The 111,446-nt window shown below is 71.3% G+C and carries 116 protein-coding genes (2 of these 116 only partly in view); 83 read left to right on the plus strand and 33 right to left on the minus strand.

Annotated elements, in window-relative coordinates; all coding sequences use genetic code 11:
- The 36 genes from QRN56_RS02825 to rplQ form a co-directional block, all read left to right on the plus strand.
- Positions 1-1,307, plus strand: the final stretch of a protein-coding gene (locus QRN56_RS02825; RefSeq protein ID WP_285100981.1) for a DNA-directed RNA polymerase subunit beta'. 2,578 nt of this gene lie to the left of the window's left edge; 1,307 of the gene's 3,885 nt are visible here — the last part of the coding sequence; its start codon lies off the left edge, out of view; its stop codon occupies positions 1,305-1,307.
- A gap of 426 nt (positions 1,308-1,733) precedes the next feature.
- Positions 1,734-2,108, plus strand: coding sequence for a 30S ribosomal protein S12 (gene rpsL / locus QRN56_RS02830; RefSeq protein ID WP_020016109.1), 375 nt, complete (start codon positions 1,734-1,736; stop codon positions 2,106-2,108).
- Positions 2,108-2,578, plus strand: coding sequence for a 30S ribosomal protein S7 (gene rpsG / locus QRN56_RS02835; protein ID WP_020016110.1), 471 nt, complete (start codon positions 2,108-2,110; stop codon positions 2,576-2,578). The genes rpsL and rpsG overlap by 1 nt, the downstream gene beginning before the upstream one ends.
- A gap of 95 nt (positions 2,579-2,673) precedes the next feature.
- Entirely contained in the window at positions 2,674-4,776 is a 2,103-nt protein-coding gene (gene fusA, locus QRN56_RS02840) for an elongation factor G (RefSeq protein WP_285100983.1), read from the plus strand.
- 122 nt (positions 4,777-4,898) lie between these two features.
- On the plus strand, positions 4,899-6,095 hold the full coding sequence (gene tuf, locus QRN56_RS02845; protein WP_285100985.1) for an elongation factor Tu: 1,197 nt from the start codon (positions 4,899-4,901) through the stop codon (positions 6,093-6,095).
- 525 nt (positions 6,096-6,620) lie between these two features.
- Positions 6,621-6,929, plus strand: coding sequence for a 30S ribosomal protein S10 (rpsJ, locus tag QRN56_RS02850; RefSeq protein WP_019146773.1), 309 nt, complete (start codon positions 6,621-6,623; stop codon positions 6,927-6,929).
- A 14-nt stretch (positions 6,930-6,943) separates the two neighbouring features.
- Positions 6,944-7,597: a 50S ribosomal protein L3 gene (rplC, locus tag QRN56_RS02855; protein WP_285100986.1), complete on the plus strand. Its 654-nt coding sequence runs from the start codon at positions 6,944-6,946 to the stop codon at positions 7,595-7,597.
- A 5-nt stretch (positions 7,598-7,602) separates the two neighbouring features.
- The gene (gene rplD / locus QRN56_RS02860) at positions 7,603-8,295 is read left to right on the plus strand and encodes a 50S ribosomal protein L4 (protein ID WP_285100988.1); all 693 of its coding nucleotides are present in this window, start codon (positions 7,603-7,605) and stop codon (positions 8,293-8,295) included.
- Positions 8,292-8,594 (plus strand): 50S ribosomal protein L23, encoded by a 303-nt coding sequence (rplW, locus tag QRN56_RS02865; protein ID WP_020016115.1) that lies wholly within the window; start codon positions 8,292-8,294, stop codon positions 8,592-8,594. The genes rplD and rplW overlap by 4 nt, the downstream gene beginning before the upstream one ends.
- A 31-nt stretch (positions 8,595-8,625) precedes the next feature.
- Positions 8,626-9,462 (plus strand): 50S ribosomal protein L2, encoded by an 837-nt coding sequence (gene rplB, locus QRN56_RS02870; RefSeq protein ID WP_020016116.1) that lies wholly within the window; start codon positions 8,626-8,628, stop codon positions 9,460-9,462.
- A gap of 14 nt (positions 9,463-9,476) precedes the next feature.
- A complete protein-coding gene (gene rpsS, locus QRN56_RS02875) occupies positions 9,477-9,758 on the plus strand; it encodes a 30S ribosomal protein S19 (protein WP_020016117.1) in 282 nt (93 codons plus the stop codon).
- Positions 9,759-9,826: 68 nt separating this feature from the next.
- The gene (gene rplV / locus QRN56_RS02880) at positions 9,827-10,186 is read left to right on the plus strand and encodes a 50S ribosomal protein L22 (protein ID WP_020016118.1); all 360 of its coding nucleotides are present in this window, start codon (positions 9,827-9,829) and stop codon (positions 10,184-10,186) included.
- Positions 10,186-11,031 (plus strand): 30S ribosomal protein S3, encoded by an 846-nt coding sequence (rpsC, locus tag QRN56_RS02885; RefSeq protein WP_285100990.1) that lies wholly within the window; start codon positions 10,186-10,188, stop codon positions 11,029-11,031. Before rplV ends, rpsC begins: the two co-directional genes overlap by 1 nt.
- A gap of 2 nt (positions 11,032-11,033) precedes the next feature.
- Positions 11,034-11,450, plus strand: a complete 417-nt coding sequence (rplP, locus tag QRN56_RS02890) for a 50S ribosomal protein L16 (RefSeq protein ID WP_020016120.1) — start codon at positions 11,034-11,036, stop codon at positions 11,448-11,450.
- Positions 11,450-11,689, plus strand: coding sequence for a 50S ribosomal protein L29 (gene rpmC / locus QRN56_RS02895; RefSeq protein WP_020016121.1), 240 nt, complete (start codon positions 11,450-11,452; stop codon positions 11,687-11,689). Before rplP ends, rpmC begins: the two co-directional genes overlap by 1 nt.
- A 4-nt stretch (positions 11,690-11,693) precedes the next feature.
- Positions 11,694-11,984 carry a 30S ribosomal protein S17 gene (rpsQ, locus tag QRN56_RS02900; protein WP_020016122.1) on the plus strand — a complete coding sequence of 97 codons (291 nt, stop codon included), beginning with the start codon at positions 11,694-11,696 and terminating at the stop codon, positions 11,982-11,984.
- A gap of 133 nt (positions 11,985-12,117) precedes the next feature.
- Positions 12,118-12,486 (plus strand): 50S ribosomal protein L14, encoded by a 369-nt coding sequence (rplN, locus tag QRN56_RS02905; RefSeq protein WP_020016123.1) that lies wholly within the window; start codon positions 12,118-12,120, stop codon positions 12,484-12,486.
- 2 nt (positions 12,487-12,488) lie between these two features.
- Positions 12,489-12,830, plus strand: a complete 342-nt coding sequence (gene rplX, locus QRN56_RS02910; protein ID WP_020016124.1) for a 50S ribosomal protein L24 — start codon at positions 12,489-12,491, stop codon at positions 12,828-12,830.
- Positions 12,830-13,402: a 50S ribosomal protein L5 gene (gene rplE / locus QRN56_RS02915; RefSeq protein WP_020016125.1), complete on the plus strand. Its 573-nt coding sequence runs from the start codon at positions 12,830-12,832 to the stop codon at positions 13,400-13,402. The genes rplX and rplE overlap by 1 nt, the downstream gene beginning before the upstream one ends.
- A 1-nt stretch (position 13,403) precedes the next feature.
- A complete protein-coding gene (locus QRN56_RS02920) occupies positions 13,404-13,589 on the plus strand; it encodes a type Z 30S ribosomal protein S14 (RefSeq protein ID WP_021480434.1) in 186 nt (61 codons plus the stop codon).
- A 73-nt stretch (positions 13,590-13,662) separates the two neighbouring features.
- Positions 13,663-14,061 carry a 30S ribosomal protein S8 gene (gene rpsH / locus QRN56_RS02925; RefSeq protein WP_026365832.1) on the plus strand — a complete coding sequence of 133 codons (399 nt, stop codon included), beginning with the start codon at positions 13,663-13,665 and terminating at the stop codon, positions 14,059-14,061.
- Positions 14,062-14,082: 21 nt separating this feature from the next.
- Complete coding sequence (gene rplF / locus QRN56_RS02930; protein ID WP_285100992.1) at positions 14,083-14,619, plus strand: 50S ribosomal protein L6; 537 nt, start codon at positions 14,083-14,085, stop codon at positions 14,617-14,619.
- Between the two features lie 2 nt (positions 14,620-14,621).
- The gene (gene rplR / locus QRN56_RS02935) at positions 14,622-14,993 is read left to right on the plus strand and encodes a 50S ribosomal protein L18 (protein ID WP_182620570.1); all 372 of its coding nucleotides are present in this window, start codon (positions 14,622-14,624) and stop codon (positions 14,991-14,993) included.
- 31 nt (positions 14,994-15,024) lie between these two features.
- The gene (rpsE, locus tag QRN56_RS02940) at positions 15,025-15,678 is read left to right on the plus strand and encodes a 30S ribosomal protein S5 (protein ID WP_020016130.1); all 654 of its coding nucleotides are present in this window, start codon (positions 15,025-15,027) and stop codon (positions 15,676-15,678) included.
- Positions 15,678-15,860 (plus strand): 50S ribosomal protein L30, encoded by a 183-nt coding sequence (gene rpmD, locus QRN56_RS02945; RefSeq protein ID WP_020016131.1) that lies wholly within the window; start codon positions 15,678-15,680, stop codon positions 15,858-15,860. The genes rpsE and rpmD overlap by 1 nt, the downstream gene beginning before the upstream one ends.
- Positions 15,861-15,862: 2 nt before the next feature.
- Positions 15,863-16,315: a 50S ribosomal protein L15 gene (rplO, locus tag QRN56_RS02950; protein WP_285100994.1), complete on the plus strand. Its 453-nt coding sequence runs from the start codon at positions 15,863-15,865 to the stop codon at positions 16,313-16,315.
- A gap of 213 nt (positions 16,316-16,528) precedes the next feature.
- Positions 16,529-17,824, plus strand: a complete 1,296-nt coding sequence (gene secY / locus QRN56_RS02955) for a preprotein translocase subunit SecY (protein ID WP_285100996.1) — start codon at positions 16,529-16,531, stop codon at positions 17,822-17,824.
- Between the two features lie 80 nt (positions 17,825-17,904).
- Positions 17,905-18,462 carry an adenylate kinase gene (locus QRN56_RS02960; protein ID WP_285101254.1) on the plus strand — a complete coding sequence of 186 codons (558 nt, stop codon included), beginning with the start codon at positions 17,905-17,907 and terminating at the stop codon, positions 18,460-18,462.
- A 3-nt stretch (positions 18,463-18,465) separates the two neighbouring features.
- Positions 18,466-19,353, plus strand: a complete 888-nt coding sequence (gene map / locus QRN56_RS02965; RefSeq protein WP_285100997.1) for a type I methionyl aminopeptidase — start codon at positions 18,466-18,468, stop codon at positions 19,351-19,353.
- Between the two features lie 59 nt (positions 19,354-19,412).
- On the plus strand, positions 19,413-19,826 hold the full coding sequence (locus QRN56_RS02970) for a hypothetical protein (RefSeq protein WP_285100998.1): 414 nt from the start codon (positions 19,413-19,415) through the stop codon (positions 19,824-19,826).
- Positions 19,827-20,121: 295 nt separating this feature from the next.
- Positions 20,122-20,343, plus strand: coding sequence for a translation initiation factor IF-1 (gene infA / locus QRN56_RS02975; protein ID WP_020016137.1), 222 nt, complete (start codon positions 20,122-20,124; stop codon positions 20,341-20,343).
- A 127-nt stretch (positions 20,344-20,470) separates the two neighbouring features.
- Positions 20,471-20,584 (plus strand): 50S ribosomal protein L36, encoded by a 114-nt coding sequence (gene rpmJ, locus QRN56_RS02980; protein ID WP_003956441.1) that lies wholly within the window; start codon positions 20,471-20,473, stop codon positions 20,582-20,584.
- A gap of 183 nt (positions 20,585-20,767) precedes the next feature.
- Positions 20,768-21,142, plus strand: coding sequence for a 30S ribosomal protein S13 (rpsM, locus tag QRN56_RS02985; RefSeq protein ID WP_036964594.1), 375 nt, complete (start codon positions 20,768-20,770; stop codon positions 21,140-21,142).
- A 75-nt stretch (positions 21,143-21,217) separates the two neighbouring features.
- Positions 21,218-21,622 (plus strand): 30S ribosomal protein S11, encoded by a 405-nt coding sequence (rpsK, locus tag QRN56_RS02990; protein ID WP_020016139.1) that lies wholly within the window; start codon positions 21,218-21,220, stop codon positions 21,620-21,622.
- A 182-nt stretch (positions 21,623-21,804) separates the two neighbouring features.
- Positions 21,805-22,821: a DNA-directed RNA polymerase subunit alpha gene (locus tag QRN56_RS02995; RefSeq protein ID WP_285101000.1), complete on the plus strand. Its 1,017-nt coding sequence runs from the start codon at positions 21,805-21,807 to the stop codon at positions 22,819-22,821.
- 58 nt (positions 22,822-22,879) lie between these two features.
- Positions 22,880-23,401: a 50S ribosomal protein L17 gene (gene rplQ / locus QRN56_RS03000; RefSeq protein WP_285101002.1), complete on the plus strand. Its 522-nt coding sequence runs from the start codon at positions 22,880-22,882 to the stop codon at positions 23,399-23,401.
- A 74-nt stretch (positions 23,402-23,475) separates the two neighbouring features.
- Here the strand turns inward: rplQ and QRN56_RS03005 are convergent, their stop codons facing one another.
- Positions 23,476-24,234 (minus strand): ROK family protein, encoded by a 759-nt coding sequence (locus QRN56_RS03005; RefSeq protein WP_285101004.1) that lies wholly within the window; start codon positions 24,232-24,234, stop codon positions 23,476-23,478.
- A gap of 39 nt (positions 24,235-24,273) precedes the next feature.
- Here QRN56_RS03005 and QRN56_RS03010 point away from each other — a divergent pair, with 39 nt between their 5' ends.
- Complete coding sequence (locus tag QRN56_RS03010; protein ID WP_285101005.1) at positions 24,274-25,185, plus strand: tRNA pseudouridine synthase A; 912 nt, start codon at positions 24,274-24,276, stop codon at positions 25,183-25,185.
- Here the strand turns inward: QRN56_RS03010 and QRN56_RS03015 are convergent, their stop codons facing one another.
- On the minus strand, positions 25,186-25,611 hold the full coding sequence (locus QRN56_RS03015) for a DUF5709 domain-containing protein (protein ID WP_285101007.1): 426 nt from the start codon (positions 25,609-25,611) through the stop codon (positions 25,186-25,188).
- Positions 25,612-25,907: 296 nt separating this feature from the next.
- Between QRN56_RS03015 and rplM the strand changes: the two genes are divergently transcribed.
- From rplM to QRN56_RS03035, 4 genes are all read left to right on the plus strand, one after another.
- Positions 25,908-26,357 (plus strand): 50S ribosomal protein L13, encoded by a 450-nt coding sequence (gene rplM, locus QRN56_RS03020; RefSeq protein ID WP_285101009.1) that lies wholly within the window; start codon positions 25,908-25,910, stop codon positions 26,355-26,357.
- Positions 26,358-26,400: 43 nt separating this feature from the next.
- Complete coding sequence (gene rpsI / locus QRN56_RS03025; protein ID WP_182620582.1) at positions 26,401-26,886, plus strand: 30S ribosomal protein S9; 486 nt, start codon at positions 26,401-26,403, stop codon at positions 26,884-26,886.
- Positions 26,887-27,009: 123 nt separating this feature from the next.
- A complete protein-coding gene (glmM, locus tag QRN56_RS03030; RefSeq protein ID WP_285101011.1) occupies positions 27,010-28,374 on the plus strand; it encodes a phosphoglucosamine mutase in 1,365 nt (454 codons plus the stop codon).
- 224 nt (positions 28,375-28,598) lie between these two features.
- On the plus strand, positions 28,599-29,348 hold the full coding sequence (locus QRN56_RS03035) for a DedA family protein (RefSeq protein WP_285101013.1): 750 nt from the start codon (positions 28,599-28,601) through the stop codon (positions 29,346-29,348).
- Here the strand turns inward: QRN56_RS03035 and coaA are convergent, their stop codons facing one another.
- Entirely contained in the window at positions 29,349-30,344 is a 996-nt protein-coding gene (gene coaA / locus QRN56_RS03040) for a type I pantothenate kinase (RefSeq protein ID WP_285101015.1), read from the minus strand.
- 121 nt (positions 30,345-30,465) lie between these two features.
- Between coaA and glmS the strand changes: the two genes are divergently transcribed.
- From glmS to QRN56_RS03060, 4 genes are all read left to right on the plus strand, one after another.
- Positions 30,466-32,367, plus strand: a complete 1,902-nt coding sequence (gene glmS, locus QRN56_RS03045) for a glutamine--fructose-6-phosphate transaminase (isomerizing) (protein WP_285101017.1) — start codon at positions 30,466-30,468, stop codon at positions 32,365-32,367.
- A gap of 33 nt (positions 32,368-32,400) precedes the next feature.
- The gene (locus tag QRN56_RS03050; protein ID WP_285101019.1) at positions 32,401-32,772 is read left to right on the plus strand and encodes a nucleoside triphosphate pyrophosphohydrolase family protein; all 372 of its coding nucleotides are present in this window, start codon (positions 32,401-32,403) and stop codon (positions 32,770-32,772) included.
- A 52-nt stretch (positions 32,773-32,824) separates the two neighbouring features.
- The gene (locus QRN56_RS03055) at positions 32,825-33,655 is read left to right on the plus strand and encodes an alpha/beta fold hydrolase (protein ID WP_285101021.1); all 831 of its coding nucleotides are present in this window, start codon (positions 32,825-32,827) and stop codon (positions 33,653-33,655) included.
- 346 nt (positions 33,656-34,001) lie between these two features.
- The gene (locus QRN56_RS03060; RefSeq protein WP_285101023.1) at positions 34,002-34,352 is read left to right on the plus strand and encodes a holo-ACP synthase; all 351 of its coding nucleotides are present in this window, start codon (positions 34,002-34,004) and stop codon (positions 34,350-34,352) included.
- Between the two features lie 72 nt (positions 34,353-34,424).
- Here QRN56_RS03060 and QRN56_RS03065 read toward each other — a convergent pair whose 3' ends face one another.
- Positions 34,425-35,474: an LLM class F420-dependent oxidoreductase gene (locus tag QRN56_RS03065; RefSeq protein WP_285101026.1), complete on the minus strand. Its 1,050-nt coding sequence runs from the start codon at positions 35,472-35,474 to the stop codon at positions 34,425-34,427.
- A 99-nt stretch (positions 35,475-35,573) separates the two neighbouring features.
- Between QRN56_RS03065 and QRN56_RS03070 the strand changes: the two genes are divergently transcribed.
- The 5 genes from QRN56_RS03070 (at position 35,574) to QRN56_RS03090 (ending at position 45,241) form a co-directional block, all read left to right on the plus strand.
- A complete protein-coding gene (locus QRN56_RS03070) occupies positions 35,574-37,298 on the plus strand; it encodes a bifunctional ADP-dependent NAD(P)H-hydrate dehydratase/NAD(P)H-hydrate epimerase (protein WP_285101028.1) in 1,725 nt (574 codons plus the stop codon).
- A gap of 38 nt (positions 37,299-37,336) precedes the next feature.
- Positions 37,337-37,801, plus strand: a complete 465-nt coding sequence (locus QRN56_RS03075) for a hemerythrin domain-containing protein (RefSeq protein ID WP_285101030.1) — start codon at positions 37,337-37,339, stop codon at positions 37,799-37,801.
- A gap of 357 nt (positions 37,802-38,158) precedes the next feature.
- Positions 38,159-40,447, plus strand: coding sequence for a helix-turn-helix transcriptional regulator (locus QRN56_RS03080; RefSeq protein WP_285101032.1), 2,289 nt, complete (start codon positions 38,159-38,161; stop codon positions 40,445-40,447).
- Between the two features lie 373 nt (positions 40,448-40,820).
- Positions 40,821-43,730, plus strand: a complete 2,910-nt coding sequence (locus QRN56_RS03085; protein ID WP_285101034.1) for a choice-of-anchor G family protein — start codon at positions 40,821-40,823, stop codon at positions 43,728-43,730.
- Between the two features lie 140 nt (positions 43,731-43,870).
- Entirely contained in the window at positions 43,871-45,241 is a 1,371-nt protein-coding gene (locus QRN56_RS03090) for a copper amine oxidase (RefSeq protein WP_285101037.1), read from the plus strand.
- Between the two features lie 87 nt (positions 45,242-45,328).
- Here QRN56_RS03090 and QRN56_RS03095 read toward each other — a convergent pair whose 3' ends face one another.
- A complete protein-coding gene (locus QRN56_RS03095) occupies positions 45,329-46,090 on the minus strand; it encodes a class I SAM-dependent methyltransferase (protein WP_285101039.1) in 762 nt (253 codons plus the stop codon).
- A 128-nt stretch (positions 46,091-46,218) separates the two neighbouring features.
- Between QRN56_RS03095 and QRN56_RS03100 the strand changes: the two genes are divergently transcribed.
- From QRN56_RS03100 to QRN56_RS03110, 3 genes are all read left to right on the plus strand, one after another.
- Complete coding sequence (locus QRN56_RS03100) at positions 46,219-47,349, plus strand: hypothetical protein (protein WP_285101042.1); 1,131 nt, start codon at positions 46,219-46,221, stop codon at positions 47,347-47,349.
- 64 nt (positions 47,350-47,413) lie between these two features.
- Positions 47,414-48,685, plus strand: a complete 1,272-nt coding sequence (locus QRN56_RS03105) for a sensor histidine kinase (protein WP_285101044.1) — start codon at positions 47,414-47,416, stop codon at positions 48,683-48,685.
- Positions 48,678-49,331, plus strand: coding sequence for a response regulator transcription factor (locus QRN56_RS03110; RefSeq protein WP_285101046.1), 654 nt, complete (start codon positions 48,678-48,680; stop codon positions 49,329-49,331). The genes QRN56_RS03105 and QRN56_RS03110 overlap by 8 nt, the downstream gene beginning before the upstream one ends.
- Before the next feature lie 34 nt (positions 49,332-49,365).
- On the opposite strand, the gene QRN56_RS03115 is transcribed toward QRN56_RS03110, so the two are convergent.
- Entirely contained in the window at positions 49,366-49,839 is a 474-nt protein-coding gene (locus tag QRN56_RS03115) for a GNAT family N-acetyltransferase (protein ID WP_285101047.1), read from the minus strand.
- Between the two features lie 142 nt (positions 49,840-49,981).
- On the opposite strand from QRN56_RS03115, the gene QRN56_RS03120 reads away from it, so the two are divergent.
- Positions 49,982-50,287, plus strand: a complete 306-nt coding sequence (locus QRN56_RS03120; protein WP_285101048.1) for a hypothetical protein — start codon at positions 49,982-49,984, stop codon at positions 50,285-50,287.
- 22 nt (positions 50,288-50,309) lie between these two features.
- Here QRN56_RS03120 and QRN56_RS03125 read toward each other — a convergent pair whose 3' ends face one another.
- Positions 50,310-50,792, minus strand: coding sequence for a glutathione peroxidase (locus tag QRN56_RS03125; RefSeq protein WP_285101050.1), 483 nt, complete (start codon positions 50,790-50,792; stop codon positions 50,310-50,312).
- 79 nt (positions 50,793-50,871) lie between these two features.
- On the opposite strand from QRN56_RS03125, the gene QRN56_RS03130 reads away from it, so the two are divergent.
- The 8 genes from QRN56_RS03130 (at position 50,872) to QRN56_RS03160 (ending at position 57,236) form a co-directional block, all read left to right on the plus strand.
- The gene (locus QRN56_RS03130) at positions 50,872-51,900 is read left to right on the plus strand and encodes a pseudouridine synthase (protein ID WP_285101052.1); all 1,029 of its coding nucleotides are present in this window, start codon (positions 50,872-50,874) and stop codon (positions 51,898-51,900) included.
- A gap of 47 nt (positions 51,901-51,947) precedes the next feature.
- Complete coding sequence (gene alr, locus QRN56_RS03135) at positions 51,948-53,183, plus strand: alanine racemase (RefSeq protein WP_285101054.1); 1,236 nt, start codon at positions 51,948-51,950, stop codon at positions 53,181-53,183.
- The gene (tsaE, locus tag QRN56_RS03140; protein ID WP_285101056.1) at positions 53,180-53,755 is read left to right on the plus strand and encodes a tRNA (adenosine(37)-N6)-threonylcarbamoyltransferase complex ATPase subunit type 1 TsaE; all 576 of its coding nucleotides are present in this window, start codon (positions 53,180-53,182) and stop codon (positions 53,753-53,755) included. Before alr ends, tsaE begins: the two co-directional genes overlap by 4 nt.
- Positions 53,719-54,033: a nucleic acid/nucleotide deaminase domain-containing protein gene (locus tag QRN56_RS27620; protein ID WP_350224549.1), complete on the plus strand. Its 315-nt coding sequence runs from the start codon at positions 53,719-53,721 to the stop codon at positions 54,031-54,033. Before tsaE ends, QRN56_RS27620 begins: the two co-directional genes overlap by 37 nt.
- A 57-nt stretch (positions 54,034-54,090) precedes the next feature.
- Positions 54,091-54,573 (plus strand): SUKH-4 family immunity protein, encoded by a 483-nt coding sequence (locus tag QRN56_RS03145; protein ID WP_285101058.1) that lies wholly within the window; start codon positions 54,091-54,093, stop codon positions 54,571-54,573.
- Positions 54,574-54,935: 362 nt separating this feature from the next.
- Positions 54,936-55,706, plus strand: coding sequence for a tRNA (adenosine(37)-N6)-threonylcarbamoyltransferase complex dimerization subunit type 1 TsaB (gene tsaB / locus QRN56_RS03150; protein ID WP_285101060.1), 771 nt, complete (start codon positions 54,936-54,938; stop codon positions 55,704-55,706).
- Complete coding sequence (rimI, locus tag QRN56_RS03155; RefSeq protein ID WP_285101062.1) at positions 55,703-56,263, plus strand: ribosomal protein S18-alanine N-acetyltransferase; 561 nt, start codon at positions 55,703-55,705, stop codon at positions 56,261-56,263. Before tsaB ends, rimI begins: the two co-directional genes overlap by 4 nt.
- A gap of 115 nt (positions 56,264-56,378) precedes the next feature.
- On the plus strand, positions 56,379-57,236 hold the full coding sequence (locus tag QRN56_RS03160) for a sulfurtransferase (RefSeq protein WP_285101063.1): 858 nt from the start codon (positions 56,379-56,381) through the stop codon (positions 57,234-57,236).
- Between the two features lie 28 nt (positions 57,237-57,264).
- Here the strand turns inward: QRN56_RS03160 and QRN56_RS03165 are convergent, their stop codons facing one another.
- Positions 57,265-57,990 (minus strand): hypothetical protein, encoded by a 726-nt coding sequence (locus QRN56_RS03165; RefSeq protein WP_285101065.1) that lies wholly within the window; start codon positions 57,988-57,990, stop codon positions 57,265-57,267.
- A 101-nt stretch (positions 57,991-58,091) separates the two neighbouring features.
- The gene (gene tsaD, locus QRN56_RS03170; protein ID WP_285101067.1) at positions 58,092-59,135 is read right to left on the minus strand and encodes a tRNA (adenosine(37)-N6)-threonylcarbamoyltransferase complex transferase subunit TsaD; all 1,044 of its coding nucleotides are present in this window, start codon (positions 59,133-59,135) and stop codon (positions 58,092-58,094) included.
- 122 nt (positions 59,136-59,257) lie between these two features.
- Here tsaD and QRN56_RS03175 point away from each other — a divergent pair, with 122 nt between their 5' ends.
- Positions 59,258-59,875 (plus strand): malonic semialdehyde reductase, encoded by a 618-nt coding sequence (locus QRN56_RS03175; protein ID WP_285101069.1) that lies wholly within the window; start codon positions 59,258-59,260, stop codon positions 59,873-59,875.
- Positions 59,876-59,903: 28 nt separating this feature from the next.
- On the opposite strand, the gene QRN56_RS03180 is transcribed toward QRN56_RS03175, so the two are convergent.
- Positions 59,904-61,079, minus strand: a complete 1,176-nt coding sequence (locus QRN56_RS03180) for a glutamate--cysteine ligase (RefSeq protein WP_285101071.1) — start codon at positions 61,077-61,079, stop codon at positions 59,904-59,906.
- Positions 61,076-62,344 carry a class I SAM-dependent methyltransferase gene (locus QRN56_RS03185; protein ID WP_285101073.1) on the minus strand — a complete coding sequence of 423 codons (1,269 nt, stop codon included), beginning with the start codon at positions 62,342-62,344 and terminating at the stop codon, positions 61,076-61,078. The genes QRN56_RS03180 and QRN56_RS03185 overlap by 4 nt, the downstream gene beginning before the upstream one ends.
- A 333-nt stretch (positions 62,345-62,677) precedes the next feature.
- Here QRN56_RS03185 and groES point away from each other — a divergent pair, with 333 nt between their 5' ends.
- Positions 62,678-62,974 carry a co-chaperone GroES gene (groES, locus tag QRN56_RS03190; RefSeq protein WP_020016178.1) on the plus strand — a complete coding sequence of 99 codons (297 nt, stop codon included), beginning with the start codon at positions 62,678-62,680 and terminating at the stop codon, positions 62,972-62,974.
- Between the two features lie 181 nt (positions 62,975-63,155).
- Here the strand turns inward: groES and QRN56_RS03195 are convergent, their stop codons facing one another.
- The gene (locus QRN56_RS03195; RefSeq protein WP_020016179.1) at positions 63,156-63,443 is read right to left on the minus strand and encodes a WhiB family transcriptional regulator; all 288 of its coding nucleotides are present in this window, start codon (positions 63,441-63,443) and stop codon (positions 63,156-63,158) included.
- A 191-nt stretch (positions 63,444-63,634) separates the two neighbouring features.
- On the opposite strand from QRN56_RS03195, the gene QRN56_RS03200 reads away from it, so the two are divergent.
- Both QRN56_RS03200 and guaB read left to right on the plus strand, forming a co-directional pair.
- Complete coding sequence (locus tag QRN56_RS03200) at positions 63,635-64,891, plus strand: MerR family transcriptional regulator (protein ID WP_285101075.1); 1,257 nt, start codon at positions 63,635-63,637, stop codon at positions 64,889-64,891.
- Between the two features lie 67 nt (positions 64,892-64,958).
- Positions 64,959-66,473: an IMP dehydrogenase gene (guaB, locus tag QRN56_RS03205; protein WP_285101077.1), complete on the plus strand. Its 1,515-nt coding sequence runs from the start codon at positions 64,959-64,961 to the stop codon at positions 66,471-66,473.
- A gap of 104 nt (positions 66,474-66,577) precedes the next feature.
- Here the strand turns inward: guaB and QRN56_RS03210 are convergent, their stop codons facing one another.
- Positions 66,578-68,191 (minus strand): flavin monoamine oxidase family protein, encoded by a 1,614-nt coding sequence (locus tag QRN56_RS03210; protein ID WP_285101079.1) that lies wholly within the window; start codon positions 68,189-68,191, stop codon positions 66,578-66,580.
- A 352-nt stretch (positions 68,192-68,543) separates the two neighbouring features.
- On the opposite strand from QRN56_RS03210, the gene QRN56_RS03215 reads away from it, so the two are divergent.
- Complete coding sequence (locus QRN56_RS03215; protein ID WP_285101081.1) at positions 68,544-69,182, plus strand: Rid family hydrolase; 639 nt, start codon at positions 68,544-68,546, stop codon at positions 69,180-69,182.
- 49 nt (positions 69,183-69,231) lie between these two features.
- Here the strand turns inward: QRN56_RS03215 and QRN56_RS03220 are convergent, their stop codons facing one another.
- Positions 69,232-69,954, minus strand: coding sequence for an exonuclease domain-containing protein (locus QRN56_RS03220; protein WP_285101082.1), 723 nt, complete (start codon positions 69,952-69,954; stop codon positions 69,232-69,234).
- Positions 69,955-70,093: 139 nt separating this feature from the next.
- Between QRN56_RS03220 and QRN56_RS03225 the strand changes: the two genes are divergently transcribed.
- The 4 genes from QRN56_RS03225 (at position 70,094) to QRN56_RS03240 (ending at position 74,014) form a co-directional block, all read left to right on the plus strand.
- Positions 70,094-71,218, plus strand: coding sequence for a GuaB3 family IMP dehydrogenase-related protein (locus QRN56_RS03225; RefSeq protein ID WP_285101083.1), 1,125 nt, complete (start codon positions 70,094-70,096; stop codon positions 71,216-71,218).
- A complete protein-coding gene (locus QRN56_RS03230; RefSeq protein WP_285101085.1) occupies positions 71,215-71,694 on the plus strand; it encodes a GNAT family acetyltransferase in 480 nt (159 codons plus the stop codon). Before QRN56_RS03225 ends, QRN56_RS03230 begins: the two co-directional genes overlap by 4 nt.
- A 114-nt stretch (positions 71,695-71,808) precedes the next feature.
- Complete coding sequence (locus QRN56_RS03235; protein ID WP_285101086.1) at positions 71,809-73,443, plus strand: succinic semialdehyde dehydrogenase; 1,635 nt, start codon at positions 71,809-71,811, stop codon at positions 73,441-73,443.
- Positions 73,444-73,531: 88 nt separating this feature from the next.
- Entirely contained in the window at positions 73,532-74,014 is a 483-nt protein-coding gene (locus tag QRN56_RS03240; protein ID WP_285101088.1) for a hotdog fold domain-containing protein, read from the plus strand.
- An 18-nt stretch (positions 74,015-74,032) separates the two neighbouring features.
- Here the strand turns inward: QRN56_RS03240 and QRN56_RS03245 are convergent, their stop codons facing one another.
- The 5 genes from QRN56_RS03245 to QRN56_RS03265 form a co-directional block, all read right to left on the minus strand.
- Entirely contained in the window at positions 74,033-74,656 is a 624-nt protein-coding gene (locus QRN56_RS03245; RefSeq protein WP_285101090.1) for a SanA/YdcF family protein, read from the minus strand.
- Positions 74,657-74,693: 37 nt separating this feature from the next.
- Entirely contained in the window at positions 74,694-75,605 is a 912-nt protein-coding gene (locus QRN56_RS03250) for a DUF4031 domain-containing protein (RefSeq protein ID WP_285101092.1), read from the minus strand.
- A 157-nt stretch (positions 75,606-75,762) separates the two neighbouring features.
- Entirely contained in the window at positions 75,763-76,215 is a 453-nt protein-coding gene (locus tag QRN56_RS03255) for a GNAT family N-acetyltransferase (protein WP_285101094.1), read from the minus strand.
- On the minus strand, positions 76,212-76,874 hold the full coding sequence (locus QRN56_RS03260; protein ID WP_285101096.1) for an NADPH-dependent F420 reductase: 663 nt from the start codon (positions 76,872-76,874) through the stop codon (positions 76,212-76,214). Before QRN56_RS03260 ends, QRN56_RS03255 begins: the two co-directional genes overlap by 4 nt.
- Positions 76,871-77,965, minus strand: a complete 1,095-nt coding sequence (locus QRN56_RS03265) for an LLM class flavin-dependent oxidoreductase (RefSeq protein ID WP_285101098.1) — start codon at positions 77,963-77,965, stop codon at positions 76,871-76,873. Before QRN56_RS03265 ends, QRN56_RS03260 begins: the two co-directional genes overlap by 4 nt.
- 64 nt (positions 77,966-78,029) lie before the next feature.
- On the opposite strand from QRN56_RS03265, the gene QRN56_RS03270 reads away from it, so the two are divergent.
- A complete protein-coding gene (locus tag QRN56_RS03270; protein WP_285101100.1) occupies positions 78,030-78,581 on the plus strand; it encodes a MarR family winged helix-turn-helix transcriptional regulator in 552 nt (183 codons plus the stop codon).
- Here QRN56_RS03270 and QRN56_RS03275 read toward each other — a convergent pair.
- Genes QRN56_RS03275 through QRN56_RS03285 form a run of 3 tightly spaced genes read right to left on the minus strand, consistent with a single transcriptional unit; the run spans position 78,578 to position 84,421 of the window.
- On the minus strand, positions 78,578-79,798 hold the full coding sequence (locus QRN56_RS03275) for an acetate/propionate family kinase (protein WP_285101102.1): 1,221 nt from the start codon (positions 79,796-79,798) through the stop codon (positions 78,578-78,580). The two genes, QRN56_RS03270 and QRN56_RS03275, sit on opposite strands and share 4 nt — an antisense overlap.
- A complete protein-coding gene (gene pta / locus QRN56_RS03280; protein WP_285101104.1) occupies positions 79,795-81,897 on the minus strand; it encodes a phosphate acetyltransferase in 2,103 nt (700 codons plus the stop codon). Before pta ends, QRN56_RS03275 begins: the two co-directional genes overlap by 4 nt.
- A 34-nt stretch (positions 81,898-81,931) precedes the next feature.
- Positions 81,932-84,421, minus strand: a complete 2,490-nt coding sequence (locus QRN56_RS03285) for a phosphoketolase family protein (protein WP_285101106.1) — start codon at positions 84,419-84,421, stop codon at positions 81,932-81,934.
- Positions 84,422-84,599: 178 nt separating this feature from the next.
- Between QRN56_RS03285 and QRN56_RS03290 the strand changes: the two genes are divergently transcribed.
- Entirely contained in the window at positions 84,600-85,502 is a 903-nt protein-coding gene (locus tag QRN56_RS03290) for an SURF1 family protein (protein WP_285101108.1), read from the plus strand.
- A gap of 85 nt (positions 85,503-85,587) precedes the next feature.
- On the opposite strand, the gene QRN56_RS03295 is transcribed toward QRN56_RS03290, so the two are convergent.
- The 3 genes from QRN56_RS03295 to QRN56_RS03305 all read right to left on the minus strand — a co-directional run bounded on the left by QRN56_RS03295 (position 85,588) and on the right by QRN56_RS03305 (position 87,969).
- Positions 85,588-86,754: a MalY/PatB family protein gene (locus QRN56_RS03295; protein WP_285101110.1), complete on the minus strand. Its 1,167-nt coding sequence runs from the start codon at positions 86,752-86,754 to the stop codon at positions 85,588-85,590.
- Positions 86,755-86,860: 106 nt separating this feature from the next.
- Positions 86,861-87,541 carry a YceI family protein gene (locus tag QRN56_RS03300; RefSeq protein ID WP_285101111.1) on the minus strand — a complete coding sequence of 227 codons (681 nt, stop codon included), beginning with the start codon at positions 87,539-87,541 and terminating at the stop codon, positions 86,861-86,863.
- A gap of 20 nt (positions 87,542-87,561) precedes the next feature.
- The gene (locus tag QRN56_RS03305; RefSeq protein WP_285101113.1) at positions 87,562-87,969 is read right to left on the minus strand and encodes a DUF3817 domain-containing protein; all 408 of its coding nucleotides are present in this window, start codon (positions 87,967-87,969) and stop codon (positions 87,562-87,564) included.
- 63 nt (positions 87,970-88,032) lie between these two features.
- Between QRN56_RS03305 and QRN56_RS03310 the strand changes: the two genes are divergently transcribed.
- Both QRN56_RS03310 and QRN56_RS03315 read left to right on the plus strand, forming a co-directional pair.
- The gene (locus tag QRN56_RS03310; protein ID WP_285101115.1) at positions 88,033-89,892 is read left to right on the plus strand and encodes an ABC transporter ATP-binding protein; all 1,860 of its coding nucleotides are present in this window, start codon (positions 88,033-88,035) and stop codon (positions 89,890-89,892) included.
- Positions 89,889-91,634 (plus strand): ABC transporter ATP-binding protein, encoded by a 1,746-nt coding sequence (locus QRN56_RS03315; RefSeq protein WP_285101117.1) that lies wholly within the window; start codon positions 89,889-89,891, stop codon positions 91,632-91,634. The genes QRN56_RS03310 and QRN56_RS03315 overlap by 4 nt, the downstream gene beginning before the upstream one ends.
- A gap of 64 nt (positions 91,635-91,698) precedes the next feature.
- Here the strand turns inward: QRN56_RS03315 and QRN56_RS03320 are convergent, their stop codons facing one another.
- Entirely contained in the window at positions 91,699-92,514 is an 816-nt protein-coding gene (locus tag QRN56_RS03320) for an IclR family transcriptional regulator (RefSeq protein ID WP_285101119.1), read from the minus strand.
- Between the two features lie 86 nt (positions 92,515-92,600).
- On the opposite strand from QRN56_RS03320, the gene QRN56_RS03325 reads away from it, so the two are divergent.
- From QRN56_RS03325 to guaA, 4 genes are read left to right on the plus strand one after another with little or no spacing between them, the layout of a single operon-like run.
- On the plus strand, positions 92,601-93,695 hold the full coding sequence (locus QRN56_RS03325) for a 2-dehydro-3-deoxygalactonokinase (RefSeq protein WP_285101120.1): 1,095 nt from the start codon (positions 92,601-92,603) through the stop codon (positions 93,693-93,695).
- Positions 93,692-94,309 carry a 2-dehydro-3-deoxy-6-phosphogalactonate aldolase gene (locus QRN56_RS03330; RefSeq protein ID WP_285101122.1) on the plus strand — a complete coding sequence of 206 codons (618 nt, stop codon included), beginning with the start codon at positions 93,692-93,694 and terminating at the stop codon, positions 94,307-94,309. Before QRN56_RS03325 ends, QRN56_RS03330 begins: the two co-directional genes overlap by 4 nt.
- Before the next feature lie 25 nt (positions 94,310-94,334).
- Positions 94,335-95,468, plus strand: a complete 1,134-nt coding sequence (gene dgoD, locus QRN56_RS03335) for a galactonate dehydratase (RefSeq protein WP_502928739.1) — start codon at positions 94,335-94,337, stop codon at positions 95,466-95,468.
- 53 nt (positions 95,469-95,521) lie between these two features.
- Positions 95,522-97,114 carry a glutamine-hydrolyzing GMP synthase gene (gene guaA / locus QRN56_RS03340; protein WP_285101126.1) on the plus strand — a complete coding sequence of 531 codons (1,593 nt, stop codon included), beginning with the start codon at positions 95,522-95,524 and terminating at the stop codon, positions 97,112-97,114.
- Positions 97,115-97,159: 45 nt separating this feature from the next.
- On the opposite strand, the gene QRN56_RS03345 is transcribed toward guaA, so the two are convergent.
- Entirely contained in the window at positions 97,160-97,786 is a 627-nt protein-coding gene (locus QRN56_RS03345) for a prepilin peptidase (protein ID WP_285101128.1), read from the minus strand.
- 9 nt (positions 97,787-97,795) lie between these two features.
- A complete protein-coding gene (locus QRN56_RS03350) occupies positions 97,796-98,959 on the minus strand; it encodes a glycosyltransferase family 4 protein (protein ID WP_285101130.1) in 1,164 nt (387 codons plus the stop codon).
- Positions 98,960-99,030: 71 nt separating this feature from the next.
- Between QRN56_RS03350 and QRN56_RS03355 the strand changes: the two genes are divergently transcribed.
- Positions 99,031-99,474 carry an aromatic ring-opening dioxygenase LigA gene (locus QRN56_RS03355; protein WP_285101132.1) on the plus strand — a complete coding sequence of 148 codons (444 nt, stop codon included), beginning with the start codon at positions 99,031-99,033 and terminating at the stop codon, positions 99,472-99,474.
- On the opposite strand, the gene QRN56_RS03360 is transcribed toward QRN56_RS03355, so the two are convergent.
- Positions 99,471-100,106 (minus strand): hypothetical protein, encoded by a 636-nt coding sequence (locus QRN56_RS03360; protein ID WP_285101134.1) that lies wholly within the window; start codon positions 100,104-100,106, stop codon positions 99,471-99,473. The two genes, QRN56_RS03355 and QRN56_RS03360, sit on opposite strands and share 4 nt — an antisense overlap.
- An 11-nt stretch (positions 100,107-100,117) precedes the next feature.
- Positions 100,118-101,728, minus strand: a complete 1,611-nt coding sequence (locus QRN56_RS03365; RefSeq protein ID WP_285101136.1) for a PspC domain-containing protein — start codon at positions 101,726-101,728, stop codon at positions 100,118-100,120.
- A gap of 136 nt (positions 101,729-101,864) precedes the next feature.
- Here QRN56_RS03365 and QRN56_RS03370 point away from each other — a divergent pair, with 136 nt between their 5' ends.
- Together QRN56_RS03370 and QRN56_RS03375 are read left to right on the plus strand one after the other, a co-directional pair.
- Positions 101,865-103,367 carry an ATP-binding protein gene (locus tag QRN56_RS03370; protein WP_285101138.1) on the plus strand — a complete coding sequence of 501 codons (1,503 nt, stop codon included), beginning with the start codon at positions 101,865-101,867 and terminating at the stop codon, positions 103,365-103,367.
- A complete protein-coding gene (locus QRN56_RS03375) occupies positions 103,364-104,059 on the plus strand; it encodes a LuxR C-terminal-related transcriptional regulator (protein WP_285101140.1) in 696 nt (231 codons plus the stop codon). The genes QRN56_RS03370 and QRN56_RS03375 overlap by 4 nt, the downstream gene beginning before the upstream one ends.
- 72 nt (positions 104,060-104,131) lie before the next feature.
- Here the strand turns inward: QRN56_RS03375 and cobA are convergent, their stop codons facing one another.
- Genes cobA through QRN56_RS03390 form a run of 3 tightly spaced genes read right to left on the minus strand, consistent with a single transcriptional unit; the run spans position 104,132 to position 108,031 of the window.
- Positions 104,132-105,436 (minus strand): uroporphyrinogen-III C-methyltransferase, encoded by a 1,305-nt coding sequence (gene cobA / locus QRN56_RS03380; protein ID WP_285101141.1) that lies wholly within the window; start codon positions 105,434-105,436, stop codon positions 104,132-104,134.
- Positions 105,429-106,289 carry a phosphoadenylyl-sulfate reductase gene (locus tag QRN56_RS03385; protein WP_285101142.1) on the minus strand — a complete coding sequence of 287 codons (861 nt, stop codon included), beginning with the start codon at positions 106,287-106,289 and terminating at the stop codon, positions 105,429-105,431. Before QRN56_RS03385 ends, cobA begins: the two co-directional genes overlap by 8 nt.
- Positions 106,286-108,031, minus strand: a complete 1,746-nt coding sequence (locus QRN56_RS03390) for a nitrite/sulfite reductase (protein ID WP_285101143.1) — start codon at positions 108,029-108,031, stop codon at positions 106,286-106,288. The genes QRN56_RS03385 and QRN56_RS03390 overlap by 4 nt, the downstream gene beginning before the upstream one ends.
- An 868-nt stretch (positions 108,032-108,899) precedes the next feature.
- On the opposite strand from QRN56_RS03390, the gene QRN56_RS03395 reads away from it, so the two are divergent.
- Positions 108,900-111,446 carry the 5' portion of a LamG domain-containing protein gene (locus QRN56_RS03395; RefSeq protein WP_285101144.1) on the plus strand. Its footprint extends 543 nt past the window's final position, so the window shows 2,547 of its 3,090 coding nt (coding positions 1-2,547); the start codon lies at positions 108,900-108,902; its stop codon lies off the right edge, out of view.

Genomic DNA, 111,446 nt, shown 5'->3' on the forward strand with positions numbered 1-111,446 from the left:
GTTACCTGACCCGTCGTCTGGTGGACGTCTCGCAGGACGTCATCATCCGCGAGGAGGACTGCGGTACCGAGCGTGGCCTCACGCTGCCGGTCGCGGAGAAGCTCGCGGACGGCTCGCTCGTCCCGGACGACCGCGTCGAGACCAGCATCTACTCGCGTACCTTCGCGACCGACGTGGTGGACGCCGACGGCAACGTCATCGCGACCGCCGGGTCGGACGCCGGCGACGTCATCATCGACCAGGTCATCGCCGCGGGCATCGAGAACGTCAAGGTCCGTTCGGTCCTGACGTGCGAGTCCCGCGTCGGTACCTGCGCCAAGTGCTACGGCCGCTCCCTGGCCACGGGTCTGCTCGTGGACATCGGCGAGGCCGTCGGCATCATCGCGGCGCAGTCGATCGGTGAGCCGGGCACGCAGCTGACGATGCGTACCTTCCACACCGGTGGTGTGGCTGCCGCCGAGGACATCACGCAGGGTCTCCCGCGTGTCACCGAGCTCTTCGAGGCCCGCACCCCCAAGGGTGAGGCGCCCATCGCGGAGTACACGGGTCGCGTGACGATCGAGGACACCGAGCGGACGCGTCACCTCGTGCTGACGCCGGACGACGGTGGCGAGGAGATCAAGTACCCGGTCACCAAGCGTGCCCGTCTGAAGATCGCGGACGGCGACCACGTGACGGTCGGTACCCAGCTCGTCCAGGGTGCCGTCGACCCGAAGAAGGTGCTGCGCATCCTCGGCCCCCGTGCCACGCAGACGCACCTGGTGGACCAGGTCCAGGAGACCTACCGCAGCCAGGGTGTGGACATCCACGACAAGCACATCGAGGTCATCGTGCGGCAGATGCTGCGTCGCGTGACCGTGCTCGACTCGGGTGACTCGCAGCTGCTGCCGGGTGAGCTCGCGGAGCGCATGCGCTTCGAGGACGCCAACCGCAAGGCCGTGTCGGAGGGTGGCCAGCCGGCCGCCGGCCGTCCGGAGCTGATGGGTATCACGAAGGCCTCGCTCGCCACCGACTCGTGGCTCTCGGCGGCCTCCTTCCAGGAGACCACCCGGGTGCTCACCGAGGCGTCGATGAGCGGTCGCCGTGACCCGCTGCTGGGCCTCAAGGAGAACGTCATCATCGGTAAGCTCATCCCGGCCGGTACGGGTCTGCCCCGTTACCGCAACGTCGAGGTGGAGCCCACCGAGCAGGCCAAGGCCGAGCTCTACCCGAGCTTCGGCTACGACGAGATCGACTTCCCGACCCTCGGTATGGGTTCGGGCGAGGCGATCCCGCTGGAGGACCTGGACCTCGGCGACTTCCGCTGACCTGATCCTCTGACCGTCAGGTAGAGCGCCTGTCCTGCTCCGCACGGGTTCGTCCCGTGCGGCGGCCGGGCAGGCGCTCTACTTGGCGGTTTCCGGGTGCATCTCACACCCGATTCGTTTTGACCCCCCGTAGACACGCGGGTAACCTAGGAATCCGTGCCTGCGCCGTCGGGCCGCACCTCTTGAAGGCCGCCGCAAGGTGGCTTCGGAAGCGGCCGATGTGAGTGCGTGGGCGCCCCGGCAAGAACCTCCCGAGGCACGTCGTGCCTTGATGGGTGGAGCCGGGCCATCGAGCCGGTGGTAAGTGGCGTAGCAGTCCCCGTGCGGGGCTGTGGGTGCCGCATGCGATCGGCACGCACAAGCCAGAACCATTGACGGGGACGCCGGCAGGGCGTCGCCGAAGCTCAAGAAGACGACGGAGACGTAGTGCCTACGATCCAGCAGCTCGTCCGCAAGGGGCGGACCTCGAAGGCCGGGAAGTCGAAGACCCCGGCCCTCAAGGGCTCCCCCCAGCGGCGCGGCGTGTGCACCCGTGTGTACACCACCACCCCCAAGAAGCCGAACTCGGCCCTCCGCAAGGTCGCCCGTGTGAAGCTCTCCTCGCAGGTCGAGGTCACCGCGTACATCCCCGGTGTCGGCCACAACCTGCAGGAGCACTCCATCGTGCTCGTGCGCGGCGGCCGTGTGAAGGACCTTCCCGGTGTCCGCTACAAGATCGTCCGCGGCGCGCTCGACACGCAGGGCGTGAAGGGCCGCAAGCAGGCTCGGTCTCGTTACGGCGCCAAGAAGGAGAAGAGCTGATGCCCCGCAAGGGTCCGGCCCCGAAGCGGCCGCTCATCGTCGACCCGGTCTACGGGTCCCCGGTTGTCACGCAGCTGATCAACAAGGTCCTGCTCGACGGCAAGAAGTCGACCGCCGAGGCGATCGTCTACGGCGCTCTCGAGGGCGTCCGTGCCAAGACCGACGGCGACCCTGTCGTGGTGCTCAAGCGCGCGCTCGACAACGTCCGTCCGGCTCTCGAGGTGCGCTCCCGCCGTGTCGGTGGCGCCACCTACCAGGTGCCGGTCGACGTGCGCCCGACGCGCGCCACCACGCTCGCGCTCCGCTGGCTCACCGACTTCTCCCGCGCTCGCCGCGAGAAGACGATGACCGAGCGTCTCATGAACGAGATCCTCGACGCGTCGAACGGTCTCGGTGCCGCGGTCAAGCGCCGCGAGGACATGCACAAGATGGCCGACTCCAACAAGGCCTTCGCGCACTACCGCTGGTAGTAGCTTCCGAGCGGCCCCGGGTGACCCCCGGGGCCGTCGGTGGATGCATAACCGCCGGCCCCCAAGCCCACCTTTAGACCAAGGGGTAAGACACCGTGGCACTCGACGTGCTGACCGACCTGAACAAGGTCCGCAACATCGGCATCATGGCCCACATCGATGCCGGAAAGACCACGACGACCGAGCGCATCCTGTTCTACACGGGTGTGAACTACAAGATCGGTGAGACGCACGACGGTGCGTCGACGATGGACTGGATGGAGCAGGAGCAGGAGCGCGGCATCACGATCACGTCCGCCGCGACGACCTGCTACTGGAAGAACAACCAGATCAACATCATCGACACGCCGGGCCACGTCGACTTCACGGTCGAGGTGGAGCGGTCGCTCCGCGTGCTCGACGGCGCGGTTGCCGTTTTCGACGGCAAGGAGGGTGTCGAGCCCCAGTCCGAGACGGTGTGGCGGCAGGCGGACAAGTACGACGTCCCGCGTATCTGCTTCGTCAACAAGATGGACAAGCTCGGTGCGGACTTCTACTTCACCGTCGACACGATCATCAACCGCCTCAAGGCGAAGCCGCTCGTCATCCAGCTCCCCATCGGTGCTGAGAACGACTTCGAGGGCGTCGTCGACCTGGTCGAGATGAAGGCGCTCACGTGGCGCGGCGACACCAAGATGGGCGAGGAGTACGAGGTCGAGGAGATCCCGGCCGACCTCCAGGAGAAGGCTGAGCAGTACCGTGCCCAGCTCGTGGAGGCCGTCGCCGAGACCGACGAGGAGCTGCTCGAGAAGTACCTGGGCGGCGAGGAGCTGACGATCGCCGAGATCAAGGGCGGCATCCGCAAGCTCGTGATCAACTCGGAGGCCTTCCCGGTCCTCTGCGGCTCGGCGTTCAAGAACAAGGGCGTGCAGCCCATGCTCGACGCCGTCATCGACTACCTCCCGTCGCCGCTCGACGTGCCGGCCGTCCAGGGCCACGACGTCAAGGACGCCGAGAAGATCATCGAGCGTCGCCCCGACGAGTCGGAGCCGTTCTCGGCTCTCGCCTTCAAGGTCGCCACGCACCCGTTCTTCGGCAAGCTGACCTACGTCCGCGTCTACTCGGGCAAGGTCGCGCAGGGCGCCCAGGTGCAGAACTCGACCAAGGGCAAGAAGGAGCGCATCGGGAAGCTCTTCCAGATGCACTCCAACAAGGAGAACCCGGTCGAGGAAGCCCACGCAGGGCACATCTACGCGTTCATCGGCCTCAAGGACGTCACCACCGGTGACACCCTGTCGGACCCGCAGGACCAGGTCATCCTCGAGTCGATGAGCTTCCCGGAGCCCGTCATCGACGTGGCCATCGAGCCGAAGACGAAGGCCGACCAGGAGAAGCTGTCGACCGCGATCCAGAAGCTCGCGCAGGAGGACCCGACCTTCCGCGTGAAGCTGGACGACGAGACCGGCCAGACCGTCATCGGCGGTATGGGCGAGCTCCACCTCGACATCCTCGTCGACCGCATGCGTCGCGAGTTCAAGGTCGAGGCGAACGTCGGCAAGCCGCAGGTCGCGTACCGCGAGACGATCCGCCGCACGGCGGAGAAGATCGACTACACGCACAAGAAGCAGACGGGTGGTTCCGGCCAGTTCGCCAAGGTCCAGGTGACCTTCGCGCCGCTGGAGACGTCGGAGGGCGAGCTCTACGAGTTCGAGAACGCCGTCACCGGTGGCCGCATCCCGCGCGAGTACATCCCGTCGGTCGACGCCGGTATCCAGTCGGCCATGCAGCAGGGTGTGCTGGCAGGCTTCCCGGTCGTCGGCGTGAAGGCGACGCTGATCGACGGTGCGTACCACGACGTCGACTCCTCGGAGATGGCGTTCAAGATTGCCGGTTCGATGGTCTTCAAGGAAGGCGTCAAGCGCGCCGACCCTGTCCTGCTCGAGCCGGTCATGGCCGTCGAGGTGCGTACGCCCGAGGAGTACATGGGCGACGTGATCGGCGACATCAACTCTCGACGTGGCATGATCCAGTCCATGGAGGACGCGACCGGTGTGAAGGTCGTTCGCGCCCAGGTGCCGCTCAGCGAGATGTTCGGCTACATCGGTGACCTCCGGTCGAAGACCCAGGGTCGCGCGGTGTACTCGATGCAGTTCGACAGCTACGCCGAGGTTCCCAAGGCAGTTGCCGAAGAGATCATCAAGAAGACCCGGGGCGAGTGAGTCCCCACAGGTCGACCCGCACAACCAACCTGTAGGAAAAACCGCACGCCCCGCAGTTGTAGGCTTCTTGGCCGAGCATCTGCAACGTTCGGAACATCTACCCAAGTCCCAGGAGGACCCCAGTGGCTAAGGCCAAGTTCGAGCGGACCAAGCCGCACGTCAACATCGGCACGATCGGTCACGTCGACCACGGTAAGACGACGCTGACCGCCGCGATCTCGAAGACGCTTGCGGACAAGTACCCGGAGCTCCCGGCGAACACGCAGCGCAACTTCGACGAGATCGACGCCGCGCCGGAGGAGAAGCAGCGCGGTATCACGATCAACATCGCGCACATCGAGTACGAGACGCCGAAGCGCCACTACGCGCACGTCGACGCCCCGGGTCACGCCGACTACATCAAGAACATGATCACCGGTGCCGCCCAGATGGACGGCGCGATCCTGGTGGTCGCCGCGACCGACGGCCCGATGGCCCAGACGCGTGAGCACGTGCTGCTCGCCCGCCAGGTCGGCGTGCCCTACCTGCTCGTGGCGCTCAACAAGTCCGACATGGTCGACGACGAGGAGATCCTCGAGCTCGTCGAGATGGAGGTCCGTGAGCTCCTCTCCTCGCAGGAGTTCGACGGTGACAACGCGCCGGTCGTTCGCGTCTCGGGCCTCAAGGCTCTCGAGGGCGACCCGGAGTGGGTCGAGAAGATCGTCGAGCTGATGGACGCCGTCGACGAGAACGTTCCGGAGCCGGAGCGCGACCTCGACAAGCCGTTCCTCATGCCGATCGAGGACGTCTTCACGATCACCGGTCGTGGCACCGTCGTCACCGGCAAGGTCGAGCGTGGAACCCTGGACATCAACTCCGATGTCGAGATCGTGGGTATCCGCGTTCCGCAGAAGACCACCGTCACGGGCATCGAGACGTTCCACAAGCAGATGGACCAGGCGCAGGCCGGCGACAACACCGGTCTCCTCCTGCGTGGCATCAAGCGCGAGGACGTCGAGCGTGGCCAGGTCGTCGTGAAGCCGGGTTCGATCACCCCGCACACGAACTTCGAGGCTCAGGTCTACATCCTGGGCAAGGACGAGGGTGGCCGTCACAACCCGTTCTACTCGAACTACCGCCCGCAGTTCTACTTCCGTACCACGGACGTCACCGGCGTCATCACGCTGCCCGAGGGCACCGAGATGGTCATGCCCGGCGACAACACCGAGATGTCGGTCGAGCTGATCCAGCCGATCGCCATGGAGGAGGGCCTGGGCTTCGCCATCCGCGAGGGTGGCCGCACGGTCGGATCGGGCCGCGTCACCAAGATCCTCAAGTGATCCTGGAGCACGGACTCATCTGACGGAAGTCAGCTGAACGATGGGGCCCGGGCGCTTCGGCGCCCGGGCCCTGTTGCTTGAGTAGTGGGCATCACACCGCCTTGCGTTTGGTACATGCCAAGTCGTATGGCAAGATTGCATAGTTGCCTGTCACAGGCGCGCTCTTTCAAGTGTCGAACAGTGTGCAGAACCGCAGTCCAGGTCCCGGATCGATCGGGGCCGACAGAGGCTGGAGCGGTCATCCTCCCGGGGTAATCCGGATGAGGGGTCGCGGGGTTTATCGCCTGCTATTCGATGCGTATGGGGCGCCCCGCGGAGCACACGTCCTCCGGATCTCCGGAGGCACTGTTCCGAGCAGGCTCGGCAAACGTCGTGGTCGGTCCGGCTGTAGAGCTGGGTCAGATCACTTCCCAACGGCCCCGGCACCAGCAATGGTGTTCTGCGCCCGGCTGTGCCGCATTAAGCGACACGCCCGAGTGCGTGGGTCGGACAGTAGCGGTTCGAGAGAGAGAGTCAGACGACGCCATGGCGGGACAGAAGATCCGCATCCGGCTCAAGTCCTACGACCACGAGGTGATCGACAGTTCGGCGCGCAAGATCGTCGACACGGTCACTCGCGCTGGTGCGACGGTCGTGGGTCCGGTGCCGCTGCCGACGGAGAAGAACGTCTTCGTTGTGATCCGGTCGCCTCACAAGTACAAGGACAGCCGCGAGCACTTCGAGATGCGTACGCACAAGCGGCTCATCGACATCATCGATCCCACGCCCAAGGCCGTCGACTCGCTCATGCGACTCGACCTGCCGGCGGACGTGAACATCGAGATCAAGCTCTGAGGCTGGAGGACATCATGACCAACCAGCAGAAGAACGTGACCGCGTTGCTCGGCACGAAGCTTGGTATGACCCAGCTCTGGGACGAGGCAGGCCGCCTCGTGCCGGTGACCGTGGTCTCCGTGGGCACCAACGTGGTGACCCAGATCCGCACGGTGGACACCGACGGCTACGCGGCGGTTCAGCTCGCGGCCGGCCAGGTCGACCCCCGCAAGGTCACCAAGCCGCTCAAGGGCCACTTCGAGAAGGCCGGCGTGACGCCGCGCCGTCACGTGGCCGAGATCCGCACCGAGAACGCCGGCGAGTTCACGCTCGGCCAGGAGATCACCGCTGAGGCCTTCGAGGCCGGCGCCCTGGTCGACGTCGTCGGTACCACCAAGGGCAAGGGCACCGCCGGTGTGATGAAGCGTCACGGCTTCTCCGGCGTGGGCGCCTCGCACGGTGCGCACCGCAACCACCGCAAGCCGGGCTCGATCGGTGGCGCCTCGACGCCGTCGCGAGTCTTCAAGGGCCTGCGGATGGCCGGTCGGATGGGTAACGCCCGTCAGACCACCCAGAACCTGACCGTTCACGCGGTCGACGCCGAGAAGGGTCTGCTGCTCGTCAAGGGCGCGGTTCCCGGCCCCAAGGGTGGCGTCGTCCTCGTGCGTAACGCCGCGAAGGGAGCGTGAACCCGATGACCGCTCTGACTGTCGACGTCCTGGACGCCCAGGGCAAGAAGTCCGGCACCGCCGACCTCCCCGCTGAGGTGTTCGACGTCGCCGTGAACGTCCCGCTGATCCACCAGGTGGTCGTTGCGCAGCGCGCAGCCGCGCGCCAGGGCACGGCCTCCACGAAGACTCGTGGCGAGGTCCGTGGTGGTGGCCGCAAGCCGTACAAGCAGAAGGGCACCGGTCGCGCCCGCCAGGGTTCGACGCGCGCCCCGCAGTTCGCCGGTGGTGGCACCGTCCATGGCCCGCAGCCGCGCAAGTACGACCAGCGCACCCCGAAGAAGATGAAGGCCGCCGCCCTGCGCGGTGCGCTCTCCGACCGCGCTCGTGCCGGTCGCGTGCACGTCGTCGCCGGCTTCGGCATCGAGGGCGTCCCGTCCACCAAGACGGCGCTCGCCACGATCAAGAAGTTCACGGAGCGCGAGAACGTGCTCGTCGTGACGCAGCGCGACGACGAGGCGACGATCAAGTCGCTCCGCAACGTGCCCGAGGTGCACCTCCTGGTCGCCGACCAGCTGAACACCTACGACGTGCTCGTCTCCGACGACGTCATCTTCACCGAGGGCGCGCTCGCCGCGTTCCTCGAGGGCCCGGCCAAGGGCGGGAAGGCTGTCGCGACGGAGTCCGAGGCCGAGACCACCGAGGAGGACGCCAAGTGAGCGTCACTGTGAAGGACCCGCGCGACATCCTGCTCGCGCCGGTCGTCTCCGAGAAGAGCTACAACCTTCTCGACGAGGGCAAGTACACCTTCATCGTGGACCCGAGCGCCAACAAGACCGAGATCAAGATCGCGATCGAGAAGGTCTTCAGCGTCAAGGTCGCCTCGGTGAACACGATCAACCGCAAGGGCAAGACGCGTCGCACGCGTTTCGGCCTCGGCAAGCGCAAGGACACGAAGCGTGCGATCGTCACCCTCCGCGAGGGCACGATCGACATCTTCGGCGGTCCGGTCGGCTGAGCTGACGAGAGACGATTGAGGACAGGTTTCCATGGGAATCCGTAAGTACAAGCCGACGACGCCCGGCCGTCGAGGCTCCAGCGTCGCCGACTTCGTCGAGGTCACGCGCTCGCAGCCGGAGAAGTCGCTGATCCGCCCGCTGAGCAAGACCGGTGGTCGTAACAACACCGGTCGTATCACGACGCGGCACAAGGGTGGCGGCCACAAGCGCGCCTACCGCGTCATCGACTTCCGTCGCCACGACAAGGACGGCGTGCCCGCGAAGGTCGCTCACATCGAGTACGACCCCAACCGCACGGCCCGCATCGCGCTCCTGCACTACGCGGACGGCGAGAAGCGCTACATCATCGCGCCGAACAAGCTGTCGCAGGGCGACCGCATCGAGGCCGGTGCAGGCGCCGACATCAAGCCCGGCAACAACCTGCCGCTGCGCAACATCCCGACCGGTACGGTCATCCACGCCATCGAGCTCCGGCCCGGCGGCGGTGCGAAGATCGCGCGTTCGGCTGGTGCGTCGGTGCAGCTCGTCGCCAAGGACGGCCCGTACGCGCAGCTGCGCATGCCGTCCGGTGAGATCCGCAACGTCGACCTGCGCTGCCGCGCGACGGTCGGCGAGGTCGGCAACGCCGAGCAGTCGAACATCAACTGGGGCAAGGCCGGCCGCATGCGCTGGAAGGGCAAGCGCCCGACCGTGCGCGGTGTCGCCATGAACCCGGTCGACCACCCCCACGGTGGCGGTGAGGGTAAGACGTCCGGTGGTCGTCACCCGGTGAGCCCCTGGGGCCAGGCGGAGGGTCGTACCCGCCGTCCGAACAAGTCGAGCGACCGGATGATCGTCCGTCGCCGTCGTACCGGCAAGAAGCGCTGATAGGAGCCTGAAACATGCCTCGTAGCCTGAAGAAGGGCCCCTTCGTCGACGGACACCTCCAGAAGAAGGTGGACGTCCAGAACGAGAAGGGGACCAAGAATGTCATCAAGACCTGGTCCCGTCGGTCGGTCGTCACGCCCGACTTTCTCGGTCACACCTTTGCCGTGCACGACGGTCGCAAGCACGTCCCGGTCTTCGTGACCGAGGCGATGGTCGGCCACAAGCTCGGCGAGTTCGCTCCCACGCGGACCTTCCGCGGCCACGTGAAGGACGACAGGAAGGGTCGTCGCCGCTGAGGCGTGGGGTTCTCCCCACCCACAGCAGTGATGACCTGGACTGTCTGAGAAAAGGAAGCAGGACAGCAATGGAAGCCAAGGCGCAGGCGCGGTTCGTCCGTGTCACGCCCCAGAAGGCCCGGCGCGTCGTGGACCTCATCCGTGGCAAGCAGGCCTCTGAGGCCGTCGCGGTGCTGAAGTTCGCACCGCAGGCCGCCAGCGAGCCGATCCGCAAGGTTGTGGAGAGCGCGATCGCCAACGCTCGGGTGAAGGCCGACCGCGCCAGCGAGCGCTTCGACGAGAACGACCTGGTCGTCTCCGTCGCGTTCGTCGACGAGGGGCCGACGCTCAAGCGGTTCCGCCCGCGGGCTCAGGGACGTGCAACGCGCATTCTCAAGCGCACCAGCCACATCACCGTGGTGCTCGCCGACAAGGAAGGGGCCCGATAGTGGGACAGAAGGTTCACCCGCACGGGTACCGCCTCGGTATCACCACCGACCACCGGTCGCGTTGGTTCGCCGACAGCACCAAGCCTGGTCAGCGGTACCGCGACTACGTCCGTGAGGACGTGCAGATCCGCAAGCTCATGGGCACCGGCCTCGAGCGTGCCGGCATCTCCAAGGTCGAGATCGAGCGCACCCGCGACCGTGTCCGCGTGGACATCCACACGGCGCGTCCGGGCATCGTGATCGGCCGTCGGGGTGCTGAGGCAGACCGCATCCGCGGTGAGCTCGAGAAGCTCACGGGCAAGCAGGTCCAGCTCAACATCCTCGAGGTCAAGAACGCGGAGATCGACGCGCAGCTCGTTGCTCAGGGCATTGCCGAGCAGCTCGCCAGCCGTGTCTCGTTCCGTCGCGCGATGCGCAAGGGCATGCAGTCCGCCCAGCGCGCCGGCGCGAAGGGCATCCGCGTGCAGGTCGCCGGCCGCCTCGGCGGCGCCGAGATGAGCCGTTCGGAGTTCTACCGCGAGGGCCGCGTGCCCCTGCACACGCTCCGCGCGTACATCGACTACGGCTTCTACGAGGCCCGCACCACCTTCGGCCGCATCGGCGTGAAGGTGTGGATCTACAAGGGCGAGACCACCGAGAAGGAATTCGCCGCTCAGCAGGCTGCAGCCGCGCCCCGTCAGGGCCGTGGCCGGGGCGACCGCCCTGAGCGTGGCGAGCGCGGCGGAGACCGTCGTGGCGGTCGTCGCAACGAGCGTCCGGCCGAGCGCAGCGCCGAGTCCGCCACTGGTGCTCCAGTGGCGGAGACCCCCGCTGCATCGGCCGCAGAGACCGGAACGGAGGCCTGACCATGCTGATCCCGCGCAGGGTCAAGCACCGCAAGCAGCACCACCCGTCGCGCTCCGGCGCGGCCAAGGGTGGCACCCAGATCGCGTTCGGCGACTTCGGCATCCAGGCTCTGGAGCCGGCGTACGTCACCAACCGCCAGATCGAGGCGGCGCGTATCGCAATGACTCGCCACATCAAGCGTGGCGGCAAGGTGTGGATCAACATCTACCCTGACCGTCCGCTGACCAAGAAGCCTGCCGAGACCCGCATGGGTTCCGGTAAGGGTTCGCCGGAGTGGTGGGTCGCCAACGTCAAGCCGGGCCGCATCGTTTTCGAGCTGGCCGGCGTGGACGAGTCCCTTGCACGTGAGGCCATGCGCCGCGCGATGCACAAGCTCCCGATGAAGTGCCGTTTCGTGGTGCGCGAGGGTGGTGTCTGATGGCTATCGGTACCCAGGGGCTCGCCCCGATCGATCTGGACGGCATGGACGACGAGACTCTCGTCGGCAAGCTGAAGGAAGCCAAGGAGGAGCTGTTCAACCTCCGCTTCCAGTCGGCGACCGGCCAGCTCGAGAGCCACGGTCGTCTCAAGGCCGTGCGTCGCGACATCGCCCGGATCTACACGATCCTGCGCGAGCGCGAGCTCGGCATCCGTACGGCTCCGAGCGTGAGTGAGTGAGGCAATGAGCGACAACACGACTGCTGCTGAGGCCCCCGAGGCCCAGCGCGCGACGCGTAAGGTGCGCCGCGGCTACGTGGTGAGCGACAAGATGGACAAGACCATCGTGATCGAGGTCGAGGACCGGGTGAAGCACCCGCTCTACGCCAAGGTCATCCGTCGCACCACGAAGGTCAAGGCGCACGACGAGCAGAACAGCGCCGGCATCGGCGACCTCGTTCTGATCATGGAGACCCGCCCGCTGTCCGCCACCAAGCGGTTCCGGCTCGTGGAGATCCTCGAGAAGGCCAAGTAAGACTTCTCTTCCCGCTGGGGGCGGTGCGTGACACACGTACGCGTGGCGCCCCCAGCACAGCAACTATCCGTTCGGCCAGGCTCGCCGGAACCAGTCCGCGCGAGAACCAGTTCGACGACAGGAGTTCACTCAAATGATCCAGCAGGAGTCGCGACTTCGGGTCGCCGACAACACGGGTGCCAAGGAGATTCTCTGCATCCGCGTTCTCGGTGGCTCCGGCCGTCGCTACGCCGGAATCGGCGACACCATCGTCGCCACCGTCAAGGACGCGATCCCGGGCGGCAACGTGAAGAAGGGCGACGTCATCAAGGCTGTCGTCGTCCGGACCGCCAAGGAGCGCCGTCGTCCCGACGGTTCCTACATCAAGTTCGACGAGAACGCCGCCGTCATCCTGAAGAACGACGGTGAGCCTCGCGGCACCCGCATCTTCGGCCCGGTGGGTCGTGAGCTGCGTGACAAGCGGTTCATGAAGATCATCTCGCTGGCTCCGGAGGTGCTCTGACCATGGCGAAGATCAAGAAGGGCGACCAGGTCATCGTGATCTCGGGTCGCGACAAGGGCAAGACCGGCCGCGTGCTCGAGGTCCTCAAGGACTCCGACCGCCTCGTGGTCGAGGGTGTTCAGCGCGTCACGAAGCACACCAAGGTGGGGCAGTCGCAGCGCGGCACCCGCACCGGTGGCATCGAGACGGTCGAGGCGCCGATCCACGTGAGCAACGTGATGATCGTCGACCCGGAGACCAAGAAGGGCACCCGCGTCGGGTACCGCCTCGAGCAGGTGGAGCGTGACGGTCGTACCAAGACCGTCCGGATCCGCGTCGCGAAGCGCTCCGGGAAGGACATCTGATGACCGAGACGACCATCGAGGCTCCGGCCCAGCCGCGCCTCAAGCAGAAGTACCGCGAGGAGATCCTCTCGGCGCTGATCGAGGAGTTCGGCCACAAGAACCTGCACCAGGCCGGCGGTCTCACGAAGATCGTCGTGAACATGGGTGTCGGCGACGCGGCCAAGGACTCGAAGCTCATCGAGGGCGCGATCCGCGACCTCTCGGCGATCACCGGTCAGAAGCCGCAGGTCACCAAGGCTCGTAAGTCCATCGCTCAGTTCAAGCTGCGCGAGGGCATGCCGATCGGCGCGCACGTCACGCTCCGCGGCGACCGCATGTGGGAGTTCCTCGACCGCCTGCTGTCCACCGCTCTGCCGCGTATCCGCGACTTCCGCGGCCTGTCGCCCAAGCAGTTCGACGGCCACGGCAACTACACCTTCGGTCTCACGGAGCAGTCGATGTTCCACGAGATCGACCAGGACAAGATCGACCGGGTCCGCGGTATGGACATCACGGTCGTGACGACGGCGACGACCGACGACGAGGGCCGCTCTCTGCTGCGCCGTCTCGGCTTCCCCTTCAAGGAGAACTGACATGGCGAAGAAGGCCCTGATCAACAAGGCGGCCGCCAAGCCGAAGTTCGCGGTTCGCGCCTACACCCGGTGCCAGAAGTGCGGTCGCCCGCACTCCGTCTACCGCAAGTTCGGCCTGTGCCGCATCTGCGTGCGGGAGATGGCCCACCGCGGCGAGCTTCCCGGCGTCACCAAGAGCAGCTGGTAACACAACTACGCCGTAGGTCCGTCCAGCCACACGAGGCAGTTCGGATACCCCGGCGAGGAAGGGCAAGAGCCCGATGACTATGACCGACCCGATCGCAGACATGCTGACCCGTCTGCGTAACGCGAACTCGGCGCACCACGACACGGTCACCATGCCGTCGTCGAAGCTGAAGACGCACATCGCTGAGATCCTGCAGGCCGAGGGCTACATCGCCGGCTGGTCCGTGGAGGACGCCCAGGTGGGCAAGTCCCTCACGCTCGAGCTGAAGTACGGCCAGAACCGGGAGCGCGCCCTTGCCGGCGTGCGCCGGATCTCGAAGCCCGGCCTGCGCGTCTACCGCAAGTCCACCGAACTGCCCAAGGTCCTCGGCGGCCTGGGCGTGGCGATCCTGTCCACGTCCTCCGGCCTGCTGACCGACCGTCAGGCACAGGCCAAGGGCGTCGGCGGCGAAGTCCTCGCCTACGTCTGGTAATCCGGAAAGGAGAAAACGCCAATGTCTCGAATCGGCAAGCTTCCCGTTCCGGTCCCAGCCGGCGTGGACATCACTGTCAGCGGCGCGCTCGTGACCGTGAAGGGCCCCAAGGGTTCCCTCGAGCACAACGTGCCCGCACCCATCAATGTCGCCCAGGAGGACACCCAGATCGTGGTGTCCCGTCCGGACGACGAGCGGAACTCCCGTGCGCTGCACGGCCTCACCCGCACGCTGATCGCCAACATGATCACGGGCGTGACCGAGGGCTACGAGAAGAAGCTCGAGATCGTCGGTACTGGTTACCGTGTCGTGGCGAAGGGTTCGAGCCTCGAGTTCGCGCTCGGCTTCAGCCACCCCGTTGTCATCGAGCCCCCTGCTGGTGTCACGTTCGCTGTCGAGAGCCCCACCAAGTTCTCGGTCTCGGGCATCGACAAGCAGCAGGTCGGCGAGGTCGCGGCGAACATTCGCAAGATCCGCAAGCCCGAGCCCTACAAGGGCAAGGGCGTGCGCTACGCCGGCGAGAACGTCCGCCGCAAGGTCGGAAAGGCTGGTAAGTGACGATGGCTATCAAGATCCTGGGCAAGGGCAAGTCCGTCGCTCGCCAGCGTCGTCACCTGCGCCTGCGCAAGAAGATCACCGGCACCGCCGTTCGTCCCCGTCTGGTCGTCACCCGTTCCGCGCGCCACATGGTCGCGCAGATCGTGGACGACGGCCTGGGCAAGACCGTCGCCTCGGCGTCGACCCTCGAGGCCGACCTGCGTGCGTTCGACGGCGACAAGACGGCCAAGGCCCGCAAGGTCGGCGAGCTCGTCGCCGAGCGTGCCAAGGCTGTCGGCGTCGACACCGTCGTGTTCGACCGCGGCGGCAACAAGTACCACGGTCGCGTCGCTGCTGTGGCTGACGGCGCCCGCGAGGGCGGTCTGGCCCTGTGATGACCAACGCACGGAAGAAGAGGACTCTCTGATGGCTGCAGGGCAGCGCAGCGGCGCCCCCCAGGGTGCCGCCACCGAGAACAAGGACCGCAACGACCGCCGTGGTGGCGGGCGTCGGGACGACCGTCGCGGCGGGCGCGAGGAGAAGAGCGCCTTCGTCGAGAAGGTCGTCTCCATCAACCGCGTCGCTAAGGTCGTCAAGGGCGGCCGTCGCTTCAGCTTCACCGCGCTCGTCGTGGTGGGCGATGGTGACGGAACCGTCGGCGTCGGCTACGGCAAGGCCAAGGAAGTTCCGGCCGCGATCGCCAAGGGTGTCGAGGAGGCGAAGAAGAACTTCTTCCGCGTCCCTCGCATCCAGGGCACCATCCCTCACCCCATCCAGGGTGAGGCCGCTGCCGGTGTCGTGTTCCTGCGTCCGGCGTCGCCGGGTACCGGTGTGATCGCCGGTGGTCCGGTGCGCGCCGTGCTGGAGTGCGCCGGCATCCACGACGTGCTGAGCAAGTCGCTCGGTTCGTCCAACGCGATCAACATCGTGCACGCCACGGTCGCGGCCCTGCAGGGTCTCGAGGAGCCGGCTGCTGTTGCCGCTCGTCGTGGGCTCCCGCTGGAGGACGTGGCCCCGGCCGCGCTGCTCCGCGCGCAGGCCGCCGGTCGTGCCGAGTCGACTGCAAAGGCGGGTGCGTGATGGCTCGACTCAAGGTGACTCAGACCAAGTCCGCCATCGGCGGCAAGCAGAACCAGCGTGACACGCTGCGGACGCTCGGCCTCAAGCGGATCGGCGACACCGCCGTGAAGGAGGACCGCGCGGAGATCCGTGGCATGGTCAAGACGGTGGCGCACCTCGTCGCCGTCGAGGAGGTCGAGTGATCATGGCGGAGAACAAGCCGCTGAAGGTCCACCACCTCCGTCCGGCCCCCGGCGCCAAGACCGCGAAGACCCGTGTGGGTCGCGGTGAGGGCTCGAAGGGTAAGACGGCGGGTCGTGGTACCAAGGGTACGAAGGCTCGTTACCAGGTGCCCGCGGGCTTCGAGGGTGGGCAGATGCCTCTGCACATGCGCCTCCCGAAGCTGCGTGGGTTCAAGAACCCGTTCCGGGTCGAGTACCAGGTCGTGAACCTGGACAAGCTTTCCGCGCTGTTCCCCGAGGGTGGCTCCGTCACCGTCGAGGACCTGGTCGCGAAGGGCGCCGTCCGCAAGGGCGAGCCCGTGAAGGTGCTCGGCAACGGTGAGATCACCGTCAAGCTCGAGATCGCGGTCGACCGCGTCTCGACGTCCGCCAAGGAGAAGATCCTGGCGGCCGGCGGTTCGGTCTCGGAGGCCTGAGACAGCTGACAGGGCCGGCGGCGCGTGAGCGCGGCCGGCCCTGTGTGCTCTCTTGAGTATTTCCCGGAGCGAACGTGGTCCACCGGACCCCGTAAGCAACGTAGAATCCGACACGGTCTGGCTGCACCGTTGTGGTCTGGCCCACGTTCGACTCACCTCGCCGGCGTCCCGCCGGCGACACTAGATCCCGCAACGGCGGGCCAGGAGGATAGGGTGCTCAGCGCTTTCGGCCGGGCTTTCCGGACGCCAGACCTGCGGCGCAAGCTGCTGTTCACGATCGCGATCATGGCGATCTTCCGGCTCGGGTCGTTCATCCCGACCCCCGGTGTGGACTACGCGAACGTGCAGCAATGTATCGCCCAGGCGGGCAACAACTCGCTGCTCGGCCTCATCAACGTCTTCAGCGGCGGCGCACTGCTGCAGCTGTCGATCTTCGCCCTCGGGATCATGCCGTACATCACGGCGAGCATCATCGTGCAGCTGCTTCGCGTGGTCATCCCACGCTTCGAGGCCCTGCACAAGGAGGGCCAGTCGGGCCAGACCAAGCTGACCCAGTACACGCGCTACCTCACGATCGCCCTCGCGATCCTGCAGTCCACGACCGTCATCACGACGGCTCGTCAGGGCGTGCTCTTCCAGAACTGCGGTCTGAACGTGATCGTCGACGACACCATCCTCACCTCGATCTTCATGGTCATCACGATGACCGCGGGTACGGGTCTGGTCATGTGGCTCGGCGAGCTGATCACCGAGCGCGGCGTCGGCAACGGCATGTCCCTGCTGATCTTCACGTCGATCGCGGCCAGCTTCCCGACCTCCCTGTGGTCGATCGCCGGTGGCGCCAACGGCGTCGTGAACTTCACCATCATGATCCTGGTCATCGTCCTGGTGATCGGTCTCGTGGTGTTCGTCGAGCAGTCGCAGCGCCGCATCCCGGTGCAGTACGCGAAGCGCATGGTCGGCCGCCGCATGTACGGCGGCACCAGCACGTACATCCCGATCAAGATCAACATGTCCGGCGTGATCCCCGTGATCTTCGCGGCGTCGATCCTCGCCATCCCGGGCCTCCTCGCCCAGTTCGGGGACCAGACCTCCGAGTGGGTCATCTGGATCTCCAACAACCTGGTCCAGCAGTCGTCGCCGCTCTACATCGCGGTGTACACGCTGATGATCATCTTCTTCTGCTTCTTCTACACGTCGATCACGTTCAACCCGGACGAGGTCGCGGACAACATGAAGAAGTACGGCGGCTTCATCCCCGGCATCCGTGCCGGCCGCCCCACGGCGGAGTACCTCGACTTCGTGATCACCCGGATCACCTCCGCCGGTTCCCTGTACCTCGCGCTGATCGCGCTGATCCCGACGCTGGTGCTCGTCTTCCTTGGCGTCAGCACCAACCTGCCCTTCGGCGGTAGCTCGATCCTCATCGTGGTCGGCGTCGGGCTGGAGACGGTCAAGCAGATCGACTCCCAGCTGCAGCAGCGCCACTACGAAGGATTCCTCCGTTGAGCCAGACTCCCACCACCACCTCTCGCCGCGAGCTGCACGCTCGTCCGGACCAGGAGGGCCAGGTCACGCGCCTGGTCATCATGGGCCCGCAGGGCGCGGGCAAGGGTACGCAGGCTGCCCGCCTCGCCGAGGTCTTCGGGATCGTCCCGATCTCCACGGGCGACATCTTCCGCTCGAACATCGCGGGGGAGACCGAGCTGGGCAAGCTCGCACAGGAGTACACGAACAAGGGCGACCTGGTCCCGGACGAGGTCACCAACGAGATGGTCCGTGACCGTCTCGGCCAGCCCGACGTCAAGGACGGCTTCATCCTCGACGGGTACCCGCGCAACGCCGCCCAGGTGACGGAGCTCGACCAGATCCTCGCCGACCTCGGCTGGGAGCTGGACGGCGTCATCGAGCTGACGGCGGACCGTGCGGAGCTCCTGAGCCGCATCGCGAAGCGGGCCGAGGAGGAGGGCCGGGACGACGACACCGAGGACGCCATCGCGCGCCGCCTCGACATCTACGCGGAGCAGACCGCCCCGCTCACGGCGGCCTACGGGGAGCGCAACCTGCTGGTGCAGGTCGACGGGCTCGGCGAGATCGCCGAGGTCACCGACCGCATCGTCGCCTCGCTCGCGACCCAGCTGGGCTGAGCGGTGGTCTTCGGCCGGGAGCGGATCGAGTACAAGACGCCGGACCAGGTGCGCCTCATGCGGCGCGCCGGTCTGGTGGTTGCCGAGACGCTCGCCGCGGTCCGGGCTGCCGCCCGGCCCGGCCTGACCACCGCCGACCTGGACGCCGTCGCCTCCCGGACGATCGAGGCGGCGGGCGCCACGCCGTCGTTCCTGGGCTACCAGGGCTTCCCGGCAGTCATCTGCACATCGGTCAACGACGAGGTCATCCACGGCATCCCGGGCAGCCGGGTGCTGGCCGCGGGTGACCTCGTCTCCGTCGACTGCGGCGCGATCGTCGAGGGCTGGCACGGCGACTCGGCGATCTCCTTCGTCCTGGGCGCCGAGGGCCCCCTGGACCACCGGCTGCCCGACGACGACCTGGTCGCCGCAGGAGGGGACCTCGCCGACATCGCGCTCGTCCGGGCCACCGAGACCGCCATGTGGGCGGGCATCGCAACGCTGGCGTCGGCCAGGCGGCTGAATGCCGTGGGCGAGGCGGTCGAGACCGCCGTCGAGCTGGCCGGCGAGCTCACCGGTGCCGAGTACGGCATCGTCGAGGAGTACGTGGGGCACGGCATCGGCAGCGCCATGCACCAGCCCCCGGACGTGCACAACTACCGGACGTCGGGATCGGGCCCGCGCCTGCGGTCAGGGATGTGCCTCGCCATCGAGCCGATGATCAGCCGTGGCGGCGGCGAGACCCAGGTGCTCGCGGACGACTGGACGGTGGTCACCACCGACGGCTCGCGGGCGGCGCACTGGGAGCACTCGACGGCCATCACGGAGGACGGCATCGTCGTCCTGACGGCGGTCGACGGGGGAGCCGAGCGCCTCGCCGACTTCGGGGTGCGGCCGGTAGCGCTCGCCTAGCCCCGAGGACTTTCACCCGGGGTCTATTTAAGGCAGGGTCAGTTGGCTACGATCGGCCTGTGACCGATGAAGCGCACACCCTGCCCGACACCACCTACGCGGCGCCGGCGCACGCTGGGCCGGGGCGGACGCGCGGGCCCTGGTACGTGCAGATCCTTCCGGCCGTCGGCCGCGGAGTGCGACGGTTCGGGCGCTGGCTCGCCGCCTGGGGCCGGCGCCTGGTGCCGAGCCCCTTCCTGTGGGTCGGGATCGCGCTCGGTTTCGGCACCTCGCTCCTGGTGTGGGAGTCCGTCCTGCTGCTCGGCATCGTGCTGTGGCTGGCCGGCGTGTGGCTCTGGGCGGCCCGCGGGCAGTCCGTGCTGGTCGCGCTCGGCCTGGGCATCGTGCTCGGATGGCTGCCGATGCTGTTCTTCTTCGTGGGCAGTCTGCCGCACACGATGATCGGTCTGCCCGGGGTCGAGTACGACCTCTGAGCGGCCGCGCGTGGCGAGGCTCACGCGCCGGACGTGCGCCGTCGGCGGTCTTCGCTTTGAATGGTTTACGAACTGACGTAAGATAGATCGCTGGGTGTAGTCCGTTCAACGCCTCCAGATCTTGAAAGGGTGCCGACGGCGCCTGCCGGTCCCCGCGCGAGCGGGGCGCAGGCCGAGGCACACGAGGTAGGCGGTACGCGGACACACGCGACATCCACACCCGACTGTCGGCTTCGCAGGGTTCCCTGCGGTGCCGTGGGCGTGGAAGCAGTCACGACGAGAGTTAGCGGAGGATATGGCAAAGAAGGACGGTGTCATCGAGATCGAGGGCAGCGTGATCGAGGCTCTGCCGAACGCGATGTTCCGCGTCGAGCTGTCGAACGGTCACAAGGTTCTCGCGCACATCTCGGGAAAGATGCGTCAGCACTACATCCGGATCCTCCCCGAGGACCGCGTGGTGGTGGAGCTCAGCCCGTACGACCTGTCCCGCGGCCGGATCGTCTACCGCTACAAGTAGTCAGTCCCCGATCCGGGGCTACGTCACCCGCGGCCTGGCCGAAGGCGACGTCGCCGTACGATCGACCACCCACGACACTGCTGCGCGCGCACCGGGAGACCGGACGTTCGTGGCGGAGGAAAACCCGATGAAGGTCAAGCCGAGCGTCAAGAAGATCTGTGACAAGTGCAAGGTGATTCGCCGACACGGTCGCGTCATGGTGATCTGCGACAACCTGCGCCACAAGCAGCGCCAGGGCTGATCGCCCTCCGGGCACATGCCCGGGCCGGTGGCTGAGGCCACCACCAGCGCACCACCTCGAACCAGCCCCGCGGGCAACCGCACAGGGCAGGGGAACCCTCGGTCCGGAGGCCGGGGCCCGCGAAGACTCGCGGGATGGCGGTGCGGCAGACCTCCGACGAGCAGTACAGGAGCCGGAAGGCACATGGCACGTCTTATCGGCGTCGACCTCCCCCGCGACAAGCGGCTTGAGGTTGCGCTCACGTACATCTTCGGTGTGGGTCGTACCCGCGCGAAGGAGACCCTGGCCGCCACGGGCATCAGCCCGGACGTCCGCGTGAAGGACCTCGGCGACGCCGAGCTCGTTGCGCTCCGCGACTACCTCGAGGGCAACTTCAAGCTCGAGGGTGACCTCCGCCGTGAGGTCGCGGCCGACATCCGCCGCAAGGTCGAGATCGGCACCTACCAGGGCCTGCGCCACCGTCGCGGCCTGCCGGTGCGTGGTCAGCGCACCAAGACCAACGCGCGCACCCGCAAGGGTCCCAAGCGCACCGTCGCGGGCAAGAAGAAGGCCCGCTGATAGCAGTCCGTGGAGCGGTCGGCTCACCGAGCTGAGACCGCCCCGGTCCGATCAGACCAGGAGATTACAGAACAGATGCCTCCCAAGACTCGCGCCGCCGCCGGCCGCAAGCCGCGCCGCAAGGACAAGAAGAACGTCCCGCTCGGCCAGGCGCACATCAAGTCCACCTTCAACAACACGATCATCTCGATCACCGACCCGTCCGGTGCCGTGGTGTCGTGGGCCTCTGCCGGCCACGTCGGCTTCAAGGGCTCCCGCAAGTCCACCCCGTACGCCGCGCAGATGGCCGCCGAGTCGGCCGCTCGCCGCGCGCAGGAGCACGGCGTCAAGAAGGTCGACGTCTTCGTGAAGGGCCCGGGTTCCGGTCGAGAGACCGCCATCCGCTCGCTCCAGGCGACCGGCCTCGAGGTCGGCTCGATCCAGGACGTGACGCCCCAGGCGCACAACGGCTGCCGCCCCCCGAAGCGTCGCCGCGTCTGATATCTGTTGCGCCCGGTTGCGGGCGCGGCCCTGGGGGCCGCGCCCGCAACCGGATCGCGACATCGGCTCACCTCACGAGGTGAGCACCCCGCCCGGACGGTGACAGAGATCCGCCCGGGCTGCGAGAGATCGCAAGGCCGTGATGCGTCATATAGCGGACGCACACTGAAAGGACACCCACAGTGCTCATCGCACAGCGCCCCACGCTGACCGAAGAGGTCATCTCGGAGAGCCGTTCCCGCTTCTCCATCGAGCCGCTCGAGCCTGGCTTCGGCTACACGCTCGGCAACTCGATGCGTCGCACCCTGCTGTCGTCCATCCCGGGCGCGGCCGTCACGTCCATCCGTATCGACAACGTGCTGCACGAGTTCAGCACCGTGTCGGGCGTGAAGGAGGACGTCACCGAGATCATCCTCAACATCAAGAACCTCGTCGTCTCCTCGGAGAACGACGAGCCCGTCGTGATGTACCTGCGCAAGCAGGGCGCCGGCACCGTGACCGCCGCGGACATCGTTCCGCCGGCGGGGGTCGAGGTGCACAACCCCGACCTGCACATCGCCACCCTGAACGACAAGGGCAAGCTCGAGATCGAGCTGACCGTCGAGCGGGGCCGTGGGTACGTGTCCGCCGCGCAGAACAAGCAGTTCGACGCGGAGATCGGGCGCATCCCGGTCGACTCGATCTACTCGCCGGTCCTCAAGGTCACGTACAAGGTCGAGGCCACCCGAGTCGAGCAGCGCACCGACTTCGACAAGCTCATCGTCGACGTCGAGACCAAGCAGGCGATCACGCCTCGCGACGCGCTCGCCTCGGCCGGCAAGACCCTGGTCGAGCTGTTCGGCCTGGCACGTGAGCTGAACGTCGAGGCCGAGGGCATCGAGATCGGCCCGTCGCCGACGGACACCGCGCTGGCCGCGGACCTGGCACTGCCGATCGAGGAGCTCAACCTCACCATCCGTTCGTACAACTGCCTCAAGCGCGAGGGCATCCACCAGGTGGGCGAGCTCGTGGCCCGCAGCGAGGCGGACCTGCTCGACATCCGCAACTTCGGTGCCAAGTCGATCACCGAGGTCAAGGAGAAGCTGGCCGAGCTCGGCCTCAGCCTCAAGGACTCGCCGCTGGACTTCGATCCGGCCGGCGCCTCGTACTTCGAGGGTGGCGACTCCGCGGCCTACAGCAGCGACGAGCAGTCGTACTGACGTCCCGTGCCCGGCCTAGGCCGAGCACGCGGAACCACATTCAAGGAGACAAGCAACAATGCCTACCCCCACCAAGGGCGCACGGCTCGGCGGTAGCCCGGCTCACGAGCGTCTGATCCTCGCGAACCTGTCGACCTCGCTCTTCGAGCACGGCCGCATCACGACTACCGAGACCAAGGCCAAGCGCCTGCGTCCGCTGGCCGAGCGTCTGATCACGTTCGCGAAGAAGGGCGACCTGTCCGCCCGCCGCCGCGTGCTCACGGTCGTCCGCGACAAGGGCGTGGTCCACACGCTGTTCACCGAGATCGCCCCGGCCATGGCCGAGCGCAACGGTGGCTACACGCGCATCACCAAGATCGGCACCCGCAAGGGCGACAACGCGCCGATGGCGGTCATCGAGCTCATCACCGAGCCCGTGAGCCCCAAGCAGGCCGTCGTCAAGGAGGCCACCAAGGCCGCCGAGAAGGCTGCTCCGGTCGAGGACGCTCCCCTGGAGGAGACCCCCGCCGAGGACGTCAAGGACGCCCCCGTCGAGGACGCTCCCGCCGAGGAGACCACGGAGGACAAGAAGGAGGCCTGAGCCCCTTTCTTTCCTGCACGACGCCGGCCGCACCTTCCTGACGGAGGGTGCGGCCGGCGTCGTCGTCCGAGGTGTCAGGACGGCGGGAGGTCCCAGGCCCGGGCGCCGCCCACGAGCGCGGCCGAGTTGGGGACGATGACGACGTCGTCGCCCAGGCGGGCCAGCGCCGACGGCGTGATGCAGCGTGCGTTGCCGCCCCCGATGTAGAGCCGGTCCCAGTGGAAGACCGGCCGCAGGCCGTCGACGACGGTGACCACGCGCCGCGACCACAGCCCGTCCCCGAGCCGGCGTCGTTCGGGCTCGCCGATGTACTGGTCGTACGTGAGGCTGCGACGCACGGGGGCGTGCGACCACTCCAGGTGCGGTGCGATCCGCCCGCCGTGGAACATCGCCGTCCCGAGGCCCGTGCCGAGCGTGATGACCAGCTCCAGGCCCGACGCCGCGACCACGCCCGCGCCGTGCACCTCGGCGTCGTTCAGGACGAGCGCGGGCAGCCCCAGGCGTGCCGCGACCGCCGCCTGCATGTCGAAGCTGCTCCACGCGTCCAGGAGCGCGGGCACCACCCGGGACCGCGGCCCCGACCGGGTGATGTAGTGCGGCGTGTGCACCACCACGCCGCTGCGGATCATGCCCGGCATGCCGACCGTGACCCGTGCGGCGGCGGGGAGGTCCGTGGCGATCTTGGCGATCGTGTCGACGAGCAGCTCGGGCGGGAGCGGGTAGGGCGTCGGTACCCGGACGGGTGTCGCGTGCGCGGTCCCGGACGTGTCGAGGACGGCCGCCTTGATCCCGCCGCCGCCACAGTCGACCGCCAGCGTGAGGGTGTCTGCCATGACGTCACTGTACGAACCCCGGTGGGGGGATCGGGGAAGATGGCTGTCGTGAACGACTTCATCCGGGTCCGGCTCGACCTCGCCTACGAGGGCACCGACTTCGCGGGCTGGGCCCGTCAGCCGGCCCTGCGCACCGTCGAGGGCACGCTGGAGGACGGGCTCGCGCAGGTGCTGCGGAGCGCGCAGCGCGGCCTGCCGGCGCCCCGGCTGACGGTCGCCGGCCGCACGGACTCCGGCGTGCACGCCCGGGGCCAGGTGGCGCACGTCGACGTCGACGGCGACGGCTGGGCCGCGCTGCCGGGCCGCTCCGACCGCGCGCCGGGCGACGCGCTGGTGACCCGGCTCGGCGGCGTGCTCCCCGGGGACCTCGTGGTGCGCCGGGCCGCGCCCGCGCCCGCGGGCTTCGACGCACGCTTCTCCGCGCTGCGCCGCCGCTACACCTACCGGATCGCCGACGACGTCGCGCTGCGCGACCCCCTGCGCCGCCGGCACGTCCTGTGGAACCGCAAGCCGCTGGACGTCGGGGCGATGGACGCCGCCGTGCGCCCGCTGACCGGGGTGCGCGACTTCGCCGCGTACTGCAAGCCCCGGCCCGGCGCCACGACCATCCGGGAGCTGCAGAGCATCGCCTGGGAACGGCCCGCGGAGGGGCCGGACGCCGGGCTCGTGGTGGGGCACGTCGTCGCCGACGCGTTCTGCCACAACATGGTGCGCGCGCTCGTCGGCGCGTCGATCGCGGTCGGGGAGGGGCGGCGGGACCCGAGCTGGCCGGCCGTGCTCCTGGCGAGCCGGCGCCGGGACGCGGGCGTCTTCGTCGTGCCGCCGGAGGGGCTGTGCCTGGAGGAGGTCACGTTCCCGCCGGACGCCGAGCTCGCGGCCCGCGCCGACGCCATCCGGGCCAAGCGGATGGACGAGGACGTCTGGGACGAGCCGGCGCCGGCGACGAGCTAGCTAGGGTTCCTCGACCCAGTGGACCGCGGCCTCCTCGGCGCTCGCACCCGCGCCGTCGATGCCCGCGTCGGTGCCGTAGAGGTCGTTCTCGCGGTTGCCGTCCTCGGCCGCGTAGCTGCCGGGGTCCGCGTCGGGGTCGGAGACGAGCCGGCCCGCGCGTGACGTGTCGGCGCGGTCCAGCGGGTCGTCCTGCCAGACGTCCGGCTCCTCCTCGCTGAGCCGCTGGTCCATCGTCTCGCCCTGGCGCTCCTCCCACGAGGTCTCGCCCCAGTGGTTCGAGCGCGGGCGGTCGGGCGGGGAGTACCCCTCGTCGAGGAAGTCCTTCGGACCCCGGCTGTACAGGGTGTCCTCGGTCGGGAGCTGGTCGGTGTCGCCCTCGGCGATACCGTCCGGTCCTGGCATGGTGGCGGGTGTTTCCTCGGTCATGGTCCTACCGTGACACCAGATCGGCGCGGACGCCATAGTGCCGGGGCCCGAGTACGGACGTGGCGAACCTCATGCCCGCGAACGGCTCCGGGGGCCGCCTACGCTTTGACCCCCGGGGAAACTGCCGGGTACTCTAATGAGTCGTTGTGCTTTGTCACGACGTCCTGCGTCAGCACCGAGCCCACTCGAGTGCGGACGACCGGCCCGGACGTCATTCTGACCCCCGCGCACAACGACCTGACTCATCGGGCGCCGCTTCTCGCCCGACGACACCGCAAACGAAAAGGTTACGAACCGTGCGTACGTACACCCCCAAGCCCGGCGACGTCCAGCGCGACTGGTACGTCGTCGACGCGACCGACGTCGTCCTGGGCCGCCTGGCAAGCCAGGTCGCAACCCTGCTGCGCGGGAAGCACAAGCCGACCTTCGCTCCGCACGTCGACGGTGGTGACTTCGTCATCATCATCAACGCCGACAAGGTCGCGCTGAGCGGCAACAAGCGCGAGACCAAGCTGGCTTACCGCCACTCGGGTTACCCGGGCGGTCTCACGGCCACCCCGTACGGCGAGCTCCTGGACACCAAGCCGGAGCGCGCCATCGAGAAGGCCGTGCGCGGCATGATCCCCAAGACCTCGCTCGGTCGGACGCAGATGACCCACCTGAAGGTCTACGCAGGCTCTGAGCACCCGCACACGGCGCAGCAGGCCAAGCCGTTCGAGATCACCCAGGTTTCGCAGCAGGCCTGAGGCCGCTGCCGGATCGCAACGCGAAGGACGCGAGGACATCACAGTGGCCGAGACCACCGTCGAATTCGAGCAGGGCGCCGAGGCGCCCAGCAACTACACCACCGAGACTGCTGCGCCGGCAACGCGCGGTTCGTCCATCACCGCCCCGGGCCAGGCCCTCGGGCGCCGCAAGGAGGCCGTGGCGCGCGTGCGCCTCGTCCCCGGCACCGGCACCTGGAAGATCAACGGCCGCACCCTCGAGGACTACTTCCCGAACAAGGTGCACCAGCAGCTGGTCAACTCGCCGCTGAACCTGGTCGAGGTCGAGGGCCGCTTCGACGTCATCGCCCGTATCACGGGTGGCGGCACGTCGGGTCAGGCCGGCGCGCTGCGCCTGGGCATCGCCCGTGCGCTGAACGCCATCGACGAGGAGTCCAACCGCGCCGAGCTCAAGAAGGCCGGCTTCCTCACGCGTGACGACCGCAAGGTCGAGCGCAAGAAGGCCGGTCTCAAGAAGGCCCGCAAGGCTCCGCAGTACTCGAAGCGCTGATCAGAGCGCTTGGCCGGGTGGCCCCGCCGAACAGTGTCGACACTGTTCAGCGGGGCCACCTGCATTTCCGGCGCAGGCCGGGCCCCACTACGGTGGGATCGGAACGAGCTGAGGAGAATGTGCATGGGCAGGCTGTTCGGCACCGACGGAGTTCGGGGCCTCGCCAACAAGGACATCACCGCGGAGCTGGCGCTGGAGCTGGGCGCCGCGGCGGCCAGGGTCCTGACCGCGCAGGGTGAGCTGCTGGGCCCGCGTCCGCGGGCCGTCGTGGGGCGCGACACCCGGGCCTCCGGCGAGTTCCTCGCCGGCGCCGTCGCCGCGGGTCTCGCGTCCGCCGGCGTGGACGTGGTGATGCTCAACGTGCTGCCCACGCCCGCGCTGGCCTACCTGGTGACCGAGCTGGAGGCCGACCTGGGGGTCATGGTCTCCGCCTCGCACAACCCGATGCCGGACAACGGCATCAAGTTCTTCGCGCGCGGCGGGCTCAAGCTCGACGACGCCGTCGAGGACGCCATCCAGGCGACCCTCGGTGACGACTGGGAGCGCCCCACGGGCGCCGCCGTCGGGCGCATCCGTACGGACGGCCAGGCGGCCGCCGAGCGCTACGTGCGGCACCTGACCGACAGCGTGGGCACCACGCCCGACCACCGGCCCCTCGAGGGGCTGCGCATCGCGCTGGACTGCGCGAACGGCGCGGCGAGCGAGGTCGGCCCGGAGGCGCTGCGCGCCGCGGGCGCCGACGTCGTGGTGATGAACGCCAGCCCCGACGGCCGGAACATCAACGAGAAGTGCGGCTCCACCCACCCGGAGCAGCTCCAGGCCGTCGTGGTGGCGTCCGAGGCGGACTTCGGCGTCGCGTTCGACGGCGACGCCGACCGCTGCCTCGCCGTCGACCACACCGGCGCGATCGTGGACGGCGACCAGATCCTCGGCATCCTCGCGACCGCCCTCAAGGAGGAGGGCCGGCTGCCCGGCGACACCCTCGTGGTGACCGTCATGAGCAACCTCGGGCTCATCCTGGCGATGCGGGAGCGCGGGATCACCACCGTGCAGACCGCTGTCGGCGACCGGTACGTGCTGGAGGAGATGCGCGCCAAGGGCTACGGCCTGGGCGGCGAGCAGTCGGGCCACATCATCCTGGCCGACCACGCGACGACCGGCGACGGCGTGCTGTCGGCGCTGCACCTCGCGGCGCGGGTCAAGGCGTCGGGCAAGCGGCTCGCCGACCTCGCGGGGGAGATCGAGCGCCTGCCGCAGACGCTCGTGAACGTGCGCGGCGTGGACAAGTCGCGGGCCGGCACCGACGAGGGCGTGCAGACCGCCGTGGCCGACGCGACCTCGCGGCTCGGCGACACCGGCCGTGTGCTGCTGCGCCAGTCCGGCACGGAGCCGCTGGTGCGCGTCATGGTCGAGGCCCCCGCCCAGGACGAGGCGGACAAGGTCGCGGAGGATCTCGCCGCCGTGGTGCGGGAGCGGCTCGCGCTCTAGCGGGAGCGGATCGCGCTCCGGCCGGCGCCGCCGGGCGCTCCGGCGCTCTTCACCCCCGCCGGGGCGCATGCGTGAACGGCCCGTGAAACCTTGGGAAGCGGGGTTCTACCAGGGGGTCCCCTGATGCGATTCAGGGGCCCCCCTTGCGTAGTCTGGACGTAGGCACTATGAGGTGCCCTTCTCCGCCCCCCCGGGTAGTGCCCGGCCGAGACTCCCGAGGTCCCGTGCTCGAACTCATCTCCACCGTCCTGAGCGCCACCGAGGCATGGATCCTCGCGATGGCAGCCTCGCCGTGGATCTACCCGGCCATGTTCGCCTTCGCGACCATCGACGGCTTCTTCCCGCCGCTGCCGAGCGAGTCGGTGGTCATCACCCTGACCGTGTCGGCCCACAGCACCGGGACGCCGTGGATGTGGCTGGTGCTGATCGCGGCCGCGGCCGGGGCCTGGGTCGGCGACCAGATCGCCTACCAGATCGGGAAGATGATCGGCACCGACCGGGTGCCGTTCCTGCGCTCGGCCCGCGGCCGCCGGGCCGTGGACTGGGCCGAGCGGGCGCTGACCCGCCGCGGCGCGTCCTTCATCCTCGCCGCGCGCTACGTGCCGATCGGGCGCGTGGCCGTGAACATGACGGCGGGCGCCGTCGGCTACCCGCGGCGCCGGTTCATGTTCGTCGCCGCCATCGCGGCGGTCATGTGGGCGCTGTACTCGGCGGGGATCGGCCTCGTCGCGGCCCAGTGGCTCGGGCACGAGCCGCTGCTCGCGATCGTCATCGGTGTCGTGCTGGGCATCGCGATGGGCTTCGTCGTGGACAAGGTGGTGGGCTGGTTCTCCCACCGTCATCTCGACGAGGAGCCGGACGGCGAGGAGGGTACGGACGGCGTGAAGGTCGCCGTCCCGGCGGGCGCCACCGAGATGGTCAAGGAGTACGTCCACCGGGTCGACGACACCGACAGGCCCGCGAAGGACCGCTGACTAGAGCTTGCGCAGCCGGACCCGCTGCACCGCGTGGTCCGAGCCCTTGGTGAGCACCAGTGTGGCGCGTCCTCGCGTCGGCAGGATGTTCTTCTCGAGGTTCGGCGCGTTGATCGACTCCCAGATCGACAGGGCCTTGTCCGTGGCCTCCTGGTCGGAGAGCGACGCGTACCGCTTGAAGTAGGAGTCCGGCTTGGTGAACGCGGTGCGGCGCAGCTCGAGGAACCGCTCCACGTACCACTGCCGGATGTTCCGGGTGCGGGCGTCCACGTAGATCGAGAAGTCGAAGAAGTCGCTCACCGCGACGGTCGACTCGTCCACCGCGGAGGGCCGGGCCGGCTGCAGCACGTTCAGACCCTCGACGATGAGCACGTCGGGCTTGCGGACCACCACCTCCAGCTCGGGCACGATGTCGTAGATGACGTGGGAGTACACGGGTGCCCGCACCTCGGCCTGGCCGGCCTTGATCCGGGACAGGAACCGGATCAGGGCGCGCCGGTCGTACGACTCCGGGAAGCCCTTGCGCTCCATCAGGCCCCGTCGTTCGAGCTCCGCGTTCGGGTAGAGGAACCCGTCGGTCGTGATGAGCTCGACGCGCGGGGTCTCGGGCCACCGGGCGAGCATCTCGCGCAGCACGCGCGCCGTCGTCGACTTGCCGACGGCCACGGACCCTGCCACGCCGATGACGTACGGGGTGCGGGGCGGATCCTCGTGCAGAAAGGTCGAGGTCGCGTCGTGCAGGCCGCCGGTGGCCTGCACGTAGAGGTTGAGCAGACGCGACAGAGGGCGGTAGATCGCGTCGACCTCGGCGAGGTCGATCGGGTCACCGAGTCCGCGCAGGCGCTCGACGTCGTCGTCGGTCAGCGGCAGCGGGGTGGATGCCGAGAGGCGGCTCCAGGCCGCCCGGTCGAGATCCACGTAGGGCGAGGACGGGGCGAGGGCGAGCAGGTGCTCCCCGAGGTCCGTCGTCGGGAACTGTGAAACCACCTGCAGCATTGTGCCCCACCCGCGGCAAGTATCGGCATCGTCCGAGGCAGGAGGTGATCTCGTGGGTGAGGAACGAGCCGTGTGAGCCCAGTCATGGGGGCCCGCCCCAACGCTCGTTAGACTCGCCCGCATGTGTGGGATCGTCGGTTACACCGGAACTGCCGCGTCTATCGCGGAGGGCAGCGCCTCGGGCGCCGTCACACCCTCGGGCACGCCCCTGGACGTGGCCATCGAGGGGCTGCGGCGCCTCGAGTACCGCGGCTACGACTCGGCCGGGGTCGCGCTCGTCGCGCCCGGGCTGGACGGCGTGGCCTGGGCCAAGAAGTCGGGCAAGCTCGCCAACCTGATCGAGGTGCTGGACCACGACCCGCTCCCGGAGGCCACCGCGGCGATCGGGCACACCCGCTGGGCCACGCACGGCGGACCCACCGACGCGAACGCCCACCCGCACCTGGCCGACGGCGACCGCCTCGCCGTGATCCACAACGGCATCATCGAGAACTTCAGCGCACTTCGCGCCGAACTGCTGGCCGACGGCGTCGTGTTCCGCTCCGAGACCGACACCGAGGTGGCCGCCCACCTCGTGGCCAAGGCGTACCGCGAGACGGGCGACCTGACGGCCGCCATGACCACCACCGCCCGCCGGCTGGAGGGCACGTTCACGCTGCTGGCCGTGCACGCCGACGCACCCGAGACCGTGGTCGGCGCCCGGCACGACTCCCCGCTCGTGGTGGGGCTCGGCGAGGGCGAGAACTTCCTGGGCTCCGATGTCGCCGCGTTCATCGCGCACACCAAGGAGGCCCTGGAGCTGGGCCAGGACCAGGTGGTGACCATCACGCCGACGTCGGTGGCCGTGACCGACTTCGACGGCAAGCCCGCCGAGGCCAAGCGCTACACCGTGGACTGGGACGCCGCGGCCGCCGAGAAGGGCGGCTTTGCGTCCTTCATGGACAAGGAGATCCACGACCAGCCGCAGGCCGTCGCCGACACGCTGCTCGGCCGCACCGACGCCGCGGGCGCGCTCGTGCTGGACGACCTGCGCATCGACGAGTCGATCCTGCGCGCGGTGAACAAGATCATCGTGATCGCCTGCGGCACGGCCGCCTACTCCGGGCACGTGGCCAAGTACGCGATCGAGCACTGGTGCCGCATCCCCGTCGAGGTCGAGCTGGCGCACGAGTTCCGCTACCGCGACCCGATCGTCGACGAGCGCACCCTGGTGGTCGCCGTGACGCAGTCCGGCGAGACCATGGACACCCTGATGGCCGTGCGGCACGCGCGTGAGCAGGGCGCCAAGGTGATCTCGATCGTCAACACCCACGGCTCCACGATCCCGCGCGAGTCGGACGCGGTGCTCTACACGCACGCCGGCCCCGAGATCGCCGTCGCCTCCACCAAGGCGTTCCTCGCGCAGATCACCGCCGCCTACGTGCTGGGCCTGTACCTCGCCCAGCTGCGCGGCAACAAGTTCCCCGACGAGATCGCGACGCTGCTCGACGAGCTGCGGGCCATGCCGCGCAAGATCCAGACCGTCATCGAGCGCGGCGAGTACGTGCGCGCCACGGCCCGGTCCATGGAGAAGTCCGACAAGGTGCTGTTCCTGGGGCGGCACGTCGGATTCCCGGTGGCCCTGGAGGGCGCGCTCAAGCTCAAGGAGCTCGCCTACATCCACGCGGAGGGCTTCGCCGCGGGCGAGCTCAAGCACGGGCCGATCGCGCTGATCGACGAGGGGCAGCCCGTGTTCGTGGTGGTGCCCTCGCCGCGCGGCCGCGACTCGCTGCACTCCAAGGTGGTCTCCAACATCCAGGAGATCCGGGCGCGCGGCGCCCGCACCCTGGTGATCGCGGAGGACGGCGACGACGAGGTGCGCAAGTACGCCGACGAGATCTTCTGGATCCCGCAGGCGCCCACGCTGCTCCAGCCGCTGCTGGCCGTGGTGCCGCTGCAGATCTTCGCGATGGCGCTCGCCACGGCCAAGGGACTGGACGTGGACCAGCCGCGCAACCTCGCCAAGTCGGTGACCGTCGAGTAAGCCCGGGGGCCCGGCTGTGGCACGCTCGTCGGCGTGGAACTGAAGCAGCTCTCCGACGAGGTCGAGATCATCAGCCGGGTCTACGCGCGCGTGCACGGCCTGGAACGCACCGACGACTGGCTCGTGCTGAAGCTCCAGGAGGAGATCGGCGAGCTGACCCAGGCGTTCCTCACGCTGTCCGGCCGCTCGCGGGACCGCGGCCTGTCCGACGACGAGATCCGGGACGCGTTCCGGGGCGAGGTCGCGGACGCGCTCGCGCAGCTGCTGCTCGTGGCCCGGCGGTTCGACGTCGACCTGCCCGAGGAGCTGGAGCGCAAGTGGTTCCGCTGGCGGCACCTGGTCCGGCCGGAGGACACCGCGGGCATCCGCGATGTCGGTGGTCCCGATGTCGGTGGTCCCGTCTAGGGTCTGCCTCGGACGGGCGCCACGCCGTGGCGGCCGGAGGAGAGGAGCGCGCATGGCGTACGTGGAGGTCGACGGGGTCCGGGTGCACTACGTGGAGCACGGGCCGCAGCCGGGTGCCGGGGTGCGCACGGCGGTGCTGGTCCACGGGTTCCCGGTGGACCACCGGATCATGACCGGTGCGTTCGAGCCCGTCCTCGAGGCACGGCAGGGCTGGCGCCGGGTCTATGTGGACCTGCCGGGCATGGGCCGCACGGCTGCTCCGGACGTGGCAAGCACGGACGACGTCTTCCGGATCCTGCGGGGAGCGGTCGCGGCGCTGGTGCCCGACGGCCCCTACGTCGTGGTCGGGCAGTCGTACGGCGGGTACCTGGCGCGCGGACTGGCGGCGGCCGACCCGGACCGGGTCGCCGGCCTGGCCGCCGTCGTCACGCTCGTCGAACCGCGCCACGAGCTGCGCCGGCTCCCCGAGCGCCAGGTGCTGGTCCGGGACCAGGCGCTCGCCGAGCGGGTCGGGGACGCCGCGCTCGACGCGGAGGACGTGCTCGTGGTGCAGACGGAGGAGACCTGGGCGCGGGCCCGCCAGGAGGTCGACCCCGGGCTGGCCGCGGCCGACCCGGCGGCGGTCGCCCGGATCGAGGCGAGCTATGCCGGGACGTTCCCCGTGGAACCCGCGCCGTTCGAGAAGCCGGTCCTGATCGCCGTCGGGCGCCAGGACTCGGTCACGGGCTACCGCGACGCGTGGGACCTGCTGGAGCACTACCCGCGCGCCACGTTCGCCGTGCTGGACCGCGCCGGGCACGCGCTGGACATCGAGCAGCGCGGCCTGTTCGAGGCCCTGGTGGGGGAGTGGCTGGACCGCGTCGAGGAGGCGAGCCCGGCCTGAGCGGCCGGCAGGCCCGAGTGGCCGGTGAGCGTCAGCTCGACACGGCGACGTACACCAGCAGCGTGACGATCGCGGCGATCACGATGCCGAAGACCACGACCATGATCACGGGGAAGGGGAGCTTGTCGTCGTCCTCCGGCATGGCAACCTCCTACGCGCGAAAGGTGGCGCCCTGCCGATACGAAGCAGGTGCCACCTTTACCTGTGCATTACGGGGATATGGTGCCGCAAAACGGGCACCTTGCGCAACACCGGCACCCGGGCCTCGCCCGGCCGACGCACCCGGACCTCGCCGGCCGCCCTGGCCGGGGCGAGGGTGCCGGTCTCGGGGACCTAGGCTGAGGCCATGATCATCGGCACGGGCATCGACGTGGTCGACGTGGACCGGTTCATGGAGACCCTCGACCGCACGCCCCGGCTGCGGGAGAAGCTGTTCACCGAGGCCGAGCGCGAGCTGCCGGCTGCGTCGCTCGCCGCGCGGTTCGCGGCGAAGGAGGCCATCGCCAAGTCGCTCGGCGCCCCCGGCAACCTCAGGTGGCACGACGTCACGGTGCACCGCACGATCGGCGGCCCGCCGCGGATCGACGCGAGCGGCACCGTGGCCGCCCGGGCCGCCGAGCTCGGCGTGCGCACCTGGCACATCACGATCTCCCATGACGCCGGCATCGCGTCCGCCATGGTGATCGCCGAGGGCTGAGGCCTGCCGCCGCCCGGACGTGTCAGACCCTCAGGTCACCCGGGTGACCTGAGGGTCTGACACGTCGGGGTGTCACTGGAGCTCGGGGATGACCTGCTTCTCGAAGAGCTCGATGCCGCTGGTGTCGTACGCCGCCTCCTGGAAGTACGTGATCGCGTACTCCAGGCCCCGCGAGCGCATGCCCTGCAGCCGCTCGATGATCAGCTCCGGCGTGCCGACCAGGAGGCCGTTGCGCCAGTTCTCGATCTCGCGGTCGGCCTTGGCGGGGACCTGCTTGCGCAGGTGCGCCTCGATCCAGGCCAGCCGCTCGCCGACCTCGGCGTCGTTCTCGCCGATCACCACGTTGTAGTTCGAGGACCGCGTGATCTCGCCGAAGTCCCGGCCCACGTCCTTGCAGTGCGCCTCGAGCACGCTCGACTTGTGCGCGAAGCCCTCCGGCGAGCCGTCGAAGTTCGTGTACTGGGCGTGCTGCGCGGCGATGCGCAGCGTCTTCTTCTCGCCGCCGCCCGCGATCCACAGCGGGATGGACGGCACCTCGGCGCCGCCGTCGCCCACCGGGAGCTGCTGGAGGGGCTGCGGGTAGCAGAGCGCGCCGTCGACCTGGTAGCGCTTGCCCTCGAACGTGCCCGAGGACCCGGTGCGCCACATGCTCGCCATGATCTGCACGCCCTCGTCGAGCGCGCGCAGACGCTCGCCCGCGGTCGGGAAGCCGTAGCCGTAGGCGCGCCACTCGTGCTCGTACCAGCCGGCGCCGATACCCATCTCGACGCGGCCGCCGGAGATCGTGTCGACGGTCGAGGCGACCTTGGCGAGGTAGGTCGGCTCGCGGTACGCCATGCAGGTGCACATCTGGCCCAGCCGGATGCGCTGGGTCGCCGCCGCGAACGCGGCCATCAGCGACCAGGCCTCGTGCGTGGCCTCGGTCGAGGGTTCGGGGACGGTGTGGAAGTGGTCGAACACCCAGGCGGACTCCCAGGCGAACTCGCCGCCCGGGACGGCCTCGCCGGCCGCCTGGTTCTCGGCGCGGTGGACGAGGGAGAGCATGGTGGCCCACTGGTCGGCGGGCGCGACGTCGACCAGGTCGAGGCGCCAGCCCTGCGGGATGAAGAGTCCGAATCGCATGGCCCGACCCTATGCCGACGGGGTTGCCCGAGGGGAGGTGTGGTCGAAATTGTCAGGTTTCGGTACCTCGGGTCCTGGTGGACGCGGCACTATAGGGCTGTGAAAGACGCATGGAGCTCCGACGAGGTACGCAAGGCCGAGGAGCCGCTGATCGCGGCGGGTGAGCCGCTCATGGCCAGGGCGGCGTACGCACTGGCGCAGGCCGTGCTCCGGGAGGTCGCGGCCCGTACGCCGGCCCGCCCGGGCGGCGCCCGGCTGCACGGCAGCCTCGGCTCCGACGGGCTCCCGGGTGCGGCCCGCGTCCGGCCCGGACGCCCGTCCGGCACCCGCGGCGACGTCCGCGGCGCGAGCGCCCTGCTCCTGGTCGGCCCCGGCAACAACGGCGGGGACACCCTGTTCGCCGGCGCGCACCTGGTCCGCCGGGGAATGACGGTCACGGCCGTCCTTGTGTCCGCGCGCGCCCACGAGGAGGGCCTCGCGGCGTTCGAGGCTGCGGGCGGGCACGTCGTGACCCTCGCCGACGCCCGGGTCCCGGCCGTGGTCCGGTCGGCCCTCGCGTCCGACGTCGTGCTCGACGGCCTGGTGGGCGTCGGCGCCCGGGGCGCCCTGCGGCCGCCCGCCGGCGGCCTGGTGCGCGCGCTCGCGGAGGCCCGCGAGGCCGCGGGCAGGCGGTGGCCGTACACGGTCGCGGTCGACATCCCGAGCGGCATCGGGGTGGACGACGGCGTGGTGCCCGGCCCCGTGCTGCGCGCCGACCGCACGGTGACGTTCGGCGCGCTCAAGCCCGGCCTCCTGCTGCCCCCGGCGGCACAGCTCGCCGGCGACGTCGAGCTGGTCGACGTCGGCTTCCCCACCGCCTCCGGGACCGACCACTGGGCCAGCGCGGCGCAGCGCGTCACCCTGGGCCGGCATGCGATGGCCGGCACCGACACGGGCTCCGGCCGGGTGCAGCGCATGGAGCCCGCGGACGTCGCGGCCCTCTGGCCCGCCCCGACCGCCCACGACCACAAGTACACGCGCGGCGTGGTCGGCGTGATCGCCGGGACGAGCACCTACCCGGGCGCGGCGGTGCTGGCGACGTCCGGCGCCGTGCGCGCCGGGGCCGGCATGGTGCGCTACCTGGGCCCCGAGGCCGTGGGCACCCGCGTTCTGCTGGCCCGGCCCGAGGTGGTCGTGGCGGGCGGCCGCGTCCAGGCCTGGGTCCTGGGGCCCGGCGTCCCGGCGTTCGACCCGGAGGAGGGCCCGGACGACGACGGTCAGGCGCGCCGGATCTTCGGGGCGCTCGCGGCCGTGACCGGCGTGCTGTCCGAGGACGTGACCGGTGGCAAGATGCCCGCCGTGATCGACGCCGGCGCGCTCACGATGCTGGAGCACCGGCTGCCCGCCTGGGCGGTCCTGACGCCGCACGCCGGCGAGCTGGCGGAGCTGCTGCAGGGGCTGGGTCACGACGCCGAGCGGGCGGCGGTCGAGGCGCGCCCGCTGCACTGGGCCCGCACGGCGCACCAGGCGACCGGCGCGACGGTGCTGCTCAAGGGTGCGATCACGGTGGTGGCCGGCCCCGGAGGCGCGTACGCGCAGGCGGACGCCCCGGCGTGGACGGCCACGGCGGGGGCGGGCGACGTCCTCGCGGGCGTCCTGGGCACGCTGCTGGCCGGGCGCTCGGCCGACGTCGTCGCGGACGAGACGCTCGCGGCGCGCCTCGCGGCGGCCGCCGTGGTGGTGCACGGCCGGGCGGCAGCGCACGCCTCGGCGGGCGGCCCGGTCGCCGCGCTGGAGATCGCCCACGCGGTACCCGCGGTGATCGCCGAGCTGCTGGGCGGCTGACCGCCGACCGGGGCCGGCCCGGGCTAGGCTGTCGGGCGATGAGTCAGCGCGTCGTGGCCTGGGGGCAGGAGCTCCGCGAGATCCACCGGCGGCTGCGCGACGCCCTGGGCGTGGCGCGGTCCGCCGTCGAGGGCGGTGGTTCCGGGCCGGCGGCGGCGCGGGACCTGCAGCTCTACTGCGTCGGCTTCTGCGCCGCGCTGACCGGGCACCACCGCGCGGAGGACGCCACGCTGTTCGACGTCGTGCTGGCGGCCGAGCCGGACCTCGCGCCCGTCGTGGCCGACCTCAAGCGGGACCACTCCATGCTGGACCACCTCCTGGGCGAGCTGCAGCGCGCCGCGCTGTCGGGGGCGGACCGGGACGAGCTGCTGCGGCACCTCGACGGCATCGAGGCCGTCATGGAGACGCACTTCCGGTACGAGGAGAAGAAGATCGTCGCCGTGCTCGACGGCGCGGACCGCCCGGAGACCGACCGGCAGGAATTGCTCGGCCCGCTGGCGTGACGCCGCCGCGCCGGAATTGGGCATTCCGGATTTATTTCCGGACGACTTGCCTTTATCTCGCCTGTCCGAGATGTGCCAGGTAGAACCGTAATTTCCCGTATCACAGGCACACCCTGCACGATTTATCTCTTGTCATAGACTCCCTGACGCGCTCCGATCAATATTCATGTAAGTCACGAAATTGGGGTGTGCGTGCCATCTAGTTACGGGCCTTCCATGGCCATGTCCACGGCGTCGTCGGGGGCACGAGGGAGCCAGGCGGGTAGCAGGGGGAGGGGCCACGTGGTCCACGGGCGGGACAGAGAACTGCGAGTCATCGGGCATTTCGCGACGGACCTGGACCCGACGGTCCTCGTCGTGCGCGGGCTGAGCGGCATCGGCAAGACGGCGACGGTGATCCGCGCCCTCAAGCTGGTCGGCGCGGGATCGTCGGCGGTGCGGGTGGTCCGGCCGTGCTCGCCCCGGCCCTCGGCGCACGACCTGGAGAACAGCCGGCGCATCGACCTGTCGGCCTGGTCCGTGCCCGACCACCCGGAGCACGACTCCGACTTCGACGCGGCGGGCTTCCTGCGCGCGGTGTCGGCCTGGGCGGCCGACGGGGACGGGGACGGCGGTGCCGGCCCGCGTGTCCTCTTCGTCGACGACGTGGGCGTGCTCACCGCCGAGCGCGCGCGCTGGCTGCAGCACCTGGCGGACGAGGCGTACGGCCAGGACTGGAGGGTGATCGCCGCCGTCCGGAGCATCTCCGCCGAACCTCTGTCGGACGACGTCGAGGTGCTCGAGCTGGGGCCGCTCGACCGCGGGTCCCTGCGCCGCGTGCTTGACATGGAACTGAGCGTCCCGGTCGCCGCCGACGTCGTCGAGCAGCTGCGCTGGTGGAGCGCCGGCAACCCCCGGCTCGCGCTGGAGCTCGCCGGGTCCCTGAGCGCCGCGGAGCTGCGCGGGGACGCCTCCTGGACCGGCCCCGAGACCGCGGGCTCCGCCGCCCGGCGCGTCTACCGCGCGATGCTGGCCGGCCTGGACCCGGCGACCATGACCGCGCTCGCCACCGCGCCGCTGGGCGCCCCACCGCTCGGCGGGGCGGCCCTGGCCCGCCGGGACGGCCGGTCGGCCGTGCGGCACCCGCTGCTGGCCCTGCTCTGCCGCGAGGCGCGCGGGGCGGACGGCCACGTCGACGGCCGCGAGGCACCGGCCGCGGAGCACGACGTGACCGGCGCGCACGCGGCCGAGCGCATCCTCGACGGCCTGCACCTCGACGAGCTGCCGGCCCGCGCCTGGGCGGTCGCGGCGGCCACGCCCGAGCCCCGGCTGTCGGCGCGCGCCGTCGGCGTGTCCCTGCTGACGGGCCGCACGTGGCTGGACCACCGCGAGGGCGCGCTGGTGCCCGACGGCGTGGGGCCGGAGTGGACCGACCACCTCTGGTGGCGCGACGCGACCGGCGTCCCCGCGGAGGCGCGTGCCGCCGGTGCTCGCGTGGCGGCCGCCCTGCTCCGCCTGGAGGGAACGGGCGAGCTGCCGGACCCGGGGACGCTCCGCGGCGACCTCCGGCTGCTCGGGCCGACGCCCGGCCAGGACTGGGTGGGCGTCGGGATCCAGGTGCACGCCCTGCTGATGCTGGGCGACGTCGTGGGCGCGCGCAGCCTGCTGGCGGACCACTCCGGCACGGCGGGGGAGAGCACGGTCGCGGAGATCGTCGCGCGCGACCTCGCGGCGGCCCGGGTCGCCGCCTTCGACGGCCGCGCCGTCGACGTCCGGACGCACCTCGCGCACGCAGCGGAGCTGCGGCCGTCGGTGGACGAGTGGCTGCCCGCACGCGGGCTGCGCGCGGCGGCGGACGCCGTCGTCGACGGCACCGCACCGGCGAGCACGATGCCCGCGCAGGCGGGCAGCTGGTCGGCGCGGGCGCTGGGCGAGTACGCCGCCGACCTCGGCGCCGCGCACCTCGTCGTGGGGCAGGCGGAGGGCGCCGTGGCCCTGCTGACCATCGCGCTGGAGCACTGCGCCTGGCCGTACCGGGGCCGCGTGCAGGTGCGCTGCGACCTCGTCGAGGCCGTCATGGCGTCCACGCCGCCCGGCCGGGTGGGGCCGCACATCGAGCGGCTGCTCCAGCCCGTGGTGACGCCCGAGGAGCGGTCGGCGGTCGACGTCGCGGCGGCCTGGTCCAGGCTGCGGGCGCTGCTGGCCGACGACGGCACACCGTCGGCCGCCTTCGAGGCCGCGCTGCACGCCGCGCCGGTGCCGATGTCGCCCTGGCAGCGGGTGCGCATGCTGGTGGCCTACGGCCGGTACGCCGTGACGCGCGGCGCCCGCACCACGGGCACGGCGCTGCTCGACGAGGCCCGGACGCTGGTCCGGCTGGCCGGGATGACCGGGTGGCTGCGCGGCATCGACGCGTTCCTCGCCGAGACCGACACCGGCGGCGGAGCGGGCCCCGAGTGGGAGGTGCTCGGCAGGCACGAGCGGGAGATGGTGCGGCTCGCCGTGCACGGTGCGACCAACTCGCAGATCGCCCAGGCGACGTTCGTGTCCGAGCGGACCGTCGTGAACCGGTTGCGCCAGGCGTACACGACGCTCGGCATCCGGGACCGCAGGGATCTGGTCCGTCTCGCCGAGACCCGCCCGCCCGCCTGGCTCGTCGGCGGGTAACGGTCGAGCGCAGATTTTTCACCCGCTCCTGCGCCTACTTTTCACCCGGCATTCCGGACGTCTTTCTCGTTTCCCCGGCATTGTGTGCGTGGCTGCCTCAGTCGCGCCTCGAAACGTATCGAACGCACTTCACGTTGCGCTGGATTGCGTCAGCGCACGATTACGGCCCTGCCTGGCAGGCGGCTGAGAACCACTGTTCCCTGATGGCCGGGAGCCGGTGTGCCTCATGCCATCGCCCCGAGATCCGGACGTGATCACGTACCGATCCGGACGCTTTTTCTTAAGCGCGAACGTGGAGGAGTGAATTCCGTTGAACCCAACGCAAGTACCGTCACGCCGTCGAAGGGGTGGCCTCGTACTGCGCCGATCTCTGGTGACGGTCGCGGCGTCGGCCCTCGTGGTGACCACCACGGGCCTGCCGGCAGTCGCGGCTGTGGACAACTACCCGGACGAGCCGTCGGAGGCCGCCGCGAGCGTCCTCGACTCGACGCTCTTCCAGGAGGCGCTGCTCGCAGCCGCCTACTCGGAGGCCGGTTCGGTCTCGAACGCAGGCCCGAACGAGGGCAACCTGAACGTCGAGCTGCTCGGCTCGGAGCTCATCCGTCTCGGTGACGTCGAGGTTCCCCTCGACGAGATCCTGGACTTCGGTCAGCTCGGTGCGCTGGCCAGCAAGAGCGAGGCGTCGTCCCCGGTCGACGCGTACGCGGTCTCCGGCCTGGCCGGTGCCGACGGCGGCGTGACCCTGGACGGCGAGACCGAGGACTTCGGCAAGGCGACCGTGGACGTGCTGTCCGTCGCGCGCCTGCTGGGCGTCGACGGCCTCACGGACAAGATCGTCGACCAGCTCCTGCTGGAGGCGGGTGCCGGTGCGGCCGAGGTCAAGGCCGAGGACGGCGTGATCCTGGACCAGGACGGCGTGGGTGGCCTCGGCCAGTACCGCGTGGCCGACCTGGACCTGACGCTGCACTCGCCGGTCATCGAGGACGCTGCCTCGTCGATCTACGACATCGGCGGCACCATCGACACGACCGTCGAGGACCTCGTCAACGAGAACCTCGACGAGAGCGCGCTGACCGGCCTGTTCGACGCGATCCCGGGCGTCCCGACGCCGTCGATCACCGTCGACAGCAACATGCAGGAGAACCTGTTCCAGTCCGTCGTGGGTGAGCCGATCACCTCGGCGAACCAGCTCATCACGATCGACCTGTCGACCGGCCAGCTCGAGGTGCACCTCGACAAGCTCGTGGACGGCCCGAACGAGGGCGGCATCAACGCGCTCGACCCGAACACCGAGCTCATCGACGACACGACCTACCCGCTCATCGCGGAGACCGTGCACGAGCTGATGGAGGAAGTCACCAACATCCTCATCGGCGCGATCGAGGACTCGCTGAACTCGGTGACGATCAACATCGCCTTCACCGACGAGAGCCCGCTGGGCAACCTCGACGTCTCGTGGTCGCTGCCGCTGGCCGACGCCGTGAACGGCAACTTCCCCGAGGCCGTGAACAACAGCACGGGCACGATGGCCCCGGTCGCCGAGCTCCTGGTCAGCACCATCAACACGCTCGGCCCGGCCCTGGCGCCGATCCTGGCCCCGGTGTACGACCTGCTGATCAGCGACGAGGGTGACAACATCTTCAACCTGCTGATCAACGACCTCAAGACGGACTCCATCACGAAGCCGATCCGCGAGCTGCTCTCGCCGGTCTTCGACGTCCTGTCGCAGGTCCTCTCCATCACGATCAACCGTCAGGTCAGCTCCGAGGGCGTGACCCAGACCTCCACCCAGGCCGCGGCCGCGGAGACCTCCTTCGAGCTGTCGGCGCTGAGCATCGCGCTGCTGCCGGCCAACGAGGTCGCTCGCATCAACCTGGGCAACGCCGCCGTCCGCATCGGTGGCGACGGTGGCACGGGCGAGATCGACCCGTCCCTGACCGTGGTCCCCGGCTCTGTCGCTCCGGGTCAGTCGACCGTCGCGACGGGTGAGGGCTACACGCCGGACTCGACCGCCACGGTTCAGCTGACCGACCCCGAGGGCAACCCCGTGGGTGACGCCATCCCGGTCGACACCGACTCCGAGGGCACCTTCACCACCCCGGTGCCGGTCCCCGCGGACGCCGAGCTCGGCGACTACACGGTCGTCGGCACCGACGACACGACCGGCCAGGCCGCAGAGGCCCCGCTGGCCGTGATCTCGGGCGCCGACGTCTGCGCCATGGACCCGACGCTGACCGTCGTGCCGAACGCCGCCTACCCGGGCGACACCGTCTCGGTCATCGGCCAGGGCTTCCCGGCCGGCGTCCCGGTCGTCGTGCAGCTGCGCGACGCCGAGGGCAACCCGGTGGGCGACGCCGTCACGGTCACCCCGGACGACGCCTGCGGCTTCATCACGGACCTGACCGTCCCCGAGGACGCCGAGCCCGGCGACCACGTGGTCGAGGCAGAGCCGGAGGACGGCAGCGAGGGTGCCGAGGCACCGCTGGAGATCCTGAACCCGGACAACCAGGGTGAGGAGTGCACCGACCCGGCCATCACGGCCGACCCGACCGTCGTCGAGGCGGGCGACGAGGTGCAGGTCACGGGCACCGGCTTCCCGGCCGGCGTGAACGTGGTCGTGCAGCTCTTCGACACCGAGGGCAACAAGATCGGTGACCCGGTCACCGTGCTGGTGGACGAGGACTGCGGCTTCACCACCCCGATCACCGTTCCCGAGGGCACCGAGCCGGGCGTCATCATCGTGGACGCGCAGCCCGAGGACGGCAGCGAGGGCGCGCAGACGCCGATCGTGGTCACCGAGAACACCGGTGGCGGCGACGGGCGCGACCTGACGGCCCGTTTCGAGCACCCGACGGTCCAGCAGGGTGACGAGCAGACCTTCTACGCGTCGGGCTTCGAGCCCGGCGAGCAGGTCGTCGGCATCATCAACTCGACGTCGTTCGCGCTGCAGGCCCAGGCCGCAGACAGCGAGGGCAACGTCCAGTGGACCTTCACGGTCGACGAGAAGCTCAACGTCGGTGAGCACCAGGGCATCGCCGTCAGCACGGTCGAGGGCGACTCGGCCATGGCCACCTTCGAGGTCGTCTCCACCGCCGTCGGCGGCGGCGACGGCGACAACGGTGACGGCGGCCTCGCCGCCACCGGTGCGAACGTGGGCATCCTGATCGGTGCGACGGTGCTGCTGCTCGGCGCCGGTGCGGTCATGATCAAGCGTCGCCGCGAGATCAGCCAGGCCTTCGCCACCGCGATGGGCCGCATGTCCGACGACTCGAAGGCCGTCTGACGGCTGAGTAGCCGACGTAGCAGGACGGACGCAGCAGGCAGGCGTCCGGAGCGGTAAGGCCGGCCCGGTGCGACATCGTCGCACCGGGCCGGTCCTGTCAGGGCCCGCAGGGGGCCGGGAACTGAGATCGGGGGAACGTCGTGCGCGAGGTGTCGTCCAAGCGCAGGTTGATACCGGCGATCGTCGCGGCGACCGCCATCGTCGCGCTCGTCGTGGCCGCGATCATGGTGGTGGAACAGGCTCTGCCTGCCGCGCCGGCCCCGCGGGGCGAGGACACGCGGGCGTCGGGCAGCGCGCACGTGACGTGCGCGGAGAACGAACCGGTCACGGAGGAGCTGCTCAGCGGTTCCACGTGGACCATGTGCTGGCGGATCGACGCCAGCCGCGGGCTGGTGCTCGACGACGTGTACTTCACGCCCGCCGGCGACGAGCCGGTGCAGGTGCTCGCCGAGCTGTCCATCGGGCAGCTGGAGGTGCCGTACGACACCGGCCTGCGCAACACCGAGGACATCACGACCCAGGGCTTCGGCGGCAGCCACATCATGACCCTCACCGAGCCGGAGTGCCTGGGCGAACGGCTCGAGACGTACGTGCCCAAGATCGGCGACGGCTCGATGGGCGGCGGCGGGGAGCGCCGCGCCGTGCTGTGCCAGGAGGTGGTCGACGGCGGGATCGCGTACCGGAGCGGCGACACGACGGGCACCGAGGTGGCCCGCCGCACGGACCTGCGGCTCTCGACGATCTCGAAGGTCGGCTGGTACGAGTACGTCAGCCAGTACACGTTCGGCGGGGACGGCAGCATCCGGTCCGACCTCGGCGCGACCGGCGACCTGTCGCCCGAGGACTACGGTGACGACCCGGCCCACGGCTGGCCCGTCGGCCCCGGCGACACGGACTACGCCACCAGCCACTCGCACAACGCGGTCTGGCGGGTGCACTGGGCGCTCGGCGGGCAGGGCGGCCAGGTCGTGGAGCAGTACGACGCCGCGCCGACCGGCGAGGTGGGCCCGCGGGCGCCGCTGGTCGAGGGGGCCCTGACCCGGATCCCGCGCGAGGGCACGGCCACGGCGGCGGACCGGCGCTGGTGGCGGGTGGTCAACCCCGACGTGCTCAACGCGGACGGGCACGAGATCTCCTACCAGGTCGAGCTGGGTGCGACGACGCCCTTCCAGCTCACCCAGGACCACAGGCACGGCGGCGAGGACGGCGGCGGCTACGCCATCGCGTTCACCGAGGCGGACGACTGTCAGCTCTACGCGACGGCCAACAAGGAGGGGTCCTGCGGCTCGGGTGTGCTCGACTTCGCGCAGGACGAGACGGAGCTGTCCGACGTCGTCACGTGGGTCGCCGTCGGCTTCCACCACGTGGCGCGCGACGAGGACCAGAGCCCCATGGAGATGCACTGGCAGGGGTTCACGCTGACGCCACGTGACCTGACGGCGCAGCGCGCCGACCCGCCGCCGGCCCGCGAGGACGTGAACGGGAAGCCGGACGCGGGACCGGGTCACTGACTCGCCGACCCCGTACCCACGAGTCAGTGGGGTGGTCCGACCCGACGACTGACTCGCCGGCTCCGGACTCGCGAGTCAGCCGGGTGGTCAGGGCTGTCGTGCCTCGACCAGGGTGCGGCGGCTGTGGCAGACGAAAGACCCGTGCTCCGCGATGTGGTCGTACAGCGCGCGCAGCCGGTCCCGGTACGCGTCCACGGAGAAGCCGGGCACCGTCCACAGGACCTTCCGCAGGAAGTGCACGACCGCCGCCAGGTCGAAGAACTCCACCCGCGTCCGGGCGTCGCGCAGGTCGACCACGTCGAGCCCTGCCCCCGTCACCCGTCCGCGCAGCCGCTCCACGTACCCGGCGTCGTCGTTCGCCTGCGGCCCCATGAGGAACTCGTACAGCTCGCGGTTCGAGCCCGCCCCCACCTCCTGGACCAGCAGCGTGCCGCCGGGCGCCAGCACCCGTGCCGCCTCGGCGTACGGGAACGAGACCGGGTGGCGGCTCAGCACGAGGTCGAACGTGCCGTCGTCGTAGGGGAGCGGGGCGGCGCCGTCGTCGACCAGGGTCACCACACCGCCGTAGGGCGCCAGCGCGGCGGAGGCCAGCCGGTGGTTCGGCGCCCAGCCCTCGACGGCGCGCACGACGCCGGGCACGCGCTCGGCCCGCCCCAGTGCCTCGGCAAAGACCTCGCCGCCGCCGGTGTCGACGTCGAGCGCGGCGTCGGCCCGACCCAGGCGCTCGCCGCACAGCCGCACGTAACCCCACCCGGGGCGCTCCTCGGTGGCCCGGCCCGCGAACCACGAGAAGTCCCAGCCGTCGGTGGGGACGGCGGCTCCCTCGGCGACCTGCTCCTCGAACGTCATGCCGGCGAACGTAGCCCGGGGAGTCCCCCGCCCACCAGCGGATATCCCCCGACCGGGGGAGACGCGGCACGGGCCGTGGACGGGAGCGTGGAGGCATACCGCACCACCACCGACCGGAGGGAACCGTCATGTCACGCCTCACCCGCGCCACGCTCCTCGGCGCCACCGTCGCGAGCGGAGCGCTCGCGGTGCTCGGCCTCGCCTGGCTCCTCGATCTCTGGCCGACCGTCTACGCGGTGCCGGGGGCCGCGCTCCTGGCGGGCCTGGCCGGGCCTGGCACAGCGAGCGTCGTGCACGTCGTCATCGCGCTGACCGGCGTCGCCGGCGGTATCGCGGCGCTCGCCGGGGCCGTCGGCACGCGCGGCCGCGTCGCGACCGCCGTGCTGCAGCTCGCCGTGTTCGGCGTGGTGCTCCAGGGCACCGGGCCGCTGTCCACCATGGGCTATCTGGTCGCCATGGCGATGCCCGCCGCCGTCGTGGTCCTGCTCGTGCAGGTGGTCCGCCGGTACCGTGTGGCGCGCTGGACGGTCGGGGTGCCCGGCCTGGTCCTGCTCCTCGTCGGCGGCTTCCTGGCCCGGGACGCGCTCGGCGGGATCCTCCGGATGCTCGGCTCCGGCCTCGTGGAGAACCGCGCCGGGCTGTTCCTGTCGCTGCTGGTCCTGATCACCGGGACGCTCTGGGCGGCCGTCGGCACGCAGGCGCTGGCCGGGACGCCGGCCGTCGAGCGGGCCACCGACTGGGTGGTGCGGCACCGGACGGCCATCACCGTCGTGGCCGCCACCGGACCGCTGCCCTACGCCCTGATCCGGCTCACCTGGCTCACACCGTGGCCCCAGCTCGGGTTCGACCTGGACATGTCCACCCGGATCTGGGGGCTCACGCTGTCCAGCGGAGCGTGGCTCGGGTTCTTCCTCACCCTCGGCCTGATCCGGCCCTGGGGCGAGGTGTTCCCCCGGTGGATGCCCGGCCTCGCCGGACGCCGGGTCCCGATCGCCGCGGCCGCCGTGCCCGGTGGCCTGATCGCGGTGACGCTCATCTTCTCGACGGTCCCCATGCTGGTCATGTTCAGCGGCCAGGGCCTGGCCGAGGCGGTCGTCGGCGCCATCGCCTTCCCGTGCTGGTACTGGGGCCCGGCCCTGGCGCTCGCCGTCTGGGGGTACGTGGCGCACCGGCTCCGGACCGAGCGCTTGGCGGACGGCGCCGAGGCCGGAACCTCCGGTGCGGGCGAGGCCGCCCCCGCCAGGGCCGTCACGGTGTGACGTGACGTGCCGACCCGACGTGCTGACCTGGCGGGCGGCCCCGGCGACCGGAGAGGATGACGGCATGCAGGCGACGACGCGGCACCTCGCGCGGTACCTCGCCCGGCGGTTCGCCTGGCACATGCTCGGCGCGGCGATCGGGCTGGCCCTCGTGCTGCTCGTGTACAGCCTGCTGTTCTCCGCGGTCACGGGGCTGCCCGCGTGGGTGGTCGCGGTCGTGGCGGTCGCCGCCGCCGTCGGGCTCGGCCTGGTACCGGGCGCCCGGGAGCTGGAGGTCACGGCGGCCCGCGCGCTGCTCGACGTCGACGCCGAGCTCGTGGTCCCGGCCCGGCCCCGGCTCGCCCATCGGGTCCGGACCGCGGCCTGGGTGGTGCTGCACCTGGCGACCGGGATGCTCGTCGCCGTCTGCCTGTTCGCCGTGCTCCCCGGCGCGGTGCTGATCGCCGTCGAGACGGTGGCGGGGCGCTCGTTCGGGTCCGGCTTCCCGTTGTCGGCCGGCGCGCCCGAGGCGGTGCTGCGGCTGGCGGCCTGCGGCGTCGTCGGGCTGCTGGCGCTCGTGGCCACCTGGCCGCTCGGGGCGGCGGCCGCCGCGCTCGCCGGGCGCGTGCTCGGTCCCACGCCGCACGACCGGATGGAGACCGCGCTCGCCCGCGCCGGGCGCGAGGCCGAGCACACGCGGCTCGCGCGCGAGCTGCACGACGGCATCGGCCACGCCCTGACCGTCGTCAGCGTGCAGGCGGCGGCCGGACGACGCGTCGTCGCGGCGAACCCCGACGCGGCCGCCGACGCGCTCGCGGCCATCGAGGACACGGCCCGGTCGGCGCTCGCCGAGCTCGACCAGCTCCTCGCGGTCCTGCGGGACGACGCCGACGCCACCGCCCCCCTGGCCGTCGCACCCGCCCTGGACGACGTCGTCCAGGCCCACCGTCGCGCCGGCCTGGACCTGAGTGCGACTGTCGACCTGCCGGCCGGCCTGCCCGCCCTCCTGAGCCGCACGGTGCAGCGGATCGTCACCGAGGCGCTCACCAACGCGCACCGGCACGGCGGCCCCGGTCCGGTGCGGCTCGCCGTGGGGCAGGGCGGTGATCGGGTGCGGATCGAGGTGGTGAACCCCTTGCGCGGTGGTGCGGGGCCGGGGCGGCGTCGGGCCGGCGGGCACGCTGGTGGTCGGTCGGCCGGCGGGCGCGCCGGCGGGCGCGGCCTGGCCGGTGTCCGGGAACGGGTCGCCCTGTTCGGCGGGACGGCGGAGGCTGGGCCCGACGGCGACCGCTGGGTGCTCCGTGCGACCCTGCCCTGTGCTCCCGTCCGGACCGACCAGAAGGAACCCGATGCCTGACGCCCCCGTGCGGGTGCTCCTCGCCGACGACGAGCCGCTCGTCCGCAGCGGCCTGCGCCTCATCCTGGACGCGGAGCCCGACCTGGAGGTCGTGGGCGAGGCGGGCGACGGCGCGCGGGCGGTCGAGCTGGCGCGGAGCCTGCGGCCCGACGTCGTCTGCATGGACGTGCGGATGCCGGGCGTGGACGGCCTGCGCGCGACCGAGCTGGTGCTCCGGCTGCCGCAGCCGCCCCGGGTGCTCGTGGTGACCACGTTCGAGCACGACGGGTACGTGCTCGACGCGCTCACGGCCGGGGCGTCGGGGTTCCTGCTCAAGCGCGCCGGGGCCGACGAGATGGTGCAGGCCGTCCGGACCGTCGCCGTCGGGCAGAGCCTGCTGTACCCGCAGGCGCTGCGCGACCTGGTGCGCACACGGCCGCGCGCGACGGCGGGGGCGCCGGCGGGGGCGCCGGCGCTGACGCCGCGCGAGCGGGAGGTGCTGGCGCTGGTGGCGCAGGGCATGACGAACGCGGAGATCGCCGCGGCGCTCGTGGTCGGCGTCGAGACGGTGCGGACGCACGTGGCATCCGTGCTGGCCAAGCTGCAGGCGCGCGACCGGACGCAGGCCGTGGTGCTGGGCTACCGGGCGGGGCTGGTGGAGCTGTAGCCGGTCGCCGCCGACGGTCCGGCGTCGGACCGGGTCAGTCCCGGGGCAGGACCATCTCGATCTCGTCCGGGAACGGCGCGTAGTCCGAGGTCTTGCTGCGACCCGTGCGGCGCCAGCCGAGGTGCTCGTAGAAGCCGATCGCCTGGTCGTTGTCGGCGAGGCACCACAGCCGGGGGTCGTCCATCTCGGCGACCGCCACGTCCATGGCGGCCCGGGCCAGGCCGCTGCCCCAGTGCGACGGGTGCACGGCAAGGTGCCGCAGCAGGCGCTCGTCGTGGGCGACGAAGCAGGCCAGGCGGGCGCGCTCGGCGTCGTCGTCCAGCACGTGGACGCGGACGCCCGGCTCGACGACCGCTGCCTGCCACTTGGCCAGCACCTCGTCGGACGGGAACGGGTACATGCCCGGCGGGAAGATGTGGCCCAGCGCCGCGATCCCAGCGGCGCGCTCCACGTCCAGGAGCGCCTGCGCATCCTCGGGCGTGGCCTGCCGGAATCGGTACTCGACCATTGCCCCAGGGTACGGCCCTGCTTCACCCAGGGCACCACCGCTGAGATTTGCGTACCGGACCTGCACAGGGGCGGGCGAAAATTGCCGTGCAACATTTTCCCGAAGTGCTGTGACCTCGGTGAGGTTCGCGCGTCAAGGGTGCATGACGAATACAGCATTCAGCGCGGTGATGTCCCGCCTCTCGGCGCTCGACACGCTCTCGCTACGGGTGGATCAGGACTGGCTGGCATTCGGCCTGGACCGGGTGGACGTGCTGGTCATCGAGATACTGACGGTCAACGAGCTCACGGCCCTGCCGCTCGTGACCCGGTACCGGCTGTCACCGGTGGACCCGGACCCGGGGCGGGAGCTGGGCCTGACCCGGGTCTGGACCGGTTGGCTCGGGGACGCCTCGGACGTGGTGCCCGTCGCGATGCGGCTCACGCTCGCGGCGGGCGACCCCGGGTGAGGGCCGGCCCGCCGGGCGGGCGTCAACGGGGCAGGTGCGCCTCGATCTCGTCGATGATCGCCGGGTCGTCCGGCAGGGTCTTCGGCGCGTAGCGACGCACGTCGCCGCCGGGCAGCACCAGGAACTTCTCGAAGTTCCAGCGGATCTTGCCCGAGTGCCCCGTGGCGTCCTCCGTCTTCTTGAGCTCCACGTAGAGCGGGTGCGCGTGCCGCCCGTTCAGCCGGATCTTGTCGAGCACGGGGAACGTGACGCCGTACGTCATGGAGCAGAACTCGGCGATCTTCTCGTTCGAGTTCAGCTCCTGCAGGAACTGGTTGCTGGGGAAGCCCAGCACCGTGAAACCGCGGTCCTGGTACTTCTTCTGCAGCTCCTCGAGGGTCGCGTACTGCGGGGCCAGGCCGCACCGCGAGGCCACGTTCACCACGAGGACGACGTCCTCCTTGTGGTCGGCCAGCGAGATCTCGGTGCCGTCCATCGTGTGGAAGGGAATGTCGTAGAGGGTCACCCGCTCATCTTCCACCCGTTGTCCGGGTCAACGGAACCCTCCGCGCACCAGCGAGCACCCGTCGGGTTAGGTTGGCGACGTGACCCACCCGCCGTCGGGCGAACGACGTAGCCCCGGCCCCGCCAAGCACCGGCCCCCGCTGCCCGTGCGGGACGGGCTCAACCCCACGCGGATCGTGCTGCCGCACGACCCCGACGTCGTCGTGCGGTTCCCGTACGCGCTCGACTACCTGCTGGACCGGTTCCGCGACGACTCCGACCGGCTGCTCGAGAAGGTCGCCCTGGGCGAGGTCGTCACCGGCCACGGCGAGCCCCTCACCCCGACCACGCCGTACGAACCGCGCGGGTTCCTGTACCTGTACCGCGACCCGCCCGCCCACGAGGACCGCATCCCGTTCGAGCCCGAGGTGCTGCACCGCGACGAGGACCTGCTGGTCGTGGACAAGCCGCACTTCCTCGCGACGATGCCGCGCGGGCGGTGGGTGCGGGAGACGGCGCTCGTGCGCCTCCGGGTCACGCTCGACCTGCCCGAGCTCTCCCCGGCCCACCGGCTCGACCGCGGCACCGCCGGTGTGCTGGTGCTCACGGTCCGGCCCGAGGTACGCGGCGCGTACCAGGAGGCGTTCGCCCGCCGCGAGGTGCGCAAGGTGTACGAGGCGGTGGCCCCGCTGCCTCCGTCGGACGGGCGCCTGGCCCTGGGCGAGCCCGTCACCCTGAGCAGCCGCATCGTGAAGCGGCGCGGCGTCACGCGCGCCGAGGAGGTGCCCGGGGAGCCGAACGCGGAGTCGCTGATCACGCTCTCCGCCGTCGACGAGACCCGGGGCCTCGGCCTGTACCGCCTGGAGCCGCACACCGGCAAGACCCACCAGCTCCGGCTGCACATGGCGTCGCTCGGGCTGCCGATCCTGCACGACCCGTTCTGGCCCGAGCTGCGCGCCACCGACCCCGACGACTTCGACCGGCCGCTCCAGCTCCTGTCCCGCTCCCTGGAGCTCACGGACCCGCTGTCCGGCCTGCCCCGTCGCTTCGAGTCCCGCCGGGTGCTCAGCGAATGGGGCCCCTCGACACCCCCGGACGTGCCGGACGCCCAGGTCCCCGGAGCGACCTGAGCGTCTGACCCGTCCACCAGGATCTGACAGGTGCAAGAATCGGTGCGATGAGTACCGCCCCCGACTATCCCGCCCGCGCGGTCGTCGACCTCGACGCGATCCGCGACAACGTGCGCGCCCTGCGGGCGACCGCCGCGACCGCCCAGGTCATGGCCGTCGTCAAGGCCGACGCGTACGGGCACGGCCTGGCCCCCGCGGCCCGGGCGGCGCTCGCGGGCGGAGCGACCTGGCTGGGGGCGGCGCAGAGCATGGAGGCGCTCGCGATCCGCGCCGCCGTCGGACCCGGCCCGCGCATCCTGACCTGGCTCTACGCGCCCGGCGCACCCCTGGCCGACCTGGTGCGCGACGACATCGACGTCGCCGTGGCCGCGGCCTGGGCCCTCGACGAGGTGGCCGACGGCGCCCGGGTCGCGGGTCGCACCGCCCGCGTGCACCTCAAGGTCGACACCGGGCTGGGCCGCAACGGGATCATGCCCGACGACCTGCCCGCCGTCCTCGACCGCGCGAAGGCGCTGCAGGCCGAGGGTGCGCTCGCGATCATCGGCGTCATGTCGCACTACGCGCTCGCGGACGAGCCCGACGACCCGTCGGTGAAGATGCAGACCCACGTGTTCGACGACGCGGTCCGGACCGTCGAGGCGGCCGGGTTCGACCTCGAGGTGCGGCACATCGCCAACTCCGCGGCGACCCTGACCAACCCGGCCGCGCACTACGACCTGGTGCGCCCGGGCATCGCCGTCTACGGCCTCTCGCCGGTGCCGCAGCTCGGCGTACCGGGCGACTACGGCCTGCGGCCGGCGATGACGCTGGAGGCGCGGCTCGCCACGGTCAAGCGTGTGCCAGAGGGCCACGGCGTCTCGTACGGCCACTTCTACGTCACGCCGCAGGACACGGTCCTCGGCGTCGTGCCGCTCGGCTACTCGGACGGGATTCCCCGGCATGCGTCCGGCGGCTCGCTCGGCCCGGGCGGGCCGGTGCTGGTGGGCGGGGGTGTGGACGACGTCGCCGCACCCGCGACCGGCCTCGGCACCGCTCGGGTGCTGCGCGTCGCGGGCCGGGTGTGCATGGACCAGATCATGCTGGACCTCGGCCCGTACGCATCCGAGCAGGCCGGCGACGTGGTGACATTGTTCGGGGCGTCGGACGGCCTGACCCGTGCCGGAGCGCCCAACGCCGAGGACTGGGCGCAGGCCGCCGGCACCATCAGCTACGAGATCGTGACGCGCCTCGGGGCGCGCGTGCCCCGTGTGTACGTGGGCACGGCAGGAAGGGAGACCGCGTGAGCGGGGCAGTGAACGGACCGAGCGACATCTCGACGTCGGAGGCGGTGGTCATCGAGCTGCCCGACGCCGATACGACGCGCGCCTTCGGGGCCGCGCTCGCCGGGGTTCTGCGCTCGGGGGACCTGGTGATCCTCACCGGCGACCTCGGCGCGGGCAAGACGACCCTGACCCAGGGCATCGGTGCCGCGCTGAACGTGCGCGGCCAGGTGGCGTCGCCCACCTTCATCGTGGCGCGCGAGCACCCGCCCCTGCCGCGCGAGGACGGCACTCGCGGACCTGGGCTGGTGCACGTCGACGCCTACCGCCTCGGCGGGCTGGGTGAGCTCGACGCGCTCGACCTGGACTCGTCCCTCGAGGACTCCGTGACGGTCGTGGAGTGGGGGCGCGGTCTCGCCGAGACGCTCGCCGACGACCGTCTGGAGATCGACCTGGAACGGCCGCGGGGTGCCGCACCGGCGTTCGACCCCGGCGTGGAGCCGGCCGAGGACCCGGAGGCGGGGACCCGGAAGGTGACGATCCGCGCGGTGGGGCCGCGGTGGGTCGGCGTGGACTTCGGGGCGTTGTTGGGCTGATTTCTTCGGGAAACGAGCGGATTGAAGTTGCATTCTCCTCAAAGGGGCGAGGGAACCATGCTGAGAATAAATTGATCCGTGCGTTTGGCAAGGACAATATCTCCGAGATCTATTCAGAGTTGCAGCCTTGCCAAAACTTGTGCGGCCCGGCTCTCTCCGGCATACCAACCTCTTGGTCTTGGAATTGGACCACTTCAGCCGCAAGCGGCAGTTCCCGCGCTAGCCAGTTGGCGGCTGTGCGCGGAGTATTTGCCGACGCACTCTCCGGGAACTGGTAAAACGCAGGGACTGTCTGCGTCCACGATTATCCTGAAATTGTTTGAAATGGATCTGGAATGTCATTGCGAGTGAAGTACTCCAAACAGGCCCTGGCGGACCTGCGTAACGAGCCTGCTAAGCGGTTTCTGAGCGAGGTCGGGCTACCGGCTGAGGACCTACTATTCGGATTCGCCGAACCCACCACCCGTCGAGTTGAGGCCAATGGCGGCGCACGAACCATTATTCGAGTCGGCGAAGGTGGGGATGGTGCGGATTTTTGTGCAGACGTTGTCTCTGGAGAAGTCGTCTTCCTCAATTTGGCTGACAACAGCGTGTGGCATGTGAGCGCGTCGCCAGAACAATTCTTGGCCTGTCTGGAAGAGTTTGCGCGTCGTTACCCATTTGGTTCAATCGAAGGCGAGCTTGAGGAACGAGAGGTTCTGGCTGAAGCGTTGAAAGAGGCGCTTCTCGCGATCGACTCCACGGTTTTTGACGACGACCCGGGGTACTGGTTCACGATCCTTAATGACGTGGCCATCGGCGACTATGCTGAGGAGTGACTGCCCGATTGGCGGTGCTTGATCGCGTCTACTTGACCCTTCTGGGTGCGATGAGCCGACTTCAGTAGGGCGAAAGTCGCTGCGATGTCAACGCTTCGGACCAAAGGCGGGTCGAGGAGATTCTGCTCGACGGTCTCTCTGCCGAGACTGATATTTCAGTTAGAGTGATCGTTCGTTGAGGGACCGAGTTCGGCGGAGTAATTGGTGGCGGATGGGTACCACAGTTCGAATGGTCTACTGAGCCTAAATCGGGCGTACTGCTTAGGTGCACGGAACCATGTGGGCCGAGTTGTGTTCATCGGCGGGGTGCCTGATGTGGTTACGTGCCAGACGACCCGCCCAGTAAGTAATACCCTGGTCACGTGGCCGTTCTAGCTCTCGATACCTCCGCAGCCGTCGCCGTCTCGCTCGTCGACGAGGACGGTACGCGCCTCGCGTCCCGCTCCTCCGACGAGCGCCGCAGGCACGCCGAGTCGCTCGCGCCCCTGATCACCGAGGTCCTCGACGAGGCAGGGATCGAGCGCACCGACCTGACCGCCGTCGTCGCCGGTACGGGGCCCGCCCCGTTCACGGGGCTGCGCGTCGGGCTGGTGACCGCTCGCACGCTCGCGCTTTCCCTGGGCATCCCGGTGCTGGGCGTGCCCAGCCTCGACGCGCTGGCGGTGCAGGCGGTCAGCGACCTCGGGCTCCGCGCGGGGCAGGAGATCCTGGCGACCTCCGACGCCCGCCGCAAGGAGGTCTACTGGGCGCGCTACCGCGTGGTCGCGCACGAGGGGCCGCACGGCGTCCCCGTCGTGGAGCGGACCGCCGGGCCGGACGTCGACCGGGCCGGCTTCGTGGCCCAGGGCCAGCTCCCGACGCCGGACGCCGGCGACGCTCCGCTGCCCGTCGTGGTCGGCGAGGGCGCGATGCTCTACCCCGAGTTCCTCCCGGTGGCCGACGACGCCCCGCTCGTCCCTGACGCGACCGTGCTCGCCCGGCTGGCGCTCGTCCGGCGCGCCGCGGGTGAGGAGCTGCCGACCGAGCCGCTGTACCTACGGCGGCCGGACGTGCACGAGCCGGGGTCGCCGACCGGCACGGGCGCCGGCTCCGGCGGTGGAACGGCCACAGCCGCCACGGGTGGTGCCGCATGATCACCGAGGTACGGCTGCGCCCGCTGCGCAACGCCGACTTCGACCGCGTGCTGCAGCTGGAGCGGCAGCTCTTCGGCCGGGGCGCCTGGACCTACGGCATGCTCGCCGACGAGCTCGCCGGCCTGGGCCGCTGGTACATCGTGGCCGAGCCGGAGCGGCTCGACCGCGCGGGGGAGCAGCCCGTCGTCGGCTACGCCGGGCTGTGGTTCGACGGCGACGTCACGCAGATCATGACCATCGGCGTGGACCCCGACGTCCAGCGCCACGGGGTGGGCCGGCAGCTCATGGACGCGCTCATCGAGCGGTCCCGCAAGGTCAAGGCCGAGGCGGTGCTGCTGGAGGTGCGGGTCGACAACCAGCCCGCCATCGAGATGTACCGGGACTTCGACTTCGAGATCCTGGGCGTGCGCAAGCGCTACTACCAGCCCGAGGACGTGGACGCGTACACGATGCGGCTGGACCTGAACGCCGCCGCGCACCCCACGGACGCCCCGGTGGAGTCCCCGGTGGACGCTCCGAACGACACCCCCGACGACGCCACGGGAGACGCGGCCTGAGGCAGCCGAAACTACCTACCCGAACCTGCTAAACGTACTAATCCGAGGCTCGGACTAGTACGTTTAGCACGTTCGACCGTCCATATTGGTGACCGATGATGAGGGATGCCACGGCATGAGGGAACGAGTTCTGGTCGACGCCGCCACGCTGGCCGCCGACCTCCAGGTCGGTCCGGGCGCCGACCCGGTCGAGGGGCGGCCCGTCGTGCTCGACGTCCGCTGGGCGCTCGGCATGACCGACGGCCACGACCAGTACCGCGCCGGCCACCTCCCGGGCGCCGTGTACGTGGACCTGGAGACCGAGCTGGCCGCGCACGGGTCGCCCGCCGACGGGCGGCACCCGCTGCCCTCGGCGTCGGCGTTCCAGCAGGCCGCGCGCCGCTGGGGCGTCTCGGCGGACTCACGCGTCGTGGTCTACGACTCCGTGGGCGGCACGTCCGCCGCGCGCGCTTGGTGGCTGCTGCGGTACTTCGGCGCGCAGGACGTGCGCATCCTCGACGGCGGCCTCGCGGCCTGGACCGCGCAGGGGCGCGCCCTCGAACCGGGTGACGTCACGCCCGAGCCGGGCGACGTCGTCGTGCAGCCGGGTGGGATGCCCGTGCTCGACGCCGACCAGGCTGCCGAGCTGGCTGACGGCGCGGGTCTGCTCCTGGACGCCCGCGCCGCCGAGCGGTACCGCGGCGAGGTGGAGCCCGTGGACCCGCAGGCCGGGCACGTCCCGGGCGCCGTCAGCGCGCCGACCGGCGAGAACCTCGGCGCGGACGGCAGGTTCCTGCCGACCGGGGACCTGAAGCGGCGCTTCGGCGAGCTGGGGGTCGCGGACGGCGGGACGGTCGGCGTGTACTGCGGGTCGGGCGTGACGGCGTCGCACGAGGTGGCGGCCCTCGCGATCGTCGGCGTGGACGCGGCCCTGTACCCGGGCTCGTGGTCGCAGTGGTCGAACGACCCGGCGCGGCCCGTCGCGGTCGGCTGACCCACCGGGCCGCGTCCGGCCGGCGAGGTCAGGGTGCCGGCGTGGCGCGCCCGTCGCCGAGCACGAAGATCTTCTGCCACACCTTGCGGGACATCCCCAGGGTGAGCGACTCGATGGTCCACACCGTGCTCAGCACGATGTCGTCCTGCGACTCCTCGGCGCACAGCGCCGCGGCCTTGCCCACGATCGACAGCAGCTCGGTGCAGTACTCGAGGTAGTACTCGACCTGCTCGGGCGTCAGGTCGACGTCGGCGCCCTCACCGCTCGCGAACGCATCTCGGAGCCGCTCCGGCTCCTTGGTGAGCTGGTGCATGTCGATGATGTGCGCCAGGGAGCGCAGCCGGTGCAGCTTGGCCAGCAGGTCGGAACGCTGCACGCGCTGCGGGACCGAGTGCAGCACGATGACGGCGATCGCGACGAACACCACGTCGTTCACGGCGCTCTCGATGAGCGGCAGCCAGTCCAGGCCGTTGTCGGGCGCCTCGGTGAACGCGGCCTCCACGGCAAAGCCGAACGCGACCAGCGCGACCAGCACGACGACGGCGATCATGCCGCGCGAGGCCCCCTGGACCAGGCGGCTGCGCCGACGCGTCCCGGCGGAGGTGTCCGCCACCTGTTCGGTCAGGCCCACGAGCTCCTGGGCCACGAGGTGGATGCCGCGGTCGGGGAACCGCGCGCCGATGCGGTCGCACAGCCGCCGCGCCGTCTCGATGACGGGAACGGGCTCGAGCTTCTCCAGTGTCCTGACCCACACGGGAGGCAGCGTAGAGCCACCCGCGGACGCTGAGTGCGGGATATTCGCCCTTTTCAGCGTGCCAGAAGGGCGAATATCCCGCACTCAGCGGTCGGAGCCGGTCAGACGGTGATCGTCGTCAGCGGCATCGACGAGTCCACCGGGATGTCCAGGTCGCTCGGGGCCACCCCGGCCCGCACCACGGCGGAGCCGAGCGCCGCGATCATCGCGCCGTTGTCCGTGCAGTAGCGGATCGGCGGGATGCGCAGGTCGATGCCGGCCTCGGCGCACCGCTTGGCCGCCATCTCGCGCAGCTGGCTGTTGGCGGAGAAGCCGCCGCCGACCACGAGCGTGTCGACGTCGTGCTTGTGGCAGGCGGCGATCGTCTTGGCCGTGAGCACGTCGGCGACGGCCTCGGCGAACGACGCCGCGACGTCGTGCACCGGGATCTCCTGGCCGGCGTCCGTACGGGCCTCGACCCAGCGGGCCACCGCGGTCTTGAGGCCGGAGAACGAGAAGTCGTAGGCGTGCTTGGCCTGGTCCTTCGCGGCCGTGAGGCCGCGGGGGAACCGGATGGCGGTCGGGTCGCCCTCGCGCGCGAGGCGGTCGATGTGCGGGCCGCCGGGGTACGGCAGGCCGAGCAGACGGCCGACCTTGTCGAAGGCCTCGCCCGCGGCGTCGTCGAGCGTGGAGCCGAGCTCCGTGACGTTCGTGGCGATGTCGTCCACCAGCAGCAGCGAGCTGTGCCCGCCGCTCACCACGAGCGCCATCGCCCGCTCCGGCAGGGGACCGTCCACGAGCTGGTCCACGCACGCGTGGCCGATCACGTGGTTCACGCCGTACAGCGGCTTGTTCAGGCCGATGGACAGGGCCTTCGCGGCCGACGCGCCGATCGTGAGCGGCCCGACGAGCCCGGGTCCTGCCGTGACCGCGATGGCGTCGACCTCGGACAGGTCGACGTCGGCCTCGCCGAGGGCCTTCTGGATCGTGGGGATCATCGCCTCGAGGTGGGCCCGGCTGGCGACCTCGGGGATGATGCCGCCGTAGCGAGCGTGCTCCTCCATCGAGCTGGCCACCGCGTCGACCAGCAGGTCGTTTCCGCGGACCAGCGCGACGCCGGTCTCGTCGCAGGAGGTCTCGATACCGAGCACCAGTGGATCTGCCATGTGCTCCAGCCTAGTTCCCCGGCGTCGGTGAGCGGGGAACCGAGCGGGATGTGACACACGGACGTGCGGGACGTCACGGTTGAATCTGGAACTATCGCTTGGAGCAACTTGTTGTCGCGCGTATGACCGACACCGTTCTTGAGGCCCAGGGCCTCGCCATCGACGACGCGACCGCCGACCGTCTGTTCCGCACCGCGCGGACCGTGACCACCTTCGCCGAGTCGGACGTGACCGACGAGCAGCTCGCCGCCGTCTACGACCTCGTCAAGTGGGGCCCGACCGCCATGAACACGAGCCCGCTGCGCATGCTCGTCGTCCGCACGCCGGAGGCCCGGGAGCGTCTCGTGGCCCGCGTGCCCGAGGGCAACCAGGAGCGCGTGCGGAACGCCCCCGTCACCCTCGTGCTCGCGTACGACACCGACTTCCACGAGCACCTCGACCGGCTGATCCCGCACATGCCGGGCGCTCGCGACATGTTCGCCGGCGACGCCGGGGCGCGCGCCGAGATGGCGCGCACCAGCGCCCTCATCCAGGCCGGCTACCTGATCGTCGGCCTGCGCGCCGCCGGTCTCGCCGTCGGCCCGATGCACGGGATCTACGACCAGATCGACGCGGAGTTCTTCGCCGACAACGGCTGGAAGGGCCTCCTCGTCGTCAACGTCAGCGCGGCCGACGGCGCCGACACCACCCGCCCCCGCGCCCCGCGCCTGAGCTTCGACGACGCCGCGCAGGTCATCTGACCGGACGCGGCGGGACCGGGCGGCGCCGTCAGCCGGGCAGCGGCCGGCCGGTCCGCATCTCCTCCAGCATCGCGCGTACCACCTGCACCAGGTCGCCGTCGTGCGCGGCGGCGACCTGCTCCTGTCGCTTGTACGACGGACCGGTGCGGAGGATGTCCCGCACCCCGGCCAGCTCCGCCGCGCAACCCAGCCGGTGGGCCACGGGCTCCAGCTCGACCAGCAGCTTGCCGATCGCGTCGGCGACCGGCCCCTGGTTGCCGTCGGCGTCGAGGATCACGGTGGCGTCCAGCCCGTACCGGGCCGAGCGGAACTTGTTCTCCGCCACGTACCACGGCGGCAGCTCGACGAGGTCTCGGCCGTGGTCGAGCTGCGTGGACAGGTGCTCCACGAGACAGTGCACCAGCGCGGCCAGCGTGAGGGCCTCGGTGAGGTTGGTCGGGCCGTCGCACACCCGGACCTCGAGCGTGCCGAACTTCGGCGAGGGGCGGACGTCCCAGTGGACCTCGTTGAACGCCTCGACCGCGCCCACGTGCAGCATGTCGCCCGCGTACGCCTCAAGCTCCTGCCAGGTCTTGAACGCGACCGGCAGGCCAGAGCTCGGGATCTGCTGGAACAGCAGCGACCGGTTCGAGGCGTACCCCGAGTGCTCGCCGGCCCAGTACGGCGACCCGGCGGACAGCGCCTGCAGGTGCGGAAAATACTTGAGCATCCCGCGCATCAGCGGCAGGGCCTTGTCCCGGTGCTCGATGCCGACGTGGACGTGCAGCCCCCAGATGACGAGCTGCGAACCCCAGACCCCGCTGCGCTCGCGGATGCGGGCGTAGCGCTCCTTCTCCCCGATCTCCTGGTCGGCTCCCTTCGCGAACGGGTGGGTGCCGCCGCCCATGAGCTCCAGGCCCATCGGGTCGGTCACCGTCCGTACGCCTTCGAGCATCCGGCTGAGGTCCGCCCCGGCGTCGGCCACGGTCCGGCCGACCCCGGAGACCAGCTCGATGGTGTTCTTCATGAACTCGCCGGTGACGTGCGCGGCATAGCCCGCGGGGCCCTGCTGCTGGTTGCCGCCGCCGCGCGCGAGAGCCTCGAGCACCGCCGGGCCTGCCTGCGCCAGGTCGGCGGTGCCGGGCTCGACGAGCCCGATCTCCCACTCGAGGCCCACGGTCGATCGTGGGGAATCGCCGAAGCCGAGCCGTGTCGGCGAGCTCATACGGCTCCCAGGGGTTCGACGAGGAGTACCTGTTGGTTGCCTGCCACACGCGTGAGCACGATCGTCGCCTCCTCGGTTCCGGTGAGCACGAGCTGCTTGCGAAGTTGTTCAGGCACCACCGCGGTGCCCCGCTTCTTGATCGTGATGCGCCCGACGTTCCGGTCGCGGAGATAGGACTTGAGCCGCTTCAGGCCGAACGGCATGGTGTCGAGCACCCGGTATCCGGTCGCGATCGGGGCCTGCGCCCCGGCGGCCTCGGCGGGCCGCGCCGGCGGAAGCGCGGCGGGGTCGTCGGTGGTGACGTACGCGATGGTCGGGTCGACGAGGCGTCCGCCCAGCTCGGCGGCCGCCTCGCCCACGAGCCCGGCGCGGATGACCGCGCCGTCGGGCTCGTAGAGGTATTGCCCGACGCCGCCGACGTCCGGCTGCGTGCCGTCGCCGCGCAGGGTGCGGCTGAGGGTGTGCTCCTTGCCGTCGTCGTCGGTGAACGTGCGCAGCACGAGCGCCGAGCGGCCGGGGCCGTCGGGCGCGAGCGGGCCGAACCAGAGCCCGGCCTCGACCACGTCGCCGTTGACGGAGACCCACTGCGTCTCGGCGTCGTCGGGCAGCCCGTCGTGCGCGATGCCCGGACCCACCTTGATGCCGACGGCCGGCACCGAATCCCGCAGCGCCCAGACGGAGTCGAGCGGGGGCTCGTAGGCGCGCGGGTCGAAGATGCGGCTGCTGCGGCCGCCCCCGCCGCCGCGCACACGCCGGGCGGGATCGGCGTACACGGCGTCGATGCCCTCGGCACGCAGGTCGAGCGTCAGACCGTCGGCGTGCCGCACCTCCGCCTCGGGGAAGTGGCGCAGGTTCCACCGCGCGATGGCGGCCGTGCACTCGTCGAGGTCGGTCGCAACGACGCGCAGCCCCGTTCCGGCGAACGCGAGGGAGTCGGCGCCGATGCCGCAGGTGAGGTCGGCGAGGGTGGTCACGCCCGCCTCGAGGTACCGTCGGGCGTGCAGCGCCGCGACGACGAGCCGCGTGGCCTGCTCCAGACCGTCCGCGGTGAAGAGCATCCCGTCGGCGAAGTCACCGAACTTGGCCCGCGCGCGGGCACGCAGGCGGGACTGGGTGACCACGGCGGCCGCGAGGTCCGCCGCGACGCCCTGGGAGCGCAGGGTGGTCACGGTCTTCATCGCGTCGCGCTCGTCGTACGGCGGAAGAGCCGCAAGCAGGGCCCAGCCGTCGGGGCTGAGGAGTTTGCTCAGAATCGCCGCATCCATGGGAAGATCTTTCCACGTTTGTCCAGGTCATGACGAGTGGCTGGACGCAACCTTTTCGTAGAGATGGCGAGATCTCGAAGTGCGGACGGCGCGTCGCGCGCCGGGCGTGTGAGGTGGTCCACCCGATTGGCACTCGCCTTGACCGAGTGCTAGTGCCGACCTAGATTTGGGGTTGTTCATCGCCGCGGATCCCGGTAGTCGGGGCCCTCGGCGGAGGACCCAGACGTTCGTGCCCGCCGGCACCCGCGACGACGGCGGACCGTCGAACGTTCGAGCCACTCAGTCAACCACGCAGCTGATCACTCGATCCGCTCACGAAAGAGGAGGTCCGACGTGTCGGTCCCCATCAAGCCGCTCGAGGACCGGATCGTCGTCAAGGCTCTCGAAGCCGAGACCACGACCGCTTCCGGCCTGGTCATCCCGGACACCGCCAAGGAGAAGCCCCAGGAGGGCGAGGTTCTGGCCGTTGGCCAGGGCCGCATCGACGACAACGGCAACCGTGTGCCGCTGGACGTCGCCGTCGGTGACAAGGTGATCTACTCCAAGTACGGCGGCACCGAGGTCAAGTACGCGGGCGAGGAGTACCTGGTGCTCTCGACCCGCGACGTCCTCGCGGTGGTCGTGGGCTGATCCCAGCCCGCGCCAGATAGACGAAGGCCCCGCACCGGACCGGTGCGGGGCCTTCGTCTTGTCCGGAGACCGTTGTGGTCGTTGCTGTCCTACCGCTTCGGCGTCGAAGTGGGCAGGTGTTCAACAGGGCGTGCGGCAGAAGCGCGTCACGCCTCAAGCGTCAGAAGTTGTGCACCCGGGGTCAGGCGGAGACGGACTTGCCGGCGAGGATCGCCGACCGCTCGTCCTCGCTGAGCCCGCCCCACACGCCGTACGGCTCGCGCACGCGGAGCGACTGCTCGCGGCACTGCATCATCACGGGGCAGGAGCGGCAGATCGCCTTGGCGGCCTCGGCGCGCCGCCGGCGGGTCGAGCCACGCTCACCCTCGGGGTGGAAGAAGAGGGTGTCGTCCGCGTCGCGGCACGCGCCCTGGTACTGCCATTCCCACAGTTCCATCACCGGACCGGGAAGCCTCGAGATCTCCGTCATGGCGAACAACCTACAAGTTGTGCAGAAGTTGTTCAAGGGGCAGTTTCGCGTCATCGGGTTCGAATCGGGTCAGCGAGAAGCAGGTCGACACTGACCGGATTTGTATGATTGTGAACCGAAATCCACCGAGATCGGCGGCACGCCGGGTTTCGCAGTGGCGCGGAGAGGGCCAGGTCGGCAGAATCGAGTCCATGACTTCTTCGCGACCCGCCCAGAACTCGGGCGGGTCACGTGCATCCAGCCCCGGACTGGCTGTCGCTGCCGTTGCCCGCCGCCTCGGGGTCGCTCCCGCGACCCTGCGCACGTGGGACCGCCGATACGGCCTCGGTCCCTCGGGTCGCACCGCAGGATCGCACCGCCGCTACACGCCGGACGACGTCGCCCGGCTCCTGGTGATGCGCCGCCTGACCCTCGAGGGCGTGGCGCCGGTGGACGCCGCTCGCGCCGCCGTCGAGGCAGGGGACGCGGAGCTCGAGGTCGCCACGCGCACCGCCCCGGCGCTGCCCGCGGTCCAGGTCGAGGGCGGGGCGGACGGCGACGAGCAGGACTTCTCGGAGCAGTTCGTCGGCACGGTCGAGGCCCCGGCCGACGCCGAGGGAGAGGCCGATCCGGCGGACGCGACGCCGTCCACCTCCGGGGACGAGGCCGACGACCCCGCCCCGCCGTCCGGTCGCGAGCGCTCCGAGGAGCCTCGCGGCCGTGCGCGGCTGCGGGCCCTGCCCGGTGGCGCGACGGGCGGTGGCGCCCCGGCAGCGGCCGGCGGGCCGCGGTCCGCGGCCTCCCCGGCTCCGACGTCGGGCCGGGTGTCCGCCCTGGTCGACGCCGCTCTGGCGTACAGCCGGACCGCCTGCGACAACCTCCTCGTGCTCGGCCCGGACGGCGACCCGGCCGTCTGGTGGACCGAGCTCGTCGAGCCCGCCTGGCTCCGGCTGTCCGAGCGGACGGTCCTGGCCGGTCCCGGCGAGATGCCCGAGGTGGTGCTCGCGACGGCTGCGCTGCGCGCGCTGCGCAACTACATCGAGGAGTTCGAGCGGGTCATGGTGGAGGCGGGCGGCCCGCCGGCCAACCACCCGAGCCGGATGCGCAAGATCGTGCTGGTGTTCGCCGCCCCCGACGAGGTGGTGCCGCTCTCCGCGCACGCGCTCGCCGCCGCGCTGGCCGCGCAGGGTTCGATGGCGCGCATCGTCACGGGTCCCGCGAGCACCCACCGCTCGGTCGAGCTGGTCACCATGGTCCGCCCGACGGCCGTCGTGCTGGCGACGACGCAGAACAAGCCCGACCTCGACGTCGTGCACGCGGTGAACGAGAGCTATCCGGAGCTGCCGATCTTCGTGGGACTGCGGGCCGACGCCGCGGCGACGGAGCTGCCGTTCGGGCCCACGGTGCAGCGGGTGCGCTCGTTCACGGGGCTGCTGCACGAGGTGCTCGCCGTCATCAAGTCGAGGTGACGCACGCCTCGGGCCGGTACCACGGCCCGGCCGAGATCTGCGGCCGCGGCGGCCGTAGACTTGCTGCATGACGGACCAGACCTCGCCGGGCGACCCGTTCGGTTTCCTCGGGCTCACCTATGACGACGTCCTGCTGCTGCCGGGTTACTCCGACCTGGCGCCGTCGGACATCGACACGACGTCTCGCCTCACGCGCGAGATCTCGCTCAAGATCCCGCTGATCTCAGCGGCGATGGACACGGTCACCGAGTCGGCCATGGCGATCGCCATGGCGCGTCAGGGTGGCCTCGGCGTGCTGCACCGCAACCTCTCCATCGAGGACCAGGCCTACCAGGTCGACCTCGTGAAGCGGACGCAGACCGGCATCATCACCAACCCCGTCACGATCGGCCCGGACGCCACGCTCGAGGAGCTCGACACCCTCGCGGGCCAGTTCCGGATCTCCGGCTTCCCGGTGGTCGACGCCGAGAACAAGCTCATCGGCATGGTCACCAACCGCGACCTGCGCTTCACGCCCGTCGCCGAGTGGGCCACCACCAAGGTGGACGAGGTGATGACGCCGCAGCCGCTCATCACCGGCCCGGCCGGCATCTCTCGGGACGACGCCACGCTGCTGCTGCGCAAGCACAAGCTGGAGCGGCTCCCGCTGATCGACCCCGACGGCCGCATCACGGGGCTCATCACCGTCAAGGACTTCGTGAAGTCCGAGCAGTTCCCGAACTCGTCCAAGGACGGCCAGGGCCGCCTCATGGTCGGCGCCGCGATCGGCTACTTCGGCGACGCGTGGCAGCGCGCCACCGCCCTGATCGACGCCGGCGTGGACGTGCTCGTGGCCGACACCGCGCACGGCAACGTGCGCATGCTGATCGACATGGTCAAGCGCCTCAAGTCCGACCCGGCCACCAAGGACGTGCAGGTGATCGGCGGGAACGTCGCCACGCGCCAGGGCGCGCAGGCGTTCGTCGACGCCGGGGCCGACGCCGTGAAGGTGGGCGTGGGACCGGGCTCCATCTGCACCACCCGGGTCGTGACCGGCGTGGGCGTGCCGCAGATCACCGCCGTCTACGAGGCGTCGCTCGCCTGCAAGCCGGCGGGCGTGCCCGTCATCGCCGACGGCGGCCTCAAGCACTCCGGCGAGATCGGCAAGGCCATCGTGGCCGGCGCCGAGTCCGTGATGCTCGGCTCGCTGTTCGCGGGCTGCGAGGAGACCCCGGGCGACCTGGTGCTCGTCAACGGCAAGCAGTTCAAGACCTACCGCGGCATGGGCTCGATGGGTGCCATGTCCTCGCGCGGCAAGAAGTCCTACTCCAAGGACCGGTACTTCCAGGCCGAGGTCACCAGCGACGACAAGATCGTGCCCGAGGGCATCGAGGGCCAGGTCGCGTACAAGGGGCCGCTGGCCACCGTGGCGCACCAGCTCATCGGCGGCCTGCACCAGACCATGTTCTACACCGGTGCGCGGACCGTTCCCGAGCTGCAGCAGAACGGCCGGTTCGTCCGCATCACGTCGGCGTCGCTCAAGGAGAGCCACCCGCACGACGTGCAGATGACGGTCGAGGCCCCGAACTACAGCGGGTTCTGACCCGCACCTGGCCGACCCCGCACGACGTGTCAGACCCACAGGTCACTCGGGTGACCTGTGGGTCTGACACGTCTCTGGCGCTCGGCGTCAGCGGACAGGTCGGGTCAGCTCGACATGACCCGCGCGTGCAGGGCCTGCACCGCGTAGCGGGCGGACCAGAAGGCGCCGTGCTGCCACGCGGACACCTCCGACATCCAGTCGCCCGCGAAGTACACGTTGCCCGCCCCCTGCTGCAGCAGCCGGAAGCCTGCCGAGGAGGTGTTCGGGTAGGCCCACGCACCCTCGATGTACGGCACCTTGTGCCAGGCGATGGAGAACGAGCTCTCCAGCTCGCTGCGGTACTTCTCGCCGTGGATCTTGACGCCCTGCTCGACGGCGCGCAGCTCGCGCTGCTTCGGGGTCAGGTCGGCGTACGTGCGGGCGTTGGTGCCGGTGTTGTAGTAGCCCACGACCAGCCCCTTGCGCTCGCCGTACCCGTACGACGGGTACCAGACGTGGGCCAGGTCCATGTCGGTCTCGGTGATCCCGCCGAAGATCCGGTGGTCGTCCTCCCAGAACCGTGACCGGTACTGCAGACCGATCTTGCCCGCGGGGGAGCCCACGGCGAACTCGCCGAGCGCCGCGTCGATCTCCGTGCCCCAGTTGGTGTCCCACCGCCGCATGAGGCCCGCCGGCGCGGCGACGACGGCGAAGTCCGCCTCGATCTGACGCGCCCTGCCGTTGCGGGGCGTGTACGTGACCTTGACCCCGCGGCTGGTGTTCTCGACCCCGGTGACGGGCGACTCGAACTGCACGTTGTGGGAGCCGATGGCCCGCACCAGGTACTGGTAGGTCGTGTCCATGCCGCCCTTGGGCTGGAACATCAGCATCGACTGTTCCCAGTTGATCTCGAACGGGAAGTACTGGCCCACCTTCGAGGCCAGCACCTCGGAGACGGTGCCCGGTCCCGGCAGGGGGGTGCCGTGCTCGTTCCAGGCCGACGGATAGACGTCGAAGCCGCGGTTGCTCCCGCCGCTGTAAGTGCCGTCGGACTTGAGCGAGCCCCAGCTCCGCAGGAAGGAGCGCAGGTTGTCCTTGTCCGCGGCGGTCAGCTTCTGGTCGAGGGCGCCCTGGTCGGTGGCGTGGTGGAGCAGCTCGGAGGTGTAGCCGAAGACGTCGGCCTTGGCGGTGCGGTACCGCACGGGGTTGCCCGGCGTCGCGCCGGACCGCTCGTTGTAGAGGTAGGCGTCGGCGTTCGCGTTGGTGAACACCTCGTACGGCACGCCCAGCTCGCGGATGTAGTCCATGGTGACCATCCACTGGGCGATGCGGCCCGCGCCGGCGTTCATGTAGATGCCGTCGGGGAACCGCGCGGTCTGCCGCACACCGTTGATGTCGGTCTCGCTGTCCCCGCCGCGGATCGTCAGGGTGCGCCCGCCGGGGCGGTGCCGTGCCTCGAGCACGGTCACCCGGTAGCCGGCCTTCTGCAGCTCGTAGGCGGTCGCGAGGCCGGCCGGGCCGGCCCCGACCACGACGACCTTCTTGGCGGAGCGGCCGGTCAGCGTGAAGTCGCCGCCCCGCGGGGGGACCCAGGACTCGGCCCTGGGCTGGGCGGCCGCGGTGGGGGCCAGCCCCATCGCGCCCATCGTCGCGAACATGACGCCGGCGCTGGACCCCGCGCCGACGGCCTGCAGGAAGTTGCGGCGGGAGACGCCGGAGGTGCTCTTCTCGGTGACCACGGTCCCTACCCCTCGTGTCGACAGGCCTGACGGGCGGCGTGCCCTGGTGGGGGAGCCAGGAACCGCCGTCAGCGCCGAGCCGGACGCTAGGGAGCGCAGGTCACCGCTGCGAGTCCCCGTCGTTTCTGCGTAGTTGCGCGTGGTAACCATGTTGTTTCCGGGTTTCGCGGCAGGTCAGCGTCTGCGCAGGAACGATTCGAGCAGCGCGCCGAAGCCGTTCCCGATCCGACCCGAAGCGGACATCCCTCTGAAACTCCCCGTGGTTAGCGTCCGCGCCACCCGGTGCCGAACGACCGGGCCACCACGTCCGGGTGCTGCCGTCGCACCCGGTCCGGCCAGATGGAGGAGCACCATGAAGAACCGTGCCGCGCTGATCACCGCCGTCGTCCTCACCGCCGCGATCGCGGTCCCCGGGACCGCCTTCGCCGCGGCCCACGCCTTCCGCCCTGATCCCACGCGAGCCCATTCGTTCGTCACCGGGGACACCCCGCTCATCGCCGACGGCGTGGCCATCGGCAAGAACGTCTCCTGGTACAAGTCCTCCGGTCTCGGCCCGGCTGCCCGTAACACGACGCCCGGGGTGACTGCCGAGCAGAGGTACATCCCCACCGACGTCTTCCCCGGTGGTGAGCTGCCCGCCGGCGTCACGCTCACGGAGGCGCAGGGCATCAACGCCCTGATGCGGATCGGCGAGAACCTGGAGAAGGCCGGGCTGTCCTACGACGACGTCGTCTCGATGCGCGTGTTCCTGCAGAACCCGGCGGGCGCGGAGAAGATGGACTTCGCCGGGTGGAACCGGGCCTACCGCCAGTTCTTCGCCAACACGAACCTGGCCACCGGCGAGGTGCTCGACGTGCAGCTCGGGTCGTCGACGACCGAACCGATGGTCGTCAACGAGGCCCGGCCGTCGCGTTTCGCGCTGGAGGTCGAGAACCTCCCGGTGGACGGCTGGCTCGTCGAGGTCGAGGTCGACGCCGTGTACCCGCGCTGACCGGGGCTGCGCCCCGGTCCCCCCGGGGCGCGGCTGCCGGTTCTGCCGGTCAGTCGATCGTCGAGTGCTGCACCGGCCACGCGCCGGACGCGTCGGGTCCGGTCAGGCCCTGCTCGCGGCGCCACGCGTTGAAGCTCACCGCCCACTGGCGGTGCGCGCCGATCTGCTGCTGGTGCAGGTCGGCCAGGGGCATGCGGGCGAGCTGCGGGAACCGGCGGGCCAGCGCCTCCAGCACGTCGAGCGTGGCGAGCACGTCCACCTCGGCGGTGTGCAGGTCGCCGTCGGAGGTGACGCCGTACCACTCCGAGAGGTCGCCGAGGCGGCGCTTGCCCGCGCGGTACCGGTCCAGCCAGCGGTCGATGACCAGCGGGTCCACGACGGGCTCGACCGGGCGGCCCAGGCGCTGGGGCAGGGTCTTGAGCCCGTGGCGCTGGAGCTCGGCGTCGAGCAGCGAGAGGTCGAAGGCCGCGTTGTAGGCGACCACGGGGACGCCGTCGGCCAGGTGCCGGGCGAGCTCGGCGGCGATCTCCTCCAGCGCCTCCAGGGGTGCGACGCCGTGGGCACGCGCGTGCTCGGTGGAGATGCCGTGGATGGCCGCGGCCTCCTCCGGTATCTCCACGCCCGGGTCCATCAGCCAGGTGCGGACCTCCGTGCCCGCTCCGGGCGTGCGCAGCACGAGGGCTGCCGTGACGATGCGGTCGCCCGTGACGTCGACCCCTGTGGTCTCGGTGTCGAAGCCCAGCAGCGGCCTGTGGATCCAGGTCTCGTTCATGGTGTCCTCCCTGCTCGTCCGGGTTCCCCGGTGCGTCCAGGGAGAACCCTGCCACCGGTCACTGACACTGTGGTTCGTGCCACCCCGCACATCACGAGACACTGCGCGCCGGGTCAGCAGCGATGGGTAGGCTTGGCGGGTGAGCAACGAGATCGAGATCGGACGCGGCAAGCGTGGGCGGCGCGCCTATTCCTTCGACGACATCGCGGTGGTGCCGTCCCGGCGCACACGCGACCCGAAGGACGTCTCGGTCGGCTGGCAGATCGACGCGTACCACTTCGACCTGCCGATCGTCGCGGCCCCGATGGACTCGGTGATGACGCCGGACAGCGCGGTCGCGCTGGGCCGGTTCGGCGGTCTGGGCGTGCTCGACCTCGAGGGCCTGTGGACCCGGTACGAGTCGCCCGAGCCGCTGCTGGCCGAGATCGCCGAGCTGCCGGCCGACGAGGCGACGCACCGAATGCAGGCGATCTACTCGGAGCCGATCAAGCCGGAGCTGATCACCCAGCGCCTCAAGGAGATCCGGTCCGCGGGCGTCACGGTGGCCGGCGCGCTCACCCCGCAGCGCACGCAGGAGTTCTACAAGACGGTGGTCGACGCCGGTGTCGACCTGTTCGTCATCCGCGGCACCACGGTCTCGGCCGAGCACGTGTCGGGCAACGCCGAGCCGCTCAACCTCAAGCGGTTCATCTACGAGCTGGACGTGCCCGTCGTCGTCGGCGGGGCCTCGACGTACACCGCGGCGCTCCACCTCATGCGCACGGGCGCCGCGGGCGTGCTCGTCGGCTTCGGCGGCGGCGCCGCCCACACCACTCGCGTGAGCCTCGGCATCCACGCGCCCATGGCCACCTCGGTGGCCGACGTCGCCGCGGCCCGCCGCGACTACCTCGACGAGTCGGGCGGCCGGTACGTGCACGTGATCGCCGACGGCGGCGTGGGGCACTCCGGCGACATCGTCAAGGCCGTGGCCTGCGGCGCGGACGCCGTCATGCTCGGCGCCGCGCTCGCACGGGCCGCCGAGGCGCCCGGGAAGGGCTTCCACTGGGGCCCCGAGGCGCACCACCCGCAGCTCCCGCGCGGCGAGCGCGTCGAGGTGGGCACGGTCGGCACGCTGGAGGAGATCCTCTTCGGGCCGGGCAAGCAGGCCGACGGCACCCTCAACCTCGTGGGTGCCCTGCGCCGGGCCATGGCCACGACCGGCTACTCCGACCTCAAGGAGTTCCAGCGGGTCGAGGTCGTCGTCTCCCCGTACCAGCCCCGGTGAGCGCCGTGCGGAGCGGCGAGCCGCTCTCCCCGGTCCTCGCCGCGGCGCCCGTGGCGGACGGCGAGTTCGTCGAGATCACCGACGCCGACGTCGACCAGGTGGTCGAGCTGTGGCGGGAGTGCGGGCTGACCCGGCCCTGGAACGACCCGCACCTGGACATCGCCGACGCCCGCGCGGGTGACGGTTCGACGGTCCTCGTCGCGCGGGTGGACGGCCGGGTGGCGGCGTCCGCGATGGCCGGGTACGACGGGCACCGCGGCTGGCTCTACTACGTGGCCGTCGCGCCCGGGCTGCAGGGCAGCGGGCTGGGCCGGGCGGCCGTAGTGGCCGCCGAGGCGTGGCTGGTGGCACGCGGGGCGCGCAAGATCCAGCTCATGGTGCGGACCACCAACACGGACGTGCTCGGGTTCTACGAGCGGCTCGGTTACGCCGACCAGGAGACCTCCGTGCTGGGCCGCTGGGTCGAGCCCAACTAGCCGCGACCGCGCGGTACGTGGCGAGATCGCAGCCGCTGCGACGAAACGCTATGAAAGTCAGTTTCACACATCTATCAATACGTGGTGCAGGGTTTTGCGCGTAGGGTGGCCGCCATGATCGACGACACAGCAGCCGACGCAGCCGCGAGTGGTGCCGTCGGCGGGGTGCTCGACCCTGAGCACCCGCAGGGAACCTTCGTCCTCGAGCCCGGAGTGATGGCGCCGCTCGTGGCGCGGATCGCGACGTCCGAGGCTTCCGGTACGCACCGCTCGATGTGCCCGTTCACGGGTGCTCCGCTCGTGACCTTTCCGATCTCCTCCGCCGACGACGTGGCCTCTTCCGTCGTCCGCGCGCGGGTGGCGCAGCGTGGCTGGGCGCGCCTCTCGGTGCGCGACCGTGCCGGGGTGCTCCTGCGGCTCGGCCGCATCGTCCTGGAGAGACAGTCCGAGGCGCTCGACCTGATCCAGCTCGAGACCGGCAAGTCGCGGCGCGCCGCCTTCGAGGAGATCGCGGACATCGCGCAGGTCGCCCGGCACTACGCCGTGCGCGGCGAGCGCTACCTCGCGTCCCGTCGGACCGGGGGCATGGTCCCGCTGCTCACGGGCGTGCAGGTGCACCGCCGGCCGGTCGGCGTCGTCGGCGCCATCGCACCCTGGAACTACCCGCTCGTGCTCGCGCTCTCGGAGGCGCTGCCCGCGCTCCTGGCCGGCAACGCCGTGGTGCTCAAGCCGGACCCGCAGACCACGCTCACCGCCCTGTGGGCGGCCGAGGCCCTGGACGACGCCGGGCTGCCGGCGGGCCTGTTCCAGGTGGTCGCCGGCGGCCCCGAGGTGGGCGAGGCGCTGGTCGAGCACGTGGATCACGTCGCGTTCACCGGGTCGACCGCGACGGGCCGCAAGGTCGCGGCGCGGGCCGGCGAGCGGCTCATCGGGGCCACGCTGGAGCTCGGCGGCAAGAACGCGCTCTACGTGGCGGAGGACGTCGACGTCGACGCGGTGGTGCCCGGCATCGTTCGGGCCTGCTTCTCGAACGCGGGCCAGCTGTGCGTGTCCGTCGAACGTCTGGTGGTGCACGAGGCGATCGCCGACGAGTTCGTCGCGAAGTTCGTGCGCGCGGTGCGGAACCTGCGGCTCAGCCCGGCCCTCGACTACTCGGCCGACATCGGCTCGCTGACCTCGGCCGCGCAGCTCGACAAGGTGACGGCGCACGTGGACGACGCGCTGGCCCGGGGCGCCCGGGTGCTCGCCGGCGGGGTGCACCGCGCCGACGTCGGCCCGTACTTCTACGCGCCGACCGTGCTCGACGACGTACCGGCGCAGGCCGTGGTGGCGCGCGAGGAGACGTTCGGGCCCGTCGTCACGATCACGCGGGTCGACTGCGACGAGGACGCCGTCACCGTCATCAACGACACCGAGTACGGGCTGCACGCCGCCGTCTGGTCCCGGGACGTCGCCCGGGCGCGCCGGGTGGCCGCGCGGATCGAGACCGGCTCGGTCGCGATCAACGACGGCTACACGATGACCTGGGGCTCGGTCTCCGCGCCGCTCGGCGGCTGGAAGGCCTCCGGGCTCGGCGGGCGGCACGGGGCGGCGTCGATCACCGGGCTGACGCGCCAGCAGACCGTGGTGACGTCGCGTGGCGCCCGCATCGGCGCCACGCTCGACAACCTCTACGGCCTGGGCGGGGACACCCCGAGCCGGGTGCTCACCACGGCGCTGGGGGTCATGCGCAAGTTGCGCATGTCCTGAGGGCTTGGCGTTCCGCACGGCCGGGGCGAAGGCCGTACGGTCGTCGAAGGAGTGAACGGTCGTCACCGGGGCGAGTACGCTCACCCGCATGACGACGCAGCTCCACGCCTTCTGGAAGTCCGCCAACTCGCTGCCGGTGATCGGCGGGCTGCTCGGGAAGCGGATCTTCAGCGTGGCCTACAGCTTCAGGGCCCCCTACTTCGGGACCATCGCCCCGCGCGTGGTCGACATGCGGCCGAACTACGGCGAGGTGGTCGTGCCGAACCGGTGGCGCAACCGCAACCACATCGGCACGGTGCACGCGATCGCCGTCTGCAACGGGCTGGAGATGGCCATGGGCTCCCTCGCGGAGGCCACCGTGCCCGACGACAAGCGGTGGCTGCCCAAGGGCATGGAGGTGTCCTACCTCGCCAAGTCGACCGGCGACGTCACGTGCGTGGCCGAGACCGACCAGGCGCAGTGGGACGGCGACGACAAGGACCTGCCCGTGCGCGTGCGCGGCGTGCTCGCGGACGGGACCGTGGTGGTCGAGGGCACGATCCACCTGTGGGTCACCCCGAAGAAGAAGTGACCCGTTCGCCAGGAACCGTCAGCGGAGGCGGCGTCGGCCCAGCGAGCGGACCGCCGCCTTCCAGCTCGCCGGCAGCTCGCGCACGTGCCACCAGGCCCACTGCACCGGCTGGACGCTCGCGGCGCTGACGCCGACACCCACGGCGTCCAGCCCGGCCTCCACGCAGGAGTAGAGCGTGCGGCGCAGGTGGTAGTCCTGCGTGACGACGACGGCGGTGCGTACCCCGTACAGGTCGTGCGCCCGGCGGCAGGTGGCCGTGGTGTTGAAGCCCTCGCGGTCCAGCACGATCGCGTCGTCGGGCACGCCGAGGTCGTTGTCCAGGAGCCAGGCGCGCATCGAGGCGGGCTCGTCGTACCGGGTGCCGTCCGCGTTGTCGTGGGCGTCGCCGCTCAGGATCACCGTGGGCGCGACGCCCGCGCGGTACAGCTCGGCACCACCCTCGACCCGGCGGCGCAGGTAGGTCGACGGCGTGCCGTCGCTGCGGAGCCCGGCCCCGAGCACGATGACGGCGTCGGCCTTCTCGATCTCGCTGGCGTCGCTGCGCACGCGGGCGTGTCCGGTGGCCTGAACTGCGACGACGGGGACGGTGAAGGCGACGGCGAGCACGCCCGCGACGATCGCGGAGACCTTGAGGGGAGTCACGTCGGGGAACGCTACCGTCTCCGGGCCGGTACCCGGCTCACGCCGCGAGGGTCGCCAGCTCGGCCGTCAGGTTGGAGCGTGCCGCGTCCTGCCAGCGCGTGGTGCCCGGGGCGGTGCGGAAGAGCGGGCCGCCCGCCAGCAGGGTGCGGAGCACCTCGGACCGGCCGGCGCGGAACAGGGGGTCGGGCACGTCGCAGTACTCGGCGCGGACCTGGTGGGTGTACCGCGTGTAGACGGTCGGGCTGCCGCCCAGCACGGCGAGGTCGGCGTCGCTGACCAGGCCGCCGATGACGTCGTCGTCGGCCGGGGCGTGGTCGGCGGTCACCATGACCAGGCGGGCGGTCTCGTCGATGTCCGCGCTGGTGACGCCGGCGCCGGCGAGCGGGCCGAGCAGCTCGGCGACGAGCTCGGCGGACCGCTCCTCGTCCTGCTGCGCCACGCCGTCGTGCACGGCATCGTGGAACCAGAGGGCGAGGCGGGCGCGCCAGAGGCTTCGGTCGGCGACGCGGCTCTCGGCCGCGACGACGTCGAGCGCGTCCAGGGCCGCGGCCAGGTGGAACGTCGTGTGGTAGACCCGGTGCGGCTCGCGCCAGCGGTCGACCAGGTCCGTGCCGGCGTCGCGGGCCAGGCTCGGGTCGGCCCACAGCCCGTCCCACCGGCTCAGGAGCGCCGCCCGCTTGGAGCGGTTCCGCTCGGCGCCGGAGACGCGCAGGCCAGATTCGGCCAGGCGTCGGGCCAGCTCCTTGCCCCCGATCGGCACCGCACCCGCAGCGACCAGGTCGTCGTACCGCTCGGCGGGGACGTCGTAGTGGTCGAGGTCGAGCGCGCGGTCGGGGACGCCGGCCGACCGGGCGAAGAGCCGGAGCTCGTGCAGCGACCCGTCCGAGACCAGGTGGGAGAAGAGTGTCCCGTGCGCGGGCCAGGCCGGCGGGTCGATGAAGAGGGTCACGGGGTGAGGCTAGCGCTCCTGGGAGGGCTGGGCGGTCATCGTCATCCCGCAGGCGCGCGAGCACTGGTTCGTCGAGAAGCTGCCGGTAGGCGGCCTGTCGGTGATGAAGCCGTAGCTCGACGACGCGGTCGACGATGCCGGCGGCGTCCGCCGCGCCCTACTCGCTCGGCCGCTCCACCTGCCGCGACGCCGCGCGGTGCTCCTGCACCGCCTGGGTGACCTGCGCGATGTCATCCTTGGTCGGCTGGCGGAACGCCCCGCCCGCCGCCACGTACTCGTCGCCGTGCTTCTCCAGGTGCGCCGCGAACACCGGGCACACCGGGACGACGACGATGTTCCTGCGGATGCTGTCGGCGAGGGCCTCGCGCACCAGGATGCCCGCGAGGCCGCGCCCGCCGTACGCGTCGTCGACCTCGGTGTGGAAGAAGATCCGGTCGTGGCCGACGCCGCCGTCGTCGCCCACGCCTTCACCCACGGCACCGCCGTCGAGCGGGTCCACGAAGTCGGCCCGCCCCACCGCGGTCCCGCCGTCGACATGGACGGCGTACGCGCCGATCGGGCGACCCGTGTTCAGCGTGACGCTGACGGACTCGCCGGTCCTGTCCTTCATGAGGCCTCCAGAACGGTCGTGGGCGCGGGCGTCCCGGTCAGCGTACGCAGTTCGTCGAGGCCTACGTTCGCGCCGAACGCCGGGGTACCCGGCTCGAGCCGGGCGCCCGCTCCGAGGTCACCGATCACGAGCGGGTCGAACCCGAGCGCGTCGATCACCTCGGCAACGACGGAGAGGTCGTCGGGGGAGTCGCCGGCTAGGGCGATGGCCTTGCGCCCGACGGCGTCCGCGGGGCGGGTGCCGTCCTCGAGGTCGTGATAGCCCATGTGGTTGAAGGCCTTCACGACCCGCGCGCCGGGCAGGAGTCGCGCCACGAACTCGCTCGACGAGAGGTCACGCGGGACGATCCCCTCGCGCGGGCCGTCGACCTCCCACCAGTGGTTCATCGCGTCGACGACGAGCCGGCCCGCGAGGTCCGCGACCGGGAGCCCGTCGTGCTTGCCGAGGGGGAGCGCGAGGACGACGACGTCGGCGGACGCGGCCTCGGCGGGCCACACCGCCGTCGCCCCGGGGGTGAGTACCTCGGTGGTCAGCGCGATCCGCTCGGGATCGCCCGACCCCGAGATCAGCACGCGGTAACCGGCGGCGACGGCCAGCCGCGCGAGGACGGTGCCGACCTTGCCGGCGCCGAGGATTCCGATGGTCGTCCCGGCGTTCAAAGCGCCGCCCCGGCGGTGCTGGGCTGCTCTGCCAGCAGCTCGCGCACCCGCGGGATCACCTGGGTGCCGTACAGCTCGACCGAGCGCAGCCGCGCGTCGGCCGACACCGCGCCGGCCGAGGAGTAGATCATGTCGAACCGGCCGACGTCGAGGACGCGGATCGCCCGCGCCATCTTGCGCGCGACCGTCTCGACCGACCCGACGTACAGGGAGCCCTGCTCCACGTCGGCGTCGAACTCGTCCTTGCGCAGGGGAGGCCAGCCACGCAGGGCGCCGATGCGGTCGCGGATCTCGCGGTAACCCGGGTAGAACAGCTCCTTCGCCTCCTCGTCCGTGGCGGCGACGAAGCCCGGCGAGTGCATGCCGACCGGCTGCGGCGTCGTGCCGAGCTTCTCGTGCGCCCGCCGGTAGAGCTCCACGTACTGCGCGAACCGGTCGGGCGGGCCGCCGATGATGGCGAGCATGAGACCGAAACCGTAGTAGGCGGTGCGGAGCACCGACTGCGGCGTCCCGCCCACGCCGACCCAGGTCTTGAGCCGCCCGGACTCGGTCTTCGGGAAGACGTCGGCCTCCTGCAGCGACGCGCGCATCGTGCCCTCCCAGGTGACCGGCTTCTCGTCGAGGAGGTGGCTGAAGAGGTCGATCTTCTCCTCGAACAGCGTGTCGTAGTCCTTCAGGTCGTAGCCGAACAGCGGGAACGACTCGGTGAAGGAACCGCGGCCCAGGATCACCTCGGCGCGCCCGTTCGAGAGCGCGTCGACGGTCGCGAACCGCTGGAAGACCCGGACCGGGTCGTCCGACGACAGCACCGTCACGCCCGACGCGAGCTTGATGCGCTCGGTCGCCGTCGCGATGCCGGCGAGGACCGTCTCCGGGCTGGAGATCGCGTACTCGGGGCGGTGGTGCTCGCCCAGTGCGATGACGTCGATGCCCACCTGGTCCGCCAGGACCGCCTCGGCGACGACGGCGCGGATCGCCTCCGCGTGCGAGACGACATCACCGTGCTCGTCGCGCGGCAGGTCGCCGAAGCTGTCGATACCGAACTCGATCTGCGAGACATCCACCATGACCAGCCCCTTCTGGGTGCTCATTTGATTGACACGTGAATCATCTCGCCATATAGTTCACATGTCAATCACTCACCGAGGAGGGCCGATGACCACGTCCAGGCGCCGCAAGGTCCCCACGCGTCGTGAGCTCGCGGTCTGGCGGGGCTACATCGAGACCTACGACATCCTCCGCACCCGCGTCGAGGCGCGCCTGCACCAGGACTCGCAGCTCTCCACCGGTGACTACCGGGTGCTGCTGGCGCTCAGCGAGGCGGAGGACCACACGCTCCGCTCGTCCACGCTGGCCGCGCACATCGAGTGGGAGCGCAGCCGGCTCTCCGGCCACCTGGGGCGGATGGAGAAGCGCGGGCTGGTGCGCCGCGAGCCGTGCGCCGAGGATGCCCGCGGGTCGCAGGTCGTGCTCACCGAGGAGGGTGCACGCGCGTTCCGCGCGAGCACCGTCCCGCATCTTCAGGCGATCAAGGAGACCTTCGTCGACGCGTTCACCGACGAGCAGCTCGACGTCCTGGGCGAGGCCACCGCTGCGCTGCGCGCGCACCTCGGCCTTCCCCCGATCGCCACCGACGGGAAGAGCGCGGCGCCGAGGACGCCGACGTCCGCGCCCGCACCGGCCGTGCCTTCACCGGCCGCGACCTAGCCCGCCGCGACCAGCGCAGCCGCCTGCCGCGCGATCGCCAGCTCCTCGTTGGTCGGCACCACCATCACCAACGGCGCCTCCGCGCCGGACCCGGCCGAGATCACCCGCGCCTCGCCCGACGCCGCCTCGTTGGCGGCCGGGTCGATCGTCAGCCCAAGGAACTTCAGCTCCCGCACCACGCCCGAGCGGATCGTGTGATCGTTCTCGCCGACCCCCGCGGTGAACGTCAGCACGTCGATGCCGCCGAGCACCGCCGCGTACGCGCCCACGTACTTGCGCAGCCGGTGCAGGTAGACGTCGCGGGCGAGGCGAGCGTCGGCGTCACCGGCGGCGACGAGCTTGCGCAGCTCGCGCATGTCGCTGACGCCGGACAGGCCGAGCACGCCGGACTTCTTGTTGAGCAGGGTGTCGACGTCGCTCCCGGACATCCCGCCGCGCATGAGGTGGAACACGACGCCCGGGTCGATGTCGCCCGACCGGGTGCCCATGACGAGGCCCTCCAGCGGCGTCAGGCCCATCGAGGTGTCCAGGGGCCGCCCGTCCAGGATCGCCGACGCCGACGCGCCGTTGCCCAGGTGCAGCACCACCTGCCGCAGCGTCTCCGGGCCGCGCCCCTCGGCGTCGAGCTTCGCGACGACGGCGGGGTGCGCGGCCACCGCCGTCGACACGAACTGGTGCGACGTGCCGTGGAAGCCGTACCGGCGCACGCCGTGCTCGGCGGCGACCTTGCGGTCCAGCGCGTACGTCGAGGCGGCGGCCGGCAGCGAGGCGAAGAACGCGGTGTCGAACACCGCGACGTGCGGCACGTGCAGCAGCTCCCGCGCCACCTCGATGCCGGTCACGTTGGCCGGGTTGTGCAGCGGGGCGAGGGGGATCAGCGCGCGGATCGCCTCGACGGCGTCGTCGTCGAGCAGGGCCGGGGCCGAGAAGACGTCGCCACCGTGCACCACCCGGTGCCCGACGGCGACGATGCCTGCCTCCGCGAGCGACGGCCCCACCTCGTCGAAAATGCCCTTGACGACGCGCAGCGCCTCGCCGTGGTCGGGCACGTCGAGGTCGCGCACGACCTTCTCGCCGCCCGTCTCGTGCTTGACCGTGCCCGAGGACTGGCCGATCCGGTCGACGATGCCGCCGGCGACCGCCTCGCCCGAGTCGGGGTCGACGAGCTGGTACTTCAGCGACGAGGAACCGGAGTTGAGGACGAGGACGGTGCTCATGCGGACTCCTTGGTCTGCGCCTGGATCGCCGTGATCGCCACGGTGTTCACGATGTCCTGCACCAGCGCCCCGCGCGACAGGTCGTTGACCGGCTTGTTCAGGCCCTGCAGCACCGGCCCGACGGCGACGGCGCCCGCCGAGCGCTGCACCGCCTTGTACGTGTTGTTGCCCGTGTTCAGGTCGGGGAAGACGAACACGGTCGCGCGCCCGGCGACGTCGGACCCGGGGAGCTTGGACGCCGCGACCGAGGCGTCCACGGCGGCGTCGTACTGGATGGGGCCCTCGACGTCGAGCTCGGGCGTGCGCTCCCGCACCAGCCCCGTGGCGGTGCGCACCTTGTCGACGTCGGCGCCCGTGCCGGACTCGCCCGTGGAGTAGGAGAGCATCGCGATGCGCGGCTCCACGCCGAACTGGCGGGCGGTGGCCGCGGAGGAGACGGCGATGTCGGCGAGCTCCTCCGACGTCGGGTCGGGGATGACGGCGCAGTCGCCGTACACGAGCACCCGGTCCTCCAGGCACATGAGGAAGACCGAGGACACCGACGACGTGCCGGGCTTGGTCTTGATGATCTCGAACGACGGCCGGATGGTGTGCGCCGTCGAGTGGGCCGCGCCCGACACCATGCCGTCGGCGAGGCCCAGGTGCACCATCATCGTGCCGAAGTAGGACACGTCGGTGACGATCTCTCGCGCCCGCTCGACCGTCATGCCCTTGTGGGCGCGCAGCCGCGCGTACTCGGCGGCGAACTTCTCGACGTGCTCGGGGTCGTGCGGCGACAGGACGCGCGCGGCCTCGATGTCCAGGCCCAGCTCGGCGGCGCGGGCGCGGATCGGCTCCTCGGCGCCCAGGATCGTCAGGTCCGCGATCTGCCGGGCCAGCACGGTCGAGGCGGCGCGCAGGATGCGGTCGTCGCCGCCCTCCGGGAGCACGATGTGCCGCCGGTCGGCGCGGGCCCGCTCGATGAGCTGGTACTCGAACATGAGCGGCGTGACCACCTCCGGCCGCGGCAGGTCCAGGCGTGCGGCCAGCGCGGCGGAGTCGACGTTGCGCTCGAACAGGGCGCGCGCCGTCTCGACCTTGCGCACCGAGTTCTTGTCCACGCGCCCGCGCGTGGTCGCCGCCGCGCGGGCCGTGCGGTAGGTGCCCAGGTCCGTGGTGATGATCGGCAGCTTGGGGCGCATGGCCTCCAGGAGCTGCGCCGGGCGGCCCTGCGGGTAGAACCCGCCGTTCAGGATGATGCCGGCCAGCGACGGGAACGACGGCGTCATGTGCGTCGCGAGCAGCCCGATCAGCAGGTCGGTGCGGTCGCCCGGGGTGATCACGACGGCGCCGTCGATCAGCCGCTCCAAGAGGTGCTCGAAGCTCATGGCCCCGACCTGCACGTCGAGGGCCTCGCGGCCGAGCAGCTCGGGGTCGCCCAGCACGAGCGTGCCGTCCACGGCCTCCAGGAGCTGGCTCACGGTCGGGGCCTGCAGGAACGGCTCCTCGGGGATGGTCCACACGGGCAGGTCGGGCTGGGCCTCGGCCAGCACGGTCCGGATCTCCCGTGCGCTGTGGGTGTCCGAGCGGTTCACCACCAGGCCGATCGCCTGCGCGTGGTGCGCCGCCAGCTCGGCGAGGCTCACGTCGGCCAGCGCCCGCACGCCCTCGGGGGTGCGCTCGCGGCCCGAGACGACGAGCAGCACCGGCGCGCCCAGGTTCGCGGCGATGCGCGCGTTGAACGAGAGCTCGGTGGGCCCGGCGACGTCGGTGTAGTCGGTGCCGAGGATCACCACCGAGTCGCAGCGCGCGGCGAGGTCGTGGAACCGGGACACGATGCGGCTCAGCGCGTCCTCGGGGTCGGTGTGCAGGTCGGCGTAGGTGACGCCGACGGCGTCGTCGTACGAGATGTCGACGCCGTCGTGCTCCAGGAGGAGCTCCAGCACGTGGTCGCGCTCGCCGCTCGAGTCCTCGGCCGCGGTCGCGCGCGAGACGGGCCGGAAGACCCCGACCCGCTGGCCCTTGCGGACCAGCAGGTCGAGCACGCCGAGCGCGACCGTCGACTTTCCGCTCTCGCCCTCCGGGCTCGCGATGACGATGCTGCGGGTTGCGCCGGTCACGTGTCGCTCCGTGTTCACTTCGTGGGATTTGCTGCTACTCGTTGTCTCCACCAGTGCCGAGCGTAGCGTCAACCTGACCGGCGTCGGACTGGTCCTGGGCGTCGGGCCACACCCAGTCGCGCACCTCGGGGAGGTCGTCGCCGTGCTCCCGGGTCCAGGCACGCGCACGGAGCCGCGCGTCCTGCATGCGCTGGCGCAGCCCGGCCTGGGCGCTGCCGAGCTGCGGCACCCGGTCGATGACATCGATCACAAGGTGGTACCGGTCCAGGTCGTTCAGCATGACCATGTCGAACGGCGTCGTCGTCGTGCCCTCCTCCTTGTACCCGCGCACGTGCCAGTTCACGTGGCCCGTGCGCCGGTAGGTGAGGCGGTGGATGAGCCACGGGTAGCCGTGGTACGCGAAGACGACGGGCCGGCCGGCCGTGAACAGGCCGTCGAACTCGGAGTCGGTGAGACCGTGCGGGTGCTCCTTGGCGTCCTGCAGCCGCATGAGGTCCACGACGTTGACCACACGCACCTTGAGGTCCGGCAGCTCGCGGCGCAGGATGTCGGCCGCGGCGAGCACCTCCAGCGTGGGCACGTCGCCCGCGCAGCCCAGGACGACGTCGGGCTGCTCGCCCGCCACCTCCGTGCCCGCCCACTCCCAGATGCCGAGGCCGCGCGTGCAGTGCTCGATCGCGGTGGGCATGTCCAGGAAGTTCGGCGCCGGCTGCTTGCCCGACACCACCACGTTGACGTACTGCCGGCTGCGCAGGCAGTGGTCGTAGGTGGACAGCAGGGTGTTGGCGTCCGGCGGGAGGTACACCCGCACGATCTCGGCCTTCTTGTTCACCACGTGGTCGATGAACCCGGGGTCCTGGTGGCTGAACCCGTTGTGGTCCTGGCGCCAGACGTGGCTGGACAGCAGGTAGTTCAGGGACGCGATGGGCCGCCGCCACGGGATGTGGTTGGTGACCTTGAGCCACTTGGCGTGCTGGTTGAACATCGAGTCGACGATGTGGATGAACGCCTCGTAGCTGGTCAGCAGCCCGTGCCGGCCGGTCAGGAGGTAGCCCTCCAGCCAGCCCTGCACCTGGTGCTCGCTGAGCATCTCCATGACCCGGCCGGCGCGGGCCATGTGCTCGTCCACCTCTGGCCCGATGTACTCGGCGTTCCACTGCTTGTCCGTCACCTCGTACACGGCCTGCAGGCGGTTCGACGCCGTCTCGTCCGGCCCGAAGATGCGGAAGTTGTCGGGATTGAGCCGGATCACGTCGGTGAGCCACTGGCCCAGCACGCGCGGCGCCTCCGACGTCGACCCTCCGGGGACCGGGACGTCCACCGCGTAGTCGCGGAAGTCCGGCAGGCGCAGGTCCTTGAGCAGCAGCCCGCCGTTCGCGTGCGGGTTGGCGCTCATCCGCAGCGCGCCCTCCGGCGCGAGCGCGGTGATCTCGGGCAGCACGCGGCCGTCGGCGTCGAACAGCTCCTCCGGCCGGTAGGACCGCAGCCAGTTCTCCAGGACCTTCAGGTGCTCCTGGGTGTCCCGCGCGTTCGCGAGCGGCACCTGGTGCGCGCGCCACGACCCCGTGGTCTTCTTGCCGTCGATCTCCGCCGGGCCGCTCCACCCCTTGGGCGTGCGGAACACGATCATGGGCCACATCGGGCGGCTGAGGTCGCCCTGCGCCGCCCGGGCCTTGATCGCCGCGATCTCGTCGAGCACCTCGTCGAGCAGCGCCGCGAACCGGCGGTGCGTGTCGAGCGGCGCCTCGTTCTCGTCGTACCCGCCGTCGAAGAAGTACGGCTTGTGGCCGTAGCCGACCATGAGGTCGTTCAGCTCCCGGTGCGAGATGCGCGCCAGGACGGTCGGGTTGGCGATCTTGTAGCCGTTGAGGTGCAGGATCGGCAGGACGACGCCGTCCTGGGCCGGGTTGACGAACTTGTTCGAGTGCCAGGAGGTGGCCAGCGGGCCGGTCTCGGCCTCGCCGTCGCCCACCACGGCCGCGACGAGCAGATCGGGGTTGTCGAAGACCGCGCCGTAGGCGTGGCTCAGGGCGTAGCCGAGCTCACCGCCCTCGTGGATCGACCCCGGCGTCTCGGGCGCGACGTGGCTCGGGATGCCGCCCGGGAAGGAGAACTGCCGGAACAGGCGCCGGACCCCCTCCGCGTCCTCCGTGATGTCGCTGTAGACCTCGGAGTACGTGCCGTCCAGGTACGCGGAGGCGACCAGCCCCGGGCCGCCGTGGCCGGGGCCCGTGACGTAGACCGTCTGCTGCTCACGCTCCTTGATGGCGCGGTTCAGGTGCGCGTACAGGAAGTTCAGCCCCGGTGTGGTGCCCCAGTGGCCCAGCAGGCGCGGCTTCACGTGGTCCGCGGTCAGGGGCTCACGCAGGAGCGGGTTGTCCAGGAGGTAGATCTGGCCCACCGAGAGGAAGTTGGCGGCCCGCCACCAGGCGTCGATGCGCTCCAGGTCGGCGGGGGCCAGCTCGGCGACACCGGAGGTGCGCCATCCGGTGGCGGGGGAGTCGGGGACTGTGGTCGTCGTCATCGCTCACGCTCCTGCTGGGGTTACGTGTGGATCCGTGCCGGTCTGCTGCTCGTTCATTCGAACGCACAACCGCCATACACGCGAGACGACCGCCCGGCCCGGTGATCTGTGACGCGTCCGACAGAACGTCCCGGTGACCTGTGCCGCTGACCCGCCGACGGCGGCTACCGTTGAGGCTATGCCCGTCAGTGCCCCCAGCACATCCCCCTCGAAGGTGATCGACGTCGAACCCGTCACCGAGCGCCGTACCTTTCTCCAGGTGGCCCGGCAGCCCCGGATGATCGGGCTGCTGCTCGTGTTCGTGCTGGCGGCGTTCGTGTGCGGCCGGCTGGGCGCCTGGCAGCTCGACCGCGCCTACGAGCGGGCGGAGCTGGCCGCGCAGCAGGAGGCGGCCGAGGCCGCCGCCGCGGGCCCGGCCTGGCTGGGCGACCTGCTCACGCCGCAGGAGACCTTTCCCGGCGAGCTCGTCGGGCGCGAGGTCCGGGTGGCCGGCGAGTACGAGCCGTCCGGCACGCTGCTCGTCCCGGGCCGGGTGCTGGAGGGCCGGGTCGGCTACCTCGTCCTGACCCCCTTCCGCGTGTCCGACGACGGCACCGACGGCGCGTCCTGGGCCGACCTGTCCGGCGCGCCGGTGCTCGCGCTCGTCCAGGGCTGGGTGGCCGCGCCCGCCGACGCCGCGGCGCTGGCGCTGCCGGAGGGGGAGGTCACGGTGACGGGCTGGCTGCAGGCGGGCGAGTCGACGTCGGGCAGCGCCGCCGTCCAGGACGGGCAGACCGAGCAGATAGCCCTGAGCGCCCTGGTCAACGAGTGGGGCGGGCCCATCTACACCGGGTACGCCGTCCTGACGTCGGGTCCGGGGTCGCCCGAGGAGGGCGGGGTCGCCGCCCTGCCGCGCCCCACGATCGACGGCGGCTCGGGCGCCAACCTGCAGAACATCTTCTACGCGCTGCAGTGGTGGCTGTTCGGCGGGTTCGCCGTGCTGCTGTGGGTGCGCCTCGTGCGCGACGAGATGGCCGGCGGACGCCGCGGCGGCGCGCCGACCGACGCCGACACGGGCATCGCGGGGCTGCCGGCGGCGTGAGCCGCACCCTCACCTTCGAGGCCCGGGTTTCTTCGCTTTCAGACCCCTGAAAGCGAAGAAACCCGGGCCTCAAAGGTGAGGAGCGTCAGCCGTTCAGGGCCGCCAGCATCCGCTGCGCCGCCTTCTCGACGAGCGGGCGCGGCATGCCCGCGTTGAACCGCACGAAGCCGCGGCCGGCGTCGCCGCACTCGGCGCCGTCGACCAGCACGACGCCCGCGTGCTCCTGGAACCAGGCGGCGGCGCTCGCGGGCGCGCCGGGCAGGTCGAGGCCCCGGCAGTCCAGCCAGGCCAGGTACGTGCCCTCGGGCGCGCGGTAGCCGATGCCGCTCCCGTCGAGCAGCTCGCCCAGCCGCGTGACGTTGCCGCGCAGGTAGCCGAGCACGTCGTCCAGCCAGTCGCGGCCCTCGGTGTAGGCGACCTGGTTGGCCAGGATGCCGAGGGTGGACGCGCCCTCCTCGACGCGCTCGCCGACCTGGTCCCAGAGCCGCACGTCGGCGTCGTTGGACAGGACGAGCTGCGCGCACTTGAGGCCCGGCAGGTTCCACGCCTTCGACGCGGACGTGGCGGTCACGGTGTGGCCCGCCGTCGTCTCGTTCAGCGACGCGTACGGGACGTGCCGGCGGCCGGGGTGGACCAGCGGGGCGTGGATCTCGTCGGCGAAGACGCGGCCGCCGTGCCGGTCGACGACCTCGGCCACGGCCAGCATCTCGGCGGGTTCGAGCACCCGGCCGATCGGGTTGTGCGGGTTGCACAGGATCATGAGGTGCCCGCCCGCGGCGAACGCGGCGTCCAGCGCGTCGAGGTCGTAGGAGTACCGGCCGTCGGCGTCCCGCGCCATCGGCACCTGGATCACCTTGCGGCCCAGCTCGCCGGGCAGGGTGTGGAACGGCATGTACGACGGCGTGGGCACGATCACCGGCGACCCGGGCCGGCTGAAGTGCGTCACGGTCTGCTCCAGCGCGGTGAGCACGTCGGAGACCGGCCGCACCCGCGCCGGGTCCACGGTCCAGGAGTAGCGGTCGGCGGCGAAGCCCGCGTACGCCTCGGACATGCCCGTCACGAGAGCCGGCGGGAGGTAGCCGAGCAGGCTGCGGTCCACGGCGTCGTGCAGCGCGGCGGCGATCGGCGGGGCGGTCGGGAAGTCCATCTCCGCGACCCAGGCCCCGATCGTGCCGGGAAAGGCCGTCCACTTGAGGCTGCCGTTCGCGCGGAGGCGGTCGGCGGTGAGGGCGTCGAAGGGGTGGGCGTTCACGTTCGCATTGAACCAGGTGCGGCGCGGGCGCCGTCCGGGTGCCCGGAGGCCGAACGGGGGCGGCGCAGCGACCAGTGCTTAGCGACCAGTGCTCGGGGCCCTGCGGTCAGTGCGTGAGCGTCAGCTCGGCCTCGACGAACCCGTCGTCCTCCACCGTGACGAAGCCCAGGTCGGGGGCCTCGACGCCGTAGTCCGCGAACGTGACGGGCACGGTCGCGGCGAGCTCGGCGACGACGTCGCCGCCGTCGTCCGCCAGCCGGATCTCCAGGTCCGCGGTGACCTCCTGGGCGACGCCCTTGATGGTCATCGTGCCGGGCGCGTCCACGGAGACGGTCTCGCCGTCGGCCACCGCCGTGATGTCCACGGGGTCCGTGAGCTCGAAGGTCGCCGTGGGGTAGGTGCGGGTGTCGAGGATGCCCTGGAACTGGCTGTCCCGGGCGGACTCGTCGGTGGTGATGCTCGCGAGGTCGACCTCGACGGCCGCGGCGGTGAGCTCGCCGTCGGTCACGGTGCCGGAGCCCGTCACCCGCTCGGTGCGGCCGACGACGGTGACGTCCTGGCCGGACAGCACCTCGTCCACGCGGTAGCCGGCCTCGGAGCCGTCGGCCACGGTCCAGTCGCCGTCGAGGTCGGCGGGGTCCGCCGTCGCAGCGGGCGCGGACGAGCCGACGGCGGGCGCGGGCACGTCGTCGCCCGTCTGCATCGCCGCGTAGATGCGCGTGGCGAGGAACCCGAGGCCCAGCACGACGACGAGCACTCCGAGCACGATGACGATCTTCCGGCCCATGGCTCTACGCTCCCACGCGGTCAGGAGAGGTAGCGCGCCTCGAGCGTGGCGAGCTTCGCCTCGGCCTCGGCGTGGACCTTCTTCTCCAGCACGAACGACATCACCGGGACCACGCCCGCGATCACCATGGTGACCAGGCGGCCGAAGCCCCAGCGCATCTTGGACCACAGGTCGGCGACCGTGACCAGGTACACCACGTAGATCCAGCCGTGCGCGAACGGCACCCACGCGATGAACGGCATGACGCCGTCCACGTCGGTCAGCGCGCCGAGGCCGTACTTGATGCCCAGCTCGACGCAGAGGATCAGCAGCATGACACCGGTGACCAGAGCCATGAAGCGGTAGCGGGACATCGCGCCGCGGGCCTTGCGGATCGCGGTGGCCGCCGCCTCGGCGGAGATCTCGGGAGTGGTCTGAGGGGTGCTCACAACCAACGAGGATATGCCGTCCGCGGGGGTGCCATCCGCACCCTGTGGATAAAGCGTGGATCAATGTCAGTGGTGCTCCGTACGGTGGTTGTCGTGCGCCCCCTCCCCTTTGCCGATCCCGGCACCCCGCCGCTGCGCGGTCCGCTCACCCTGCTCCTGTGGCTCGCCAGGAAGCAGCTCCGTGTGCTGCTCGTGGCGATCTTCTTCGGCGTGCTCTCGTTCACCTGCAGCGCCTTCCAGCCGTTCCTGCTGGGCCGCATCATCGACAGTGCCTCCGCGTCCGGGCTCGACCGCACCACGTGGACGTGGGCGGCCGTCATGATGGGCGTCGGCATCGTCTGGATCGCCTCGAACGCGATCGGCCACCGGTGGGACATCACCGCGTGGATGCACGCCGCGTTCCGTACGTCACAGCTCGTGACGCGCACCGTGGCCCGGTCGGGGCACAACATCACCAAGGAGCTGCCCACCGGCGAGGTGGTGTCCTCGGTCGCGAACGACACCATGCGCATCGGCGAGGTCTTCGGCATCGCGGCGCAGACCATCGGCAGCGTCGCCACCTACGGCATCGTGGTGGTGCTGATGCTGAACCAGTCGGTCACGCTGGGGCTCGTCATCGCGCTCGGCCTGCCGGTCGTGGCGGCGATCCTCGCCCTGCTGGTCAAGCCGCTCCAGAGGCACCAGAAGAACCAGCGCGACGCGCAGGGCCGGCTCACCACGCTCGGCGCGGACACCGTCTCCGGCCTGCGCATCCTGCGCGGCATCGGCGGCGAGAAGGTCTTCACCGGCCGCTACCAGGACCAGTCGCAGAAGGTCAGGCAGGCGGGCGTCGCGGTGGCCGGCACGCAGTCGATCCTCGACGCCCTGCAGGTCCTCCTGCCCGGGCTGTTCATCGCGCTGGTGGTCTACCTCGGTGCGGCGGAGGCCATCGCGGGTCGCATCTCCACGGGCCAGCTCGTCGCGTTCTACGGGTACGCGTCGTTCCTGTCCTGGCCGGTGCACCTGCTGGTGCAGTCGGTCAACGTGGTCACCAAGGCCCAAGTCGCGGCGGGCAAGGTGGTCAAGGTGCTGCAGGTCGTGCCCGCCACCGGCGCTGCGGGGTCCACCGCGGAGATGCCGCCGGCCGGCGTGCCGCTGGTCGACGAGACCACGGGCGTCACGCTCCGGCCCGGCCGGGTCGTCGCGCTGGTCAGCGCGGACCCGGACGAGTCGGCGCAGGTCGCGGTCCGGATGGGCCGGTTCGACGACGACGCGGAGACCGCCACCCCGGTCACGCTCGGCGGCGTCCGACTGGCCGACCTCGACAAGCAGGAGCTGCGCGAACGGATCGTCGTCGCGGACGCGACGCCGGCGCTGTTCTCCGGCCGGCTGGCCGGCGAGCTCGACGTGCGGGACTCCGCGAACGCCGAGGCACTGCTGCGGGCCATGCACATCGCGGACGCGCACGACGTGCTGGAGTCGCTGCCCGACGGCATCGAGGGCGAGATCCCCGAGAAGGGGCGCTCGCTGTCCGGCGGTCAGCGGCAGCGGGTGGCGCTCGCGCGGGCGCTGCTCACCGACCCGGAGATCCTGGTGCTGATCGAACCCACCTCCGCGGTCGACGCCCACACCGAGGCGCGCATCGCGCAGCGGCTCACCCAGTCGCGGCGGGGCCGGACCACGCTGATCGTCACCGCGAGCCCGCTGGTGCTCGACCACGTGGACGACGTGATCTTCCTGGACGGCGGGAGCGTGGTCACCCACGGCTCCCACCGCGAGCTGCTCGACCTGCCCACCCATGTCAAGGGCGGGCGCGAGGCGGCCCGCTACCGGAAGGTGGTGGGCCGCTCGATGGACGACGACGACCTGGATGCCGAGCTCGACGAGCTGCTGGGCGGTACGAACGCAGGCACCACCAACGCAGGGGAAGGAGGCAAGGCATGAGCACGGGAAAGATCCTGCCGATCGCCGACGCCGCCGAGACCTGGCGGTACACGCGCACGCTGCTCGGCCGGCACCGCAGGCCGCTGATCATCATCACCGTGGCCAACACCGTCGCCGCGATCGCGGGCCTGGCCGGGCCGTTCGTGCTGGGCAGGCTGGTCGACGCCGTCACCGACGGCACCACCCTCGAGGTGGCACGCAACCTGGTGCTCGCCGCCGTCGCGGCCGTGGTGCTGCAGTCGCTGATCACCCGGTTCGCGCAGCGTCGCGCCATGGTCTTCGGCGAGACGGTGTTCGCCGACATGCGCGAGGAGTTCGTCGAGACCGTCACGGCCCTGCCGCTGTCCACGGTCGAGACCGCGGGGACCGGCGACCTCATCGCGCGCACCACCCGCGACGTCAGCCGCATCCAGAACGCCGTGCGCTTCGGCGTGCCGCGGCTGGTCATCGCCGTGGTGACGCTCGTACTGACGTCGGCGGTCAGCCTCGTGGTCTCGCCCCTGGTCGCGATCGCGATGTTCGTCGGCGTGCCGGTGCTCGTCGCGGTCGCCCGCTGGTACCTCAAGCGGGCCGCACCGGCCTACCAGCGCGAGTCCGCGGCGTACGCGCTGCTCGACGGCACCGTCACCGAGTCCGTCGAGGGCGCGCGCACCATCGACGCGCTCAAGATCGGGCGCCGGCGCACCGCGCACGGCGACGACGACCTGCGCGAGGCCTTCCAGGCCGAGCGCGGCACGCTCAACCTGCGGACCGTGCTGTTCCCGGGCGTGGACTTCGCGTTCATGGTCGCGCCGCTCGCGGTGCTCGTGTGGGGCGTCTTCCTGGCCTCCGAGAACGTGGTGACCATCGGCGTGGTGGCCACGATCGTCATGTACACCTACCAGCTCCAGGGGCCGGTCTGGGAGCTCATCTTCTGGCTGGACGAGATCCAGGTGGCCGCGACGTCCCTGTCCCGCATCATCGGTGTCCGGCTCGTGCCGGCGGACCGCACGGCGGGCGACGCCGAGCCCGACGACGAGGAGGTGCGCGGCACCGACGTGCGCTACGCCTACCGCGCGGGTACGGACGTGCTGCACGGCATCGACCTCGACCTGAAGGTGGGGGAGCGGTTGGCGATCGTGGGTCCGTCCGGCTCGGGCAAGTCGACGCTCGGCCGCATGCTCGCCGGCATCCACCCGCCCACGGGCGGCAGGGTCGAGGTCGGCGGCGTGCCGCTGGTCGACCTGCCGCTGGAGGACCTGCGCAAGCACGTCGCGCTCGTGACCCAGGAGCACCACGTGTTCGTGGGATCGCTCGCGGACAACCTGCGGCTGGCCAAGATCGAGGCCGACGACGCCGAGCTGATGGACGCGCTGCGCGCCGTCGACGCGCACGGCTGGGTGGAGGCGCTGGAGGACGGCCTCGCTACGGAGGTCGGCTCCGGCGGGTACAAGCTCACCCCGGCGCAGGCGCAGCAGATCGCGCTCGCGCGGCTCGTGCTGCTCGACCCGCACACGCTGGTGCTCGACGAGGCGACCTCCCTGCTGGACCCGCGTGCCGCCCGGCACCTGGAGCGCTCGCTCAACGCGGTGCTCGACGGGCGCACGGTCGTGGCGATCGCCCACCGCCTGCACACGGCGCACGACGCCGACCGCGTGGCGGTGCTCGACGGCGGCCGCATCACGGAGATCGGCCCGCACGACGAGCTGGTCGCCGCGGGCGGCGACTACGCCAAGCTCTGGCACAGCTGGCAGCACGAATAACCCGTTCCGTTGAGTGCTGGATATTCGCCCTTTCCTGGCCGAGAAAAGGGCGAATATCCAGCACTCAACGAGGGCGCCAGCCGAGGGCGGCCGAGATGCGGCCCGCCGCGTCGCGGACGATCGGGGTCAGCGTCTCCAGGCGTTCCGGGGGCATGTAGGGGCGGGTCGCCGTGACGCTGATCGCGGCGACGATCGCGCCCGACGTGTCACGCACCGGGGCCGCGACGCAGAGGATGCCCGGCTCGTTCTCCTCCAGGTCGAAGGTGACGCCCCGGCCCGCCGAAGCCTCCATGACCTGCACGAACGCCTCGACGGTGAGCACGTCCCGCGTCAGTCCGCCTGCTGCGCCGACGGGCCGCTCGGCAAGGAACTGCTCGCTCCAGCGTCCCGGCTCGTCCAGGAGCAGCGCCTTGCCGATCCCGGTCCGGGTCAGCGGCATGCGGTGCCCGATCTGCGAGCGCATCACCGCCCCGCGCGTGCCGGGGATCTTGTCGAGGTAGAGCACCTGCCCGCGGTCCTCGATGGCGAGGTGGACGGTGTCGTGGACGCGCTCGGCGAGCGCGCGCAGCACCGGCGCGCCTACCCCGGTCACCGGGTTCTCCTGGAGGGCCTGGTAGCCGAGCTCGATGAGGGCGGGGCCGAGCGCGTAGGCGCCGTCGTCGTGCTGGCGCAGGTAGCCGGTGGCGAGGAGGAGCTGGAGCAGGCGGTGGGTGGTGCTGCGCCCCACCCCGGTCTCCGCCGAGATGTCCCGCAGGCGCGTGCGGCCGCGGGCGACGGCGTTCACGACGGCGATGCCCCGCGCGAGGGTCTGCGTTCCCGGCGGGGCGTCGGCGGACTCGTCCCGGACGCGCGGCACGGGGGAGTCGGACGGAGCGGTCATCGCGCCACGCTATCCCGAGCAGCCAGGGAATCCCGATAATAGGGATGAGGTTCGGATTATCGGGACCCGGGTCTACCGTCCAGGACATGGCTGACGACGCACCGAGGCGCGACGCCGCGCTGGTGGCCCTCGACTGGGGCACGACGACGTTCCGGGCCTGGCTCCTGGACGCCACGGGTGCGGTCGTGGACGGCGTCCGGACGGCGGACGGCGCGCTCTCGCTGTCGGAGCGGACCGACTCGGCCCGGGCGCGGGCCGCCGCCTTCGAGGCGACGTTCTCCCGGCTGTGCCGGCCCTGGCTCGACGAGCACCCCGGCATCCCCGTGCTGTGCTCCGGGATGGCGGGGTCGAACCTCGGCTGGGCCGACGCCGGGTACCTGGACGTGCCGGCGGAGCTCGGCGGCCTCGCCTACCGGCTGACGGTGGTGCCGGCGGGCGACTCCGTGGTCCACCTCGTCCCGGGGCTGCGGGCCGCGGGGCCCCTCCCGGACGTCATGCGGGGCGAGGAGGTGCAGCTTGTCGGCGCGCTGGCCACGACCATTCCCGAGCGCGCGCCCGCCCCGGAGCGCGCGCCCGCTCCCGAGCACCCGGCCGCTCCCGAGCACCCGGCCGCCCCCGACCGCCGGCAGACCGTCGTGCTGCCCGGCACGCACTCCAAGTGGGTGCGCCTCGACGGCGGCTGCGTCGCGGGCTTCACCACCGCCATGACCGGAGAGCTCTACGGCCTCCTGCTGCGGGACAGCATCCTCGGTCGGCTCGCGGAGGGGGAGCCCGGCACGGAGGCCTCGGACGCCTTCACCTGGGGTCTCGAGGCGGAGGCCGAGCACGGCGACGAGCGCGGCCTTCCGGCGCTGCTGTTCACGGCGCGCACTCTCGTGCTGGCGGGTCGCCTCGCCGGCCCGGAGGTGGCCGACTACCTGTCCGGGCTGCTGATCGGCGCCGAGGTGCGGCACGCGCTGCGCGCCGAGCCGGCCGACGCCGTCGTCCTGTGCGGGTCGCCGTCCACCACGCACCGCTACCGCCTCGCCCTGGAGCGGTCCGGCGTCACTGTGCGCTCCGTCGGCGAGGACGTCACCGCCCGCGGCCTGTGGCGCGTCGCCCTCGACGCGGGCCTGGCCTCGCTCGACCCCGCCTCGCTCGACCCCACCTCGCTCGACCCCGCCGAGGAGCAGCACGCATGAACGCCCGGTCCACCGGCCTGATCGCCATCCTGCGCGGCGTGACGCCCGACGACGCCGTCGCCGTCGCGGAGGCGGTCCTCGCGGCGGGCTTCGACGCCGTCGAGGTACCGCTGAACTCCCCGGACCCGCTGGAGTCCGTCCGCCGGATCCGCGCGGCGGGCCCTGCCGACCGGCGCGTCGGGGCGGGCACCGTGCTCAGCCCGGACGACGTGCGCCGGGCGGCCGACGCCGGGGCCTCGCTCATCGTCTCGCCGAACACCCGGCCCGACGTGATCGCCGAGACCGTGCGGCTCGGGCTGGAGAGCTACCCCGGGGCGGCGACGCCGACGGAGGCCTTCGCCGCGCTCGACGCGGGCGCCCGGGCGATCAAGCTCTTCCCCGGCTCGGCGGTCGGCACGGACGGCATGCGGGCCTGGGCCAGCGTGCTGCCGAGCGGCACGGCGCTGGTCCCGGTCGGCGGCGTCGACGCCGGCAACCTTGCCGACTGGGCGCGGGCCGGGGCGTCCGGCGCCGGCGTCGGTACCTCGCTGTACCGCCCGGGCGACACCCCGGAGACGGTCGCGGCGCGGGCCGCCGAGCTCGTCCGGATCTGGCACCAGAACTGCAACGACTGAGAGGCATGCCGTGAAGATCACGTCGATGACGACATTCGTCCTGCCGCCGCGGTGGCTCTTCCTCAAGATCGAGACCGACGAGGGCGTCGTCGGCTGGGGCGAGCCGGTCCTGGAGGGCCGCGCGGCCAGCGTCGCAGCCGCCGTCGAGGAGCTGTCCGACTACCTGATCGGCAAGGACCCCCGCCGGATCGAGGAGCACTGGACAGTGCTCTACCGCTCCGGCTTCTACCGCGGCGGGGGCATCCACATGAGCGCCCTGGCCGGCATCGACCAGGCGCTGTGGGACATCAAGGGCAAGGCGCTCGGCGTGCCCGTGCACGACCTGCTCGGCGGCCGGCTGCGCGACCGGATCAAGGTCTACTCGTGGATCGGCGGCGACCGGCCCGCCGAGACCGCGGCCCAGGCCAGGGAGGCCGTCGAACGCGGCTTCTCGGCGGTCAAGATGAACGGTCCCGAGGAGCTGCAATACGTCGACTCCCGCGACAAGGTCGAGCGGGTGGTCGCCAACGTGGCGGCGGTGCGCGACGCCGTCGGGCCGAACATCGGGATCGGCGTCGACTTCCACGGGCGCGTGCACCGCCCGATGGCGCGCGTGCTGCTCGACGCCCTGGCGCCCTACCACCTGATGTTCGTCGAGGAGCCGGTGCTCTCCGAGCACGTCGACGGCATCGCCGACGTGCTGCGGAACTCGACCACGCCCATCGCGCTCGGGGAGCGGCTGTACTCCCGGTGGGACTTCAAGAACGTCATCACCACGGGCGTCGTCGACATCATCCAGCCCGACCTGTCCCACGCCGGCGGCATCACCGAGGTGCGCAAGATCGCGGCGATGGCCGAGGCCTACGACATCGCCGTGGCGCCGCACTGCCCGCTCGGCCCGATCGCGCTGGCCGCCTGCCTGCAGCTCGACGCCGTCGCGTACAACGCGGTGATCCAGGAGCAGAGCCTGGGCATCCACTACAACAAGGCGAACGACCTGCTGGACTACATCGTCGACCCCGGCGTCTTCGCCTACGAGGACGGCTCCGTCGCCATCCCGCAGGGGCCGGGCCTGGGCATCGAGGTGAACGAGGACTACGTCCGGGAGCGCGCCGCGGAGGGGCACCGGTGGCGCAACCCGGTCTGGCGGCACGAGGACGGCTCGTTCGCGGAGTGGTGAGCCCAACTCCGCCGTGGGGCGCCGGGCCGCCGTCGGGCACATAGACTTGCCGGGTGTCGTCCACTGCCCCTGAGAACCAGCCGCAGACCCCCCGCCCGGTCATCGTCGTCGACTTCGGCGCGCAGTACGCCCAGCTGATCGCGCGCCGCGTGCGCGAGGCCAAGGTGTACTCGGAGATCGTGCCGCACACGTTCACGGTCGAGCAGATGCTCGCCAAGGACCCCGCGGCCATCATCCTGTCCGGCGGCCCCTCGTCCGTGTACGCGGCCGGCGCCCCGTTCGTGGACCCCAAGCTCTTCGAGGCCGGCGTGCCCGTCATGGGCATCTGCTACGGCTTCCAGGCCATGGCGCAGGCGCTTGGCGGCGAGGTCGCGCAGACCGGGCTGAGCGAGTTCGGCGGCACGGAGGTCGAGGTGTGCGCCTCGGGCGTGCTGCTCGCCGACACCCCCGAGCACCAGACCGCCTGGATGAGCCACGGCGACGCCGTGCACCGCGCGCCGGTCGGCTTCGAGGTGCTCGCGACGTCGGACGGCTCGCCCGTCGCCGCCTTCGAGGACACCCGCCGCCGCCTGTTCGGCGTGCAGTGGCACCCCGAGGTGCGGCACTCGGCGCACGGCCAGACGGTGCTGGAGCACTTCCTGTACGAGGGCGCCGGGCTCAAGCCCGACTGGACCCCCGGCAACGTCATCGCCGACCAGGTCGCGGCCATCAAGGCCCAGATCGGCGACGCCCGCGTCATCTGCGCGCTGTCCGGCGGGGTCGACTCCGCCGTAGCCGCCGCACTCGTGCAGCAGGCCGTGGGCGACCAGCTCACCTGCGTGCACGTCGACCACGGCCTCATGCGGGCCGGCGAGGTCGAGCAGATCGAGACCGACTTCGTCGCCTCGACCGGTGTCCGCCTGATCGTCCGCGACGAGAAGGAGCGCTTCCTGACGGCGCTCGCCGGCGTCAGCGACCCGGAGACCAAGCGCAAGATCATCGGCCGCGAGTTCATCCGCGTGTTCGAGGACGCGCAGCGGGACATCGTCGCCGAGGCCGGCGCGCACGGCGAGGAGGTCAAGTTCCTGGTGCAGGGCACCCTGTACCCGGACGTCGTGGAGTCCGGCGGCGGCGAGGGCGCGGCCAACATCAAGAGCCACCACAACGTGGGCGGCCTGCCCGACGACCTGGACTTCGAGCTGGTCGAGCCCCTGCGCACCCTGTTCAAGGACGAGGTCCGCGCGGTGGGTCGCGAGCTCGGCGTGCCCGAGGAGATCGTCTCGCGTCAGCCGTTCCCCGGCCCGGGCCTGGGCATCCGGATCGTCGGCGAGATCACGGCGGAGCGCCTGGAGATCCTGCGCCGCGCCGACGCGATCGCCCGCGAGGAGCTGACCAGGGCCGGCCTCGACAACGAGATCTGGCAGTGCCCCGTGGTGCTGCTCGCCGACGTCCGCTCGGTGGGCGTCCAGGGCGACGGCCGCACCTACGGCCACCCGATCGTGCTGCGCCCGGTCTCGTCCGAGGACGCGATGACGGCGGACTGGACCCGGCTGCCCTACGACGTGCTGTCGACCATCTCGACGCGCATCACCAACGAGGTGCGTGAGGTCAACCGCGTGGTGCTCGACGTGACGAGCAAGCCGCCGGGCACCATCGAGTGGGAGTGACGTCCTGCGGCCCCGCCCCGGTCACCGGGGCGGGGCCGTGGTCTGTCACCAGGCGGTGAGGCGGGCCCAGGTCAGGCCGATCGCCGTGCCGAGCAGCAGGTAGGGGCCGAACGCGATGCCCGACTTCCAGCCCGCGCGCCGGCCCAGCAGCAGCACGATCGCGACCACGCCGGCCACCAGGTGCGCGGCGAAGACGCCGACCAGGAGCGTGCCCCACGAGTGCCACGTCAGGAACGCGCCCAGGCTCAGCGAGAGCTTGACGTCGCCGTACCCGATCCCGCCGCGCGGGGACACCAGGTACAGCACCTGGTAGAGCGCGAAGAACGCGATCCCGCCCAGCGCCGCGCGGCCGAGGTCGCCCCACGACCCGGTGCCGAGGGCGGCCACCGCGAGCAGTACCGCCGTCGCCCAGGTCAGCGGAAACACCAGCGCGTCGGGCAGCCGGTGGGTGTGCGCGTCGATCACGCCGAGCGCCGCGCCGACGACCGCGAGCACCAGGTAGGCGGGCGTGAGCCAGCCCGGCCCGCTCGCCCAGACGGCCCACACCGCGGCGATCAGGGCGACGACGCCGCTGCTCCGCGCCCAGGGCGCCACCTCGGTCCGCGCGCGCCGGTAGTGCCGGACGGCGAAGTGTTCCACCGGGCTCGTCGGGGCCGGTTCGGAGGGGCTCACCCCGGGAGGCTATCGGCGCGCCAGCGTCGCCGCCTCCGCGTAGACCCGGTCCGTCGTGGCCAGGACGTCAGGCCAGCCCACGCCCGCCGGCGGGGTCGCGGCGGCGGCGAGCAGCCCGTCGAGCAGGCCGGGCTCTGCCGCGAGCCGCACGAGCGCGGCGGTCAGCGCCACGTCGTCGGGCACCAGGAGGCCGGTGACGCCGTCGACCACGCGCTCGGCCAGGCCCGACCGGGAGTGGGCGATCACGGTCAGCCCCGCGGCCTGTCCCTCCAGCGCGGCGATCCCGAAGGCCTCGTCGGAGGAGGGCGCGGCGTACACGTCGGCGCGCGCGTACAGGCGCTTCAGCTCGGTGGCGGTGAGGCGTCCGGGCAGGGAGACGACGTCGCGCAGGCCGTGCTCCGCGACGAACTTCCGGGCGGCGCCGCGTTCCGGGCCGTCGCCGGCGAGCGTCACGAACAGCGCGCCCTCCGGGAGCCGGCCCACGGCGTCGGCGATCGCGGCGAGCAGCGGCAGCATGCGCTTGCGGGGCGCGAACCGCGCGGCCGACACCACGTGCACGGCCGCGCCCTCGGGCCGGTTCGCGCGTTCGGTGCGCGGCACCCGCCAGGCGTCCAGGTCGAGGCCGTTGGGCAGGATCACGACGTCGGCCCCGGTGCGCAGCAGCCGGCGCAGGGGTTCCGCCGTCATCCCGCTGACCGCCGACCAGCGCACGGGCCAGCGGGACCAGCCCGCCGCGGCGTCGGCGGCGGCGAAGAGACGCGACGCGTTGCCCCACACGCTGTGCACGGTCAGCACCGCGGGCAGCCCCAGCCGGGTCACGGGCCGCAGCGCTGCCTGCGCGGTGGGGGCGAGCACCCCCATGTGCAGGTGCACGACGTCGGGTCGCTCGCCCCGGGCGACCGCCGCCCGCAGGCGGGTGGTCACGTGCGCGGTGGAGCGCGGGTGGATCGGCCACCCGCCCGGGATGCGCGCCGCGATCCGGTGCACGACGACGCCGTCCTCGACGGCGGTGCTCACGCCGTGCGCGCCGGGCACCGCGGGGGTGGTCGTGATGACCTCGACGTCGTGCCCCGCCGCGACCTGCTGCGCGGCCAGGCGGCTCACCTGGGACTCGATCCCGCCCAGCAGCGGAAGGTACGTGTCGGACACGTGGGTGATGCGCACGCCCGCCATCCTCGCACCGGCGGGCCTCCTACCTGGTGCCACGCCGCGCGCGGCGCGTGGTCCGTACTTAGCGTTGCAGGATGAGCGACTACACGAAAGTCCCCGTCAGAGGGGTCAAGGGTGCTGGTGTGTTCGTCATCGTCGCCGCGATCATCATGATCGTGGCGGGGATCGCCGTGTGGATTCTCGTCGCGACGCAGCTCTCGGCAGAGAAGATCACCGTCTCCGACGACTCCACGTTCATGGGAGGCGTCTTCGCAGGTCAGCAGGTGCAGGGACCGCTCACGGCCTACGCCCAGGCGGACATCATCAACCACCACGCCCTCGAGGCGTCCGGCGGGGCGACGTACGCCGAGCTGGAGCAGGACGACCCCGTCCGCGACACCGTGATGGACGCGTCGTTCCTGCGTGCGTCGCTGTTCACCTCGGTGGTCGCGTTCGGGGTCTGTGCCCTGGTGGTCGGGCTCGGGATCGTCCTGGGCGTGATCGGGGGAGCACTGCAGAGACTGGCCCGGACCCCCTAGCGCCGTCGGACGCTGGAGATCACGGAACCGGCGACGAGGATCACGCCCGCGGCGCCGAGCAGCACGATCAGGGCCACGCCCAGGTCGAACACCACGCCGGCCGCGACCGCGAGGATCCCCAGCCCGACCGCGATGACGATCAGGCCCCACACCGCCGTCCCCACGCGCGGGCCGCGCCTGGGGGCGGCGGGAGCCGACGGCTGCCCGGGCTGGACCGCCGGGGTGGGGCGGGCCGGCGCCGGCTGTGCCGTGGCCGGGCCGCTGCCCGACGGCGAAGGGGTCGCCCTCGGCGCCGAGGTCGCCCCGGGCGCCGGCTCGCGCAGGGGCGCGAGGGGGTCGGAGTCGTCCCGCACGGGGGCGTCGTGGACCTCGGCCGCGGCGGCCTCCGCCTCGACCCGCGCCGCGGCGATGCCGTAGGCGGGGTGCACCTCGCCCTCCGGTGCGGCGGCCTCGGGCACGTGCTGGGTGTCGTCCAGCGCGATCTTCTGGGTCGGCGGGGTGGCCTGGGCCGGCAGCACCTCGGTGTCCGGGTCGTTCGTGGTCGTGTGGTCCATGTTCTCGCTCGTGTCCTGGCCCTCGGGCCCGCCGGTGGTCTCGCTCGGGTTCTTCCGGTCGTTCGTCTGGTCGGTCATGGCGTGCTCCCTCAGTTGCTCTCGGAGACGATGACCTCGCCCGCGCCGGCCTCGATGTCGAGGCTGAGCACGGCGCCGTCGTCGCCGACCTCGTCGCTGGCGAAGTAGTTGTCGGAGCCGACGCCGCTCGTGGAGCGGTCCTGGTCGTCGACGTTCCACTGGACGACCCCGGCGGCGACGTAGGCGTTCGCCTCGACCGCCACGTCCTTCGGCACGATCACGGAGGTCTGGCCCGCGCCGAGCTGGATGGGCACCACGACCGGGTCGCCGGGCTCGACCCGGGACAGGTTGAGCTCCGACAGGTCGATGGTCGGGTCGCCCCACTGCACGAAGAAGCCGTTCTCTGCCTCGCGCACCGTCTGGACGGCGATCGTCCCCTCGGTGATCGAGGCGGCGTCCGGGTTGTCGTTCTCGGTGATGATGCCCTCGATCTCCTGCCCGTTCACCACGGCGTCGTCCACCCAGTCACGGGTGGGGGTGCCGGCGACGCCCACGTACGTGACACCGAACAGCAGGGCGACGATCGCGAAGAAGCCGAGCACACCGCTGGTGCGGCCGCGCAGGCCCGAGACGAGGATCGCGACGCCGAGCGCCACGGTGCCGAGGCCCAGCCAGGCGGCCAGGAACCCCACGCCGCCGTCGATCAGGTAGCCGCCGCCGCCCAGGCGCTCGACCGCCAGCAGCAGCGCGCCGGCCAGCAGGATCACGCCGAGCGTGATGCCGACGGCGGTGCCACCCGGACCCCGCGACGTGCGCACCGGCGGTGCGGTGTAGACCGGCTGCGGCGGGTGCGTCGCGGCCGGGCGGTACGGGGACTGCAGCGACTGGCCCTGGTGCCGGGGACCGGCGCCGGTCGCGTAGACCAGGCCCTCGTTGCGGCGGTAGTCGACCTGCGGCGCCGGTGCGAACGGGGCGGTGGTGCCGGACGGCGCGCCCGGCGTCGGGGTACCGACAGGGGTACCCGCCGTGGGCGCACCCGGGGTCGGTGCCCCCGGCACGCCGGGGGCGGTGCCCTGGCGCCGGGCCACGTTGTTGTCCCGCGAGCGCTGCACGCCCTGGACGATCAGGTAGAGCACCACCCCGACCACGGCGAGCCAGAAGATGACGGCGAGCCACTCCCAGCCACCGTCGTCCCACCAGCCCAGCGGGCCGCCCCAGGCGAACCCGACCAGGAAGACGGCCACCGCGCCGAGCATCGCGACGTCGAAGTTGCCGCGGATCGCCTCTTGCAGGTGGATGCGCCCGTCGCGCTCGGGGAGCAGCGCCCAGGCGACGCCGTACGCGACGAGGCCGAGGCCGCCGAGGAAGAAGCTGATGATCAGCAGGCCGCGCACCAGCAGCGGGTCCCAGCCGATGCGCTCGGCGACGCCGCCGGCGACGCCGCCCACCCAGCGCTGGTCGGAGCGGGGGAACAGGCCGCGGCGGATCGAGGCGAAGAAGCCGGTCTCCGGGTAGGGCTGCTGGCCGGGGGCGGCCGGTGCAGGGCCGACGTTCGGGTCGGCGGCTGCGTCAGGTGCGGGGCTCGTCGCCGGGTCTGCGGGGTCCGGGCCGACAGACCTGGCGTCGGCCGGGCCACCCGGCTCTCTCGTGGCGTCCTCGGGACGCGTCTCGTCGGTGCTCATGACATCCATGCTTGTCGACCGGCGGCGGATCCGGCATCGGGACCTGCCCTGAACCGACCCTGGTTACCCCCGCGCGGGACCCTGAGATCCAGGCTCAGCCATGTTCAGGGGAGTGCGGACATGTGACGATCAGGGTGTGAACCAAAGACTCACCCTCCGCAGACCCGGCAAGGCCGGGCCGGGACACAGCGGCCGCTGGCTGGCCGGCGTGGCCGCCGGCCTGGCGGCGCACACCGGCCTGCCGGTGTGGCTGGTCCGGGTCGCGTTCGTCGTGCTCAGCGGGTTCGCCGGGGCCGGTGTGGTCGCCTATGTCTTCTGGTGGGTGACGATCCCCGCGGGCGTCCCGACCGTGCCCGTCGCCGCCGTGCCCACCGACCGCGCCCGTCTCGCGCCGCGCCTGACCACCGACGCGGACGCCGACGCGGGTGCGCAGGAACGCAACGCCGCCTCCCTCGCCGAGCGCATGCGGCTGTCCGGGCCGGTCTCCCGGCTCGCGGCGCGCGACATCTGGCTCGGCGTGGCCCTGCTGTCCGGCGCGGCGCTGCTCGTCGCGTACCGCGCGGGCTGGGACCCGGTCGCGTCCTGGGTGCTGCCCGCCCTCATCGGGCTCGGCGGCGTGGCCCTGGCCTGGAGCCAGATCGACGCGACCGACCGGGACCGCTGGGTGGGCGGGTCGGGCACCGGCTCGCTCCTGCGCTCGCGGACGGCGTTGCTGCGGCTCGCCGGCGGCGTGGTGCTGACCATGCTGGGCGTGCTGATGCTCGTGGGCCAGGACACGCCCGTGAGCGTGCTGATGCAGGCCACGGTCGCGTCGGTCGCGATGGTGGCGGGTCTCGTGCTCGTGTCGGTGCCGTGGTGGATCCGGCTCGTGCGGCAGCTCGGCGACGAGCGCGCCGCCCGCGCCCGCGAGTCCGAGCGCGCCGACATCGCCGCCCACCTGCACGACTCCGTGCTGCAGACCCTGGCCCTGATCCGGTCGCAGGCCAACGACCCCGAGGCCGTCTCCCGCATGGCCCGCGCCCAGGAGCGCGAGCTGCGCGGCTGGCTCTACGACGACCGGCGGGAGCCGGGCACGTCCGTGGCCGCCGAGCTGAAGGACCTGGTCGCCGAGATCGAGGACGCCGTGGCGCCGCTCACCGTCGAGACCGTGGTCGTGGGCGACTGCCCGCCCACCGAGTGCACCGCCGCGCTGCTGCAGGCCGCGCGCGAGGCGCTGCTCAACGCGTTCAAGCACGGCAAGCCGCCCGTGTCGGTGTACCTGGAGGTCACGGACGCCGTGGCCGAGGTGTTCGTCCGCGACCGCGGCGACGGCTTCGACCTCGACGAGATCGCGGTCGACCGGTTCGGCGTCCGCGAGTCGATCCTCGGGCGGGTGCGTCGGCGTGGCGGCACCGCCGAGGTCGTCAGCCGGGAAGGATGGGGTACCGAGGTACGGCTGCGGATGCCGCTGGAGAAGCCCGCGAACGGCGAACGTCGGCCCGCGAACGGCGACCGGAAGCCGGGGAACGGCGACCGCAAGCCCGGGAACGGCGACCGCAAGCCCGCGGGCGGCGAGAAGAAGACCGAGAAGAACGGCAGGGCGCGGGCCGAGACGGCCCCTGACGCCGTGCCCACCACAGCGGAAGGTGCGACGAGATGACAACCCAGGCGACGGCGTCGGGCGGCGGGCTGGTGCCGCTCCCGGTACCGGTGGTGCTCGTGGACGACCACCACCTGTTCCGCACGGGCGTGCGCGCCTCGCTGGACGACCGCGTGACCGTGGTCGGCGAGGCGTCCGACGTGGACACCGCCGTGGCCCAGGTGCACGAGCACCGCCCGCCCGTGGTGCTGCTCGACGTGCACCTGCCCGGCGGCAACGGCGGCGGCGGGGCCGAGGTGGTGCAGCGCTGCGCCGACCTGCTCACCGACGGCGTGCGGTTCCTCGCGCTGTCCGTGTCCGACGCCGCGGAGGACGTCGTCTCCGTCATCCGGGCGGGTGCCCGAGGGTATGTCACGAAGAACATCGCGCCGTCGGAGCTGTCGTCCGCGGTGGTGCAGGTGGCCGGTGGTGACGCCGTCTTCTCGCCGCGGCTGGCCGGGTTCGTGCTGGACGCGTTCGGCGCCTCCGCGAACGACATCGCGGTGGCCGACGACGAGCTCGACCGCCTCTCGAAGCGCGAGCAGGAGGTCATGCGGCTCATCGCGCGCGGGTACTCCTACCGCGAGGTGGCGAGCGAGCTGTTCATCTCGATCAAGACGGTCGAGACGCACGTGAGCGCGGTGCTCCGCAAGCTGCAGCTCTCGTCCCGGTACGAGCTGACCCGCTGGGCGGTGGCCCGCCGCCTGCTGTAGTGGTTCCGTTGAGTGCTGGATGTTCGTCCGGTTGATGGCCTTCGCGCAGGCGAAAGTCCAGCACTCAACGAGCTAGGGGGTTGGCCAGGCCGGGCTGAGGCGGACCACGTCGCCGACCACGATGATGGCCGGGGGCTTGACGCCCGCCGCCGCGGCGCGGGCCGCGATCGTGGACAGGGTGCCGACCGTGACGCGCTGGCGCGGGCCGTAGCCGTCCTCGACCACGGCGGCCGGGGTGTCGGCCGGGCGGTCGGCGGTGATCAGTGCCGTCGCCGTGTCGGCCAGGTGGGTCACGCCCATGAGCAGCACGAGCGTGTGGTCGGGGCCGCCCGGCACCTGCGCGGCGCCGTCGTGCCCGGTCAGGACGCTGAAGCCGCGGGCGATGCCGCGGTGGGTCACCGGGATACCGACGGCCGCCGGCACGGAGACCGCCGACGTCACGCCCGGCACCACCTCGACCGCGATGTCCGCCGCGCGGCAGGCCGCGAGCTCCTCGCCCCCGCGGCCGAACACATACGGGTCGCCGCCCTTGAGGCGCACGACGTCGCGGCCCGCCCGCGCGTGCTGGACCAGCAGCGCGTTGATCTCGTGCTGCGGCACCGGGTGGTTCCCGCTGGTCTTGCCGACGTCGATCACCTCGACCTCGGGCGCGAGCTCGTCGAGCAGGGCACGCGGGCCGAGCCGGTCCACGACGACGACGTCGGCCTGGGCCAGGACGCTCCGGCCCCGCGCCGTGATGAGGCCGGTGTCGCCCGGGCCACCGCCGACGAGCCAGACGCGGCCGGGCGCGGCCCCGTCCGCATCCGCACCTGCCCGAGCCCGCTGACGCCGCAGCGGCAGCGCGCCCGACTGGAGCTGACCCGCCACCGCGTCCCGGATCGCCCGCGCACGTCGCGGGTCCCGGCCGGCGGTCACGGCGACGGTCACCTCGGCGCCGTCGGTCAGGGTGGTTCGGGCCACGGCCGGGACCCACGCGCTGCCCACGGACGCGTCGCCCGCGGTGACGCAGAAGACCCGGGCGCGCTCGGCGTCGTCGGCCACCTGCTGGTCCGTGACCGCGGAACCCGTGGCCATGTGCGCGAGCCACGCGCCGTCGAGGTCGCCCGTGCGGTACTCGCGCCGCACCCATTGCACGGTTCCCGGTGCGGGCTCGCCGTCCATGGGCTCCGACGCGACGGCGAGCCCCTGCTCGCCGAGCACCGTATGCGGCGCAACCACGCGCACCCGCGCGCCGGCGTCGACCAGGGAACGGACGCGGCGTGCGGCGACGGGCCCGCCACCGACCACGACGACGAGCCGGCCCGCGACCTTGAGCCCCAGCGGATAGATCTGGCCGGCGCCGGACTGTGCGGCCTCAGACCGTGCGGCATCAGACATGGAGACCACACTCGTCCTTGTCGCGCCCGGCCCAGCGGCCCGAGCGCGCGTCCTGCCCCGGCAGCGGGCGCGCGGTGCAGGGCTCGCAGCCGACGGACGGGTAGCCGTCGGTGAGCAGCGGGTTCACGATGAGCCCGTGCCGGGCCGCGTAGTCCGCGACCTGGTCGTCCGTCCACGCCGCGATCGGGTTGATCTTCACGACGCCGTTGCGCTCGTCCCAGGACACGAGGGGCGCGTTGGCCCGCGCCGCCGTCTCCTCGCGGCGCACGCCGGTGGCCCACGCCTCGTAGCCCTCCAGCGCCTTCTTCATCGGCGCGACCTTGCGCATCGCGCAGCAGGCCTCGGGGTCGGTGTCGTGCAGCCGGGGTCCGTAGGCGGCGTCCTGCTCGGCCACGGTCAGCTCGGGGCGCACGTCCACGACGTTCACGTCCAGCTCGATCTCCACGGCGCCCCGGGTGCCCAGGGTCTCCGCGAAGTGATAGCCCGTGTCGCCGAACAGCACGTCGACGAACGGGAGCTGCTGCGCCACCAGGTGCGACAGCACGGTGTCCTGCATCGAGGAGGCCACGGCCATCCACGGGCCGAACTCGCGCACGGCCCAGGCGATGACGGCCGCGGCGTCCGCCTCGGGGCTGCCCGGGGAGGCGTGCAACTGGGCCTGGCCGCGCTCCACGACGGCCCGCAGCTCTTCCGGAGTCCGACGGCGGCGCGTGGCCCGGGCGGCCCGGCGGGCGTCACGGGTGCTCTCGCGGGCAGCGGCGCGGGCGCGGACCCGCGCCAGGCGCGGGTTCTCGCCCGGGCCGAGCCCGGAGAGCGCGAGAGAGGAGGCGGGCGCCTCGTCGGTGGCCGTCATCGGAGGGCCTCCTCGTCGGCGCGGTGCGCCCACTGGGCGAAGGTCTCGTCGCCGTCGTGGTCGGCGTCGAACCGGCGCACGACCCGCTCCACGTAGTCGCCGATGCCGTCGGCGGTCACCTTGAGCCCGCGCACGGTACGCCCGAGCCCGGCGTCGTCCCGGTCCGTCGAGGCCAGGCCGCCGCCCAGGTGCACCTGGAAGCCGGGCACCTGGTTGCCGTCGTCGTCCATGACGAGCTGGCCCTTGAGGCCGATGTCGGCCGTCTGGATCCGCGCGCAGGAGTTGGGGCAGCCGTTGACGTGCAGGCTCAGCGGCTTGAGGTGCGTCAGGTCCCCGAGGCGCTCCTCGAGCTGCGTGATCGCCGCGGCCGACGTCGCCTTGGTCTCGACGATCGCGAGCTTGCAGTACTCGATGCCCGTGCAGGCGATGGTGTTGCGGCGGAACGGGCTCGGCCGGGCCTGGAGACCCAGCTCGGCCAGGCCGGTCACCAGCGGCTCGACCTGCTCTTGCGCGACGTCGAGGACCAGCAGCTTCTGCTGCGGCGTCAGGCGCACCCGGCTGCTGCCGTGGGCCTCGGCGAGGTCGGCGAGCCGCGCGAGCGTCTCGCCCGAGACGCGGCCGACGGTCGGCGCGGCGCCGATGTAGAACCGGCCGTCGTGCTGCTCGTGCACGCCGACGTGGTCGCCGCGCTCGTCCAGCCCCAGCGAGGCGGGCGACGGCGGGGCGACGCCCTCGGGCAGCCGGTAGCCCAGGTACTCCGACTCGAGAACTTCGCGGAACTTTTCGGTGCCCCAGTCGGCCAGCAGGAACTTCAGGCGTGCCTTGTTGCGCAGCCGGCGGTAGCCGTAGTCGCGGAAGATCCGGACCACGCCGTGCCAGACGTCGGGCGCCTGCTCCTCCGTGACGAACACGCCCAGGCGCTCCGCGAGGCGCGGCGCCGTCGAGAGCGCGCCGCCGACCCACAGGTCGTAGCCGATCCCCAGCTCGGGGTGGTCCACGGCGACGAACGAGATGTCGTTGATCTCGTGCACCACGTCCAGGCTCGGGTGGCCGGTGATCGCCGACTTGAACTTGCGCGGCAGGTTCGCCAGGGCGGGATCGCCGATGAAGCGCTCCTGGATCTGCTCGATCACGGGCGTCGGGTCGATCAGCTCGTCCTTGGCGACGCCCGCCACGGGGCTGCCGAGGATGACGCGCGGCACGTCGCCGCAGGCCTCCGTGGTGCTCAGCCCCACGGCCTCCAGCCGCCGCCAGATCTCCGGCACCGACTCGACCTCGATCCAGTGCAGCTGCAGGTTCTGTCGGTCGGTGATGTCCGCCGACCCGCGGCCGAACTCCGTGCTGATGCCCGCGATGGTGCGCAGCTGCTCGGTGGTCAGAGCGCCGCCGTCGATCCGCACGCGCAGCATGAAGAACTTGTCCTCGAGCTCGTGCGGCTCCAGCGTGGCGGTCTTGCCGCCGTCGATCCCGGGCTTGCGCTGCGTGTACAGGCCCCACCAGCGGAACCGGCCGTGCAGGTCGTCGCCGGGGATGGCGTCGAAGCCCTCCTTGGCGTAGATCCGCTCGATGCGGTCGCGGACCTCCAGCGGGTCCGACTCCTGCTTGAACTCCTCGTTGTGGTTCAGCGGCGCGGTGCCGTCGACCTTCCACTGGCCGTTCGGCCGGGCCGGGCGCTTCGACGTCGTGGGCGTGCGCCGTGCAGGGGTACGGGTCTCGGGCGGGGTGGGGGCCGTGTTCACCATGTGCGGGGTCCTGTTCGGTGCGGGGCGCGCGGGCGTGGGGCGTGCTGGGGGGAGTGGTGCGCGTCGTGCGGGCACAGGTGGCCGGTTCCCGGGGATGACCAGGGACTCAGCGCTGCGGGCCGGCGGCGCGCGCTGACCTTGCAGGGGGCGAGGGGCGCGTCAGGGCTGACAGCTGCGACAGCGGTCGCAGGCACAGGTCGGCATGGCACACATGGGCATCTCGTGACGAGTTGTCACGAGGGAGATGCGCGCTGCCTTGGTCATGGCGAAGACCGTAACCGCGGGTTCGGACGGGTGGAAGACCATGTCCATATAGTGGATGTCTATTGGGTGCATCAATGTTGCCTATGCATTTCCCGACCTAAACGGTCGGAAATCTCGTGCGGCCGCGTCGAGTGCACCCCATGAGGAGCCAATGTTCATGTAACGAGTCTGTTAACGGCCGTCCACAGGGGTGATGCGGTCCGGCGGCGCCGATCGGCCGCACGGGCCCGCAGATTTTTCACCCTGTGGATGGGTCGGGTGAATTTTCACTGTCCGATCGCCCTGATCAAAGTATTTCGCCACATAAACCCAGTTGACGCTTATTTACCCACCTGCGAAGGTCTGGGCACACCGGCAAGGGGCGAGGTGTGGCAGCGCAAGAGCTCGACCGCCATGCGTCGATCCGCGCCCGTGCACGTTGTCGTCGCGGTGGGGGAGTCGTCTCATGCAGGTTCGCGCAAGAACGTCCGGTGGCACCCGAGCTGGAGTTTCACGTCTGGTGCTGGCGGCCCCGCTGGCGGTGCTTCTTGCGGCAAGCACCGCGGTAGGCACGGGTGCCGCACAGACGACGGCGACGGAGCGATCCGGAGCGGGGCCGGCCGTCGTGGCCGACTGCCCCCAGCAGGTCGACACCCTCGACGAGGCGACCAAGGTCGCCGTCGAGTGCGGCGGTGAGACCCGGGTGGGCGAGACGCTGTCGGAGTTCACGACGGGCGTCGTGACGGCGTCGGGCAACCTGCGGATGGACTACTCGGCCGGCGCGGTCCGCCAGGACGGCGACGGCGACGGTCGATGGGCTCCGGTCGACGTGCAGATCCAGGACGTGCTGGAGAGCGCCGGCGAGCTCGCGGGGATGATCCCGGTGACGGGCGGGGTGGAACCGGTCTGGCTGAACCCTGGTGGCCCGGCGGGTGCCGGTCTGCCGCTGGTCACGCTCGGTGCGCCCGGCGAGCGGGTGAGCATGTTCTCCGCGTCGCTCCCGGCGTCGGACGCCACGGCCGGTGTGGTCGACCAGGCCGCTCGCAGCGTCACGTACTCCTTCGGCCAGGGCGTCGACCTGATCGTGTCGGTCAACGAGGACGGCACCACCGCGACGCCGGTCGTGCGGGTCGCCGACCGTAGCGCGCTCGACCACCTCCGGGAGGATCTCCTCGGTGGGGCGGCCGACCTGGAGCTCGACTTCACCCTCCAGACCGCCGACGGTCTCGACCTGCGCCGAGCCGCGGACGGTCCCGGGTTCGAGGTCGTCGAGCCGAGCGGCGTGACCGTGTGGGAGTCGGGCCCCGCGCTCATGTGGGACTCGGCCGGGTCGACGGCCTGGGACGAGCCGGCACTCGGCACGACGGACCGCGCAGCCGCGTTCTCCGCCGAGACCCTGGACGTCTCCGGGTCGGAGAAGGGCGATACGCGCCTGGAGAACCCCGTGGCCGGGGACACGGTGGCGACCATGGGCGTCGACGTACAGGAGACACAGCAGGGCGGACACGTGACCGTGACACCGGACGCGGAGATGCTCGCCGACCCGGACCTCGAGATGCCGCTGCTGCTCGACCCGAAGATCGGGTCCCCGAGCCCGGCAGGGTGGGCCATGGTGCAGAACTACTCGGCCTGGAAGAACACCCCCCACTGGCGGTTCTCGGGGGACGAGGGTGTTGGCCTGTGTGACCCGGCAGCGAACACCTCGTGCACGCAGCGCAACGTCCAGCGGCTCCTGTGGCGGTTCAGCAACCTGCGGTACGGCACCGACGGGGTAACGCTCGCCGAGCTGACCGGGACCGACGTCGTCCGGGCGGAGTTCGCCGTCTCCGGTACGCACAGCTTCGACTGCAACGCCCGGTCCGTCGACGTCTACGGCATCGCGGAGAACATCAACTCGTCCACCGTCTGGGACGACATCGGTTGGAACGCGGTGCAGGACCGGTGGACCGGTACGCACCGGGACGGCTGCGCGAGCCGGACGACCCGCGCCGAGTTCGACGTCACGCCGCGCGTCCGGACGGCGGCGAACCGGGACGAGTCCTGGATCACCGTCGGCATGCGTGCCGTCTCGGAGACGTCGATGAGCTGGTGGAAGCGTTATACCGGCTCCTCGGGCACGCTGTCGATCCTGTTCGACCGTCCGCCGCTGCCCCCGACCCAGAACCAGACGCAGATCGTGCCTGCGGACGGGGCCGCCCCTCTCGCCTGCACGGACCTGGCGAACCGGGTGGTGGTGCGCGACGCCACTCCCCAGATCAGCGCCAGTGCTTCGGAGCCGGACGGCACCACCGGGGTCAAGATCCGGTTCCGGGTGGAGTCGCAGGACACCGGTGCGCCGATCTGGGACTCGGAGTGGTCCGCCCCGGCGGGAGCGAGCACGGTGCGCTCTGCCACCGTGCCGGGCAGCGCCGGTCTGGAGTCCGGCAAGACGTATCGCTGGCGGGTCCAGGTGGCCTCCACCGACACGGTCTCGGACCACACGGCGACGACGGAGTGGAGCGCCTCGCCCCTGTGCTTCTTCACGGTGGACACGTCCGACCCGAACCCACCCGTGGTGACCAGCTCGAACTACCCCGAGGGGCAGGTCGCCGGAAGCGTGGGCGTCGCCCTGGGGGCGACGTTCTCGCCGAACGGATCGACCGACGTGGTCCGGTACTGGTACTCCCTGAACACGCAGACGTTCGAGAACCAGCTGACGCCGTCGTCCCCGGGCAGCCCGGGGACGATCGGGATACCGATCACCAGGCCTGGTCTGAACTACGTCGCCGTCTACTCGGAAGACGCCGCCGGCCTGGTCTCCGACCCGACCGTCTACGAGTTCTACGTGGGCTTCGGGTCCACCACCGCGCACTGGCAGTTCAACGACTCCGGCTGGTCCGAGGGGACATCGTCGGTGACCGCGGCGAACGGTGACGGGGCGTCGACGGCCGGACCGCTGACCGCCACCGGCGGGGTCACCTGGACCCGGGGCACCGAGCCGCAGGGCCTGTGGCCGCCTGACCCGTCGGGCAACCCGGACGGCCGGGTGCCGGACGGCGCCTGGTTGTTCAACCCCGACCCGACCACCAGCGACGACGTCGCCACGTCGGTGACTCCCGTGGTCAACGGCACCGAGTCGTTCACCGTCTCCGCGTTCCTGCGCGCCGACTCGGTCGCGGAGTCCGGCGTGGCG

This window comes from Promicromonospora sp. MEB111, assembly GCF_030209445.1.
In the GTDB taxonomy this organism is placed as follows: domain Bacteria; phylum Actinomycetota; class Actinomycetes; order Actinomycetales; family Cellulomonadaceae; genus Promicromonospora.

What these genes read in the sequence shown, in the direction of transcription:
- rpsG (WP_020016110.1), top strand. Translation starts at nt 2,108, where the DNA reads ATGCCCCGCAAGGGTCCGGCCCCGAAGCGGCCGCTCATCGTCGACCCG.
- rpsJ (WP_019146773.1), top strand. Translation starts at nt 6,621, where the DNA reads ATGGCGGGACAGAAGATCCGCATCCGGCTCAAGTCCTACGACCACGAG.
- rplC (WP_285100986.1), top strand. Translation starts at nt 6,944, where the DNA reads ATGACCAACCAGCAGAAGAACGTGACCGCGTTGCTCGGCACGAAGCTT.
- rplD (WP_285100988.1), top strand. Translation starts at nt 7,603, where the DNA reads ATGACCGCTCTGACTGTCGACGTCCTGGACGCCCAGGGCAAGAAGTCC.
- rplB (WP_020016116.1), top strand. Translation starts at nt 8,626, where the DNA reads ATGGGAATCCGTAAGTACAAGCCGACGACGCCCGGCCGTCGAGGCTCC.
- rpsS (WP_020016117.1), top strand. Translation starts at nt 9,477, where the DNA reads ATGCCTCGTAGCCTGAAGAAGGGCCCCTTCGTCGACGGACACCTCCAG.
- rplV (WP_020016118.1), top strand. Translation starts at nt 9,827, where the DNA reads ATGGAAGCCAAGGCGCAGGCGCGGTTCGTCCGTGTCACGCCCCAGAAG.
- rplP (WP_020016120.1), top strand. Translation starts at nt 11,034, where the DNA reads ATGCTGATCCCGCGCAGGGTCAAGCACCGCAAGCAGCACCACCCGTCG.
- rpmC (WP_020016121.1), top strand. Translation starts at nt 11,450, where the DNA reads ATGGCTATCGGTACCCAGGGGCTCGCCCCGATCGATCTGGACGGCATG.
- rpsQ (WP_020016122.1), top strand. Translation starts at nt 11,694, where the DNA reads ATGAGCGACAACACGACTGCTGCTGAGGCCCCCGAGGCCCAGCGCGCG.
- rplN (WP_020016123.1), top strand. Translation starts at nt 12,118, where the DNA reads ATGATCCAGCAGGAGTCGCGACTTCGGGTCGCCGACAACACGGGTGCC.
- rplX (WP_020016124.1), top strand. Translation starts at nt 12,489, where the DNA reads ATGGCGAAGATCAAGAAGGGCGACCAGGTCATCGTGATCTCGGGTCGC.
- rplE (WP_020016125.1), top strand. Translation starts at nt 12,830, where the DNA reads ATGACCGAGACGACCATCGAGGCTCCGGCCCAGCCGCGCCTCAAGCAG.
- QRN56_RS02920 (WP_021480434.1), top strand. Translation starts at nt 13,404, where the DNA reads ATGGCGAAGAAGGCCCTGATCAACAAGGCGGCCGCCAAGCCGAAGTTC.
- rpsH (WP_026365832.1), top strand. Translation starts at nt 13,663, where the DNA reads ATGACTATGACCGACCCGATCGCAGACATGCTGACCCGTCTGCGTAAC.
- rplF (WP_285100992.1), top strand. Translation starts at nt 14,083, where the DNA reads ATGTCTCGAATCGGCAAGCTTCCCGTTCCGGTCCCAGCCGGCGTGGAC.
- rplR (WP_182620570.1), top strand. Translation starts at nt 14,622, where the DNA reads ATGGCTATCAAGATCCTGGGCAAGGGCAAGTCCGTCGCTCGCCAGCGT.
- rpsE (WP_020016130.1), top strand. Translation starts at nt 15,025, where the DNA reads ATGGCTGCAGGGCAGCGCAGCGGCGCCCCCCAGGGTGCCGCCACCGAG.
- rpmD (WP_020016131.1), top strand. Translation starts at nt 15,678, where the DNA reads ATGGCTCGACTCAAGGTGACTCAGACCAAGTCCGCCATCGGCGGCAAG.
- rplO (WP_285100994.1), top strand. Translation starts at nt 15,863, where the DNA reads ATGGCGGAGAACAAGCCGCTGAAGGTCCACCACCTCCGTCCGGCCCCC.
- QRN56_RS02960 (WP_285101254.1), top strand. Translation starts at nt 17,905, where the DNA reads ATGGGCCCGCAGGGCGCGGGCAAGGGTACGCAGGCTGCCCGCCTCGCC.
- infA (WP_020016137.1), top strand. Translation starts at nt 20,122, where the DNA reads ATGGCAAAGAAGGACGGTGTCATCGAGATCGAGGGCAGCGTGATCGAG.
- rpmJ (WP_003956441.1), top strand. Translation starts at nt 20,471, where the DNA reads ATGAAGGTCAAGCCGAGCGTCAAGAAGATCTGTGACAAGTGCAAGGTG.
- rpsM (WP_036964594.1), top strand. Translation starts at nt 20,768, where the DNA reads ATGGCACGTCTTATCGGCGTCGACCTCCCCCGCGACAAGCGGCTTGAG.
- rpsK (WP_020016139.1), top strand. Translation starts at nt 21,218, where the DNA reads ATGCCTCCCAAGACTCGCGCCGCCGCCGGCCGCAAGCCGCGCCGCAAG.
- rplQ (WP_285101002.1), top strand. Translation starts at nt 22,880, where the DNA reads ATGCCTACCCCCACCAAGGGCGCACGGCTCGGCGGTAGCCCGGCTCAC.
- QRN56_RS03005 (WP_285101004.1), bottom strand. Translation starts at nt 24,234, where the DNA reads ATGGCAGACACCCTCACGCTGGCGGTCGACTGTGGCGGCGGCGGGATC.
- QRN56_RS03010 (WP_285101005.1), top strand. Translation starts at nt 24,274, where the DNA reads ATGGCTGTCGTGAACGACTTCATCCGGGTCCGGCTCGACCTCGCCTAC.
- QRN56_RS03015 (WP_285101007.1), bottom strand. Translation starts at nt 25,611, where the DNA reads ATGACCGAGGAAACACCCGCCACCATGCCAGGACCGGACGGTATCGCC.
- glmM (WP_285101011.1), top strand. Translation starts at nt 27,010, where the DNA reads ATGGGCAGGCTGTTCGGCACCGACGGAGTTCGGGGCCTCGCCAACAAG.
- coaA (WP_285101015.1), bottom strand. Translation starts at nt 30,344, where the DNA reads ATGCTGCAGGTGGTTTCACAGTTCCCGACGACGGACCTCGGGGAGCAC.
- glmS (WP_285101017.1), top strand. Translation starts at nt 30,466, where the DNA reads ATGTGTGGGATCGTCGGTTACACCGGAACTGCCGCGTCTATCGCGGAG.
- QRN56_RS03055 (WP_285101021.1), top strand. Translation starts at nt 32,825, where the DNA reads ATGGCGTACGTGGAGGTCGACGGGGTCCGGGTGCACTACGTGGAGCAC.
- QRN56_RS03060 (WP_285101023.1), top strand. Translation starts at nt 34,002, where the DNA reads ATGATCATCGGCACGGGCATCGACGTGGTCGACGTGGACCGGTTCATG.
- QRN56_RS03065 (WP_285101026.1), bottom strand. Translation starts at nt 35,474, where the DNA reads ATGCGATTCGGACTCTTCATCCCGCAGGGCTGGCGCCTCGACCTGGTC.
- QRN56_RS03075 (WP_285101030.1), top strand. Translation starts at nt 37,337, where the DNA reads ATGAGTCAGCGCGTCGTGGCCTGGGGGCAGGAGCTCCGCGAGATCCAC.
- QRN56_RS03095 (WP_285101039.1), bottom strand. Translation starts at nt 46,090, where the DNA reads ATGACGTTCGAGGAGCAGGTCGCCGAGGGAGCCGCCGTCCCCACCGAC.
- QRN56_RS03100 (WP_285101042.1), top strand. Translation starts at nt 46,219, where the DNA reads ATGTCACGCCTCACCCGCGCCACGCTCCTCGGCGCCACCGTCGCGAGC.
- QRN56_RS03105 (WP_285101044.1), top strand. Translation starts at nt 47,414, where the DNA reads ATGCAGGCGACGACGCGGCACCTCGCGCGGTACCTCGCCCGGCGGTTC.
- QRN56_RS03110 (WP_285101046.1), top strand. Translation starts at nt 48,678, where the DNA reads ATGCCTGACGCCCCCGTGCGGGTGCTCCTCGCCGACGACGAGCCGCTC.
- QRN56_RS03115 (WP_285101047.1), bottom strand. Translation starts at nt 49,839, where the DNA reads ATGGTCGAGTACCGATTCCGGCAGGCCACGCCCGAGGATGCGCAGGCG.
- QRN56_RS03120 (WP_285101048.1), top strand. Translation starts at nt 49,982, where the DNA reads ATGACGAATACAGCATTCAGCGCGGTGATGTCCCGCCTCTCGGCGCTC.
- alr (WP_285101054.1), top strand. Translation starts at nt 51,948, where the DNA reads ATGAGTACCGCCCCCGACTATCCCGCCCGCGCGGTCGTCGACCTCGAC.
- QRN56_RS03145 (WP_285101058.1), top strand. Translation starts at nt 54,091, where the DNA reads ATGTCATTGCGAGTGAAGTACTCCAAACAGGCCCTGGCGGACCTGCGT.
- rimI (WP_285101062.1), top strand. Translation starts at nt 55,703, where the DNA reads ATGATCACCGAGGTACGGCTGCGCCCGCTGCGCAACGCCGACTTCGAC.
- QRN56_RS03160 (WP_285101063.1), top strand. Translation starts at nt 56,379, where the DNA reads ATGAGGGAACGAGTTCTGGTCGACGCCGCCACGCTGGCCGCCGACCTC.
- tsaD (WP_285101067.1), bottom strand. Translation starts at nt 59,135, where the DNA reads ATGGCAGATCCACTGGTGCTCGGTATCGAGACCTCCTGCGACGAGACC.
- QRN56_RS03175 (WP_285101069.1), top strand. Translation starts at nt 59,258, where the DNA reads ATGACCGACACCGTTCTTGAGGCCCAGGGCCTCGCCATCGACGACGCG.
- QRN56_RS03180 (WP_285101071.1), bottom strand. Translation starts at nt 61,079, where the DNA reads ATGAGCTCGCCGACACGGCTCGGCTTCGGCGATTCCCCACGATCGACC.
- QRN56_RS03185 (WP_285101073.1), bottom strand. Translation starts at nt 62,344, where the DNA reads ATGGATGCGGCGATTCTGAGCAAACTCCTCAGCCCCGACGGCTGGGCC.
- QRN56_RS03195 (WP_020016179.1), bottom strand. Translation starts at nt 63,443, where the DNA reads ATGACGGAGATCTCGAGGCTTCCCGGTCCGGTGATGGAACTGTGGGAA.
- QRN56_RS03200 (WP_285101075.1), top strand. Translation starts at nt 63,635, where the DNA reads ATGACTTCTTCGCGACCCGCCCAGAACTCGGGCGGGTCACGTGCATCC.
- guaB (WP_285101077.1), top strand. Translation starts at nt 64,959, where the DNA reads ATGACGGACCAGACCTCGCCGGGCGACCCGTTCGGTTTCCTCGGGCTC.
- QRN56_RS03215 (WP_285101081.1), top strand. Translation starts at nt 68,544, where the DNA reads ATGAAGAACCGTGCCGCGCTGATCACCGCCGTCGTCCTCACCGCCGCG.
- QRN56_RS03220 (WP_285101082.1), bottom strand. Translation starts at nt 69,954, where the DNA reads ATGAACGAGACCTGGATCCACAGGCCGCTGCTGGGCTTCGACACCGAG.
- QRN56_RS03235 (WP_285101086.1), top strand. Translation starts at nt 71,809, where the DNA reads ATGATCGACGACACAGCAGCCGACGCAGCCGCGAGTGGTGCCGTCGGC.
- QRN56_RS03240 (WP_285101088.1), top strand. Translation starts at nt 73,532, where the DNA reads ATGACGACGCAGCTCCACGCCTTCTGGAAGTCCGCCAACTCGCTGCCG.
- QRN56_RS03255 (WP_285101094.1), bottom strand. Translation starts at nt 76,215, where the DNA reads ATGAAGGACAGGACCGGCGAGTCCGTCAGCGTCACGCTGAACACGGGT.
- QRN56_RS03265 (WP_285101098.1), bottom strand. Translation starts at nt 77,965, where the DNA reads ATGAGCACCCAGAAGGGGCTGGTCATGGTGGATGTCTCGCAGATCGAG.
- QRN56_RS03270 (WP_285101100.1), top strand. Translation starts at nt 78,030, where the DNA reads ATGACCACGTCCAGGCGCCGCAAGGTCCCCACGCGTCGTGAGCTCGCG.
- QRN56_RS03275 (WP_285101102.1), bottom strand. Translation starts at nt 79,798, where the DNA reads ATGAGCACCGTCCTCGTCCTCAACTCCGGTTCCTCGTCGCTGAAGTAC.
- QRN56_RS03285 (WP_285101106.1), bottom strand. Translation starts at nt 84,421, where the DNA reads ATGACGACGACCACAGTCCCCGACTCCCCCGCCACCGGATGGCGCACC.
- QRN56_RS03290 (WP_285101108.1), top strand. Translation starts at nt 84,600, where the DNA reads ATGCCCGTCAGTGCCCCCAGCACATCCCCCTCGAAGGTGATCGACGTC.
- QRN56_RS03300 (WP_285101111.1), bottom strand. Translation starts at nt 87,541, where the DNA reads ATGGGCCGGAAGATCGTCATCGTGCTCGGAGTGCTCGTCGTCGTGCTG.
- QRN56_RS03310 (WP_285101115.1), top strand. Translation starts at nt 88,033, where the DNA reads ATGTCAGTGGTGCTCCGTACGGTGGTTGTCGTGCGCCCCCTCCCCTTT.
- QRN56_RS03315 (WP_285101117.1), top strand. Translation starts at nt 89,889, where the DNA reads ATGAGCACGGGAAAGATCCTGCCGATCGCCGACGCCGCCGAGACCTGG.
- QRN56_RS03320 (WP_285101119.1), bottom strand. Translation starts at nt 92,514, where the DNA reads ATGACCGCTCCGTCCGACTCCCCCGTGCCGCGCGTCCGGGACGAGTCC.
- QRN56_RS03325 (WP_285101120.1), top strand. Translation starts at nt 92,601, where the DNA reads ATGGCTGACGACGCACCGAGGCGCGACGCCGCGCTGGTGGCCCTCGAC.
- QRN56_RS03330 (WP_285101122.1), top strand. Translation starts at nt 93,692, where the DNA reads ATGAACGCCCGGTCCACCGGCCTGATCGCCATCCTGCGCGGCGTGACG.
- dgoD (WP_502928739.1), top strand. Translation starts at nt 94,335, where the DNA reads ATGACGACATTCGTCCTGCCGCCGCGGTGGCTCTTCCTCAAGATCGAG.
- QRN56_RS03350 (WP_285101130.1), bottom strand. Translation starts at nt 98,959, where the DNA reads ATGGCGGGCGTGCGCATCACCCACGTGTCCGACACGTACCTTCCGCTG.
- QRN56_RS03355 (WP_285101132.1), top strand. Translation starts at nt 99,031, where the DNA reads ATGAGCGACTACACGAAAGTCCCCGTCAGAGGGGTCAAGGGTGCTGGT.
- QRN56_RS03360 (WP_285101134.1), bottom strand. Translation starts at nt 100,106, where the DNA reads ATGACCGACCAGACGAACGACCGGAAGAACCCGAGCGAGACCACCGGC.
- QRN56_RS03365 (WP_285101136.1), bottom strand. Translation starts at nt 101,728, where the DNA reads ATGAGCACCGACGAGACGCGTCCCGAGGACGCCACGAGAGAGCCGGGT.
- QRN56_RS03375 (WP_285101140.1), top strand. Translation starts at nt 103,364, where the DNA reads ATGACAACCCAGGCGACGGCGTCGGGCGGCGGGCTGGTGCCGCTCCCG.
- cobA (WP_285101141.1), bottom strand. Translation starts at nt 105,436, where the DNA reads ATGTCTGATGCCGCACGGTCTGAGGCCGCACAGTCCGGCGCCGGCCAG.
- QRN56_RS03385 (WP_285101142.1), bottom strand. Translation starts at nt 106,289, where the DNA reads ATGACGGCCACCGACGAGGCGCCCGCCTCCTCTCTCGCGCTCTCCGGG.
- QRN56_RS03390 (WP_285101143.1), bottom strand. Translation starts at nt 108,031, where the DNA reads ATGGTGAACACGGCCCCCACCCCGCCCGAGACCCGTACCCCTGCACGG.